At 40.9% G+C, this 115,343-nt stretch carries 90 protein-coding genes, 2 tRNA genes and 1 pseudogene (1 of these 93 running past the window's edge); 80 read left to right on the top strand and 13 right to left on the bottom strand.

Annotation, left to right across the window (positions count from 1 at the left end):
- The 19 genes from I2I13_RS14805 to I2I13_RS14895 form a co-directional block, all read left to right on the top strand.
- Positions 1 to 1,779: SLBB domain-containing protein (locus I2I13_RS14805; RefSeq protein ID WP_195649840.1), on the top strand; the 1,779-nt coding region annotated here is incomplete at its 5' end.
- 21 nt (positions 1,780 to 1,800) lie between these two features.
- Positions 1,801 to 2,925 (top strand): chain-length determining protein, encoded by a 1,125-nt coding sequence (locus tag I2I13_RS14810; RefSeq protein ID WP_195649841.1) that lies wholly within the window; start codon positions 1,801 to 1,803, stop codon positions 2,923 to 2,925.
- Between the two features lie 19 nt (positions 2,926 to 2,944).
- The gene (locus I2I13_RS14815) at positions 2,945 to 4,351 is read left to right on the top strand and encodes an undecaprenyl-phosphate glucose phosphotransferase (RefSeq protein ID WP_195649842.1); all 1,407 of its coding nucleotides are present in this window, start codon (positions 2,945 to 2,947) and stop codon (positions 4,349 to 4,351) included.
- A gap of 167 nt (positions 4,352 to 4,518) precedes the next feature.
- The gene (locus I2I13_RS14820; RefSeq protein WP_195649843.1) at positions 4,519 to 5,196 is read left to right on the top strand and encodes a cytidylyltransferase domain-containing protein; all 678 of its coding nucleotides are present in this window, start codon (positions 4,519 to 4,521) and stop codon (positions 5,194 to 5,196) included.
- Positions 5,197 to 5,222: 26 nt separating this feature from the next.
- Positions 5,223 to 6,503, top strand: coding sequence for a hypothetical protein (locus tag I2I13_RS14825; RefSeq protein ID WP_195649844.1), 1,281 nt, complete (start codon positions 5,223 to 5,225; stop codon positions 6,501 to 6,503).
- Positions 6,504 to 6,517: 14 nt separating this feature from the next.
- Positions 6,518 to 7,813 (top strand): lipopolysaccharide biosynthesis protein, encoded by a 1,296-nt coding sequence (locus I2I13_RS14830; RefSeq protein ID WP_195649845.1) that lies wholly within the window; start codon positions 6,518 to 6,520, stop codon positions 7,811 to 7,813.
- 194 nt (positions 7,814 to 8,007) lie between these two features.
- Positions 8,008 to 8,601, top strand: a complete 594-nt coding sequence (locus I2I13_RS14835; RefSeq protein WP_229128648.1) for an acyltransferase — start codon at positions 8,008 to 8,010, stop codon at positions 8,599 to 8,601.
- Positions 8,602 to 8,818: 217 nt separating this feature from the next.
- Positions 8,819 to 9,907: a glycosyltransferase family 4 protein gene (locus I2I13_RS14840; protein WP_195649846.1), complete on the top strand. Its 1,089-nt coding sequence runs from the start codon at positions 8,819 to 8,821 to the stop codon at positions 9,905 to 9,907.
- Positions 9,908 to 10,044: 137 nt separating this feature from the next.
- Entirely contained in the window at positions 10,045 to 11,232 is a 1,188-nt protein-coding gene (locus tag I2I13_RS14845; RefSeq protein ID WP_195649847.1) for an O-antigen ligase, read from the top strand.
- Entirely contained in the window at positions 11,222 to 11,947 is a 726-nt protein-coding gene (locus tag I2I13_RS14850; RefSeq protein WP_195649848.1) for a glycosyltransferase family 2 protein, read from the top strand. Before I2I13_RS14845 ends, I2I13_RS14850 begins: the two co-directional genes overlap by 11 nt.
- Before the next feature lie 13 nt (positions 11,948 to 11,960).
- Complete coding sequence (locus I2I13_RS14855) at positions 11,961 to 12,671, top strand: glycosyltransferase (RefSeq protein WP_195649849.1); 711 nt, start codon at positions 11,961 to 11,963, stop codon at positions 12,669 to 12,671.
- Between the two features lie 182 nt (positions 12,672 to 12,853).
- Positions 12,854 to 13,984: a glycosyltransferase gene (locus I2I13_RS14860; RefSeq protein ID WP_195649850.1), complete on the top strand. Its 1,131-nt coding sequence runs from the start codon at positions 12,854 to 12,856 to the stop codon at positions 13,982 to 13,984.
- A 208-nt stretch (positions 13,985 to 14,192) separates the two neighbouring features.
- Positions 14,193 to 17,567 (top strand): hypothetical protein, encoded by a 3,375-nt coding sequence (locus tag I2I13_RS14865; RefSeq protein WP_195649851.1) that lies wholly within the window; start codon positions 14,193 to 14,195, stop codon positions 17,565 to 17,567.
- Positions 17,568 to 17,617: 50 nt separating this feature from the next.
- The gene (locus I2I13_RS14870) at positions 17,618 to 18,655 is read left to right on the top strand and encodes a hypothetical protein (protein ID WP_195649852.1); all 1,038 of its coding nucleotides are present in this window, start codon (positions 17,618 to 17,620) and stop codon (positions 18,653 to 18,655) included.
- 9 nt (positions 18,656 to 18,664) lie between these two features.
- Positions 18,665 to 19,477 (top strand): hypothetical protein, encoded by an 813-nt coding sequence (locus I2I13_RS14875; RefSeq protein ID WP_195649853.1) that lies wholly within the window; start codon positions 18,665 to 18,667, stop codon positions 19,475 to 19,477.
- Positions 19,477 to 20,529, top strand: a complete 1,053-nt coding sequence (locus I2I13_RS14880; protein WP_195649854.1) for a radical SAM/SPASM domain-containing protein — start codon at positions 19,477 to 19,479, stop codon at positions 20,527 to 20,529. The genes I2I13_RS14875 and I2I13_RS14880 overlap by 1 nt, the downstream gene beginning before the upstream one ends.
- 481 nt (positions 20,530 to 21,010) lie before the next feature.
- Positions 21,011 to 22,570: an ATP-binding protein gene (locus tag I2I13_RS14885; RefSeq protein ID WP_195649855.1), complete on the top strand. Its 1,560-nt coding sequence runs from the start codon at positions 21,011 to 21,013 to the stop codon at positions 22,568 to 22,570.
- A gap of 119 nt (positions 22,571 to 22,689) precedes the next feature.
- The gene (locus I2I13_RS14890; RefSeq protein ID WP_148365906.1) at positions 22,690 to 23,136 is read left to right on the top strand and encodes a PepSY-like domain-containing protein; all 447 of its coding nucleotides are present in this window, start codon (positions 22,690 to 22,692) and stop codon (positions 23,134 to 23,136) included.
- 40 nt (positions 23,137 to 23,176) lie between these two features.
- Positions 23,177 to 23,677 carry a PepSY-like domain-containing protein gene (locus I2I13_RS14895; protein WP_148365908.1) on the top strand — a complete coding sequence of 167 codons (501 nt, stop codon included), beginning with the start codon at positions 23,177 to 23,179 and terminating at the stop codon, positions 23,675 to 23,677.
- 64 nt (positions 23,678 to 23,741) lie between these two features.
- Here the strand turns inward: I2I13_RS14895 and I2I13_RS14900 are convergent, their stop codons facing one another.
- From I2I13_RS14900 to I2I13_RS14910, 3 genes are all read right to left on the bottom strand, one after another.
- The gene (locus I2I13_RS14900) at positions 23,742 to 24,950 is read right to left on the bottom strand and encodes an L-serine ammonia-lyase (RefSeq protein WP_074557704.1); all 1,209 of its coding nucleotides are present in this window, start codon (positions 24,948 to 24,950) and stop codon (positions 23,742 to 23,744) included.
- 19 nt (positions 24,951 to 24,969) lie between these two features.
- A complete protein-coding gene (gene corA / locus I2I13_RS14905) occupies positions 24,970 to 26,022 on the bottom strand; it encodes a magnesium/cobalt transporter CorA (protein WP_074638856.1) in 1,053 nt (350 codons plus the stop codon).
- An 86-nt stretch (positions 26,023 to 26,108) separates the two neighbouring features.
- Positions 26,109 to 28,610, bottom strand: a complete 2,502-nt coding sequence (locus tag I2I13_RS14910; RefSeq protein WP_195649856.1) for an endonuclease MutS2 — start codon at positions 28,608 to 28,610, stop codon at positions 26,109 to 26,111.
- Between the two features lie 133 nt (positions 28,611 to 28,743).
- On the opposite strand from I2I13_RS14910, the gene I2I13_RS14915 reads away from it, so the two are divergent.
- The 15 genes from I2I13_RS14915 to I2I13_RS14985 all read left to right on the top strand — a co-directional run bounded on the left by I2I13_RS14915 (position 28,744) and on the right by I2I13_RS14985 (position 47,340).
- Positions 28,744 to 28,828 (top strand) — tRNA-Ser (locus I2I13_RS14915).
- 307 nt (positions 28,829 to 29,135) lie between these two features.
- On the top strand, positions 29,136 to 30,320 hold the full coding sequence (locus I2I13_RS14920; RefSeq protein WP_195649857.1) for a PLP-dependent transferase: 1,185 nt from the start codon (positions 29,136 to 29,138) through the stop codon (positions 30,318 to 30,320).
- A 134-nt stretch (positions 30,321 to 30,454) separates the two neighbouring features.
- Positions 30,455 to 33,694, top strand: coding sequence for a SusC/RagA family TonB-linked outer membrane protein (locus I2I13_RS14925; RefSeq protein ID WP_195649858.1), 3,240 nt, complete (start codon positions 30,455 to 30,457; stop codon positions 33,692 to 33,694).
- Positions 33,695 to 33,721: 27 nt separating this feature from the next.
- On the top strand, positions 33,722 to 35,170 hold the full coding sequence (locus I2I13_RS14930; protein ID WP_195649859.1) for a SusD/RagB family nutrient-binding outer membrane lipoprotein: 1,449 nt from the start codon (positions 33,722 to 33,724) through the stop codon (positions 35,168 to 35,170).
- A 69-nt stretch (positions 35,171 to 35,239) separates the two neighbouring features.
- A complete protein-coding gene (locus I2I13_RS14935; protein ID WP_148365922.1) occupies positions 35,240 to 35,890 on the top strand; it encodes a response regulator transcription factor in 651 nt (216 codons plus the stop codon).
- A 70-nt stretch (positions 35,891 to 35,960) separates the two neighbouring features.
- Entirely contained in the window at positions 35,961 to 36,890 is a 930-nt protein-coding gene (gene rlmF, locus I2I13_RS14940; RefSeq protein ID WP_195649860.1) for a 23S rRNA (adenine(1618)-N(6))-methyltransferase RlmF, read from the top strand.
- Positions 36,891 to 36,947: 57 nt separating this feature from the next.
- A complete protein-coding gene (locus I2I13_RS14945) occupies positions 36,948 to 37,715 on the top strand; it encodes an N-acetyltransferase (RefSeq protein WP_195649861.1) in 768 nt (255 codons plus the stop codon).
- Positions 37,716 to 37,867: 152 nt separating this feature from the next.
- Positions 37,868 to 39,625: an AraC family transcriptional regulator gene (locus I2I13_RS14950; protein ID WP_195649862.1), complete on the top strand. Its 1,758-nt coding sequence runs from the start codon at positions 37,868 to 37,870 to the stop codon at positions 39,623 to 39,625.
- A 64-nt stretch (positions 39,626 to 39,689) separates the two neighbouring features.
- A complete protein-coding gene (locus I2I13_RS14955; protein WP_195649901.1) occupies positions 39,690 to 40,052 on the top strand; it encodes a DUF488 domain-containing protein in 363 nt (120 codons plus the stop codon).
- Positions 40,053 to 40,136: 84 nt separating this feature from the next.
- Complete coding sequence (locus I2I13_RS14960; protein ID WP_148365930.1) at positions 40,137 to 41,369, top strand: Cof-type HAD-IIB family hydrolase; 1,233 nt, start codon at positions 40,137 to 40,139, stop codon at positions 41,367 to 41,369.
- A complete protein-coding gene (locus I2I13_RS14965; RefSeq protein WP_074638800.1) occupies positions 41,366 to 42,466 on the top strand; it encodes an isochorismate synthase in 1,101 nt (366 codons plus the stop codon). The genes I2I13_RS14960 and I2I13_RS14965 overlap by 4 nt, the downstream gene beginning before the upstream one ends.
- 34 nt (positions 42,467 to 42,500) lie before the next feature.
- Positions 42,501 to 44,168 carry a 2-succinyl-5-enolpyruvyl-6-hydroxy-3-cyclohexene-1-carboxylic-acid synthase gene (menD, locus tag I2I13_RS14970; RefSeq protein ID WP_195649863.1) on the top strand — a complete coding sequence of 556 codons (1,668 nt, stop codon included), beginning with the start codon at positions 42,501 to 42,503 and terminating at the stop codon, positions 44,166 to 44,168.
- Between the two features lie 3 nt (positions 44,169 to 44,171).
- Positions 44,172 to 44,996, top strand: a complete 825-nt coding sequence (menB, locus tag I2I13_RS14975) for a 1,4-dihydroxy-2-naphthoyl-CoA synthase (protein ID WP_004310001.1) — start codon at positions 44,172 to 44,174, stop codon at positions 44,994 to 44,996.
- Between the two features lie 146 nt (positions 44,997 to 45,142).
- Entirely contained in the window at positions 45,143 to 46,171 is a 1,029-nt protein-coding gene (locus I2I13_RS14980) for an o-succinylbenzoate synthase (protein WP_195649864.1), read from the top strand.
- A gap of 32 nt (positions 46,172 to 46,203) precedes the next feature.
- The gene (locus tag I2I13_RS14985) at positions 46,204 to 47,340 is read left to right on the top strand and encodes an AMP-binding protein (protein WP_195649865.1); all 1,137 of its coding nucleotides are present in this window, start codon (positions 46,204 to 46,206) and stop codon (positions 47,338 to 47,340) included.
- A gap of 583 nt (positions 47,341 to 47,923) precedes the next feature.
- On the opposite strand, the gene I2I13_RS14990 is transcribed toward I2I13_RS14985, so the two are convergent.
- Positions 47,924 to 48,487, bottom strand: coding sequence for an RNA polymerase sigma-70 factor (locus tag I2I13_RS14990; RefSeq protein WP_195649866.1), 564 nt, complete (start codon positions 48,485 to 48,487; stop codon positions 47,924 to 47,926).
- 452 nt (positions 48,488 to 48,939) lie between these two features.
- Between I2I13_RS14990 and I2I13_RS14995 the strand changes: the two genes are divergently transcribed.
- The 14 genes from I2I13_RS14995 to I2I13_RS15060 all read left to right on the top strand — a co-directional run bounded on the left by I2I13_RS14995 (position 48,940) and on the right by I2I13_RS15060 (position 70,585).
- Positions 48,940 to 50,160 (top strand): leucine-rich repeat domain-containing protein, encoded by a 1,221-nt coding sequence (locus I2I13_RS14995; RefSeq protein ID WP_229128649.1) that lies wholly within the window; start codon positions 48,940 to 48,942, stop codon positions 50,158 to 50,160.
- A 165-nt stretch (positions 50,161 to 50,325) separates the two neighbouring features.
- A complete protein-coding gene (locus I2I13_RS15000; RefSeq protein ID WP_195649868.1) occupies positions 50,326 to 51,246 on the top strand; it encodes a FecR family protein in 921 nt (306 codons plus the stop codon).
- 253 nt (positions 51,247 to 51,499) lie between these two features.
- The gene (locus I2I13_RS15005; protein ID WP_195649869.1) at positions 51,500 to 54,820 is read left to right on the top strand and encodes a SusC/RagA family TonB-linked outer membrane protein; all 3,321 of its coding nucleotides are present in this window, start codon (positions 51,500 to 51,502) and stop codon (positions 54,818 to 54,820) included.
- Positions 54,821 to 54,842: 22 nt separating this feature from the next.
- Positions 54,843 to 56,483: a SusD/RagB family nutrient-binding outer membrane lipoprotein gene (locus I2I13_RS15010; protein ID WP_195649902.1), complete on the top strand. Its 1,641-nt coding sequence runs from the start codon at positions 54,843 to 54,845 to the stop codon at positions 56,481 to 56,483.
- A 30-nt stretch (positions 56,484 to 56,513) separates the two neighbouring features.
- The gene (locus I2I13_RS15015; protein WP_195649870.1) at positions 56,514 to 57,584 is read left to right on the top strand and encodes a glycoside hydrolase family 18; all 1,071 of its coding nucleotides are present in this window, start codon (positions 56,514 to 56,516) and stop codon (positions 57,582 to 57,584) included.
- 21 nt (positions 57,585 to 57,605) lie between these two features.
- A complete protein-coding gene (locus I2I13_RS15020) occupies positions 57,606 to 58,805 on the top strand; it encodes a DUF1735 and LamG domain-containing protein (protein ID WP_195649871.1) in 1,200 nt (399 codons plus the stop codon).
- A gap of 197 nt (positions 58,806 to 59,002) precedes the next feature.
- On the top strand, positions 59,003 to 59,542 hold the full coding sequence (locus tag I2I13_RS15025) for an RNA polymerase sigma-70 factor (protein WP_148365960.1): 540 nt from the start codon (positions 59,003 to 59,005) through the stop codon (positions 59,540 to 59,542).
- Positions 59,543 to 59,589: 47 nt separating this feature from the next.
- Positions 59,590 to 60,579 (top strand): FecR family protein, encoded by a 990-nt coding sequence (locus I2I13_RS15030; RefSeq protein WP_195649872.1) that lies wholly within the window; start codon positions 59,590 to 59,592, stop codon positions 60,577 to 60,579.
- A 174-nt stretch (positions 60,580 to 60,753) separates the two neighbouring features.
- On the top strand, positions 60,754 to 64,059 hold the full coding sequence (locus I2I13_RS15035) for a TonB-dependent receptor (RefSeq protein WP_195649873.1): 3,306 nt from the start codon (positions 60,754 to 60,756) through the stop codon (positions 64,057 to 64,059).
- 22 nt (positions 64,060 to 64,081) lie between these two features.
- Positions 64,082 to 65,686 carry a RagB/SusD family nutrient uptake outer membrane protein gene (locus tag I2I13_RS15040; RefSeq protein WP_148365966.1) on the top strand — a complete coding sequence of 535 codons (1,605 nt, stop codon included), beginning with the start codon at positions 64,082 to 64,084 and terminating at the stop codon, positions 65,684 to 65,686.
- A 34-nt stretch (positions 65,687 to 65,720) separates the two neighbouring features.
- Positions 65,721 to 66,659: a glycoside hydrolase family 18 gene (locus I2I13_RS15045; RefSeq protein WP_195649874.1), complete on the top strand. Its 939-nt coding sequence runs from the start codon at positions 65,721 to 65,723 to the stop codon at positions 66,657 to 66,659.
- Between the two features lie 21 nt (positions 66,660 to 66,680).
- Entirely contained in the window at positions 66,681 to 67,805 is a 1,125-nt protein-coding gene (locus I2I13_RS15050) for a DUF1735 and LamG domain-containing protein (RefSeq protein WP_195649875.1), read from the top strand.
- Positions 67,806 to 67,838: 33 nt separating this feature from the next.
- Positions 67,839 to 68,855 (top strand): Ig-like domain-containing protein, encoded by a 1,017-nt coding sequence (locus I2I13_RS15055; RefSeq protein WP_195649876.1) that lies wholly within the window; start codon positions 67,839 to 67,841, stop codon positions 68,853 to 68,855.
- 203 nt (positions 68,856 to 69,058) lie between these two features.
- Positions 69,059 to 70,585 carry a sulfatase gene (locus I2I13_RS15060; RefSeq protein WP_370540843.1) on the top strand — a complete coding sequence of 509 codons (1,527 nt, stop codon included), beginning with the start codon at positions 69,059 to 69,061 and terminating at the stop codon, positions 70,583 to 70,585.
- A gap of 94 nt (positions 70,586 to 70,679) precedes the next feature.
- On the opposite strand, the gene I2I13_RS15065 is transcribed toward I2I13_RS15060, so the two are convergent.
- Positions 70,680 to 71,156 carry a Dps family protein gene (locus tag I2I13_RS15065; protein WP_148365976.1) on the bottom strand — a complete coding sequence of 159 codons (477 nt, stop codon included), beginning with the start codon at positions 71,154 to 71,156 and terminating at the stop codon, positions 70,680 to 70,682.
- Positions 71,157 to 71,293: 137 nt separating this feature from the next.
- On the opposite strand from I2I13_RS15065, the gene I2I13_RS15070 reads away from it, so the two are divergent.
- On the top strand, positions 71,294 to 72,220 hold the full coding sequence (locus I2I13_RS15070; RefSeq protein WP_195649878.1) for a hydrogen peroxide-inducible genes activator: 927 nt from the start codon (positions 71,294 to 71,296) through the stop codon (positions 72,218 to 72,220).
- 223 nt (positions 72,221 to 72,443) lie between these two features.
- Here the strand turns inward: I2I13_RS15070 and I2I13_RS15075 are convergent, their stop codons facing one another.
- Entirely contained in the window at positions 72,444 to 73,166 is a 723-nt protein-coding gene (locus tag I2I13_RS15075; protein ID WP_195649879.1) for a NigD-like protein, read from the bottom strand.
- Between the two features lie 175 nt (positions 73,167 to 73,341).
- Between I2I13_RS15075 and I2I13_RS15080 the strand changes: the two genes are divergently transcribed.
- Both I2I13_RS15080 and I2I13_RS15085 read left to right on the top strand, forming a co-directional pair.
- The gene (locus tag I2I13_RS15080) at positions 73,342 to 73,890 is read left to right on the top strand and encodes an RNA polymerase sigma factor (RefSeq protein ID WP_148365982.1); all 549 of its coding nucleotides are present in this window, start codon (positions 73,342 to 73,344) and stop codon (positions 73,888 to 73,890) included.
- A gap of 6 nt (positions 73,891 to 73,896) precedes the next feature.
- A complete protein-coding gene (locus I2I13_RS15085; protein WP_195649880.1) occupies positions 73,897 to 75,201 on the top strand; it encodes an outer membrane beta-barrel protein in 1,305 nt (434 codons plus the stop codon).
- Between the two features lie 534 nt (positions 75,202 to 75,735).
- On the opposite strand, the gene I2I13_RS15090 is transcribed toward I2I13_RS15085, so the two are convergent.
- The gene (locus I2I13_RS15090) at positions 75,736 to 75,897 is read right to left on the bottom strand and encodes a hypothetical protein (RefSeq protein ID WP_167511812.1); all 162 of its coding nucleotides are present in this window, start codon (positions 75,895 to 75,897) and stop codon (positions 75,736 to 75,738) included.
- Between the two features lie 221 nt (positions 75,898 to 76,118).
- Between I2I13_RS15090 and I2I13_RS15095 the strand changes: the two are divergent.
- A pseudogene (locus I2I13_RS15095) lies at positions 76,119 to 76,684 on the top strand (MFS transporter); the annotation flags it as partial.
- A 464-nt stretch (positions 76,685 to 77,148) separates the two neighbouring features.
- On the opposite strand, the gene pflA reads toward I2I13_RS15095, so the two are convergent.
- From pflA to I2I13_RS15110, 3 genes are all read right to left on the bottom strand, one after another.
- The gene (pflA, locus tag I2I13_RS15100) at positions 77,149 to 77,877 is read right to left on the bottom strand and encodes a pyruvate formate-lyase-activating protein (RefSeq protein WP_195649881.1); all 729 of its coding nucleotides are present in this window, start codon (positions 77,875 to 77,877) and stop codon (positions 77,149 to 77,151) included.
- 17 nt (positions 77,878 to 77,894) lie between these two features.
- The gene (gene pflB, locus I2I13_RS15105) at positions 77,895 to 80,123 is read right to left on the bottom strand and encodes a formate C-acetyltransferase (protein WP_148365989.1); all 2,229 of its coding nucleotides are present in this window, start codon (positions 80,121 to 80,123) and stop codon (positions 77,895 to 77,897) included.
- Positions 80,124 to 80,301: 178 nt separating this feature from the next.
- Entirely contained in the window at positions 80,302 to 83,424 is a 3,123-nt protein-coding gene (locus tag I2I13_RS15110; RefSeq protein ID WP_195649882.1) for an ATP-binding protein, read from the bottom strand.
- A gap of 241 nt (positions 83,425 to 83,665) precedes the next feature.
- On the opposite strand from I2I13_RS15110, the gene I2I13_RS15115 reads away from it, so the two are divergent.
- The 5 genes from I2I13_RS15115 (at position 83,666) to I2I13_RS15135 (ending at position 87,511) form a co-directional block, all read left to right on the top strand.
- Positions 83,666 to 83,750: transfer RNA gene (locus I2I13_RS15115), tRNA-Ser, on the top strand.
- 302 nt (positions 83,751 to 84,052) lie between these two features.
- Positions 84,053 to 85,276, top strand: a complete 1,224-nt coding sequence (locus I2I13_RS15120; RefSeq protein WP_195649883.1) for a site-specific integrase — start codon at positions 84,053 to 84,055, stop codon at positions 85,274 to 85,276.
- Between the two features lie 18 nt (positions 85,277 to 85,294).
- Entirely contained in the window at positions 85,295 to 85,696 is a 402-nt protein-coding gene (locus tag I2I13_RS15125; RefSeq protein ID WP_195649884.1) for a hypothetical protein, read from the top strand.
- 186 nt (positions 85,697 to 85,882) lie between these two features.
- On the top strand, positions 85,883 to 86,830 hold the full coding sequence (locus tag I2I13_RS15130; protein ID WP_195649885.1) for a ComF family protein: 948 nt from the start codon (positions 85,883 to 85,885) through the stop codon (positions 86,828 to 86,830).
- Positions 86,831 to 86,893: 63 nt separating this feature from the next.
- Entirely contained in the window at positions 86,894 to 87,511 is a 618-nt protein-coding gene (locus I2I13_RS15135) for a hypothetical protein (protein ID WP_195649886.1), read from the top strand.
- A 16-nt stretch (positions 87,512 to 87,527) separates the two neighbouring features.
- On the opposite strand, the gene I2I13_RS15140 is transcribed toward I2I13_RS15135, so the two are convergent.
- Positions 87,528 to 88,724 carry a GIY-YIG nuclease family protein gene (locus I2I13_RS15140; protein ID WP_195649887.1) on the bottom strand — a complete coding sequence of 399 codons (1,197 nt, stop codon included), beginning with the start codon at positions 88,722 to 88,724 and terminating at the stop codon, positions 87,528 to 87,530.
- 262 nt (positions 88,725 to 88,986) lie between these two features.
- Between I2I13_RS15140 and I2I13_RS15145 the strand changes: the two genes are divergently transcribed.
- From I2I13_RS15145 to I2I13_RS15165, 5 genes are all read left to right on the top strand, one after another.
- A complete protein-coding gene (locus I2I13_RS15145; protein WP_122296726.1) occupies positions 88,987 to 89,328 on the top strand; it encodes a helix-turn-helix domain-containing protein in 342 nt (113 codons plus the stop codon).
- On the top strand, positions 89,325 to 89,657 hold the full coding sequence (locus I2I13_RS15150; RefSeq protein WP_195649888.1) for a helix-turn-helix domain-containing protein: 333 nt from the start codon (positions 89,325 to 89,327) through the stop codon (positions 89,655 to 89,657). The genes I2I13_RS15145 and I2I13_RS15150 overlap by 4 nt, the downstream gene beginning before the upstream one ends.
- Before the next feature lie 123 nt (positions 89,658 to 89,780).
- Entirely contained in the window at positions 89,781 to 91,631 is a 1,851-nt protein-coding gene (locus tag I2I13_RS15155; RefSeq protein WP_229128651.1) for a DUF4099 domain-containing protein, read from the top strand.
- 4 nt (positions 91,632 to 91,635) lie between these two features.
- Positions 91,636 to 91,857 carry a hypothetical protein gene (locus I2I13_RS15160; protein WP_195649889.1) on the top strand — a complete coding sequence of 74 codons (222 nt, stop codon included), beginning with the start codon at positions 91,636 to 91,638 and terminating at the stop codon, positions 91,855 to 91,857.
- Between the two features lie 74 nt (positions 91,858 to 91,931).
- Positions 91,932 to 94,031: a type IA DNA topoisomerase gene (locus tag I2I13_RS15165; protein WP_195649890.1), complete on the top strand. Its 2,100-nt coding sequence runs from the start codon at positions 91,932 to 91,934 to the stop codon at positions 94,029 to 94,031.
- 119 nt (positions 94,032 to 94,150) lie between these two features.
- Here I2I13_RS15165 and I2I13_RS15170 read toward each other — a convergent pair whose 3' ends face one another.
- Positions 94,151 to 94,429 carry a hypothetical protein gene (locus I2I13_RS15170; protein ID WP_195649891.1) on the bottom strand — a complete coding sequence of 93 codons (279 nt, stop codon included), beginning with the start codon at positions 94,427 to 94,429 and terminating at the stop codon, positions 94,151 to 94,153.
- A 53-nt stretch (positions 94,430 to 94,482) separates the two neighbouring features.
- Between I2I13_RS15170 and I2I13_RS15175 the strand changes: the two genes are divergently transcribed.
- Together I2I13_RS15175 and I2I13_RS15180 are read left to right on the top strand one after the other, a co-directional pair.
- Positions 94,483 to 94,923, top strand: coding sequence for a DUF1896 family protein (locus I2I13_RS15175; protein WP_195649892.1), 441 nt, complete (start codon positions 94,483 to 94,485; stop codon positions 94,921 to 94,923).
- Positions 94,913 to 100,537: a helicase-related protein gene (locus I2I13_RS15180; RefSeq protein WP_195649893.1), complete on the top strand. Its 5,625-nt coding sequence runs from the start codon at positions 94,913 to 94,915 to the stop codon at positions 100,535 to 100,537. Before I2I13_RS15175 ends, I2I13_RS15180 begins: the two co-directional genes overlap by 11 nt.
- A 65-nt stretch (positions 100,538 to 100,602) precedes the next feature.
- Here the strand turns inward: I2I13_RS15180 and I2I13_RS15185 are convergent, their stop codons facing one another.
- Positions 100,603 to 101,874, bottom strand: coding sequence for a pyridoxal phosphate-dependent aminotransferase family protein (locus tag I2I13_RS15185; protein ID WP_032556653.1), 1,272 nt, complete (start codon positions 101,872 to 101,874; stop codon positions 100,603 to 100,605).
- Between the two features lie 347 nt (positions 101,875 to 102,221).
- Here I2I13_RS15185 and I2I13_RS15190 point away from each other — a divergent pair, with 347 nt between their 5' ends.
- The 16 genes from I2I13_RS15190 to I2I13_RS15265 form a co-directional block, all read left to right on the top strand.
- The gene (locus I2I13_RS15190; protein WP_195649904.1) at positions 102,222 to 102,962 is read left to right on the top strand and encodes a TetR/AcrR family transcriptional regulator; all 741 of its coding nucleotides are present in this window, start codon (positions 102,222 to 102,224) and stop codon (positions 102,960 to 102,962) included.
- 440 nt (positions 102,963 to 103,402) lie between these two features.
- Entirely contained in the window at positions 103,403 to 103,792 is a 390-nt protein-coding gene (tssD, locus tag I2I13_RS15195) for a type VI secretion system tube protein TssD (protein WP_005787106.1), read from the top strand.
- Positions 103,793 to 103,881: 89 nt separating this feature from the next.
- A complete protein-coding gene (locus I2I13_RS15200) occupies positions 103,882 to 104,331 on the top strand; it encodes a hypothetical protein (protein ID WP_011202663.1) in 450 nt (149 codons plus the stop codon).
- A gap of 15 nt (positions 104,332 to 104,346) precedes the next feature.
- Positions 104,347 to 105,726 carry a DUF5458 family protein gene (locus tag I2I13_RS15205; RefSeq protein WP_005787102.1) on the top strand — a complete coding sequence of 460 codons (1,380 nt, stop codon included), beginning with the start codon at positions 104,347 to 104,349 and terminating at the stop codon, positions 105,724 to 105,726.
- Positions 105,727 to 105,738: 12 nt separating this feature from the next.
- A complete protein-coding gene (locus tag I2I13_RS15210) occupies positions 105,739 to 108,222 on the top strand; it encodes an ATP-dependent Clp protease ATP-binding subunit (RefSeq protein ID WP_195649894.1) in 2,484 nt (827 codons plus the stop codon).
- Between the two features lie 15 nt (positions 108,223 to 108,237).
- A complete protein-coding gene (gene tssD, locus I2I13_RS15215; protein ID WP_122143034.1) occupies positions 108,238 to 108,666 on the top strand; it encodes a type VI secretion system tube protein TssD in 429 nt (142 codons plus the stop codon).
- A 26-nt stretch (positions 108,667 to 108,692) separates the two neighbouring features.
- Positions 108,693 to 109,100, top strand: coding sequence for a type VI secretion system tube protein TssD (gene tssD, locus I2I13_RS15220; protein WP_122287267.1), 408 nt, complete (start codon positions 108,693 to 108,695; stop codon positions 109,098 to 109,100).
- Between the two features lie 11 nt (positions 109,101 to 109,111).
- On the top strand, positions 109,112 to 109,954 hold the full coding sequence (locus I2I13_RS15225) for a hypothetical protein (protein WP_229128652.1): 843 nt from the start codon (positions 109,112 to 109,114) through the stop codon (positions 109,952 to 109,954).
- 11 nt (positions 109,955 to 109,965) lie between these two features.
- Positions 109,966 to 110,931 carry a hypothetical protein gene (locus tag I2I13_RS15230; protein ID WP_195649895.1) on the top strand — a complete coding sequence of 322 codons (966 nt, stop codon included), beginning with the start codon at positions 109,966 to 109,968 and terminating at the stop codon, positions 110,929 to 110,931.
- An 89-nt stretch (positions 110,932 to 111,020) separates the two neighbouring features.
- Positions 111,021 to 111,398, top strand: a complete 378-nt coding sequence (locus I2I13_RS15235; RefSeq protein ID WP_229128653.1) for a hypothetical protein — start codon at positions 111,021 to 111,023, stop codon at positions 111,396 to 111,398.
- Between the two features lie 4 nt (positions 111,399 to 111,402).
- The gene (locus I2I13_RS15240; protein WP_195649896.1) at positions 111,403 to 112,380 is read left to right on the top strand and encodes a hypothetical protein; all 978 of its coding nucleotides are present in this window, start codon (positions 111,403 to 111,405) and stop codon (positions 112,378 to 112,380) included.
- Positions 112,381 to 112,393: 13 nt separating this feature from the next.
- Complete coding sequence (gene tssD / locus I2I13_RS15245; RefSeq protein WP_005787089.1) at positions 112,394 to 112,801, top strand: type VI secretion system tube protein TssD; 408 nt, start codon at positions 112,394 to 112,396, stop codon at positions 112,799 to 112,801.
- A gap of 2 nt (positions 112,802 to 112,803) precedes the next feature.
- The gene (gene tssD, locus I2I13_RS15250; RefSeq protein WP_005794665.1) at positions 112,804 to 113,223 is read left to right on the top strand and encodes a type VI secretion system tube protein TssD; all 420 of its coding nucleotides are present in this window, start codon (positions 112,804 to 112,806) and stop codon (positions 113,221 to 113,223) included.
- 4 nt (positions 113,224 to 113,227) lie between these two features.
- Positions 113,228 to 113,686: a DUF5456 family protein gene (locus tag I2I13_RS15255; RefSeq protein WP_005787085.1), complete on the top strand. Its 459-nt coding sequence runs from the start codon at positions 113,228 to 113,230 to the stop codon at positions 113,684 to 113,686.
- Entirely contained in the window at positions 113,683 to 114,123 is a 441-nt protein-coding gene (locus tag I2I13_RS15260; protein ID WP_005787083.1) for a GPW/gp25 family protein, read from the top strand. The genes I2I13_RS15255 and I2I13_RS15260 overlap by 4 nt, the downstream gene beginning before the upstream one ends.
- Before the next feature lie 30 nt (positions 114,124 to 114,153).
- A protein-coding gene (locus I2I13_RS15265) for a type VI secretion system baseplate subunit TssF (RefSeq protein WP_195649897.1) crosses the window boundary here: on the top strand, positions 114,154 to 115,343 show its 5' portion. The gene runs 628 nt beyond the window's last position; the window shows 1,190 of its 1,818 coding nt (coding positions 1-1,190); its start codon is at positions 114,154 to 114,156; the stop codon falls past the right edge of the window.

A 115,343-nucleotide genomic window follows, 5' to 3' on the forward strand; every position in this document is an offset into this window, starting at 1 on the left:
ACCTCTGACATCCGTCTGACTTTGGGCAGCATACGTACTATCCAGATCAATGTAATGGGTGAGGTTGTCCAACCGGGTACTTACTCCCTCTCTTCTTTTGCCACAGTCTTCCATGCGCTTTATCGTGCTGGTGGAGTCAGTGACATAGGAAGCCTTCGCAATGTGCAGCTGGTACGTAACGGCAAAAATATCGCCACGATCGACGTCTACCAATTTATCATGAAAGGAAACATTCAGGATGACATCCGCCTTCAGGAAGGGGATGTAGTAATAGTCCCCGCCTATGACGTATTGGTTAAGATCGACGGAAAAGTGAAACGCCCAATGCGTTTCGAAATGAAAAAGGATGAAAGCCTATCCACTCTTATCAGCTATGCCGGTGGCTTTGAAGCCGACGCCTACACCCGTTCCTTACGTGTCGTACGCCAGAACGGACAGGAATATGAAGTAAACACAGTCAAAGACCTTGACTATAGTGTCTATAAAATGCGAAACGGTGATGTTGTGACCGCCGAAGCCATCCTTAACCGCTTCATCAACAAACTAGAAATCCGTGGAGCCGTTTATCGTCCCGGCATCTACCAGCTGAATGGAAAACTGAATACAGTCCGTGAACTGGTAAACGAAGCTCAAGGCCTGACCGGTGATGCCTTCTTAAACCGTGCCGTTCTCTACCGCCAGCGTGAGGACTTGACTACCGAAGTTGTTCCGGTAGACATTAAGGCTATCATGGACGGTACTTCTCAAAACATCATCCTGATGAAAAACGACATTCTTTATATTCCGAGTATTCATGACCTGGAAGACAGGGGCAACGTCGTAATCCACGGTGAAGTAGCCAAACCGGATTCTTATCCTTATGCGGATAACATGACCCTTGAAGACTTGATCATTCAAGCAGGTGGATTGCGTGAAGCCGCTTCTGTAGTCCGTGTAGATGTATCCCGTAGAATTAAGAATCCGCGTAGTACAGTAGATAACGATACTATCGGCCAGATATATACATTCTCCCTGAAAGAAGGTTTTATAGTGGATGGCACTCCCGGCTTTGTACTTCAACCTTATGATGAAGTTTATGTACGTCGTAGTCCGGGTTATCAGGCTCAACAGAATGTAGTTGTTGAAGGTGAAATTCTGTTCGGAGGTTCTTATGCTATGACTAGCCGTGAAGAACGTCTTTCGGACTTAATTAATAAAGCGGGAGGTGCAACGAATTATGCCTACTTACGTGGTGCCAAACTGACTCGTGTGGCCAATGCAAGTGAAAAGAAACGCATGGGTGATGTGATCCGCTTGATGAGTCGACAGTTGGGTGAAGCTATGATGGACTCTTTGGGTGTCCGTGTGGAAGATACCTTTAGTGTAGGCATTGACTTGGAAAAGGCACTCGCGAATCCTGGAAGTACAGCAGATATTGTTTTGCGTGAGGGTGATGTGATTTCTATTCCTAAAAATAATAATACGGTTACGATTAATGGTGCTGTGATGGTTCCGAATACAGTTTCTTATATAGAGGGGCAGAATATAGATTATTACCTAAATCAAGCAGGTGGTTATTCTGAAAATGCAAAGAAGAGTAAGAAATTTATAGTTTATATGAACGGTCAGGTAACTAAAGTGAAAGGTAGTGGTAAGAAACAAATCGAACCAGGGTGTGAAATAATTGTGCCTAGTAAAGCTAAGAAGAAGACTAATATGGGTAATATTCTAGGTTATGCTACTACATTCAGTACTTTGGGAATGATGGTTGCATCTATTGCTAATCTGATTAAGAAATAAAAGATAACAGCTTATACCACTATGATAGAAGGGGAATTTGAGAAAGAAATAAAACAGGAACAGAATAATCGTGCGACTGAAGAGATCGAAATCGATCTGATGGGTATTCTTCGTAAGATTATAGGTATTCGTAAGGTGATTTATAAAGCTGCTGGCATTGGTTTGGTGATTGGTATTATTATAGCAATAAGTATTCCTAAACAGTACTCAGTTGAAGTGACTCTTTCTCCAGAGATGGGTAATAATAAAGGTGGTGGTCTATCTGGCTTGGCAGCTTCTTTCTTGGGAAGTGACATTGCTATGAGTGACGGTACTGATGCTTTGAATACTTCTTTATCTGCTGATATTGTTTCCTCCACCCCTTTTTTGTTGGAACTTTCTACAATGAAAATAACAGGAATGGAAGATGAAACTATGACTTTAAATACTTATTTGGATGAAGAATCTCTTCCTTGGTGGAGTTATTTAATGGGGCTTCCTGGTATGGCAATTGATGGAGTACAGTCATTATTTGCTGAAGAGGATGAATCTGTATTTTCTAATAGAACTAATCAGGGCATAATTGAATTATCTAAAAGTGAGTCGAAGAAAATCAAAACTTTAAAGAAAATGGTTACTGCTACTATAGATAAGAAAACGTCTATGACCACGGTTGTTGTAACCTTACAGAATCCTAAAGTTGCCGCAGTAATTGCTGATTCTGTTGTGAAGAAATTGCAGGGATACATCATAGATTATCGTACATCCAAAGCAAAAGAGGATTGTTCTTATTTGGAGAAATTATTTAAAGAACGTCAGCAAGAGTATTATATAGCTCAAAAGGAGTATGCTAACTATATAGATTCTCATGATAATATCATTTTGCAGAGTGTGCGCGCTGAACAGGAACGGTTGCAGAATGATATGGGGTTGGCTTATCAGGTTTACAGTCAGGTTGCAAATCAACTTCAAGTTGCCAGAGCTAAAGTTCAGGAAGAAAAGCCTGTATTCGCTGTTGTAGAGCCTGCTGTGGTGCCATTGAAACCTTCGGGGATCAGTAAAAAAATATATGTTCTGGCATTTATCTTCTTATCTATTTGTGTTGTCATATTTTGGAATTTTTTGGGAGAAGACTTTCTGAATAAAATTAAAGATATCCGAGCTTAATATTCATTAGTTAAGTGATATGGCGTCAACTAATCAAATAAATAAAGTAGTAGAACTAATTGCCGTTTTAGGTGATCTGATCATTCTGAGTTTTTGTTTGTTTCAATTCCTATTCTTTTGGGAAAAAGTATTCATTTATTCACCTTTCTCTTGTACTACCTCCTTAATGATGACTTCGCTTAGTCTCTGCTATCTAGCATGTTCTGTGTCTCGTGGAAAAGCTTGGGATAGTAGAGAGATTCGTCCGGATCAGCTTGTATTACGTGTTCTAAAAAATATAATAACATTTTCCGTTTTTTGGGCATGTATTATGACTTTTAGTGGGATTTCTATCCTTTCTCCTCTCTTTTTTGTTATTTATTTTTTTATTCTCTTTATTATTTTAAGTATTTATCGAATTATCATTCGTCATTCACTGATTGGTTATTGTGCCAAGGGTAAACACAAACGTTATGCTGTTTTTATAGGTGGAGGTAATAATATGCAGATGTTATATGAAGAAATGGAGAGTTCTCTGGCATCTATTTATGAGGTAGTAGGGTATTTCGATATTGGGCCTAACGATGCTTTTTCATCTCAATGTCCTTACTTAGGTAGTCCTGATGGTTTTACTGATTTTATGTCTGGAAAAACATCTATAAAACATGTATTTTGTTCATTGTCAATGGAGCAGGGACGATATAATTTTTCTATAATGAATTATTGTGAGAATCATTTGCTCTATTTTCATGGTGTTCCTAATGTTTGTAAAGGTTTTCCCCGACGTATTTGGCATAGTATGGTTGGTAATATGCCGATTTTGAATTTGAGATATGAACCACTTAGTAAAATGGAAAACCGTGTGTTAAAACGGGTATTTGATATTGTGTTATCAGGAATTTTTTTGATTACTATTTTTCCTTTTGTTTATCTCATTGTGGGGAGTATTATTAAATTAACTTCTCCTGGTCCTATATTTTTTAAACAAATGAGAACGGGTTTGAGTGGTGTGGATTTCAAGTGCTATAAATTTCGTTCCATGAAAGTGAATAAAGAGGCGGATAGCAAACAGGCAACTGTTGATGATCCCCGAAAAACTCGTTTTGGAGATTTTCTTCGACGCTCTAACATTGACGAGCTTCCCCAGTTTATAAATGTTTTTAAAGGTGAAATGTCAATAGTAGGGCCTCGTCCCCACATGTTGTCTCATACAGAGACTTATGCCCGGTTGATTGATAAATATATGGTGAGGCACTTCATTAAACCGGGGGTAACCGGTTGGGCGCAAACACATGGTTTCCGTGGTGAAACAAGAGAACTATCACAGATGGAGGAACGTGTTAAGGCTGATATTTGGTATATGGAGCATTGGACGCTATTGCTTGATTTATATATTATTTATAAGACTGTGGCGAATGTGGTTGTTGGGGAGAAGAATGCATATTAAGATGAGAAATGATTTTGTGCTATAAAATATATAAAATTTAATATCCATTTATCGCATGTTTTGAATGAGGTGTAAAATATAATAAACTAAGTCCGTTTGGTGTCTGTCTTTAAAGAAATAAGTTTTTTAAGGGGTGCTAATTGGACGATAATGAGCGATTTAAAATTATGAAAAAAATTACAGCAGTTATTCCTATTAGAAAGGGTTCTCAAAGAGTTGTTGATAAAAATTTGCGTTCCTTTGCTGGATCTAATCTTTTGGCAATAAAAATAGAAAACCTTAAAAGGGTTGAGGGGATTGATGAAATTATAGTCAATACAGATTCGGAACAAGCAATTGAGATAGCGCAAGAAATGGGTGTTTCATTTCATCGTAGAGAAGATTATTATGCTTCTTCAAGATGTACAGGAAGCGAATTTTTTGAACATTTGGGGCAGACTACTGATACCGAAATATTTGCATATTGTCCAGTGACTTCTCCTTTTATTAAGATAGAGACGATGGAGGCTGCTATAAATATGTTTAAAGAAGATAATGAGTTTGATTGTTTATCAACAGTTTCAGTGATTAAAGAATTTATGTGGTTAGATGGGAAAGCAATAAATTATAATCCTTTAAATGCACCCAATAGTCAAAATTTGCCAGATATTGAAGCTTTGAACTTTGGTTTTACCTTAATAAATAAGAGTGATTTGATAAGATACCGGAATATAATAGGAAAAACCCCTCAGTTTATAAGAACTACTGACATAGAGGCTATTGATATAGATACTCCTTTGGATTTTTTTGTTGCAGAGCAGATTTATATCAAAACAATTATTGAAGCAAAGAATTTATTAGATTGATTAGTGTCAGTGGATATTCTGACTGAATGAAAATGAATACTACAAAATTGTTTTCGAGTTTAAATGGGATCGCTTTCAAGGGATTTCCCAGTGTAAGATGGAATTTTATTTTTGGCAGACTTTCTTTATATTTCCAATGTGACGAATTTGGAACACGTACTAAGATAAGTAGCGTATTAGATTTCTTTTATTCCTTGTTTTTCCCAAAAGCGCCTTGCTATAATATTGAGGTAAAGAGTGAAAAAGGCATTTTGCTTCTATGCACTTGTTGTGATAGAAGAACGAATATAGATAGATTACATATTGTAGGTGATTTGATATTGAATAAAACCGTTATTTTAGGAAAATCTCATAGAACGTTTAATATTATACATACAATTAATATTTTGCGAAATATGTCATACTGGTTTTTATCATTTAGAAAACGAAATATATCGTTTATACAGAAATTGATTATACTTAATAGATTGGCATACTTGCATCAAGTGTTAGCTTATATTGATGAAAATATACAAGTCCGGGACTATAGTTTATTTGTATCGTTCTACGATTCACTGATAGAGGATAGTTTTTGGGAAGAAATATTTCGACTTAGAAACATAAAAACGGCCTCTTTACAACATGGACAATTTATTTCATATCGTGAAGATACGGAAATTAATTGTGGGATTGAATTACGTACATTTAAAAGTGATTTTCTGTTATGTTGGAATAATTACACAAAGAGAGAAGCCATAATGTCTGGAGTTGAGGAATCAAGATTACCAGTACTAGGTATTATAGGATATGCAGCTAAAGAACACTGGAATCAATCTATGAAGCCCAATAATGATATTTTTGGTGTCGTTATTGGACATCCTGATTATATAGATGAAAATATTGTTTTAATAAATGCCGCTAATAATTTATCTCGAACGAAAGGATTTAAGTACTATCTTAAATTACATCCTAACTATAAAGAAGATTTTTTTAAAGATGTAGTGGATCCAAGTCACTATATAGGCAATGTTATCAAAGGCATTGATATGATTGAGTATGCAAATATGGTTGATTTTTCAATTGTGGGAAGTTCTACTGTATTTACAGAGTTAATATTTTTGAGGCATGAAATTATAAGATATTCAAATCAAAGTATAGAGGATAAATATCGTGATATTAAGGCAGGATTAATTTTCAGTAAGCCGGAAGAAATTGTAGATGTTTATGATGAAGGAAATTTTGAAGTTAATAGTTTATTTGACGATTTATGCTCTGTTCGCGAAGTAAGGCTTTCTTATCGGAATTTTTTCTCAACCTTTGATGTTTAACCTTATAATGAGTCATGCATATTTTTAGGAATAGAATAAAAAGCTTCTTGCAGCACCCTATATTTAAGCTAACAGCCATATATACTGTAACTGATGGTATAACTAAATCTATTTCTTTTATAGTATTACCTATTGTTTCTTATTTTATTGTGCCTTCAGAATTAGGTATTGCTGCTAATTTTGATGTTCTTCAAAATATTATCATCTTACTGGCTGGTCAGGTACTTGTTAATTCACTGCCATATTTCTACTATGAAAGGACAAAAAAGGAAGTTTCTATATTAGTTAGTAATTTACTTTTTCTAGTTTTACTAGTTAATGTAATTCTTGCAATAATTATTCTTTTCTGTACTAATATAATAGAAGGTTATCTACATATAGGACTATCATTACAGTTGCTTACTGTATTGAGTAGCTTTTGTATGCTTGCTAACAATGTGAACTTCATTTTATATAAGATGGAAGATAGTCCTATTAGTTTTGCAAAATTGCAAATAGGACAGGTGATTTTGTATGTTGGGTTACTTGTTATTTTGGTGGTAGGATATAACCAACAAGCATTGGGGAAAATTCTAAGTTATGTTGTAGCAATATCTATTATGTCTTTTATTCATCTGTATTTATTATACAAGAGAGGATATTTAATATTTAAAATAGAGCTTAATATTCAAAAGACTTTAGTGCAATTTGGAATACCTCTTTTACCACATTCTTTATCTTTTTGGATTAAAAGTGGTATGGATAAAATTATTCTTACAACATATTGTGGGCTTAATATTAATGGAATTTATTCAATGGCCTTAAGTTTTGGGGCGGTTTATGCTTTATTTAACACATCTTTCAGCAATGCTTATGTTCCAGAATTACAAAAAAGGTTATCTAAGATGACTCCGGAAAATGAACGTGAGGAAAAAAAGTTTCTCGTAAAATTGTCATATAAATTAGGGGGCGTTTTCTGTGTGTTGTGTTTTCTTGTTATTATTCTATGTTGGCTTGTGGTTCATTATATTTTGAGTGAACAATATGCTGCTTCATTCCAATACATACCATGGATAATATTATCATCTACAATATATTCATTTTATGGACTAGTCATTCAGTATCCATATACTGTGAAAAAGACATTTGGATTAGGACTAGTAACATTTCTTGGTAGTATTTTTCAGCTATTACTGACTTTTTTACTCGTAAAAACAATAGGAGCTGATGGTATAAAATATAGTCTAGTTTTGGGCTCCTTAGTTATAATGTTGGGTGTCTGGTGGTATAGTAATAAAGTTTATCCTATGCCATGGTTGTCGCGTCTATAAAAGAATGAATATTAAAAAAGAACTTAATTGTCAATCAATATATAACTCAATGTGGGTTACAATACTTTTGTGGATATTATAGCTATACATGAGTGCTTACAAGAAAACTAAAGGTTTAAACTGATAGTATTTATACATTAATGATGTTGAAGAAATTTGTATACAAGTTGTGTCGTTTACTGAAGAGACTTCGAATGGAATTTCATATCCAATGGAATAAGATAAAGTTTTGGATGAATGATATAGAGTTTGGGGCAGGTATGAAAGTTTACAATGTGATATATCTTAGTAAACATACAGAAGCACAAATGACGATTGGACAAAATTTAGTAATAACAAGTGGTGAGTCATTTAATCCGTTATGTCGTAATATACGTGCAAGTATATGTTTAGAATATCCTACATCTGTCATTGAGATTGGTGACGATACTGGGTTGTCATCACCTTGTGTTTGGGCCAAAGAACGTATCACGATAGGAAGCCGTGTAAAAGTGGGGGGAGATTGTATTCTTATGGATTCGGATGCACATAATTTGGATTATCGTATAAGAGCCTCGAAGGAACAAATAGGTCAAATATCAAAAGATGCATTAACGGCAAAAACGGCTCCGATTGTGATAGAAGATGATGTTCTCATTGGGACTCGTTGTATCATATTAAAAGGAGTAACTATCGGTGCACGAAGTGTAATTGGGGGAGGAAGTGTAGTTACTAAATCAATACCGCCTGATTGTATTGCTGCCGGAAATCCATGTAAAGTGATTAAATTTATAAATCATGATTTATAATGAATAATCCATTAATATCTATTGTTACTGTAAGGAGGAATTTGCCTCATAAGGGTGGTTTGTTGTGTTATGGTGCTTTTCGTTATACCTTTATATTTTGGAGCAGATGGGCTAGCTTTTTATTGAAGCTTTGATATTTGTATTGAATAATAATTATAATCGTTATAGTGCTAGTTGCAATGTCGCTATAGTTTTATGTGGAAAATAGTGAAATGATATGTCAAATTTGAAAATATATTTTTTGGTTGAATGGTTGAAAAATAAACCTAAGACTTGGTCTGGTACAAATTGGGGGCTTTATACTGCTTTATTACGAAAGGCATTAGTTAAAGACATTAATCTAAATAAAAACTTTATAGAACGTGTAGGTGGGAGGATTTGGAGCTTGTTTGATATGGGGATAGCAAAAATTAAAAGACAAAGGAACTATGCTCGTAGAGTAATATGTAATACTGAAGAAGGACAAGTGCTTCAATTTGCAGAAGTTTTATTTGATTCATCTCATCTGAAGACCTATATATATCAAGATCTTTCAGTTTCGTATATTGAATATATGGCTAAATATATTCCTAATGTTTTTGCCGTTTCAGCTTTTGGGCATTTATCTATTAAAGCTATTGAACGCAGAGTGTTAATTCAGAATGAGTATTATCTGAAATGTAGTGGTATTTATACTATGGGAAAATGGCTAGCAAATGATTTGGTGGACCGCTGTGGGGTTTCTTCTTCTAAAGTTCATCATGTTGGAGGTGGCATTAACTTGGATAAAACACTTATAGATTACGAAAAAAAGGAAGGTAATAAATTGTTATTTGTAGGGAGGGATTTTCGTCGTAAAGGCGGTCTGTTGTGTTATGATGCTTTTTGTCACTTAAAAAGAATACGTCCTGATGTCGAATTTTATGTTGCAGGTCCCTCTACTAATCCTTTTCCTAAGAATAAGGTTAGCGGGTATTATTTTATGGGTGATTGTGATTCTCAAAAACTAGCAACATTATTCAATTTATGTGATGTTTTTGTTATGCCTTCATATTTTGAAGCATATGGACTCGTTTTTATTGAAGCTTTGACTTTTGGTCTTCCATGCATTGGTCGTAATGTTTATGAAATGCCTTATTTTATAGAGAATGGCGAGACTGGGTATTTATTGGATAAGGATGATGTAGATGAATTAGCTAATTTAATGAATCAATTGCTTTGTGATGAACGTATAAAACAAAATGTAAAGAATAAGAGAGATTGGTATATCAATGAATACTCTTGGGATACAGTTGCTGATAGGATTATTAAAGCAATGAAAGGCTGATGTTAATTACAGAAAAAGTATGATACAATTAGATATATATTAAAATCATCTGTGTCTTGAAGAACGTTTTTTTTAAAAGGTATATGCTTGAAGAAAATTTGCTAACAGGTAACAGGATATTTGTATTATAGAGAATTATGATATTAACAAGAAGAAAACAGTACATATGGGATTATTTTGTTGCTCTTGTCTTTATTTTTACTACGGGAACAATTGTATGGTTTCAGTATGTTACTCCAGGAGTCGCATTTATATTTTTTTTGATTATTGCTGTTATTAATAGTTTCATATATAAATCCCGTATTCCTTTTGGTGTTAAGAATAAATCATTTCGTTATTGTTTATTTGTTTTTTTTCTATGTGGATTAGGAATGGTCTTTTTTTATAGTCCTCCTAAAGAAAATTCGATAGTAGGCTATCTTGTAGTAATGTTTGCTTCTTATTTGGTTATTTCTCGATATGATTTCTATTATTTTAGGCGTCTTTTAACTAATGTCGTTTTTGGGATAGTTTTATTAGGCATTCCCGTGTTTCTGTTGACAGAAATAGATCTATTACCTCTGACAGTTCTTCATGTTTCAACTGATTATGAGATGTTTTTTATTTATTCAATTGGTTGGCCCAATCATTTTGGTCGATTTGCGGGAATTTGGCACGAACCGGGTGCATGTCAAATTATTTTAAATATCATTCTGTGGTTACATATTGATGAGGTAAGGTCTTGGAGATGGGAGAAAGGGTTATTAGTCAAATTAATTGTGATATTAATAGGGGTAATTTTGACTTTTTCTACTGGTGGATATATTGTGTTTCTACTATTTCTATGTGCATGTGTATGGAAACTACCTATGAAAAAGAGGACTAAGCATTGGCTTTATCCATTAATCTTTGTCTCTTTTTTATGTGTAATAGTAGCTATTTTGAATAGCGAAACAGTATATGATAAGCTCTTTTCTGAAAAAACAAGTGTATCCAAAGTAAGTAGAACATTAGATATATTAGCTATGTGGCAGATGGCATTAGAACGTCCATATTGGGGATATGGATTAGGTACTATTGATTTTTGGAAGAGATCCGAAGCCTTAGGCAATGTAGCTTGTAGTAATGGACTTATTTATGGTTTTGCATCTATGGGATTTATTTGGGCATTTGTTTTTTTGTTCCAAGTATACCATTCTATAAAACGAATGAGTTTTAGTGTATCCCCTTTGTGGTTATTTTTGGCTTTTCTATTACTTCAGTCTAATGAAAGATATTTAGAATTCCCTATAACATTTCTTTTCGTATTTTATTTTTATTCATATAATGTAAAACATGGAAAATAATAAAAGCCCGTTAATTAGTATCATAACGGTCTCCTTTAATTGTGTTAAGACAATTGAAGAGACAATTCTTTCAGTTATCAATCAGAATTATACATCTATTGAGTATATTATTATTGATGGAAAAAGTACTGACGGTACAATTGAAATAATTAGAAAATATGCAGATCGAATATCTTTTTGGGTTAGTGAAAAAGATGATGGAATTTATGATGCAATGAACAAAGGATTAAGACAAGCTAATGGTGATTTTGTTCTCTTTTTAGGAGGAGATGATCATTTAATCTCATTTCATGTATTGCAGGATATTGTGCCTCAAATGCAAATAAATCGTGTTTGTGTATACCATGGAGATGTGTATCGTTATGTTAGCAAGGACATTTATGGAGGGAAATATAATCGTTATAAATTGGCTATAAAAAATATACCCCACCAAGCTTTATTTTATCCAAAGTCGATTTATAAAAATTATAATTATGATGTGAAGTATTCGCTTTTTGCCGATTATCAATATAATATAATATTGTTTTCAAAATACCCTTTTGAATATCTAAACCAAATTATTACTTGGTTTAATGATGCGGGAAGTTGTGTTAAGCATCGTGATGTATGTTTTGATAAAGATCGAAAATATATTATTAATACTTTTTTGGGATATATACCTTATTGTATTTCTGTATTTTATCATTTTTTAAGGAGGGTGATAAAGAATGGTTAGAGTCAGTGTGTGTATGGCTGTGTATAATGGTGAAAAGTTTATAAAACAGCAAATAGAGTCCATATTGAAACAACTGACAACAGAAGACGAATTAATTATTTCTGATGATGGAAGTACGGATGAAACTTTGCGAATTATAAATGATTTCCAGGACTGGCGTATTAAAATGATATGTAACACACAAAAACATGGATTTATTGGAAATTTTGAAAATGCTTTGCGTTATGTTTCTGGTAATTTTATATTCCTTTCTGATCAAGATGATATTTGGGAATCGAATAAGATAGAACGCTGTCTTTACTTTCTACAACAGTATGACATGGTGGTTCATAATGCTTTATTAGTAGATTATAAAGGTGAGTCTTTGAATAAGAAATATTTTGAAAACTTGCATACTTCTAATCGCTTTCTATATAATTTCTATAAAACGAGATTTCTAGGTTGCTGTATGGCTTTTAATAGAAAGGTGTTGATAGAGTGTTTGCCTTTTCCTGAAAATATAGTGGCACATGATTATTGGATTGGTATGTATTGGTTATTCAAATATCATCGAAGTGTATATTTCTCCGAAGAAGTCCTCATGTGTTATAGAAGGCATGGAGGGAATGTTTCTACTTCCTCTGAAAAGTCAAACAATTCATTTTTTTACAAAATTCTGACGAAAAGATTTTTTTTATTAGAAGCAGTTATTAAAAGATTTATTAAAACACAGTTTGAATATTAGTGTCATCCCTATATCGATTTATAGTGTTGACTGGGTAGCATCTAATGTATAGTTTTAAAAGAGTGTATTAATTCATTTTGACTGATTATGTTCTTGTTGACTGGAAAAAGTGTTTATCAAATTGGGTGTGATGGATTCTCAGGTGAAACAAATTCTTAAAAATAATAGAATCTTGATATTTAATGGAAGATAGTAGAAAAAAGAGAGTACTTCATATCTCTAAGTATTATTATCCATATCTTGGTGGTACTGAATCAGTTTGTCAGGATATTGTGGAGGGATTGAAAGAATATGAAAATCGGGTTATATGTTTTAATGATTCTAATAGGACTGTTTGTAGTAAAATTAACGGTATACAGGTTCTACGAATTGGGTGTTTTATAAAAGTGGCAAGTCAATCATGTTCTCTTCTTTACTATTATTATTTGAAAAGAAATATACAGTCTTGGCAACCAGATATTGTACATTTTCATCATCCTAATCCTTTTGTTGCATTTCTATTGGTTAGATTGATTCCTGCAAGTACAAAGTTGATTATTCATTGGCATTTGGATATTACAAAACAGAAATATATATACCCATTAGTAAGAGGTAATGAACATCAGTTATTAGAGCGTGCAGATAGTATTATTGTGACAAGTTCACAGTATAGGGATGCTTCATTACCTTTGAAACCATTTCTGCAAAAAGTGAAGGTTATGGCTAATGGAATAAATATTCATCGTCTTGATTTACAGTGTAATGATAAGATGAGGATAAAAGATATTCATAAAAAATATCATAATAAAAGGCTGATCTTTTTTGTAGGTCGCCATGTGGAATATAAAGGCTTAAGGTATTTGATTGAAGCGGAAAAATATGTAACTACAGATTGCCATATTGTTATAGCCGGGCAAGGTCCTTTGACTGAAGAATTGAAAGCTAAAGCAAATTTGGAGCGAGTTAGTTTTGTAGGTCGTTTAAGTAATGATGATTTGCGCTGTTATCTTCACGCAGCAGATGTGTTTGCTTTTCCTTCTATTACAAAAAATGAAGCTTTTGGACTTGCACTTGCCGAAGCAATGTATTGTAGATGTCCTGCTGTTACTTTTCATATTGAAGGATCGGGGGTTAATTGGGTCTCATTAAGTGGTGTAACAGGAATTGAGGTTGATAATTCAGATAGTAAAAAATATGCATCGGCCATAGATAAACTATTGCAGGATGATTTGTTGAGAAAACAATATGCGGATGCTGCAAGGAGAAGAGTGGTAGAATGCTTTACAATAGGGAAAGAACAGGAAGCTGCTAATGAGATTTATAAACAGTTATAATTTTCACTTTTTAAAGGCAAGTAAGTATAAAAAGAGTGTTGCTTAATAATTAAAGAATGAATGCTAACGAAAATATAAGTGATATAAAATAAATGTTGAGATGTAAGTACGTACTCATTATATGGATTTAACTCTATATTTTATATTGCTTCTGCTTATCTTAATGTTAACGTTGTTTATATATCGATCAAAACCCAACATACTAATTATGGATACTATAAAAACATTAAAAGGAGAGAAATTCCAATTAAAAAGTGCCACCAAATTGATGGAAGCACTTGATGTACGCGACGAAGGTATAAAGTCCGTTTGGAGTAAAGACATGAAAATCACTGAGATGGTAGTCGTTTCAAATGAAGACGAATACGATGTGCTTTTATGTAATACTGAAAAAGGCGGGGTAATAATGACTACTGTACATGGCGGTCACGGCATGTTCAATAGCTGTTTGGTGGAGCTATATGGTAAGTCATTAGTAGCCGCATTTGATAGAGACGAAATACTACATTTGTTTGCTATACATGAAAACAAAGTTTGGCATGTCAAAGAGCAAATGCCTCATAGCGGAAATTTTACGGAAGCCGAGTCTGTGCCATTCGTCCATCCGTTAAACTTTCTTAGAGTCGAGAAATTGCTCATTCTACCATTTGAAAAAGAGAAAGATTTCGTATTGGGTGTAGTGACTGAGACTGCGGATATGAAAAGTTTCTGGGTAAGTTATCAAGAATGGGATACAAATGCCATTGCTCGTTTGATACCCTCATCGTTCTCATCTCCCATACTAACATTCTCCGGAAAAACGATGAAGGAGTTAAATGTGGAATGCGCGTCTACTACCTATACATCTTATTCCGTTACGGAAGATCGGATCAGGTATTCATGCAGATTGGATCTGCCGGATGCAGGAGATTCTGTAAAACAGATATTTGTACCTTCTACTGATACTGTTTTCCTTCTGTTGCATGGAACTGCCGGAAACCTGCCTGTAGAGATATGTATCGACCAACAACAAGGCGTGGCAAGTGTATCCGCTTTGGCAGAAAGAGGCAATTATGCGTTCTGCTCAGTATATCAGAATGAGGCAGGGAAGGTGTCTATGGCATTAAGCGGAGGCAGTTTAGCTTATATCGAACTGACGAAAGACGAGACAGAAAATACGACAGACGAGGTAGCAATCTTAGACAAGGAAAGCTCTTTCTCGACATTCAACTATAACCCTAAATGCCAACGTCTTTATTATGTACTACAAGAGGACGGTTTGATTCATACACTGGAGAATCAGGGTGGAGTCACGTGGGTGGAAAGTACATTACAACTTCCGGAAGAAGGAGAAGTAAAAAGAATGCCGTGTTACTCTACAGAGTTAACTTTTACTCATTCTGACAATAGACTCGTTGCTCTGCCGGATATGGAGGTCACATTATGGGCAGAAGCACGTACCTACATTGAAACTTCGCAAGGCATACTGAAACTGGATACGGATATACAAGCTAAAATAAGGACGGACGCACAAGGTAAAATTTCTTTCAAGCAATATACTAATGGACTGGATGTCCCGGTGGTGTATGCCTCTTTATCCAACGAATACCATACTGACGAGGAGGTTATCGTCCTTTCCCAGTTTGCCGGAGTGCATGATGACTTGTCTGCCATTACATCGCAGAAGTTGCTGGATGCCAAACAAACGGATTCAATGAAAGGCACGGTTACCCCGTTTCTACCCGATAAGTTCCGTAACAAGCAGGATGCTGATAATTTGGCAAAGGGGCTCTTGGATGTAATGAAAATAAAGCCCCGGATGGAGGAGGTGAGACTGATGAAACGTTCGCAACTATTGGATGTCTCTAGAGTAGTCCCGACAGACGATCTTCCGGTATGGGGTATGACATTTGAAAGCGGGCATCCTGTATATATGAGTCTGACAAAGGAGGAAGCGCAGTTGGAAATGAACCGGATGATGCAACGTTCGGGAGGAAAGAAACTTCCTAAGTGGTTGAAAAAGATACGCGACTTTTGCCGCTCAGTGGTAAAAGGTATTGTGACTGTCGTAAAATGGATTGTGGACGGAGTGAAAATGGTTGTGGAATTTGTATTGAATGGTGTCAAAATGATTTTTGATGCTGTGATAAAGGTTGTGCAGGAAGTATTCCATTTTGTAGAAACTATATTTGCAGCTATTGCCATATTCTTTCTCACCATATTCGTATGGTTGGCTTCTTTGTTTATTTGGAAGGATGTGATGAGAACGAAACGAGCGTTTAATGGATTAATGACTATGTTTTTCGCTCAACTACCCGAAATGGCGGAAAGCCTCAAACAGGCATTACTTACTCAGTTGGAACTAGGTAAAGGAGAGATAGACAAAGCATTGGAAGAGCTAATATCTCAATTGGACGCTAATCTGTCCTTCGACAAATATATGCAGAACACAGTTCCGGCGGAAGATTCTTCTATATCTTATGCGATGAGTAATAACCCCTTGCAATCGAGATTGGAAAATAACAATATGCAAGAGCTTACGATTTCTTTGTGTCAGATATTAGAGGAAAATGCCGGACCGTTTGATGAGTTATTTAATCTGGTGAAGAAGTTTTGTACGGACATTTCAGATAATCCTCATTTCAAGGAATCACTGGATTACTTCCAAAAAGCTTTTACGGATATAGACACATTACTTTCTTCTTTGTTATGCGGACTGCTATCCGCACTACGTGGAATTATTCAGCTCATCTTTTCCGGGATGTCTGCCATTATATCCGGTGTGTTCGATTTGATGAAAACCATAATGAAACTCGCAAGCAAAATCTTTATAAGTGAAATAAAAATTCCATTTTTTACATCATTCTATAAGGGGATATGTGGAGATAAACTAACTCTTCTGGATTTATTATGTACGTTCCTTGCTTTACCTACAGTATTGATATATAAAGCGAAAGGAAAGAGTTTGCCATTTAATAGCGATAAAGATGTGGAGAATTTCATAGAATATATCAAATCTATATTGATGCGGAAAAGTGTGATGGGTTTGAATAGCACAAGTAGTGTTCTTTTGCAAGTTCTTTCTTGTGTATCCAGTGGCGTTCTTTATCTCGTATGCAGTATGGATAATTTTGTCAAAGTATCCGCTTCTATAGGACCTACACTTTTTGATTATGTAACGATTGGTGCAGAACTGATTTGGTTCATATCGTGTTTGCCATTATTATCAACAGATTCGGTTGAATTTACTTGGACGTCGTGGGCTTTTTTCGGAGTGGGGGTAGCGATGGATATGTTTTTTACCTTTTATAAGCAACGCAAAACTGACATTTTGGGAAAAGGAACACATTCGGGAAGCTTTTGGGCAGGAGCGTATGGTGTGGGACATCTTGCAATTTCAATATGGGGTTATGTAGAAAGAAAAAGTGAAATGACAGCTAGCGCATTTGCGGCAGAATGTATTGGTTCTATTACGGAAATGTCGTATTTTCTAACTATTGGTGATGCTCCTAAGCCTGTCATGTATAAGATTATCGGTGGGGTGGAAGTCATTTCTAGCATTGCTGTGCCTGCTTGCACTGCTTCTGATATTACTTATGATTAAATTCTAATATCTAGTTTATATAAATTACATTAACTTAACAAATAAAGATTATGAATGAATTTGTAAAAACACCATTTATGCGCCCTAATTTAGAAAATCAGGGAGAAATTCCCGCTACGGGAAATATTGCACTATCACCAGATATTTGGTGTGCAGGAGTACATGCCGTAGCCAACTATCAGGAAATATTAAAACAACCGGACAGCTATGCAACAATGTCTGAAGAAATTCCTGTTGAAAATATGAATAACTATTTTTATGTACGTTGCAAAAACAGGGCGGAAGAAAAAACAGATATGCAGGTGCAACTATATTACACCAATGCAAGCCTTATATGCTGGCCTTCAAATTGGAAGGCTATAAAAGTGGATAACTGTGAAGATAAAATCAATTACATTCCACCGATGAAACCGGATGAGATCGGTGTGACAGCGGCTCCTTTCGTATGGGAACTGCCTAAAAGCCCGATAGCTGGCGATGAGTATTGCTTTATCGCCAGGATGTTTTCGGATAAATACCCCAATCCGATACCATCAAGTATAAGTCCTATATATATGGCTTCCATTATACAGAATAATCTCCTATGGGCAGAGCGTAATATAGCGCAGCTCACTTATAATCCGAACTTTCCAATGGTATCTGCCAAGATAAATCTGAATGTACCTGTTGGTACTCTTTATACTGGAGACAACTGGATGCTTGATGTAGAAAGTGAAAAGTTAGATGATTGGGATATTCAAATACAATCTAGTCGGACGGATAGTAAAGGGAAAGAAATATTTTTGTCAAGGAATTCACTTAAACAGCATAATATTATCGTTGGTAACTTTAACTTTCAACCGGGATTTTTTACGGAAATCTCTGTGATGTTATACCCTACTACAAGTCAGATACAGCCAACAGAAGGATCTAAAGTAGTAATTCATTTATATTATGATGTTCCTTTCAATGAAATGGAAGAGGCGAAGAGATTAAATGCATTTTCTTCACAACATACGGAAAGGGTATGCCGTTTATGGAAAGATGAATTTACAGCTATACCGCTCAATCCGGTATTAGTTGGCGAATATGTGATTGTGATACGTTAATTTAACGTTATGGGTATTTGTGGTAAATATGTCCAATGCAATATGCAGCCGGATATAATGGCAGTTTCTGCCGAAGGACAGTCTTTTTCATTATCTGTGCAGTCTGCTTCTTATGATATAGACTTTGGCATTTCTCTGCTACAAGGTGTGGCATCCGGTATAGATGTGTCAATTCCTTACGGAAGCGGAAAGGATGAATTGACGGAAGAGTATCAAAGTGTCCGTGTAGTGCAACCAAGTGGCTGGGAATTTAGACCTTACGGTACTCTTTCTTGGAACTTTTATTCTGAAAAGGTTCTACGAAAGGGGAGTACTATGACTTTTTCTTTCGAGGAAATACATTGTAATGACCAGCTAGGGACAGTTGAAATTTCTGTGGTCCTCCATGCTTATATCATCATAGAAAATAAGTATCAAGCTGTGGTTGAAGAAGTAAAAGTTCCTTTGACTAAAAAAGAGATAAAGCAACCTGAAATATTGGAGTTTTCCGCATCAGTGGTTAGAGGAACAATCGGTGATATAGAGCTTGGGTGTGACGGGTTCGTTACTTTAGAATCGATAAAAAAAATGCCTTTAACACCTGTCACTACGAAACCTTATATGTGCCCGGGACCGGAACCTACTCCTTCCGAGGAAAAGAAAATAGTGAATGTTAGGTGGAAAACTGAAAATGCCGTCTATCTTGAGCTTTCTGAGGGAGGGGAATTGGAAACTGAAGAGGGTTCTAAAAATATAGAGGTGAATAAAAGTCTTAGCAGCATTGAATTGACAGCTTATTCAGAAGGAAAGATCTTTTACGTAAAGAAAAAGGTGGTTATATAATGAAAGATAAGTATGTTTTAGAGGAAGTGGCTTGGGAAGTTACGATGGGCTGTAACTTAAGGTGTGAACATTGCGGTTCGGCTTGTACAACAAGCATTGCTGACGAATTAACTACGGAGGAAAGTCTTGTATTAATAGATGAGGTGATGAAACTGCGTCCTGCTGTCTTTGTTCTGACGGGTGGGGAACCTTTTATGAGAAAGGATTGGGAAATTCTGGTTAAAAGAATTTCTTCTTATGATGTAAAACTGAGGATTATAACCAATGGTACACTGATAACGCCCTATGTAGTGGAAAAACTGGTTGAATCGAATATCAACATCATAGGTGTTAGCATTGACGGGAATTGCGAACTTCATAACCGAATGAGAAACTGTGATTGTTATCAACAGTGTATGGATGTGCTCCAAATATTAAATGAAGCTGGAATTTGTACTGCTGTTAATACAACTATCGTGAAACAGAACTTGTCTTCTCTGCCACAACTTTATGAGGATTTGCAAAAAGTGGGTGTCATGAGCTGGCAATTGCAATTGGGTGTGTCATCTGGAAGACTGGCCAAACATAAAGACTGGATGCTTCCTGCTGATGACATAGAAAAGATTGTGGATTTCAGTTATCAGAAAAATTTGGAGGAAGGTTATCCGAAGGTATTTTTAGCTGATACAATTGGTTACTATTCTAAAAAAGAAATATTGTCCCGACAGATGGCTTATCAGTGTAAAGAATTTCCCGTTTGGGATGGATGTAACGCTGGTATAAATTCTTTGGGTATTCGCCACAACGGAGATATTGTAGGTTGTCTTTCTATTAGAGATCCGCAGTTTACTGAAGGGAATATCCGAACTCATTCTGTCGTTGATATATGGAATGACCCGAATTCTTTTACATGGCGCAGGCATTTTTCTTTAGATAAAATGACAGGCTTTTGTATAACATGCGTTTATGCGGAGAAATGTTTGGGAGGTTGCGCTAATATGCGGTTGTGTACAAAAGGTAGTATTTACCAGTCGAATGATTATTGTATGTATAAAATAAATGTTGAGATGTAATTAACACGAAGAGTGTTTGTATGTGAGATGAAAGAAATGTAGGTCCCTAGCTTCATGCTGTAAAGGCATGATTCTCCTACATTGTGGATTAGGAATAGTACGACGGTGCATTTCTAATCTACGCCCTGACATCGGAGGTTAAAGCCGATGTGAATTTCCCACTATATCAACTGTCTGTGAAGATCGTTGATATTTAAAAATGAATCACAAACTATAAATATAAAAGAATATGTAGGTCCCTAGATTCATGATGAACTCATGAAATCCCTACATGATGCGGGTTGGAAATAATACAGCGGTATATTTCTAACTTGACCCTCATATCGGTTTAAACGCTGATATGTATCTATATGTGAAATATACCAACTGTCTGTGAGGATCGTTGGTATATTGCGTTTTAAGGGGTTGGTGTGCAGAAGAAGTGAGCATTATCAATGCAAATCTGATATTTTTTTGTAGCTTTGTAACAAAACTAACAGATATGGAAGATTTGCAAAAATTGTACCCAATTGGGATACAAACATTCTCTGAAATACAAGAAGGGAATTATCTTTATATTGATAAAACGGAATATGTTTATCGGATGACACATTCCTCTTCTAAATATATGTTTTTGAGCCGTCCTCGACGTTTTGGGAAGTCATTGCTGACTTCCACGCTACATAGCTATTTTTCCGGGCGCAAGGAATTGTTTCATGGGTTAGCTATAGAGAAACTGGAGAAAGAGTGGATAGAGTATCCGGTGCTCCATTTTGATATGAGTACTGCCAAACATGTAGATAAGGAACAATTGCTTCAGGAATTGAATTTGAAATTATTCAATTATGAAGAAATCTATGGAAAAATGGAGGAAGAGGTCAATCCTAATCAACGCTTGATGGGATTGATAAAACGTGCTTATGAACAAACTGGTAGGAAAGTAGTCGTGCTTATTGATGAATATGATGCTCCTTTGCTAGATGTGGCGCATGAACATGAAAATTTGGGTATATTGCGCAATATCATGCGTAATTTTTATAGTCCGTTAAAGGCTTGCGACCCTTATCTGCGTTATGTATTCCTGACTGGTATAACGAAGTTTTCTCAACTTAGTATTTTTAGTGAGCTGAATAATATTAAAAATATTAGTATGGATGAGCCTTATGCTGCTATTTGTGGCATTACAGAAGATGAGATGCTTATCCAAATGAGAGAGGATATAGATAACTTGGCTATAAAAATGGAGATTTCATCTGAAGAAGTAGTGCAGAAATTGAAAGAAAACTACGATGGTTATCATTTCACTTATCCATCTCCTGATATATATAACCCATTCAGTTTGCTTAATGCCTTTGCGGATGGAAAGTTTAATTCTTATTGGTTTGGTAGCGGTACGCCTACATATTTGATACAAATGCTGAAAAAATTCAATGTAGAACCTTCTGAAATCGGGAATAATCATGCAGAGGTTTCTGCCTTCGATGCTCCTACTGAAACAATGACTGATATTATCCCGTTATTATATCAGAGTGGTTATATCACGATAAAGGATTATGATAAAACTCTGGATTTGTATACACTGGATATTCCCAACAAGGAAGTGCGGTTGGGTTTGATGAAGAGTCTTTTGCCCAATTATGTCGCCAGCAAAACGCGGGAAACTACCACGATGGTGGCTTATCTCTCCCGTGATATTCGGAATGGTGATATGGATGCGGCGTTGCGTCGTCTACAAACATTTTTGTCTACTATTCCTTACTGCGACAACACCCGATATGAGGGGCATTATCAACAGATGTTTTATATCATATTCAGTTTGTTGGGTAACTATGTTGATGTGGAAGTGCGTACTCCCCGCGGTCGTGTGGATATGGTATTGCGTACCAAAACTACCTTATATGTAATGGAATTGAAACTGGATAAGAATGCGAATGAAGCGATGGGACAAATTGACTTGAAGAATTATCCTGAACGCTTTGCTTTATGTGGATTGCCAATAGTGAAGGTTGCTGTTAGCTTTGACAGAGAACGTTGCACCATAGGAGAGTGGAAGATAGAATAGATGGTTAAAGAATACAAAAAAAGAGCAAACTTGCATGATTCCTAAATCTTTCCAGAATCTGTATCGTTATTTGCTGTATGAAACGAAAGTATAGTATTAACGCTAAAAGAATAACGATTATGAAGAAAATTCTATCTTTACTTGTGTTGGCTATTGTAGCCGTACAATTCTCATTCGCAAAAGATGTGATTACAAAAGACATGAATCAGTTACCGCTTCCGGCACGTAATTTTATCAATAGCAATTTTACGAAACCAGAGGTGGCTCATATCAAGATTGATAAGGATATGATGGAGTCTACCAAGTATGAAGTGGTATTGATGGATGGTACGGAAATTGATTTTGACAGTAAAGGCAACTGGGAAGAAGTAAGTGCAAAGAAAGGACAGGTTGTTCCTGTTAGTATTATTCCGGGATTTGCTGTCAATTATTTGAAGTCTCATAATTTTGTAAATGAGGGAGTGACCAAAGTGGAACGTGACCGTAAAGGATATGAAATAGAATTGTCTACCGGACTTTCTTTCAAGTTTGATAAGAAGGGAAAGTTTATCAAGGCTGATGATTAATTGAAGATTTGTGATAATAGACCTAAACAAGAAGATAGCTATGTGGAGATTTAAGTTTGGCGCTTGGGCAGTGGTATTGATGATGACTGCTCTTTTGTTTGGCGCATGTGATAATGACGATGATGATACTTTTGTTCCGCCCAGTAATATTACAGAAGCTTTAAAACAGGTATATCCGGCTGCCCAGAATGTAGAATGGGAGATGAAAGGTGCCTATTATGTAGCTGACTGCTGGGTAAGCAATGACGAACTGGAGGTCTGGTTTGATGCTAATGCCAATTGGGTGATGACGGAAAATGAACTGAATAGCATAGATCAGCTCGTACCGGCTGTTTACACCGCTTTCATGGATTCTAAATATAATGCATGGGTAGTGACGGATGTGTATGTGTTGACTTTTCCACAAAATCCGATGGAATCTGTGATTCAGGTGAAGCAAGGTAGTCAACGCTATGCGCTTTATTTCTCACAGGAAGGCGGATTGTTACATGAAAAAGATATTAGCAATGGAGATGATACAAATTGGCCGCCGACTGAATAGTTTTTAATCATAAAAATCAAAACGGGCTATTTCTATGAAAGGAATAGCCCGTTGTTTTTTATAATTACATTTGTTTATAATCCTTAGCTAATCCTCCTTCACTTGTTTCTTTGTAAAGTGATGGAAGGTCGTGTCCGGTCTGTTTCATTACTTGCACTACTTTATCGAAAGAGACACGGTGCATACCATCGGTGAAAGCTGAATAAAGATTTGCATCCAGCGCACGTGCGGCAGCGTATGCATTTCGTTCGATACAGGGAATTTGTACCAATCCGCATACCGGGTCGCAAGTCATTCCCAGATGGTGCTCCAATCCCATTTCTGCTGCATACTCAATTTGTGCAGGGCTACCTCCAAATAATTGATTGGCGGCAGCCGAAGCCATTGCGCAGGCAACGCCTACTTCTCCCTGGCAACCTACTTCTGCTCCGGAAATAGATGCATTGAATTTGACAATGTTGCCAAACAATCCGGCAGTGGCTAATGCACGTAGAATGCGCATATCACTGAAATCACGGCTTTTCTGGAGATGATATAGTACGGCAGGCATCACTCCGCAGGAACCACAGGTAGGAGCGGTCACTATTTTTCCACCGGAAGCATTTTCTTCACTTACTGCCAAAGCATAAGAAAAGACAAGTCCTCTGGATTGCAGGGATTGTTTGTATCCGGTAGCGCGTATATAATAGGTGGAGGCTTTTCGTCTAAGATTTAGTGGGCCGGGAAGTACTCCTTCCGCTTCCAGTCCACGGTGAATGGCATCTTTCATGGTGCCCCATACTTCAGCCAGGTAATCCCATATATCTTCTTCCTCACATTCCTTCACGTATTCCCAATAACTTTTTCCGGTATCCTCACACCATTGGAGTATTTCGGTCATGTTTTCCATGCCATATACATCGGGGCTTTCGATAGTTGGATTATCATTATTTTCTGCCAGTGCACCGCCACCAATACTGTAAACAGTCCAGTTCTCAAGCACTTTATTATTGTTATCCAAAGCCGCAAATGTCATTCCGTTCGGATGGAACGGTAGAAAGACTTTGGGTTGCCATACAATTTCTACTGGTGCAGTGGGCTGTAAGGTGTCTATAATGGCTACATCCGTCATGTGTCCTTTACCGGTAGCGGCTAAACTGCCGTAAAGGGTGACTTTAAAAGATGCAGCATCCTGATGACGTTCCAAAAACATTTCGGCAGCTTTGCGCGGTCCCATAGTGTGGCTACTGGAAGGTCCTGTGCCTATCCTGTATAGCTCTTTAATCGATTTCATGACTGATGATGTGTTTTTGTTAATACCATTTCTTTTTTCTGAAGTACAAATATACAATAATACCGATAATTGCCATTACAATCCAGGCAAATAAATACCCGTACTGCCATTCCAGTTCCGGCATCCATTTGTAATTCATTCCCCATACTCCAACCAGAAATGTTAAAGGAATGAAAATTGTGGATACGATGGTCAGCCTCTTCATGATATCGTTCATACGTAAATCATTGTTGGAGATATAAAGATCGACTAATGAAGAAAGGGTTTCCCGACAGATTTCGATGGTTTGTAATACAAATTGTAGGTGGTCGTTTACATCATTGAAAAAGGCGCGGTTCACTTTATGGATGAGCAGGTTTTCTGCCCTCAGTAGCTTTATATATTGTTCTTTCAAGGGGAGGATTGCTTTTTTCATTAGCATATATTGGCGTCGTAATGCCTGAATCTGGATACCGATGTCATCTCCGTTGGTGATAGTAAGCAGTTCCTCTTCCAAATCTTCGAGTGCGTCATCGATGGAAGAGATGGTTGAAATATAGTTTCCCATCACGCTGTTGAGCAGTACGCTAAGCAGATAATCTGTTTGACGACTGCGTATCTTCAGGACATCATTACGCAAGGCTGAACTGATATCATCGAAGAAATCAGTTTCTTTTTCGAGGAAAGTCAGTACATAATTATTTCCTATGATAAGGCAGACTTGCTGTTGGAGCAGTTCGTCCAGTTCATTTTCTTCTTTATGTTCGTTCGGATAGAATATTTTTAAGATCAGGACAATGTATTTATCATGCTCTTCTATCTTGGTCGGATGATCCGCATTTAATATATCCTGTAAGACAAGGAAGTCTATTTCGAAATGACTGCAGATTTCCCGGATAGTTTCTGTATTTTTCATTCCGTGTATCTGTAGCCAATTGATTTGATCATTGTTTAGCGTACCTTTGATGGCCTGAAAAGTATCACTAGAGCTTTCCTGTATCTCGGTAGCATTGTAAGTACAAAGATGTAAATGGGTAGGAGTAAGACTTTCTCCTGTGTAAATAAGCTTTTCGCTTAACAGATTATTCTTCATGCTTTATTCTCGTTTTAGAAAACCACTGTAACAAAGGTAGTGGTTTTCTAAATGAGAACAAGTTCTTTGAACGTTTTGTTTACGTGTTAGTCAAAATCGACTACTGTGATTCCGGCACCACCAAACTGCACATGTTCGTCGGCATAGTGGCTAACTCCCGGTACGGTGGCCAGATATTGGCGGATAAGTGTACGAAGTATTCCCGTTCCTGTGCCGTGAAGGATACGTACACGATCCATGCCGACTAATATGGCGTCATCAATAAAATAGGTGACTGCCTGTAAGGCTTCGTCTCCACGCATTCCGCGTACATCAATATCCTGTTTGAAGCTAAGCTTCTTTTCATACATCTGATCGTGTGTCTGGCTGCTGACAAAGGTGCTTTTAGCAATCCCTTCCGTCTTGGGCGTATGATTGACACGTTCCAAACGGTCTGTTTTTACGGTCGTTTTTATGCTTCCAAAGGCAACGGTCGCATTTTTACCACTGATTTCCATCACTTGGCCGACGCTTGTCTGTCCTTTGATTTTTACATTTTCTCCTACCGCAATCGGCACTATTTTAGGGGCACTTGATGGAGAAGAGACTACAGCTTTCGGTTCGCTCTTCTTGTTTTTCTTCCGCTCTTGTTTCTCCTTTAGTTTCTTCATTTTTTGCGCGATCTTCTCTTCATGCTCTTTAGATGCCAGTGCATCCAGAGAAGTACGGAAATCTGTCAGTTCCTGACGTGCCTGACGCGTTTTCTCCTTTTCGGCTTGCGCTTCCTTTATCGTACGAATCGTATTTTCAATGCGTGCATTGGATTCCTGAAGCATGCGTTCCGCTTCTTCTTTTGCTTGCCGGATAATCTCTTTCCGGGATTTTTGCAATTCTTCCATCTCTGTCTGGTAACGGGCAATGGTTTCTTCCATGTGCTTTTCCCGTTGACGGATGGTTTGACGTTTTCCTTCCCAGTAACGCTTGTCGCGCACAATGTCCTGAAGGTATTTGTCTGCATTGATATATTCGCTTCCTACGATTTCCGAAGCATCTGCGATGACATCTTCCGGTAGTCCGATTTTTCGTGCAATCTCTACGGCAAACGAACTTCCCGGATTTCCGATTTGTAATTGGAAAAGTGCTTGCATGAGATGACGGTCGTAAAGCATGGCTCCGTTTACTACTCCTTCATGATCTTCGGCAAAATGTTTCAGATTCTGGTAGTGGGTAGTGATGACTCCGAATGTTCCTTTCTGGTTGAAACGTTTCAGTACAGCTTCGGCAATAGCACCTCCGATTTGCGGCTCCGTACCTCCACCGAACTCGTCAATCAGGATGAGGCTCCGTTCGTTACAGCTCTTCATCATGATTTTCATATTGGTCAAGTGAGAAGAGTAGGTACTCAAATCATCTTCAATAGATTGCTCGTCACCAATATCGATAAAGATGCTGCTGAATATACCGGCATGACTACGTTCGTGCAAGGGAATCAGCATACCGCATTGCAGCATATATTGCAGCAAACCGACTGTTTTCAAACAGACGGACTTACCTCCGGCGTTCGGTCCGGATATGATAAGGATACGTTGTTTCTGATTAAGTTCTATATCCAGTGGTACGACTTTCTTTCCATGTTTAGCTAGTGAAAGTTGTAATAAAGGATGCACGGCCATCGTCCAATCCAGTAGTTGCTCATTCTCGACGGCGGGTTTCAGACTATTGGTCTGTATGGCGAAGTAACTTTTCGCACGAATAAAATCTATCTCTGCCAGAAATTCGTATGATTGAAGAATTTCCGGGATAGATGGACGGAGAATGTTTGAGAACTCGGTAAGGATGCGAATGATCTCACGTCGTTCATCGCCTTCGAGTTCGCGGATGCGGTTGTTGGCTTCTACCACTTCCGCCGGTTCTATAAACACTGTTTTTCCGCTGGCGGATTCATCGTGTACGATACCTTTGATTTTTCGCTTGAGTCCGGGGGCAACCGGGATCACCAGACGTCCGTCACGCATGGTGGGAGCTACATCTTTGTCCACGTAACCTTCGGACTGTGCGCTACGCAGGATGCTGTTTAACGAGCGGGAAATATTTCCCATCGTACTGGCAAGTTCGCGACGTATGCGGGCTAATTCGGTAGAGGCATTGTCCTTGATTTTCCCATATTTGTTAAGGATGCCGTCTATTTTTCCTATCAGTTGCGGGAACACGGCAATATCTCCTGCCAGTCGTTTCAGGCTGGGGTAGGGGGTGTTGTTCTCTTCTTCATCTTCATTCCGATGCAGAAAGCGTACGATGTCACGGATGGTTTCTAATGAACGGCGTAGGTCAAATAGTTCTTGTTCGTCCAAATACATTCCTTCTATCCGCACACGTTTTAGCGAAGGACGGACATCAAAGAAAAATTGATCGGGAAATCCGTCCTCTTCCTGGATGATGCGGACAAACTCTGTTACTTGGTTTAATTTCTCTTCAACCTCTTCATGTTGCTCGGAAAAGTTCATGTCTGTAACTCTTTCTTCACCTAAAGTACTGAGGCACTTATCTTTTAGTAACTGTCTTATCTGGTCGAATCCTATCTTTTGCTCAAAGTTTTGAGGGTATATCATATTTCTGTTCTTACTAATGAACTGCAAAAATACGATTTATTCGCGAAAAAAATATCAGAATGTTTGCAGATTTAAAAATGATTCGTACCTTTGCACCGCTTTCAACGGAAAGCACTTCTGATAAAGGAGTTTTGGAGAGGTGGCAGAGTGGTCGATTGCGGCGGTCTTGAAAACCGTTGTACCGCGAGGTACCCGGGGTTCGAATCCCTGTCTCTCCGCTTCAATTAATAGATAAATCCCTGTAAAGTAGCACTTTACAGGGATTTATCTATTTTGTATATATAGCATGATAGGCATGAAAAAGTGTGTTTCTTATTGAAATAGAAAATAATACTATTTGAACAGTATATTTTAGAATAAACACTCTTTTTAAAAGGTGGAAATTATCAGTTTAAAGAATATTATTCCAAAATGCTTATTATCAGTTAAATATCTGTTTTTATTTACTATCACCTTTCAGTTTTTATATCTACCTTTGTTCTGATTTTACAAGATTTGATAGCTATAATATAAAAGGATAGAATAATGAAAAAACAGACCCAAGCGATTCATACCCAGTTCCAAAGAAGAGATGCTTATAATTCTCTTAGTATGCCGGTTTACCATACAGCGGCTTATGAGTTTGACAATGCCGATGATATGGCTGATGCTTTCTGCGGGCGGACAGATGCTCCGGATTATTCCAGAGTAATGAATCCGACAGTGACTTTTTTTGAGAATAAAGTAAAGCAACTTACCGGGGCAACGGAAGTGATAGCTGTCAATTCCGGTATGGCGGCTATTAGTAATACATTGCTTTCAATTGCAGCTGCAGGAAAGAATATAGTTACATCGCGTCATTTGTTCGGTAATACCTATTCATTTATTACTGGTACGTTGTCGCGCTTCGGGGTGGAACCCAGGTTGTGTGATTTGACTGAAGTTGAAACTGTAGAAAAAGTCGTAGACGGTAATACTTGTTGTATTTATATGGAAATTATCACCAATCCTCAAATGGAAGTGGCGGACTTACAGGTGCTCTCACGGATAGCTCATGAAAGGGGGATTCCTCTCATTGCCGATACTACACTTATTCCTTTTACGGAATTCGATTCACACAGATTAGGGGTAGATATTGAAGTGGTTTCCAGTACCAAATACTTGTCAGGAGGAGCCACTTCCATTGGTGGCTTGGTGATTGATTATGGTACTTGTCTGGGATTCGGTCAACGTATGCGTACAGAGATGTTACTCAATTTGGGAGCTTACATGACTCCTCATGTGGCCTATATGCATACCATCGGACTGGAAACGTTGGACGCACGATACCGGTTACAGTCTGCCAATGCCGCTACACTGGCAAGCAAACTCCGCACGTTGCCTGCTATTAGACGTGTGAATTATGTGGGATTGGAGGATAATCCGTACTATGCCTTGGCGCAAAGACAGTTTGGTTCAACCGCTGGTGCTATGATTACGATAGACCTTGAAAGTAAAGAGGTGTGTTTTCTTTTCATCAACCGCCTGAAGTTGATACGCCGTGCTACCAACTTATTTGACAATAAGACACTTGCCATCCATCCTGCGAGTACTATTTTCGGACCGTTTACTGACGAACAACGGCTGGCCATGGATGTGCTGGATACGACTATCCGTCTCTCCATTGGTTTGGAGGATGTGGATGATCTGTTTGAGGATATCAGGCAGGCTTTGGAAAATAAAAAAGAATAGAAAAGAAAATCAAAAAGTGATACACTGTGGCTGTAATATACCGCAAATATGGTATATAAAATGCCATTCATACGGGATTTACCAGTTTGTATATATCTAATACCTTTGCCCCATCATTTTAACAGTAAATAATAATGGGTAAAAGGATTCGTTTATTTTTGCTTGCTCTTGCAATAGGAGTGATACAAGGGGCGGCACAGGTGACAACGGTGCGGGGCATCGTCACCACAGAAGAAGATGGAGAACCGGTTATCGGTGCTTCGGTCATAGTGAAAGGAACCGGATTGGGTACTGTAACTGATGTTAATGGGAGATTTGAACTGAGCGGACTTCCGCCATCGGCCACCCGGCTGATAATCTCCTACATCAGTTTGATAGCAAAGGAGGTGGCTATCGCACCACAGCTGTCGGTGGCATTGAAGAGTGACACACATCTGCTGGATGAGGTGGTGGTAACAGCTTTGGGTATTTCACGCGAGAAGAAGGCGCTGGGCTACACGGCACAGGAGATAAAGCAGGATGCGTTGGTGCAGGGGAAAGACAATAACTTGTTGAATTCATTGAGTGGTAAGATAGCGGGTGTGCGTATTACCAACACGCAGGGAGATGTCGGTTCCAGCCGTATTGTTATTCGTGGTGAAACTTCTATTGCCGGTGAGAATCAACCGCTTTTTATTGTGGATGGCATCCCGGTGGACAATTCGCAGCTTAATGCACGTTCCAGCGGACGCGATTTTAAGAATGCGATAGCTGACTTGAATCCGGAGGACATAAAGACGCTTACTGTATTAAAAGGTCCGAATGCTGCTGCCCTTTATGGTGCACGTGCTGCCCATGGTGCTATTGTTATCACTACCAAAGGAGGAGACAAAAAGCAGCAAGGGATAGGCATTACATTGCATTCTTCCACACAAATTTCTTTTGCAGCGACCTTGCCGGAGTTTCAGAACCTTTTCGGGCAAGGGGCAGGCGGACGATTCAGTTATGTGGACGGCAAAGGTGCAGGTGTGAATGACGGTGTGGACGAAAGCTGGGGACCGCGTCTTGACATTGGATTGCTGATTCCCCAGTTTGACAGTCCGCTGGATGCTGACGGTACTCGTATGGCTACTCCCTGGGTGTCGCATCCCAACAATGTACGCGATTATTTCCGTACGGGCTTTTCTACCAACAACGGTATTTCAGTTGCCCGTGGGGACGACAAATATCAGTTCCGTGTAGGTTATAACTACGAGAAACAAGTCAGTATTGTTCCTGACGCTGGAACCAATAAAACGAATATCAGTCTAAATACAGATTACCATCTTGCAAAATGGATTTCGGTGGGAGCTACGGCCAATTACATCATTTATACAGCTCCCAGTTTACCGGGGTCAGCTACCCCTTCGGGTAGTAACGTACGTTCTAACAGTCCTATGCTTCAGTTTTTGTGGTTCGGACGTCAAGTGGATACGAACTCATTGAAAGCAGACTATACTCGCAATTGGAATTCAAGCTATTATGATAATCCTTTTTGGAGTGCTTCTTATAATACGCAAAGTCAGGAGCGGCATCGTCTGATAGGTGACCTGCATGCCGAATTCCATCTGGCAGATGGTCTGAATATGCGTTTCCGTACCAGCACCGACTGGTATAATGACCGGAGAAAATCTAAAGTAAAATGGGGCAGTACAGGTGCCGGTTCACCTTACGGCAGTTATGCTGAAGATGCTTATACGGTGAAAGAGAATAACACAGAAATATTGGCGACTTATGTCAAGCAGTTGAATAAAAACTGGGGATTTGACGCTCTTCTGGGTTTTAATGTGCGTAACAAACAGTACGAGAACAACTATCAGGCTGCTCCCCGTTTGGCTGTTGCCGACCTTTATACGTTGACCAATTCTCGTGATCCGCTCACTTCGTCCAATGATTTTTACCGCTTGCGGCAATATGGACTCTACGGTTCCGTACAATTGGATTACCGTCGTTGGGCTTTCTTGAACATAACGGGACGGAATGATTGGTCGTCTACGCTACCTGTGGACAACAATTCTTATTTCTATCCTTCGGTGACGGCTAGTGTGCTGCTTTCCGAGGCTTTGGGGTGGAGGAGTAAGGCCGTCAACTATCTGAAATTACGTGGAGGATGGTCACAAGTGGGAGCAGATGCCGATCCTTATCAATTAGCAACAGTCTTTACTTCAGAAACAGCTTTCGACGGAAATCCGCTTCAAAGTTCTTCTACCATCGGTATGAATCCGAATCTAAAGCCGGAGAAGACATCATCTATAGAAGCTGGTTTCGAAGCAGCTTTTCTGGACAACCGCCTGTATTTGGATTTCACTTACTATAAGACCGATAGCCGCAACCAAATATTAAAACTGGCTACTACTGCGGCCAGTGGCTACACGTCGCAGGTGCGTAATGCCGGACATATTCGTAATCGTGGCTATGAAATACAATTGGGAGCTGTTCCTATACAAACATCGAAAGGGTTTCGTTGGAATCTGGACCTGAATTATGGTGCCAACCGCAGCAAGGTTATCAAGCTGGATGATGAAGGTTTAATTACGAGTTACCAGCTCTACTCGTCGGGCATTCAGATACTGGCTTCAGTGGGAGAAGCTTATGGAACTTTGTATGGCACTTCATACGTGCGTGATGCTAATGGAAGCATTGTGGTGGATGCTAACGGTCTGCCTAAAATTTCAACCACTAATAAAACATTGGGGAAGTTTGCACCCGACTGGACAGGTGGTGTCAGCAACACTTTCAGCTATCGTTCGTTGAGTCTTTCTTTTCTGATAGATGCCAGTGTGGGCGGTTCTATATTTTCCAACACTAATAAAACAGGAAAATATACCGGTGTATTGGCTAACACATTACCGGGCAGGGATGCCGAGCATGGTGGTTTGTGGTATTATACTGACGCTATGGGTAACAATGTACGATTATCGGAACCTCCTTCTTACTCCATATCCTCCGATGGGCTTTACTATGCCCACGTCAATGGTCAATCCACTCGTGTATATCAGGATGGTATTATTGTAGAAGGAGTGACGGAAAGCGGTTCTAAGAATGAAAAGGTCGTGTCTGCCGAGAAATACTATCATCGCATTTACAGTATTGCCGAATCTAATGTGTATGATGCCTCTTACGTGAAACTGCGCGAAGTGGCTTTGAGTTATCGTCTGCCTCGCCTGTGGACGCAGAAACTGCATTTACAAGAAGCTTCCGTTACGCTGACGGGACGTAACTTGTGGACTATCTATAAAAGTGTCCCCAATATAGATCCGGAATCGGCTTTGACTACCGGAAATGCACAAGGGGTAGAGGCCTACTCACTGCCTACGACACGTTCCTTTGGTGTGAACCTTTCCGTAAAATTCTAAATGCGAACCTTTTAATAATAGGATAAAATGAAAAGAAGAATATACTTTTTATATATAATATGGGTACAAGTAGTTACCATTTCCCTGTGGTCGTGTGATGATGAACTGGCCGATATCAACCGTAACCCTAATGCCACCGAAAATCCACAGCCGGCTTATTTGCTTGCCGCTGCACAGTATCATGCCGCCAATCTTTATTGGGGAAGTAGTACAAATTATAATTCTACTCTGTTGTGGGTGCAACATTGGGCTAAAATACAATATACAGAGCCGGACTGCTATAATGTGGATAATGGGAGCTTTACCACTACATGGGACACCGGATATGCAACATTAATAACTGACTTGAATGCTATTATCAGTTCGGAATTCGGTAATGATAATTACCGAGGTATAGCTACTGTATGGCGTTCATGGGTTTATCTGTTGCTTACAAATCTGTATGGAGATATACCATACACTGAATATGCACAAAGTGTAACACCGGCTTATGATTCACAAGAAACTGTTTTACGCGGACTTTTGGAGGAGTTGGTTACTGCTGACCAGTTGCTTTCTACCACGGGAGAAGCAGTGGAGGGGGATTTGATTTACGGAAACGATATTGCCCGTTGGAAACAGTTGGCTCAATCCCTGCGGCTACGTATCGCTCTTGAGTTGGCGGATCGGGATGAGGATACGGCACGTCGGGTTATTGCTTCCCTTTGGAATAGTCGTAACAGTGTGATAGATAGCAATGATGCCATAGCCCGTTTTGTATTTACTTCTTCACCGCAATGGAATCCGTGGGCGTCTGCTTTCAATTCACGTGATGATCAGCGGGTATCAAAAACATTGATTGATAGACTGAATGAATGGAATGATCCGAGAATCGGAGTTTTAGCACAGCTACCTCAAGACGAAAGTGTGACAAACTATGTAGGAGCAGCCAATTCCCTCTCTGCTGATGCCGCAAACAATCAGGGATTTTATAAAGTCTCCCGACCCGGCACTTATTTTTTGAAAGACAGTTCTCCGGCTGTATTTTATACGTATGCCGAGGTCTTGTTTATCTTTGCGGAATCCGCTGTACGCGGCTGGATAACGGCTGATGCGGAAACACTCTACCGAGAAGCTGTTATTGCTTCATTGAACCAGTTTGGCATAACAGACACTCATATCATCGATTCCTATTTGCAGCAGGAGGGCGTCCGGTTCGACGCCGAACATTGGTACGAATCTATTGGCTGGCAGAAGTGGATAGCTTATTATGGACAAGGCCCTGATGCCTTCACTGATTGGCGCAGGCTGGGTTATCCCCGGCTTCTCCCTGGTCCCGACTCTGTTTTGGGTTCCGGAGAATTACCCCGTCGCTTTTTTTATCCCGTAACGGAACAATCACTTAATGGTAAACAGTATCAGATTGCCATATCCCGCCAGGGAGCAGATGAAATCACTACCCGTTTGTGGTTTGATGTGGCTGATAAGGAACGATGATGCATCAGTATCTCCGGGCTGCCGTATGCTTTTGAAAAAAATCCGTTGAATTTAAAAATCAGAATTACAATGAACACTGACATTACATTTATCATAGCAGATAATCAGGATATAACCAGAATGGGAATGCATGGATATATTTCCACTATATTCAGTAGATGTCGCATGATAGATGTGACAGACAAGAAGGAACTGATACAGGCATTGGTAGAATGTAGTGACAGTGTTGTCATTCTTGATTATACCCTGTTTGATCTCAATGGTGTGGATGAGTTTCTTATTATAGGAAAGCGTTTTCCTGAAGTTCACTGGATATTATTTTCCAATGAATTGAGTGAGGATTTTATTCGCAGGATGAGTATAGAAAAGAATATCGGTATGATATTGAAAGAGAACTCCGGTGAAGAGATCCATTCTGCATTGATGTGTGCAGCTCATAAGGAACGGTTTCTTGGTCACCAGATAACCAATCTGTTGATAACCGGTTCCGGCAAACCGGAAATTCATTCTGTTTTGACCGTTACAGAGATTGACATTCTCAAATTGATTGCACGTGGAAAATCCGTGAAAGAAATAGCATTGGAAAGAACCTCGAGTATTCATACCATTATCACCCACAAAAAGAATATTTTCCGGAAGTTGGGTGTGAATAATGTATATGAAGCGACTAAGTATGCCTTACGTGCCGGGCTGATTGAAATGGTAGAATATTATATATGATCCCCGGAGAGTATAAGATAAGAATAGGGAAAGATTTGCAGACAGGGAAATTCTCTGTATCTTTGCCGGCATGGCAAAAAAAGGCGAGTTACATAGAAGAAATAAGCACAATGGTCAGTATGATTTTCCATTGTTGATGGAAAATTATCCTCCACTAAAGAGGTTCGTATCGCTCAATCCCCTCGGAACACAGACTATAAACTTTTTTAATCCGCAAGCGGTGAAGGCCTTGAACAAAGCATTATTGGTCACTTATTACGGTATCCGGTATTGGGACATACCGAAGCAATATTTGTGCCCGCCTATTCCCGGAAGGGCGGATTATATTCATTATATTGCCGATCTTATCCAGCCGGACGGGACAACTGCGGATTTACCGGCAGGAGATGCTAATGGGCAGAAACCGAAATGTAGATGTCTGGATATTGGGGTAGGTGCAAATTGCATTTATCCGATCATAGGACATACTGAATATGGGTGGATCTTTGTTGGAACTGATATTGATCCGGTTTCGATAGAAAATGCACGAAAGATAGTGACTTGCAACCCTGTGTTGGCGCACAAGATTGACTTGCGACTTCAAAAAGACAGTAAGAAGATTTTCGATGGAATTATTATGCCTGACGAGTATTTTGATGTGACAATATGCAATCCTCCGTTTCATAGTTCGCGTGAAGAGGCGGAAGACGGAACGTTGCGCAAATTAAGCAGTCTGAAAGGTACGAAGGTGAATAAAGTGCAGCTGAATTTCGGCGGGAGTGCGAATGAACTTTGGTGCGAAGGCGGAGAAGTACGTTTCTTATTGAATATGATTTCCGAGAGTCAAAAATTTCAGAAGAACTGCGGATGGTTTACGAGTTTGGTTTCTAAAGAAAAGAATCTGGGAAAGTTATATGCCAAATTAAAATCGGTGAATGTGTCCGAATATAAAATTATTCGAATGCAGCAGGGAACTAAAAGTAGCAGGATATTAGCCTGGCGGTTTTCTGCCGACTCATAACAACGGGTCGATATCGAATTGTTATTTGTTTAACCAGTTAATTGAATAGAATATATTATGGAAACCAATTACATCACTTTGACAAAGGAGAATATTGCGAACGAACATATATGCTGTGCTTTTTCAGATAAGAAATGCAAGGATAGTTATGAACTGAAAAAAGAATGGCTGAAGAGAGAGTTCGATAACGGCTATGTGTTCAGACGTATTGATGAACGGGCAAAAGTGTTTATCGAATACGGTCCTGCTGAAAAAGCATGGATTCCGGTGAACGCTCCCAATTATCTGATGATAAACTGTTTCTGGGTGTCAGGTAAATATAAAGGTTGCGGACATGGTAAGGCATTGTTGCAGTCTGCCATTGATGATGCAAAATCGCAGGGGAAAGATGGCTTGGTCACTGTGGTGGGTACTTCTAAATTTCACTTTATGAGTGATACGAAATGGCTGTTGCGACAAGGCTTCCAAACAATAGAAAAGCTCCCTTACGGATTCAGCCTTTTAGGTTTGAAACTAAATCCGGTTGCTCCTGATCCTTCTTTTAATGATTGCGTGTTGAGTGGTGAGTGTCCGGATAAAGATGGGATAGTGGTTTATTATACCCATCGCTGCCCATTTACGGAGTATCACGTTCGCGGTTCTTTGGTAAATGCTGTCAGGAACAAAGATATTCCATTGAGAATAATCGAGTTGGAAAGTATGGAGCAGGCGCAAAATGCACCCACTCCGGCTACTATATTTACTCTTTTTTATAACGGGAAGTTTGTAACGACTGACTTAAGTGCGTGTATGGAAGGACGGTTGGGCAAAGCGTTAGGACTGTGATTCCGGCAAATGGATAGCATGGACAATGTTGTGTCTTCGGTATCTTTAGCTAATGTTTCTTATTTTTATTTTGCAAATTTAAATTCTGTCTGCACTTTATGTAGAAAATGCATATCTTTGAATGTTAATGATTAAACACGATTAAGAGTTGTATGCGTTTTTTGGTATGTATTTTTGTGCTTCTATTTGTACACAATCAATTTTCGAGGGCTGATAAAATAATAAATAATGATTCTCTGTATACTGAAAAGTATATCAGAGATATTTATATTTCCAATCCAAAGCGTGCTTTACAATTATTGGACGAGGCAGAAAGCAGAAAAGCTTTCTCTATGCGTTTGATTAATGAATTACGTAGTTTGTCATATCGTAATATGTATATGAATAAACTAGCTTTTATGTATGCGCGGAAATCATACTTGCTTGATTCCATATCTCAAAGGGAACCGCAACACATGTTGAAAATGACAGTCTTTTTGTCTGAACTATCGTCTTTAATGAGTAAATATAATGAAAGCATGAGATATGCTCTCAATGGAATTAAACAGGCGCAAGAACTGAAGGATCGGGAGGCCGAAGCCAGACTGCTTTTTTGCATAGGAGAGAATAACTGGAGATTATCATTGAAAGATAAAGCGTACGATTATTTTGGTCGTGCTATTGAATTGCTGCGGGGATCAAAGGAGGTGAGAGAGATGATGTTGCTTTCTTATTATTATGGAGCGGAAATGGGATTCTTAATGAGTGATTCACGTGTCAAGGAAGCTTTGAATCTTGCCTATGAACGCGAAAAGCTTCTTAAGAAATTGGAGAAATTACCACAAGTCCCCGAAGGGTATGTGGATGGTCAGTATAGTTATTTGTATGCAAAATTGGCCTATATCTACTATGTAGAAAAACAGTATGCACAGGCTGAACGATATTATCAACAATATCTGACAATGAAGGATTCCCATACTCCGGACGGCAAGATGTATTCGATTCCCTATTTGATTCTTTCCAAACAGTATGAGAAAGTAATAGATAACTGTAAAGACTTTAAAGAATTGTTGAGGATGCAGCAAGATACCTTGAATGCTCAATATATTACTGTGCTTAATAAAGAAGTACAAGCTTATCTGGGGATGCACAATTATAAGGAAGCGGCAGCGATACGTGGGATTATTCTTGCTATAACGGATAGCATTAACAATAACGACAAGAAAAATGCCGCATTAGAACTGAATGCCATATACGGTGCTTCTGAAAAGGAAGAATATATTGCCGAACAGGCTTCTCAATTAAAAATAAGAAATATTTCGCTCTGTTTTTTGGCTTGTGTTGTGCTGCTTACCTTATTTATACTATGGCGTTTGTGGCGTTTCAGCCATATAGTCAAGTATAAGAACAGAATGCTTGCCAGTCTCATAAACGAAAAATTCGCTAATAGAAAAGATGGTAATCAGTTATCGGAAGTGCACGAGCAGTTGACAATTTCATCGGATCTGGAACCGGAACAGGTTTCACCTGAAGAACAGGAAGAACTTTCGGATGAGACAGACAAGGAAAGTGGGGAAGAAGAAGAGAATCGGAAGATATTTCAGGAGCTGAATCATATTGTTGTTCAGAAGCAGTTATATCTTTCTTCCGAATTGTCGAGAGAAGATCTGGCTCAAATCGTACATCTGAACAACGCACGCTTTGCCCGGATGATAAGGGAATGTGCCGGAACCAATTTCAATGGATATATCAATGAACTGCGTATTAATTATGCGATCAAGCTGATGAAGAAGTATCCTAACTATACGATACGTGCCATAGCGGATGAGTCCGGATTTAATAGCACCCCGATCTTATATAATCTTTTTAAGAAGAAGACGGGGATGACTCCTTATGAATTTAAAAAAGCACAGGAAACATTGAGGAATTAAGTGGTTCCGTTAAACAATTTTCGATTTTTCCGGTTTATTTATCAGTAACTGAATATAAATGGAAATGATACAGGTAAGGATAAAACGGGTTTACGAAGATTTTTCAGAAACAGATGGATACAGGGTGCTGGTAGATAAATTATGGCCACGCGGAATAAAGAAAGAATGGTTGAAATACGATTATTGGGCAAAAGATATAACACCGTCCTCTATATTACGTAAATGGTTTCACGAAGATATTCCCGGACATTGGGACGATTTTGTGGTGCAGTATCAGAAAGAGCTGGACGCTTCTCCGGCAGTGGCTGATTTTCTAACTCTTATCAAGCCTCATCCTGTGGTTACTTTACTTTATGCTTCTAAAGAACCTGTGTACAATCATGCCCGAATCCTTCGCGATTATTTGGAAATGCATCTGAAAGAGTGAAATTAAAGTAATTTTTATCTGTTTACGCTTTCTGTCGTTCACTCAATTTCCTACCTTTGTCATCTAAATCAAAATCGTGTAATCATGAAGTATAAATTATTGGTTCTTGATGTAGACGGAACGCTCCTTAATGATGCGAAAGAAATTAGTAAACGTACATTGGCCGCTTTGTTGAAAGTTCAGCAGATGGGAGTACGTATCGTGCTGGCTTCCGGCAGACCGACTTATGGCTTGATGCCACTGGCCAAGATGCTCGAACTTGGAAACTATGGAGGTTTTATCCTTTCCTATAATGGTTGCCAGATTATCAGTGCGCAAAACGGTGAAATATTGTTCGAGCGTCGGATTAATCCCGAAATGTTGCCATATCTGGAAAAGAAAGCCCGTAAAAACGGTTTTGCCATATTCACTTATCATGATGATACGATCATAACGGATTCTCCTGAAAATGTACATATCCAAAATGAAGCCCGGTTGAATAACCTGCAAATAATCAAGGAAGAAGAATTTTCTGCAGCCGTTGACTTTGCTCCTTGCAAATGTATGCTGGTCAGTGACGACGAAGAAGCATTGATCGGTTTGGAAGATCACTGGAAGAGAAGACTGAACGGAGCGTTGGATGTATTCCGTTCGGAACCTTATTTTCTGGAAGTCGTTCCCTGCTCCATTGATAAAGCCAATTCTTTGGGGGCTTTGCTGGAAGTCTTAAATATGAAGCGTGAGGAAGTGATTGCTATTGGCGACGGCGTGTGTGATGTGACCATGATTCAATTGGCAGGATTGGGTGTAGCTATGGGACATTCACAGGACTCGGTGAAAGCCTGTGCCGATTATGTGACAGCTTCGAATGAGGAAGACGGGGTGGCTGTTGCAGTGGAGAAAGCGATCCTTTCTGAAGTGCGTGCGGCCGAAATCCCCCTTGACCAACTGAATGCGCAGGCACGCCACGCGTTAATGGGAAACTTGGGAATTCAATACACATATGCCGATGAAGACCGTGTGGAAGCGACGATGCCGGTAGATCATCGTACCCGTCAGCCTTTTGGTATTTTACATGGTGGAGCTACTCTTGCGTTGGCAGAAACAGTTGCCGGACTCGGTTCGATGATCCTTTGCCAGCCGGACGAAATTGTAGTAGGAATGCAGGTCAGCGGAAATCATATATCTTCTGCGCATGAAGGAGATACGGTACGTGCAGTAGGGACAGTTGTACATAAAGGACGTTCATCCCATGTGTGGAATGTAGACGTGTTTACTTCAACCAATAAACTGGTGTCTTCCATACGGGTAGTCAACAGTGTGATGAAAAAGAGATGACCGACGAAGAAATAAGTAACTTGACAACTATTGATGCATTTATTCAGCGGAAGCAGCCATTTGCTGTTTACCGTATTCCCGGGGAGAAAGTTCCCCGTCTGTTGACACAGGCGGAAGGAGAGGTACGTCTGATATACGATCTGAAAGAACTGAATGGACAGAGAGGATTTGTCATCGCTCCGTTTCAGGTGAGTGAGAGGTGTCCGGTTGTGTTGATTCAACCCGATCAGTGGGGGCAGCCTTTACTGGTTGATGATGATACGGAAGAAGACCGCAAGGTCGCTTTGCGGATGCAAGGACAAGAATCATTCCTGACTTCTTTCACGGAGGAATATGCAGCGTGCTTTCATACCTTTATCAATGCTTTACGCGATAAGACTTTTGATAAATTAGTGCTTTCCCGTCATCTTACTATTGATAAAGTAGCAGACTTTTCTCCTTCGTCCATTTTTCGTGCGGCTTGCAAGCGTTATATTCATTCCTATATATATTTATGCTACACTCCCCAAACGGGTATTTGGCTGGGAAGTACTCCCGAAATCATTTTATCAGGTGAGAAAGATGAATGGAATACAGTTGCGCTAGCCGGAACGCAGCCTTTGCAAGATGGCAGGCTGCCGCAGGTATGGGATGAAAAGAACCGGAAAGAACAGGATTATGTAGCCTCTTACATTCGCCGCCAGCTTCTTTCATTGGGCATCCATTCTACGGAAAACGGGCCTTATCCGGCTTATGCCGGTGCCTTGTCTCATTTAAAGACAGATTTCCGCTTCTCATTGAAAGATAATAAAGGTTTGGGCGATCTTCTGAAAGTATTGCATCCGACGCCTGCCGTATGCGGTCTGCCAAAGGAAGAAGCCTATCGGTTTATATTGCAGAACGAAGGTTACGACCGGCGCTATTATTCCGGCTTTATCGGATGGCTGGATCCGGAAGGGAGAACTGACATCTACGTGAATCTGCGCTGTATGCATATCGAGGACAAACACCTCACTCTTTATGCCGGCGGCGGATTATTGGCCTCTTCGGAATTGAATGATGAATGGCTGGAAACGGAAAAGAAGTTGCAAACCATCAAACGGCTTATAACCCATTAATCATTAATCACTAATTCACTAATCATTAACCGTCATGTATACAGACAAGAAGAACATACTCCAGTTGGTTGCGTTGCTCGAGGCGCATGGGATTACCAAAGTTGTGTTGTGTCCGGGTAGCCGTAACACGCCCATCGTGCATACTTTGTCTAACCACCCGAATTTTACCTGTTATCCGGTGACTGATGAACGGAGTGCCGGTTATTTTGCCATTGGTCTTGCGTTGAATGGTGGTAAGCCTGCTGCTGTCTGTTGCACTTCCGGTACAGCGTTATTAAACCTTCATCCGGCTGTGGCGGAAGCATTTTACCAGAATGTTCCTTTAGTCGTCATTTCTGCAGACCGTCCCGCTGCCTGGATCGGACAGATGGATGGACAGACCGTTCCGCAACCAGACGTATTTCGGACGTTGGTCAAGAAATCGGTGAACCTTCCGGAGATTCACACGGAAGAAGATGAGTGGTATTGCAATCGTCTGGTGAATGAGGCTTTGCTGGAGATGACCCATCATGGGAAAGGTCCGGTACATATCAATGTACCTGTTTCCGAACCGCTGTTTCAGTTTACGGCCGATTCACTACCCGCAGTGCGTGTCATTACCCGTTATCAGGGATTGAATGTCTACGACCGTGATTATAACGATCTGATCGACCGGATGAATAAATATCAGAAGCGTATGATTATCATCGGTCAGATGAATCTTATCTATCTGTTTGAGAAAAGATATATCAAGTTATTATATAAACATTTTGCCTGGTTGACAGAACATATCGGCAACCAGACAGTTCCCGGTATTCCGGTGAAGAATTTTGATGCGGCGCTTTATGCCATGCCCGAAGAGAAGGTAGGCCAGATGGTTCCCGAACTGCTGATTACTTATGGTGGACACGTGGTTTCCAAACGGTTGAAGAAGTTCCTTCGCCAGCATCCGCCTAAAGAACATTGGCACGTATCGCCGGACGGTGAGGTGGTCGATTTGTACGGCTCATTAACTACGGTAATCGAGATGGATCCGTTTGAGTTTTTGGAGAAGATTGCCAGTCTGCTGGATAACCGGACTCCTGAATATCCACGTGTATGGGAGAATTATTGCAAGATTATCCCCGAACCGGATTTTGCTTATTCGGAGATGTCGGCTGTCGGTGCGTTGCTGAAAGCCTTGCCGGAGTCGTGCGCCTTGCATCTGGCAAACAGTTCGGTGGTTCGCTATGCGCAGTTGTATTCGATCCCTTCCACGATTGAGGTCTGTTGCAATCGGGGAACAAGTGGCATTGAAGGTTCACTGTCTACGGCAGTCGGCTATGCGGCAGCTTCCGATAAACTGAATTTTATAGCTATCGGAGATTTAAGTTTCTTCTATGATATGAATGCGTTGTGGAATATCAACGTCCGTTCTAACTTGCGTATCCTTTTATTAAATAACGGAGGAGGAGAGATTTTCCATACTTTACCGGGATTGGATATGTCGGGAACCTCACATAAATTTATTGCAGCAGTCCATAAAACGTCGGCCAAAGGCTGGGCGGAGGAACGTGGCTTCCTCTATCTGCAAGCGCAAAATGATGAAGAACTGGCTGAAGCGATGAAAACTTTCACCCAACCGGAGGCTATGGAACAGCCAGTGCTGCTGGAAGTGTTTACCAACAAAAACAAGGATGCGCGTATGTTGAAGAATTATTATCATCAATTAAAACAAAAATAGATTATGTCAACACAAAGAGAGTGGACAACCATCAGAGAATACGACGATATTCTTTTTGATTATTATAATGGAATTGCCCGCATCACAATCAACCGTGAACGTTATCGGAATGCATTTACCCCGACTACTACCGCCGAAATGAGTGATGCATTGCGTATTTGCCGTGAAGAAGCGGATATTGACGTGATTGTGATTACCGGAGCCGGAGATAAGGCATTCTGTTCGGGAGGCGACCAAAATGTGAAAGGACGTGGCGGATATATCGGGAAAGACGGTGTGCCTCGTTTGAGCGTACTGGATGTACAGAAGCAGATTCGTAGCATCCCGAAACCTGTGATTGCCGCCGTGAACGGCTTTGCCATTGGTGGCGGACATGTACTTCACGTAGTATGTGATTTATCCATCGCTTCGGAAAATGCCATCTTCGGTCAGACTGGTCCTCGTGTGGGCAGCTTTGATGCCGGATTCGGTGCGTCTTATCTGGCACGTGTGGTAGGCCAAAAGAAAGCACGTGAAATTTGGTTCCTCTGCCGGAAATACAATGCGCAGGAAGCACTGGATATGGGATTAGTGAATAAGGTGGTCCCCTTGGAACAGTTGGAAGATGAATATGTGCAGTGGGCGGAAGAAATGATGTTGCTTAGTCCGTTGGCTTTGCGCATGATTAAAGCGGGATTGAATGCCGAACTGGATGGCCAGGCAGGTATTCAGGAACTCGCGGGCGATGCAACGTTGCTCTATTACCTGACGGATGAAGCACAGGAAGGAAAGAATGCATTTCTGGAGAAACGTAAACCGAACTTCAAACAATATCCGAAATTCCCTTAAACCGATTTCACTACAGAGTAACACAGAGTTTATTTTTTCTGCAAAGCAGAACTGTAAGAGAGCTGCAGGAGAACTGCAAGAGATCTGATTACTAAAACTTCGTGGGGCTCTATGTTACTCTGTGGTGAATAGAGAATTTATTCACAATGAACTGTAAAATAGAAATCATTCCCCGGTTGCTTCATTTCAAGCAACCGGCAGGGACTTCCCGGGGAACATATACTACGCGTAAAGTCTGGTATCTTCATTTCACCTCTCCAGACTTTCCGGGCAGAGTGGGAATAGGAGAGTGTGCACCTTTGCCCGCTTTGAGTTGCGATGATCTTCCTGATTACGAAGATATATTAATGAAAGTTTGCCGGCAAGTGGAGAGAGAACAAGGAATATTGGATATGGATGGTTTGTGCGACTATCCTTCCATTTTATTTGGTCTGGAAACGGCCATCCGGCATTTCTTTGCAGGAAATTGGGCTTTATGTGATACGGCTTTCTCACGTGGAGAGATGGGGATTCCCATCAACGGTCTTATCTGGATGGGAGATTATGATTGTATGTTATCCCAGATTGAGAAAAAGATGGAAGCCGGATTCCGTTGTATCAAACTAAAGATTGGTGCTATCAACTTTGAAGAAGAGTTGGCATTGCTACGTTATATCCGTTCACATTTCTCCTCTAAGGAAATAGAGTTGCGTGTAGATGCGAATGGTGCTTTTTCTCCGGTTGATGCCATGGAAAAGCTGAAGCGTCTGTCCGAACTTGATCTGCACTCTATAGAACAGCCGATCCGTGCCGGACAATGGGAGGAAATGGCACGCCTTACTTCCGCATCTCCATTACCGATAGCTTTGGATGAAGAATTGATAGGGTACAACACGTTGGAAAGAAAACAAGAACTGCTTTCAACCATCCGTCCGCAATATATTGTTATTAAACCTTCCCTTCACGGAGGAATGTGCGGAGGGGACGAATGGATTATCGAAGCTGAAAAGCGACATATCGGCTGGTGGGTCACTTCCGCTCTGGAATCAAACATCGGTTTGAACGCTATTGCACAGTGGTGTGCAACATTCAATAATCCGTTGCCACAGGGATTGGGGACAGGATTGCTTTTTACGGATAATGTGGAAGTGCCCCTTGAAATAAGAAAAGATTGCTTGTGGTTTTGCAAAGGATAATATTTAAAGGATGATATTTAAAGGATATTGTGATGATATTCAACCGACAACAACAATGTCTGTTACTGGACGGAAAAGAATACACTTCTGAAGATATACGTCAATTGATAGCAGGAGGAGCGGAAGCTCATTCTCCTGCTTATTGGGATTTATATCTTTTCCTGAACGAATGGTTCAATGATTCTCCGGTCATTACGGTTCATACATCAGGCTCTACGGGTACACCTAAAGAACTGATGGTACGTAAGGACCGGATGATGCAAAGTGCGCGCCTGACCTGTGAGTTTCTGAATTTGAAGAAAGGTGAGTCGGCATTATTATGTATGAACCTTCGTTATATCGGTGCCATGATGGTAGTGGTACGTTCTTTGGTCGCAGGTTTGAACCTGCTTGTTCGTCCCGCTTCCGGTCATCCAATGGCTGATATAAAAGAATCTTTGAGATTTGTTGCAATGGTTCCATTGCAAGTTTATAACACATTGCAGGTTCCCGAAGAAAAAGAGCGATTAAAACAAACGGATATTCTGATTATAGGAGGCGGAGCCGTCGATGAGGCTCTGGAAACGGAGATCAAACATCTTCCGACGGCGGTTTACTCCACTTATGGCATGACCGAAACCTTGTCGCATATTGCCCTTCGTCGTTTGAATGGAGCATCGGCTTCAGAACATTATTATCCATTTCCTTCAGTAAAATTGTCTTTATCCGCAGAGAATACATTAGTCATCGATGCTCCTTTGGTATGTGACGAAACATTGCAGACCAATGACATTGCACGTATCTATCCCGATGGAAGTTTTATGATTCTGGGGCGAAAAGATAATGTAATCAATAGCGGAGGGATTAAGATTCAGGCGGAAGAACTGGAGAAGTTGCTCCGGCCGTTTATTCCTGTGCCATTTGTCATCACTTCTGTTCCCGACCCGCGTTTAGGGCAGGCTGTGACTTTGTTGATAGTGGGACAATTGGACACAAGAGAGATAGAAAATAAGTTGCAGACAACATTGGAACCATATTATCGTCCCAAACATATTTTTATTACAGAATCTATTCCACAGACGGAAAACGGCAAAATAGATCGTGTCGGATGTCGCGCTTTGGCAGCATCATACCTTTCCCATTCGCATCAGTTCTCATCCATAGAACTACATGATGATGCAATAATGTAGTTGAGGTTTCCGGTAAAACTAGTGAACTTGTAAAATAAGGAGGTGTCGCATTTACAACTTGAATTCAGCCTCCCATAAATGATTTGGCAATTCTATTTCTCATATTCTCATGAATATAAGTCAACCTGTTGAAACATAATGTAATAGAATATGAGAAATACTTTTAAAAGTTGGCATTTCTCATACTTTTCCTGTGATTTATCCCTAAAGATAGGCATTTCTCATACTCATTCTCGTTATTTCTCATAGTAGTTGTATAACAATCTACTGCTATTTTACGCCTGAATCATTAATAGCAAAGTTATTCTTCATTATAGATAAACTTGTTTTGGATTAATTGTAAACTTGCTTTTCATCTATTATAAACTATAATTGCAAGCTTTGATTATATAATTGCAAGTTTCATTTTTATAAATGCAACCTTTGATTATAAAAACGAAGCTTGCATTTATAGTTTATGATTAGTCGAAAGCTACTTTATATATAAAGGATTGGAAGTTTGCTATTAGGCAATAACAACTTTACTATTAATACTTTCCGAACGGACAAGTAATAGTTTGTATGTGTTGATAAGAAGTGGCTGTTATGCGCGATGGAATAACAAAAGTAACAATGGCAGATAGTCTTTCAGTTCATTGCGCAAAAGTTCCATTGTCTTTTGCTTGTAACGGTTGATAGATTTCACACTGAGATTCATCTCTTCTGCAATTTCTACATGCGTTTTGCCTTCAAAGAAGCTTTTTATAAATACTGTACGGTAGTTCTCCGGAAGTTTGTCCAATGTTTCATACAACATTCTGTACAGTTCGTCAAGAGTATATACACTATCCGGTTCTGTTTCATAGACAGGAGCTTTTTTCTGTATATTTTCCGCATAGCTCCATTCATATTCCTGATGTTTCAGGAAATTCAGGCAGCTATTTTTTACGCACATTTTGATGTAAGCTAATGCAGTGTCCGATTGTAGGTCGAAAGAATCGGTATCCATCTTGTCCCATAATGAAGCGAATACATCTGAAACGATATCCTTTCGTGTATCCAAATTGTCAATGAATCTTTTTGCATACAGGCAGAAAGGGGCGTAATACTCCTCATAAAGTTGCTTGAAAGCCCGTTCTTTAGTCTGTTTGGAAAAAGATATTTTCATTATTTTAGGATTCTGTGTTTTTTCATTTCAATGCAAATATATAATAAAAGATGGTTGGTTAAACCTAATTTCCTGTTCTTTTTTGGGTTTTCAGTTGATATTATCGCCTCATTTTAACTGGATTCGGGAAAAAATAAAAAAAAGTTTGATTTCTCTGTCCTTTTTGGGAATCTTGTTTGTATTATTAATGTTGTTGAACTTAAAATAATAGCCTATGGAATATATATTTCAATTGAATTACACTACGAACCTTAATTAACAATCTTCTTCTTTTGTTTTTAGATTCATAGTCCGGGGTCTCGCAAACGCTGACAGGAATCAAAAGTGAGTTTATCATTAGTATGAATGTGGATAAGTGAGGATAATTCACCGCCTTAGTGAAACAAGAGGAGTTTGTTGGTAACATTGAATCATTTAGTAATAAATTTATTAATCAACAAAAATTGAAAAACATGAAACGATTGAGTTTTTTATTTATGGCTGTAGTTTGTGCTGTATTCTTTTCGTGTGGAGAAGATGAAGACAAAACGGTTCATTCTATTACTGCATTTGCCGGTTATGGTGGTGCCATTGCAACAGCTGATAAGGAAATTGCCGTAGCGGGAGAAGCTATCACTGTTACGGCTACTCCTGCTGAAGGCTTTTTATTTAAAGAATGGAAAATAAGAGTCGGTAATACTGTAATTGAGAATGTGCAGGCAAATCCTTCCACATTCATTATGCCTATGGAGGATGTAGTAATCGTAGCTACATTTATGATAAGAAATGATGTGCTTGAAAGAATAACTGACCCTGCATTGAAAGCTTATTGTCAATCCAGAATGGATACAGAACAGGAAATAGACGGAGTTACTTATCCGAAGTGGGACACGAATGGTAACGGTGTACTTTCCCCTGATGAAGCGTCGGCAGTAAAAGCTATTGATATTACCGGTGGGGTGAATGGAGTCAAAATAAAAAGTGTGAATGGATTAACTGAATTTACAGGATTGGAAGTTTTTAAAATTGGTAGAAATGAATTGACTACATTAAATGTTGTATGGTCCCAGCTTGCTAAACTTGATTGCAGTCATAATGAATTGACTGATTTATCTGTGGGGGGAAGTGGAAAACTGAAGGAATTGTACTGTAATAACAATCATTTGTCTTCATTGAAATTAAAGACTATGGTATATGAGAATGGTTATATGCTCCATTGCGGCAATCAAGTGACAGAAGAGGGAGAAGTTCAGATTCTTGAAGCCATAATGACTGGTGAACAAATTTCTTTTTGGGAAAGTAACTTGAAGAATCTTAGTGAAAATGCAAATGTGGATACTAAAACGATGCCTGCTGCGGATGCTCATTTGACATTGACTAGGGCGGTTAAATACCAATTTGGCAATTTGATGTTAATATTAAGAGATGATAACGGTAATAGCGTACAGGTGACCTTGAAATCAACGGAATTGAAGCCGGGAGAATATTCAAAAGACCAGATGAGTAGTGCCTATGTGACAATATCGGGTGGTGGAAGTTATCGGAATTTAGATTCTGACGATCCTGGTTCATTTACTGTAAAATATGATGAGGGTACTGGAATATACACTATTGAGGGTGTATTGATTTTACAGCCAAATGCATCATATCCTTCTGTAAATGTAGTGAGATTTGAATATGTCGGAGCGATATAATTTGTAACACCAATGAAACGGAAAACATCTGCAGTTTTTTCTATGTGCGACAAAAAAGATCCGGCGGATGTTTTTTCTCAAGTTTGTGAACAATTATTGGTTTTTGTGTCCCTTTTCAATGAGTCGGTTGTATTATTTATGTAGTTGCAATTATAAAAAGGAAATATGGATAGTAAAGAACTGGAGGCATCATTCCGCAAGGCGAAAGCTTTGGGTGATGATATTAGAGAAATGGAGTCGATTGATGCATTAACTGCTTATCGACAGTCTCAAATGAGGATTAGAGGGCTGAAAAGGACGAGACTGCACAATCAACTGATACGTTGTGCTGCATTTCTGGCCATCCCGTTGCTATTGGCTTCATTGATTTTGGGATATTTATATTTTGCAGAGCCGGAAGAAGAAATAAGATACGCAGAAGTTACTTCTACCATGGGAACGGTGGTGCGTTATGAACTTCCGGATCATTCTGTTGTCTGGCTCAATTCAGGTAGTAAGTTGCGTTATCCTACTGTTTTCAAAAAAGACAACCGCAATGTGGAACTGACTGGTGAGGCTTATTTTCAAGTGGAGGCAGAACCGGAGCGTCCGTTTTATGTGAATACGCCGAGTGGATTGAGCGTATATGTGTATGGTACCCAATTTAACGTGACAGCTTATGAGGACGATAACTACATAGAAACTGTATTGGAAAAAGGTAAAGTCAACGTACTGCCTCCCGGACAAAAAACGATTACATTGTTTCCCGGTGAACAGTTGGTTTATGACAAACAAACCCGTCAGGTGCAGAAAAACCAAGTGGATGTTTATGGGAAGGTGGCTTGGAAGGATGGAAAGTTGATATTCCGAAATGCTTCGTTGGAAGAAATTATCAAGCGTCTGGAACGCCATTTCAATGTAGATATTGAATTTAATAATCATTTGGGAAAGGAGTATAGCTATCGGGCCACTTTCAGAACGGAAACATTGACGCAGATATTAGATTATTTAGCTAAGTCGGCAAACCTGAAATGGAAAATTTTGACTCCCGAACAACGGGAAGATGATACATTTACAAAGACGAAAATAATAGTAGATTTATATTAGTAATCATCTGAAAAAACAAATAGCCTATGATATAACACATATTGATAATCAAAAAAGGGAGGAGGGCCGCTACCAACGGCTGTCTTCTCCCAAATCTAAGATTCACGGTACAGGGTCTCGCAAACGCTAACCGGAATCAACACCTTAGTTCATTTAGTAATAAACTTTAGTCAGCTACAAATGTATGAAAAAAAATCATTCATTTATTGCATTATGCTTTAAATATGCTTTAAATCTAAAACTTCCTTTAGTTATGAGGATTAGTCTAACATTACTTTTTGCAGTCGTGTTGCAACTTTCTGCAGCAAATGGCTATGCCCAACGTATACGGGGAGTCATTTCGATGAATAATGTATCTATTGAACAGGTACTGAATAAGATAGAGGAAAGTTCGGATTATGTGTTCCTTTATAATGATAAGGCGATTCAGAAGAACCGCATTGTTTCAGTGAATAATAATTCCGGCAAGATACAGGACATTCTGGATGAAATATTCCGGGGTACTTCTATATCTTATACGGTGGTGGATAAACAGATTATTCTTTCCGCAAAACCTTTCGTGCAAAAAACAATGGAAGATGCGACTATTCCGGTAAAAGGTATAGTAAAGGATGTGAATGGCGAACCTCTTATTGGAGTAAATGTAAAAGTAAAGGGTTCAAATATCGGTACAATTACAGATATTGACGGTAATTTTACGATTAGGACGAAGAAAGGGGATGTCCTTGAATTTTCTTATGTGGGATATACGGTTCAAAATGTAACAATTACGGGAAATGCAACTTTGAATATTGTACTTCAAGAAGACAATGCAGTGCTTGATGAAGTCGTTGTCACTGCATTGGGTATCAAACGTTCGGATAAGGCGTTGAGTTATAATGTGCAGAAACTGGGCGATGCACAGTTTATGTCTGTCAAAGAAGCTAGTGTTCCGAATGCGTTGAACGGTAAGGTGGCAGGTGTCACAATTAGCCAGGGAGCTTCCGGTATCGGTGGGTCCACAAAGGTGGTGATGCGTGGTAGCAAGTCTGTAAATGCGGAAGGAAACAATAATGCATTGTATGTGTTGGACGGTATACCGCTTCCTGACCTTTTCCCGCGGAGAGGGGCTACCTCTAATGCGCAGTATGGAGGAGTGGACGAAGGTGACGGTATCTCCAATATCAATATGGAGGATATTGCGGAAGTGACTGTGTTGACAGGACCTTCGGCAGCCGCTCTCTATGGTGGTCAGGCTGCTAATGGAGTAATCATGTTGACTTCCAAGCAAGGAGGACTGAAAGACGGAAAGCCTCGTATTTCATTCTCCCATTATTCCGATTTCTACCAACCGCTTCTCTTGCCGAAGTTGCAAAATACGTACGGAAGCCGTACGGATGAATTTTCCAGTTGGGGACCGAAGCTGGAGACTCCTGCGAATTATGATCCGGCAGATTTCTTTGACACAGGCATGAGTTTCTCCAACAGCATCGGGGCACAGTTGGGAACGGAGAATCATAAATCCTATATTTCTCTTTCTTCTTATAATGCCCGTGGGGTAGTCCATAACAACAACCTCGACCGCTACAACGTTTCCTATAATGGTACATATACCATTACGGACAAACTTTCTTTGGGAGCTACTTTTATGTATACGAACAAGAAAGCACAGAATATGCTTTCGCAGGGTGACTATTATAATCCGATTGTACCGATCTATCTGTTTCCTCGCGGTGATAATATAGATAAGTATAAATCTTACGAGCGTTACAGTGCGGACAGAGGATTCCCAGTTCAGTTTTGGCCTTATGGCGACCAAAAGAGAAGTATCCAGAATCCGTATTGGATTACGCACCGCAATTTCAACATTAACCATAATGAGCGTTTCATTATTGGAGGAAGTTTGAAATATACGTTCAATGAATGGTTTAACATCAGTGCCCGTTTCCGTACGGACCGCGATAACAAGAAGAATGAAATCAAGAATTATGCTTCTACATTGTTGTTGCTGGCTTCCAGTTCGGATAAAGGTTCGTACTTGTTGGCGACGGAAAAGAATATCCAGGATTATGGGGATGTGATTGCCAATTTCCAGAAAACGGTATCAGACTGGGGATTTGTAGTCAATGCGGGTGCCAGCTTTAAGAATGCGTCATTCGATTATACGGCCAATTCTAACAAACTGGAATTCGGAGCACCTCTTGCCAGTGTAGCCAATAAGTTTACATTGAACAACCTGACTCCGGAACCCCAATATCAGGAAGGTAAAACGATGAAGTCGCAAGCTGTGTTCTTCAGTGCTTCTGTGGATTGGAAAAGAAAAATATTCCTTGATGTAACCGGACGTAACGAATGGACTTCATTGTTAGCCAATACCAAGAACAAGAGTTTCTTCTACCCGTCGGTAGGTATGTCTTTTGTATTGACAGAGTTCTTTAAAGTTCCGGAGAAAATATTGACGTTCTCCAAGCTTCGCCTGTCGTATGCCAAGGTAGGAAATGTGCCGATGTCACTTGCAGGAATCACGATTCCGTCTTATCCGATTAGTCCGGGCGGTGGTGTAAGTATTAATCCTGACCTGCCTATCGATAACCTGAAATTTGAAAAGACACAATCGTTTGAAATTGGTTTGAATGCCCGCTTCCTGAATAACAAACTGGGATTAGACATCACCTATTATAATGCTAACACCTACGACCAGTTGTTCAAATTCAGAGCACCGGAAAGTAGCGGTTATGCCAACTTCTATGTGAATGCCGGTAAAGTAAACAATAAAGGTCTTGAGGCTTCTATTGATGCCGACCTGACGTTTGGAGAGTTTAATTATTCGCCTAAACTTACTGTTACATACAATAAAAATAAGATTGTGGAATTGGTGAGAAATATTCCTAATCCGTTCACCGGAGCCAATATGGATGTTTCGCATTTTGACATGGGTGGCCTTTCATATTCATTCCGGAACTATATCGATGAAGGCGGTTCTATCGGTGATATATATGTCAATTCGGTGAAGAAAGACGGAAATGGATATGTATATGTGAATCCAAATACTTTGAGCATGATGGTGGACAATGAAAACCTTATTTATGCGGGAAATACCAATCCGGATTGTTCTTTGGGATTTAACAATGTGTTCAGTTATAAAGGGTTTACTCTTTCCTTCTTGATTGACGCCCGGATTGGCGGAAAAGTAGTTTCTGCAACACAAGCTGTTCTGGATTCTTTCGGTGCATCCGAACAAAGTGCAAAGGCACGTGACAATGGTGGTGTGCTTGTAAACGGAGTGCTGATGGATGCGGAAACCTACTATACTCAAATGGGAGCAGGTACAGGCGTATTGTCCAATTATGTATATGATGCTACCAATATACGTTTGAGGGAAGCTTCGCTTTCTTATCGTTTCAAACCATTGTTCAAGAACTTTGTGAAAGATTTGACTCTGTCCGTAACCGGACGTAATTTGTTTATGATTTATAATAAGGCTCCTTTCGACCCGCAACTGACCTCTTCGGTGGGTACTTTCTATCAAGGTATCGATTACTTCCTGATGCCGAGCTTGAGAAGCTTCGGTGTGAGTCTTAAATTTACATTATAACTAAATTAACAAACAGATGAAAATGATACTAAATAATAGATATTTCGGCAAAAGTCTGCTTCTGGTTTCTGCTTGTTCTTTGTGGATGTTGGGGGCTTGTACGGGAGATTTCATGGAGACAAATACCGATCCCAATGCCGTAACGGAAGAAGAGTTAGGGTATGATAACCTGGGTACGGGATCAATGATAACGCAAATGCAGTATCAGATGTATCCATGTATTACAAAAGATCAGAATATAGATGTCAATAACTATCAGAAAATGTTTAGCCTTGCCGGAGATATCTTTTCCGGACATCAGGGAGCTTCCAACATGTTTGATAGTAACGGAAGGAATAATACGACGTATGACATGTATTCTGACTGGTGTGCGGCTGCTTATACTGTGGCTTATCAGAATTATATGACTCCTTGGTATACTCTTTATACCAAGAGAAATGTCAATCCTTCCACATTTGCGGTGGGACAGATTCTGAAAGTATTCGGTATGCACCGTATCACGGATATGTATGGTCCGGTCCCTTATAAGGATTTCGCACCAGCTTCTAATGTTCCGTTCACTTCACAACAAGTCATTTATGAACAGTTCTTTAGTGAACTGGATGAAGCAATCGGGATATTGAAAGAATTTATCAAAGATAATCCTGGTGCCAAACCATTGGTGAGTTATGATAAGATTTATGGCGGTGATTTTGAAAAATGGGTAAAGTTTGCCAATTCTTTAAAGTTGCGTCTGGCTCTTCGTATCGTGTATGTGAATCAAACGATGGCTCAACAGAAAGCAGAAGAAGCGATAAGAGATGGCGTGTTTATAGATAATGAGGATAATGCCATGTTAAAAGTGGATGGTTCTGCAACAGTCAATCCTTTGTATATGATTTGTTATACTTATAACGACAGTCGTTTGGGGGCAACCATGGAGGGTTACTTAAAAGGGTATGAGGATCCTCGTCTGGATATTTGGTTTGCCAAATCGGAAGTTTCCGGATTTAAAGAATATAACGGAATCAGATGTGGTAGTATGTTCAATGGAAATGACTATAAGGTGTTCTCTAATCTAAATGTCTCTTCAAGTACGCCTATCCAGTTTATGAATGCTGCAGAAGTTTATTTTCTGCGTGCGGAAGCTGCTTTGCGTGGATGGAATGCGGGAGGCGATGCAGAAACATTGTATGAAAATGGAATTGCAACTGCTTTCTCCCAACCTTTGGGGGCTACTCAAGCAAAAGCGGGAGACGCGAGTGCATACATAAAACGGACTACTTTGCCGAAAGGCTATGTTGATCCGAAGAACTCCAGTTATAGTGACAGTAGTACGGGACAAGTGTCAGTGAATTGGGCGGATGCCACTGGCTTTGATGAAAAGTTGGAGAAAATCATTACTCAAAAGTGGATTGCTCTGTTCCCTGACGGACAAGAAGCATGGAGCGAATTCAGAAGAACGGGATGTCCGAGAGTGATTCGGGTAGCCAGAAATAATAGTGGCGGGCTTATCGACTCTAAGAAACAAGTGGCAAGATTGCCTTATCCTACCAACTTGTCGAAAGATTATCCCGATTTGTATCAGGAAGCCGTGAATAATTCTGAATTGCTCGATGGTGCAGATAATGGTGGAACGAAACTTTGGTGGGATAAAAGAAATGATAAACCTTATCAGAATTAAAAATATAGTGTATAATCTTAATAGTTTTATATGGATATGAAAAACGATCGGATAATAAAATTTCTGTGTTGCCTGTTTATGGTGACCCAGATTATCGGATGTAGCGATTGGATAGAAGCTGAACCGACTATTTTGCCGGAAATGAAATATAAGGAATTGACGCCGGAAGAAGAGGCTGCGTTGATTGCCTACAAGAACTCGAAACATAAGATTTTCTTTGCATGGATGAACTATAGTCCTGCTACTTCTTCCATGCAGACCCGGTTAAGAGGTATCCCGGACAGTCTTGATATTGTCTCATTCTTTACGGGATATGTGAATAATAAACAGAATCGGGAGGATGTGAAATTCCTTCAAGAGCGCAGAGGTACCAAAGTGTTGTTGACAATGTGGCCGGACAAATATTTTGCTACGACTGGAGAAGGGAGAGAGGACTTGGATTCGATGATAGTATATGCTGAGAATCTGGTTGATTCTATTTATACATGGGGATTGGACGGATTTGATTTGGATTATGAACCAAGTTTCGGCGGAGATAGTTATACCACAGAAATGATGCGTACTTTCATTGATGTGATGAGTAAATATTTGGGGCCTAAGTGTGATGAGCAATATAATGTGAATGGTAAACATAAATTGTTGGTTGTTGACGGACAGTGGAATGACGCTGAATATGCGGACCGTTTTGATTATTTTATCGGTCAGGCATATAATGCTAGTTCCGAATCTTCACTGAATAACAGATGTCAGGATGGATGGCAAGATTATGGGAAAGGATTTCCGAATGAAAAGAGGATCTTTTGTGAATGGGTGAGTCAGGTTGGCAATGCGTTTGGACAAGGTGGAGTGAATTATAGATATGACAATGAATATATTCCAAGTTTATGGGGAATGGCTCATTATGCTGCTGAAAGTCCTAAAAACGTGGCAGGTTGCGGTGCGTATGTGTTGCAGTTCGGATATGCTGAAGGAAACCATTTGAATTTGCCTGTGCCACCTAATAATTACTATTATGCACGCCAAGCGATTCAGATTATGAATCCTGCTGGTAAAACACTGGAAGATAAAACAGATGGAGAAGAGGTTGAAGTCGAAGAATAACAATTATAAAGTTGTAAAGAAATGAAGAATTTATTCACAAAAAATATATTGGCTGTTGTGTGCCTTTCATGCCTTGCCTTTATAGGAACGTCCTGCAATGAAAGCGTAGATGTGGAAGCTGTGTATATCACTGCTGCTGAAAAAACTCCTATAACGACTTTTTCTGCAACGAACAATAACGATGAACTGGGAATAACGATTTCCAGTTCGTTGATTGCAAATTCAAATATCGAAGGTGAATTGATGATTGACAATTCGTTGGTGGAACGCTATAATAGTGATCATGGAGAGTCTTACAAGACTCTGCCGGAAGGTGCTTGTGTGTTGTCAAGCAGTTCTGTGTGGGTGGAAAGCGGAAAATATCGTTCCGAAGCAGTAAAACTGGTAGTAAAGGACATAGATGCCATACAGAAAGGCGTTAATTTTTTGTTACCAGTAAAATTGGTTAGTAAAAATAAGGATTATCCTAGTTTGCCGGGAAGTGATGTTTTGTATGTGATAGTCAATAGAAAGTTACTTGTAAATGTTCCTAAACTGAACGGACAGAATTATTTTAAGATAAACTTTAAGGATAATGATGTCAGCAGATTTCAGAATATGAGTGCATTTACTATCGAGACAAGAGTAAGTTTATGGGAATTCCCTAAATACTATGGAGGTAATCTGATGAGTATCATAGGTTTCCCTGTAGGAGAGAATGCAGAGAAAGGTACATGGATTTTTGTAGACGGAACTCCTGACCGTGTAGGTGGTGAAGGAGATGTGCCTGTCTTTATGTTTGCGACGAAAGGGTGGTCTGTCTATGCCGGTAAGTTGGGATATACGCTCGAAAAGAATGCTTGGTATCATGTAGCCGGAGTGTTTGAGAATAATACCTTGTCTTTGTATATTGATGGAATTTTGTTTGTGCAGGCTGAATATGCAAATCCGATTTCATTGTCGGATAAGTTCTACATCGGAGCTGCACCGGGAGTACAAAACGGTTTCTATTTGAAAGGTTCTGTGAGCGAGGCACGTTTCTGGACAAGGGCATTGACATCTTCCGAATTAAAGAATCCGCTTCATCGTTGTTTTGTAGAAGTGGACAGTGAAGGATTGGAAGGATATTGGAAACTGGATGACATGAGTGATGAGTGTAAGGATTATACCGGGCATGGTCATACTGCTGTAAAACAAGGAAGTGGTGATATAGAATGGATGACTGAGGTACCTTGTCCTTGATCCTTTCAGTTTATTCGTAGTTTTGACTTAAAAATAAGAAGCCGTGTTCAGAGTCTTTTGGACACGGTTTCTTACTATTTGGGATTTCTTTATTGTTTGCTGGTAAATTCGTTTTTATGTTCCTATTATTTGTTTTTTTGTGCAAAAGTATCTACTTTTGACTTCCGTATTAAAACGATAATAGCCGAAAATCTCTGATGACACATATTGGTGAACAAGAAAAGAAGAAAAAATTCGAGCAGTTTTTCATTCTTACTTTTCCGAAGGTAAAGGCTTTTGCATGGAAGATTTTACGTTCGGAAGAAGATGCTGAAGATATTGCTCAGGATATATTTGTCAAACTGTGGGATAATCCGGAAATCTGGGAAAACAAAGAGACATGGGATAGTTATATTTACACGATGACTCGTAATCAGATTTATAACTTTTTGAAGCATCAGTCCGTAGAACTTAGTTATCAGGAGAAATTGTCCCAGGAAGATTCTCCTTCTTTTGAATTTGATATATACGATAAACTTTATGCAAAAGAACTACAACTTCTGATAAAACTTACTTTAGATAATATGCCGGAACAACGCAGAAAAGTTTTTTCTATGAGCCGGCAAAACGGTATGAGTAATCAGGAGATTGCTGATAAACTACAACTTTCTATCCGTACAGTGGAACGCCACATCTATCTTGCACTACAAGAATTAAAAAAAGTCATCTTAATCGCATTTTTTTTCTATTTCAGTTGAGTAGTCCGTTTTAGCTAGTTGTCTATATTATATAAGGCAAATCTAAAATGAAGAATTATATTCAAAAAATTATCAATGTATTCACCGCTTCTGAGCATAGCGAGAATGTAACCAAAGAAGTACATCAATGGTTGTTAGACGAGGAGCATGCTGATGAGAAAGATATAGCGTTGAGTACATTATGGAAAGAAACAGAAGGCAAAGTTGATGCAGGCACATGGACTTCTTTAGAGAATGTATATGATAAAGTCGGAGTATCTGCCGGCACTAAAAAGCGGTATCGGTTGTTTCCCTGGAAATATGCGGCAGCAGTCGCAATGTTTGTTGTAACGGTATCCGGTACATTTTGGTTAACAAAGAATACTTTTAAAGAGGAAACGGCTGCGATGATTGAGCAATATATTCCTGATGGAAAAACATATGAGTTTGAATTACCGGATGGTAGCCGGGTTCATGTGAATTCCGGAACGTTATTGCTCTATCCGGATGCATTTAAAGGAGATACTCGTACTGTTTATCTAATAGGAGAAGCCGATTTTAAAGTTAAGAAGGATCCGGATAAACCATTTATTGTGCGATCTGCCAATATGTCTGTAACTGCCTTGGGAACAGAATTTAATGTAGCTGCTTATCCTGAAGATTCGGAAATTGTTGCAACTTTGATTCAAGGCAAGATAAAAGTGAACTATGAACAATCGGATCATTCTTATATTTTGAGACCGGGGCAACAGGTAGTTTATAATCGAAAGACAGCTCAAAGTAAAATTGAAGAAGCTGATCTGGAAGATGTAACAGCTTGGCAGAGAGGACAGATTGTATTTCGTGGAAGTACAATGGAAGAGATTCTGCTGACTTTGGAAAGGCGTTTTGACATAACTTTCCAATATAATACGAAGTTATTTACAACAGATGAATATAACTTTAGTTTTAGCAAGAATACGGATATTGGAGAAATAATGGAGGTAATGAAAGAAGTGACTGGAAAGTTTACTTACAAAATAGATAAAAATGTTTGCTATATGAAAACTGTGAAATAGAATAAGAAGCTCGATTGTTTAACCTTAAAATATATCATTATGTAAAAAAGTATCCGGAACGAGGATGCCGCCTGGTTCCGGATATGAAATAAGTTTTTTAGTATTAAAATGTAAAATACTAGATTTTTGATGGAATTAATATTATGAGTTTAACACTAAAAACGCTACGAAGATATGAATTTATATCTAAAAACAGCTAAAAGTACAATAATTATTTGCTGTTTGTTTATATTACAAACAACAGCATTTGCCCAAAGTAATATTCGTATTACTATAAAAAATGCAGAAATCACTTTACAAAAGGCATTGTCGGAAGTCGAAAGACAGTCTAAATTATCCGTTGCTTACAATCAATCACAACTTTCAGATAAACGACAATTATCTTTGAATATAGTAAACCAACCGTTAGAGACTGCGCTAAAAACAATTTTGAAAGGAACAGGGTTTTCTTATAAATTGACTGATAAGTATATTATGATTGTTCCTGAAAAAAAGGTAACAAATTCTCAGACTACAAAGACGGTGAAAGGAAAAATTGTTGATGAGAAGGGAGAACCTTTGATTGGTGTCAATGTTGCAGTAGAGGGTACTAATACTGGTACCATTACCGATTTGGATGGAAATTTCTCAATGTCTGCTTTGAGTAATTCTACTTTGAAAGTCTCTTATATCGGATATGCCACTCAATTGATACCTGTTTCCGGAAAGGACTTTTACAGTATAACCATGCGTCCGGATAATGAAGTGCTGGATGAGGTGGTTGTTACCGCTTTGGGTATTAAACGCGAAGTGAAATCATTGACCTATAATGTGCAAGAAATGAAAGCTGCTGATCTTACTACTGTAAAGGATGCTAGTTTCATGAATAGTCTGGCTGGTAAGATTGCCGGGGTGACTATTAACCAAAGTGCGTCTGGTATTGGTGGTTCTACCCGTGTTGTGATGCGCGGTTTGAAATCTATCACAAATGATAACAATGCCTTGTATGTAATTGACGGTATTCCTATGGCTTCTATGCGTTCTAATCAGGAAAAAAGCTTTTATGAGAATGCAGATGGAGGAGATAGTGATGGGATTTCCAGTATAAACCCGGATGATATTGAATCGATGTCTGTATTGACAGGTGCAGCGGCTGCTGCGCTTTACGGTTCGCAGGGTGCCAATGGTGTTGTGTTGATTACAACAAAAAAAGGAGAAGAGGGGAAGTTGAGAATTAATTATTCTAACGATACTCAGTTCATGAGTCCATTGGTAATGCCGGAGTTTCAGACGACTTATGGATCGCTAGAAGGTGAGTTTGCTAGCTGGGGAGCTAAAAAGGATGCGACATGGGAACCTAAAGATTTCTTTCAAACAGGTTTCACAGAAACTAACTCGTTAGGTTTGTCAGCAGGCAATGACCGCAATCAGACTTATTTCTCTGTAGCATCGACTAATGCGCGTGGTATTATACCTAATAATACTTATAACCGGTATAATTTTACATTGCGTAATACGACTGAATTAATTAAGGATAAGTTGACATTGGATATGAGTGCCTCTTATGTGATTACCAATGATAATAATATGATGTCGCAGGGGCAATATCATAACCCACTTGTTGCATTATACCTCATGCCCAGGGGAGATGATTTGAATAAATATAAGGTATATGAACGTTATAATAGTGAGAAATATTATGATGTGCAATACTGGCCTTATGGTAATCAGGGATTTGCAATAGAAAATCCGTATTGGATTGTGAATCGTGAGAATATGAGTAATCATAAATCTCGCTACATGTTCTCGGCTAATTTGAATTATAAAGTTTTTGATTGGATGAATGTGGTTGGCCGTATGCGCGTAGACAATAGCAATGATATATATGAACGTAAAATTGCGGCCTCTTCCGACCAATTGTTTGCATCTGAATATGGTAATTATATGAACATGAAGTCTGGATATAAGAATACCTATGGAGATGTCATGGCACAGATTAATAAACGTTGGGAGAATTGGGGAATTACAGCAAACTTGGGAGCCAGTTTTAATCATCAAACCTATGAAATGACGAACTATGAGGGACATCTGGCTACTGTTCCCAACTTTTTCTCTTTTAACAATATAAGTAAAAATGGTGCAAATACCAAGGCTGAACAAGCGGGATATATAGATAATAATCAAGCTGTTTTTGCGACTTTCCAGTTGGGGTATAAGAGTTGGGCATATCTGGATTTAACTGCCCGCAATGACTGGTTTTCTACTTTAGCAAATACGGATAATGAGAAAAGTGGTTTCTTTTATCCATCGGTAGGTGTATCTGCAGTTGTCAGTGAGATGTTTGATTTGTCAAAAGCATATATTTCCTTTTTAAAGTTCAGAGCTTCTTACAGTGAAGTGGGTAATCCGCCGATGCGGCAGATTACAATGCCCACCTATACCGTGAAAGATGGTATCGTCAACACTTCCTCCAGATTATTGAATCCGGATCTGAAGCCTGAACGCACAAAATCTGTTGAAATCGGTATGAACTTGAGAATGTTTCAGAATTTGTTGAATATTGATTTCACCTATTATAATAGTAATACTTACAATCAGTTCATTAATTATACAATGCCGCCGAGTACGGGTTATAGCAACTATATGTTGAATGGCGGTAAGGTAAATAACTGGGGTATTGAAGCGCGTTTGGGTATTGACGCTAATCTTGGGCCTGTAAAATGGAACTCGAATCTGACTTTTACTATGAATCGTAATAAGGTTGTTTATCTGTTACCCGGTGGTGCTACCAATCCAATTACAGGAGAACCCATTTCCATTACAGAGATAGAACCTTTCAATCCGCAAGGAAGCTATAAAATGATAGTGAAAGAGGGAGGTACTCTGAGTGATATTTATGTAACTGGGTTGAAGATTGACTATTTAGGCAACATTAAAGTTGACGCAAATACGGGTGCTATTGAGGCTGACCCGAATACCTGGATAAAAGCCGGTAGTGCGGCACCACGATTCAATTGGGGATGGAATAACAGTTTCAGCTGGAAAGGCATTAATCTTAGTTTCCTGATTGATGCTCGTATCGGTGGAGTAGGCGTGTCTGCTACACAAGCTAAAATGGATTACTATGGAACTTCTAAAACATCGGCTATAGTACGAGATAATGGTGGAGTGAATCTTAATAGTGGCCGTGTGACAGCAAAAGATTACTATAATGTACTTGGTAATGGGGCGACCGGAGTCTTGGCGAATTATGTCTATAGTATGACAAATGTACGGCTTAGAGAAGCAACTTTAGGGTATACATTTCCAACAAAATGGTTTGGCAATCAGATACAAAATCTAACAGTGTCGCTTATTGGTAAGAATCTGTTCATGTTTCATAATAAGGCACCTTTTGATCCGGAATTATCGGCCTCTACGGGTACATATTATCAAGGGTTTGACTATTTTATGCAACCAAGTGTACGTAGCATCGGGTTTAGTGTGAAATTCCAATATTAACTAACCAGAAAGGAATAATACAATGAAAAGATTAGGAAAAATAAGACATATGGTATGCACGTTAGGAGCGGCTATGTTGATTGCTTCATCGTGTACGGATAATTATAAAGAGTGGAATACCGATCCTACAGAGGTCCCGGAATATATGCTGGTCGGATTGATGAAAATAGGGAATTTCTTTCCGGCTATGCAGATGGATGTTATACCGACCAGTGATGTGGACGCTAATCAATTTCAACGCGCTCAAAACTTATGCGGCGATATGCATTCAGGATACATGACACCCATTGGTACGTGGGGATCGAATTCTGCTTGCCATTATAACTTGCGGTATGATAAATGGAATGACGTTGCTTTCGAGGTCGCATTTACTAATGTGATGTCGGCATGGAAACAAATTCGTGATAATGGCAAGGATGAGTTTCCGGAAGCTTATGCGGTGGCACAAATATTAAAGGTGGCTGCTATGCATCGGATAACGGATATATATGGTCCTTTGCCCTATCTGCAGTTTGGACACGGGGGCTTGGAAACTCCTTATGATTCACAGGAAGATATCTATAAATCTTTTTTCGAAGATCTTGATGAGGCTATAGCGGAATTGCAGGATTATGTCGCTGTTCATCCGGGAAGTAAGCCTTTGAGTAAATATGATCTGGTATATGGAGGTGATTTCACGAGGTGGTTGAAATTCGCGAATTCATTAAAACTGCGTTTGGCTATGCGTACCTGTTATGTGGAGGGATTTGAGGTGAATGGAAAAACTTCACGAAAGTTAGCTGAGGAAGCAGTTAAGAATGGAGTGATTACGGAAAATGCGGAAAATGCCCTGTTGCAGTCGGGAAACGGGATCTCTGTATTTCATCCTTTGAAGATTTGCTGGGATAATTATGAGGATGTACGAATGGGAGCTGATATTGAGTCTATAATGAAGGGTTACAATGATCCTCGTCTTTCCAAATATTTCCAAGAATCGGAATATGGTGAAGTTGGTGATAAGCTTCATGGGGCACGATTAGGGGTGAATATTACTAATAAGACGAATTACGTTAAGTTGTCGGCTCCGAATATATTTGCAGAGACACCCGTTCAGTGGATGTGTGCTGCGGAGGTTTATTTCTTGCGTGCGGAAGGAAGGCTTCATGGTTGGAATATGGGCGGTGAAATGGAAGGACTATATAATACAGGTATTACGAAGTCTTTTGAGCAGTGGGGAGTGTCCTTGGGTGATTATCTGACAAGAGGTGATGAATATAAACCTGTGCCGTTCACTGCGCCCTCGGGAACAACAGGTAGTGCGGTGGCAGCTTCAACAATTACTATTGCATGGAATGCTGTTGATCGTGATGAAAAGAAACTCGAGCGTATTATCACGCAGAAATGGATCGCTATGTTTCCGGAAGGTCAGGAGGCTTGGAGCGAATATCGTCGGACCGGGTATCCGAAACTGTTTAACTTGTATGGAACAAATGCCAGTTCAGGGCAAGTGGACGCTTCCGGTCCTCGTCGTATTCCGCTTCCGTCTACAGAATATGATACGAATACAACAGAGGTAAATAAGGCCGTAACTGATTTTCTTGGTGGCAAGGACTATGGAAATGTAAAGTTGTGGTGGGATAAAAAATAATTATGTATCTAATTTTATTACTATGAATAAGATAATGAATAGAGTCTTTGGACTTTTCGTATTGGCTATGGTTATGGTGGCATGTGATACGGAGATAGAAAATATATCGCTCCAAGTGCCTGTTGTGAAAGATGCCCAATATTATGAGAATCTGCGAGCCTATAAAAAGTCAGATCATCAGTTGGCTTTTGGATGGTTTGGCGGCTGGAAGGCAGCCGGAACATCTCCTGTAAAATATCTGCGTAACTTGCCTGACAGTGTAGACGTGGTTTCTATTTGGGGAACATGGCATAGCTTGACTCAAGCGCAGATGGAGGATTTGAAATATGTGCAAGAGGTATATGGAACCAAGGTGACATTTACTATATTTTCTCATAATATGTCCAACTTCCCCGGTAATTTTGAGAATGTGGCGGAGAATATTCCTGCTGTGGCGAAGGCGGTAGCCGACAGTGTGTTCAAATATGGGTATGATGGAGTCGATTTCGACCATGAATGTAGCAGTGGTGACTTATTCAATAAGTCGGTGAATATGACTACTTTATTGAGAGAAATGCGTGCTAATTTGGGAGAGGATAAGCTCATCTGTGTGGACGGATATATAGAGAAAATCACGGAAGAAGGATGGAAATATGCAAATTATGCAATTGCCCAGGCATATGGTACAACTGCTCCTTCTTCTTTGCAATATCGATTTAATACGGTGAGTAAACATATTAGCCCAGAACGTTTTATAGTTACAGAAAATTTTGAGAGCCTCTGGTCAACGGGAGGAGCCGGATATAAAGATCCGGAACTAGGCACGATTCCCTCTTTGCTTGGAATGGCACGCTGGCAACCGGAAGAAATAACGGAAAAACAGCATAAGGGAGGGATTGGAAGTTACCATATGGAATATGAGTATAACCATACGGATGTTGAATATAAATATCTTCGTGAGGCTATCCAGATAATGAATCCTGCGAAGAAATAATATCTAAAAAGCAGAAAAGATATGAAGACAAAATATTTATTATTGATTATGTTATGGGGGGCCGTTTTGTTTGCTTGTACAAATGCGGAACCATTGAAAGATGCTTTATACTTTACCGGCACTGAAAATTCTCCTACTGTTAAATATACAGTGGATGGTCCGGCTGACATTGGTGTGACAGTTTCGGCTTCTTGCCAGGCAATGGGGGATCAACTGATTAAAGTCAAAGTGGATCCGGATAAGCTGGAGGGTTACAATGCGGAGTATGGGAAGAAATATAAGATTGTTCCTGTTGAAGATTATATGTTGTCCAATGACGAAATTGTGCTGAAAGCAGGTGAGAATATTTCAGAACAATTGATCTTTTCTTTATTGAGAACTACTAATTTTGAAGAGGGGGTTATCTATTGTGTGCCTATAACTATTACGAATGTGACTGGTGATATGCCTGTTATGGAATCTTCCCGAACGATTTATCTTGTATTGAATCAAGTGATGGTAGTTAAGGCTGCCACTCTTTACCGGACTAACATGAAGCTTGCTTTTGAGGATGATCCTGCGTTGGCGAGTGTGCCGCAAGTCACGATGGAGGCGAGAGTTAAGGTGAACAACTTCGCTGCCATAAATCCGTATATTAGTACTGTAATGGGAGTGGAGGAAGAATTTCTATTGCGCTTTGGTGATGTTACTATTAAGCCGAATCAGATTCAATTGGCCGGAGGTGGCTATCCTGTCACGGGCAAGACGGAGTTCGAAGTGAATAAATGGTATCATCTTGCAGTTGTGTTCGACGGTTCTAGCATTAAGCTTTATGTGAATGGTGAATTGGACGGACAGGTAGATGCTCCGCGTGGTCCTATTACCTTGTGTGGAAAGACAGATAAACGCAGGTTCTGTATTGGCTCTTCGCTGGATTCCCGCTATTTGGACGGAGTCATAAGTGAAGTTCGTGTATGGAAAAAGGCTTTGACACAGAGCGAGATTCAGAATAATATGTGCTATATATCTCCGGACAATTATCAGGATATGATTGCTTACTGGAGATTTAATGAAGGTGAAGGCGATGTTGTCAGAGACTGGACCGGAAATGGCTGGGATATAAATAAGACTCTTAACTGGGTGGAGGGTGTACGCTGTCCCGAATAATTGGCAGATCAATCGATTTATAATGAAGTAAATATGAAGAAAAAATTATTATATTTAATGTTTGCTGCGGCTGTTATATGTGCGGCTTGCGGTGATGACGATGAAATTAGTCAGGTAGAGGTGGTGGAAAACCCTGTTACCGGGATTTCTGTCGAAAATGAGTATATAACCGAAGAGGGGGATATTGTTTTTGATGAAGTAGGAATTACCACTGCTCTGCGTGTTAGCGTTATTCCGGATAATGCTGGTAATCTGGAGGAATACTCATTTCGGTTTGGCTCAAGTAACGAGGACGTTTTCACAGTAAACCGTGAAGGAGTAATTACGGGTATTGCCTCTGGTGAAGCAGAACTGACGGTCACTCTGGTAGATAATGCAAATATAGCACGATTTCAATCCAAATACAGAGTAGCCGTAGATTATCAGGTAAGAGTGGAAGAAATTATTGTAGCGGATGGAATGGGAGTTCTGGACTTGGTAGTCGGTGATACTTACGATTTGAATGCTACCCTTGTTGTATTGCCGGATAATGTGGAGGATAAATCTGTATCTTATAATTTGAAGGAAGGCGATGAGGTCATTTCATTGGAGAATGGTATCATTGAGGTTTTGGCCTCCGGTACGGCTGTTATTGAAATAATAGCGAATGACGGCAGTGGAGTTTCAACAGAACTCAGAATAGAGGCAAAAGATACGCCCGATACAGATCTGTTTTTCGAATCTATAATGGCAAGATATCAAATTCAAACCGATTATTTACTGTTGATTTTATTTGATAGAAATACTACAAATAATACTCTTAGAATAGCGCTAAATACGACGGTTTTACTTCCCGGTGAGTATTCCAAGGCAGACATCCGAGCGGTAGGATTTACGGGGGTTGATAAAGACAAGCAAGTAGATCTTTCGAATCCGGGATCATTTACTATTCAATACGATGAAGCGACCCAAAAGTATACAATTAAGGGAGTACTTAATATAGCGGAGAGTGCTTCATCTCCGGCACTTACTATGGGCTTTGAGTTTGTAGGGGAGATGATAAAATTGTAACAAAAAAACAATATGAGTTAAAACATTTGAAATATGATTCCCCCTTGTTACGGATATTGTAACAAGGGGGTAATTTAGTATAAAAAAGTAGTTTTTATTTATTCGATTTCGTTTCTGATTGCGAAATATACTTTTAAATTGGACTAAAATACATTATGGACAAAAAAATTTCATTGTCTGTACTGGGCGTGCTGGCTGCCTGTATGAACGGGAAAATATGTGCTCAGACAGATATAAAAATAGCAGGGGAGGAACGTCCTAATATTCTCTTCATCCTAAGTGATGACCATACAGCGCAAGCATGGGGAATTTATGGAGGAATATTGGCTGATTATGCGCATAATCCCAATATTCGTCGTTTAGCTTCCGAGGGAGTGGTGCTGGATAATTGTTTCTGTACAAATTCTATTTCATCGCCAAGCCGCGCTTCTATTCTGACAGGAGCTTATAGCCATAAAAACGGTGTCTATACATTAGCCGATTCGTTGGACACTTCGTTGCCTACCATTGCTACTATCTTGAAGCAGGCAGGCTATCAAACAGGCTTGGTCGGTAAATGGCATTTAAAATCCCAGCCGCAAGGATTTGATTATTATTCAATTTTTTACGATCAAGGAGTATATCGCGATCCGTTGTTTATCAATAGTTCCGATCCGTGGCCGGGCAATCGTAATTTCGGTGAGTGTGTGCAGGGATTCTCTACCGATATTGTGACGGAGAAAGCGATAGAATGGATGAAAGCCTGGGAGAAGAAGCAGCCGTTTCTGATGTGTTGCCATTTTAAAGCTACCCATGAACCGTATGATTATCCAACTAGAATGGAGCATCTGTACGACGGAATCGTATTTCCCGAGCCCGAGAATCTGATGGATTGGGGACCGGAAACTAATGGAAGAGGATTCATCGGACAAAAATTGGAAGAAATAGGAAGAAGATGGGAACTGGCTTCTGCCGATCCTGACAAATGGTGGTGCCGTTATCCCGGATTGCCTTTTTCTACTCAAGGTATGCAACGTGCGGCAGCCCGTAAAACTATCTATCAGAAATATATCAGAGATTATCTGCGTTGCGGAGCTACGGTGGATGATAATATAGGTAAACTTTTGCAGGCTTTGGATGATATGGGGATAGCGGATAATACGATTGTGGTATATGTTTCCGATCAAGGTTACTTTTTGGGAGAGCATGGATTTTTCGATAAACGTATGTTTTATGAGGAAGCAGCCCGCATGCCGTTTGTGATTCGTTATCCGAAGAGGCTCCCGTCCGGAAAGCGAGTGAAAGATTTGATTTTAAATATCGATTTTGCTCCGACGTTGGCACAATTTGCCGGAGTGAACCCGTCAGGAGGAATGCAGGGACGCAGCTTCGTGGATAATCTTTGCGGGCGGACACCGGATGACTGGCGCAGGAGTTTTTATTATCGTTATTGGACGCACCACACTATTCGTCCTGCTCATATGGGGATTCGTAACGAACGTTATAAGCTTGTTTTCTATTATGGTGATCCATTAGATATGACGGACGGGCAGGAGAGAGCGACTAAACCGGTATGGGACTTTTATGATTTACAAAAAGATCCGAAAGAAGATCATAATGTGTACAATGAGAAAGAATATGCCCCTATCATTAAACAAATGAAAAAGGAAATGATAAAACTACGTATGGAGGTCGAAGATACAGATGGCAAATACGCACAAATGCAGAAACTCTTTGACGAATGTTTTTAATTCTGGAGAGAAGAAATGCAAAAAAGAGAGAATATACCTTTTTATGGGAATATCCTCTCTTTTTGACTTAAAACCTAAACCTTTTATTTAAATTTTACTTGTTATTATAGGCAACCAACATCCAAACCAACTTCTCCTGTTCTTTCAGATAATCGCTCATCATCGAAACGGTAACTTCATCTCCGGCTTGAGAAGCGATGGACAAGATCTTACGTTCTTCACCAATCAGATAGCTGATAGACTGAAGGATACTATTCAATGCTTCATCTCCGTTACTCACTTTATCTACTTCATTGATGCCTGCCACTTTCAGATAATCACTGAACTTATTGGCCGGAGTGCCACCTAACATTAAGATACGTTCTGCAATTTCATCCACCTTTTCAGCTGTGTCATCATACATCTTTTCGAATTGACTGTGGAGAACAAAGAAATTATGTCCCTTGATATTCCAGTGGAACCCGCGGAGATTGGTGTAATATACTTGGAAGTCTGCTAATAGTTGTTGCAAAGATGCTACTACGTTGTTTGCTCCCGATTCGTTCAATTTGATAAATTCTAAAGTTTTCATATTCTTTTTATTTTTAATGATTTATACTCGTTTTCTTTTTTTCTGTACTGCAAAGATAAGGCGGAAAATGCTTGTTGTCAAACTGAAAATTTCTATCTTTGCATAGGTGAAATCTATAACTTAATATGATTTGATAGATGACGATACAACAATTAGAATATATACTGGCTGTAGACCAGTTCAGGCATTTTGCACGGGCAGCCGAATATTGCCGTGTGACGCAACCCACTTTGAGTGCCATGATTCAGAAACTGGAAGATGAACTGGGAGTAAAACTGTTCGATAGAACGGTACAGCCCGTTTGTCCGACAGCCATCGGGCGGAAAGTGATAGATCAGGCTCGTGTGATTCTGGCACAGGCAGCCCAAGTAAAAGAAATAATCTGTGAAGATAAACAGTCATTGTCCGGTGTATTCCGCTTGGGAGTATTGCCAACTATTGCTCCTTATTTGCTTCCCCGCTTTTTCCCTCAACTAATGGAAAAATACCCGGAACTGGATATTCGTGTCACAGAAATGAAAACACAGGATATTCAGCAAGCTTTGCACGCCGGAGATTTGGACGCAGGGATTATTGCCAGTAAATTAGAAGACACATTCCTGACAGAAGAAACTCTTTTCTATGAGCAATTCTACGCATATGTATCAAGGAAAGAGCCCTCTTTCAAGCATGAAGTGATCCGTACTTCCGATATAACAGGTGAACATCTTTGGCTCCTGGACGAAGGACATTGCTTCCGTGACCAACTTGTCCGTTTTTGTCAGATGGAGGCGGTGAAGGTCAGCCAGATAGCTTATCGTCTGGGAAGTATGGAAACTTTTATGCGAATGGTAGAAAGCGGAAAAGGCATCACTTTTATTCCCGAACTGGCAGTGGCGCAATTGACGGAAGAACAGCGACAGTTAGTGCGTCCGTTTGCCATCCCCCGGCCTACGCGACAAGTGGTGCTGGTGACAAATAGAGATTTTATCCGTCACAGCCTGCTGTGCGTCCTGAAAGAAGAAATAAAGGCAGCGGTCCCTAAAGAAATGCTTACTTTGCAGGCCATACAATGTTTGTTATAGTGAATTAGAGAATTCCTGCTTATCTTTTCTAATGTGGCAGGAATGATTTCTAACCATATAATCAGGAGCATTCTTGACTGGGCGTATGAATGGAAAAGATGCAGGTGTGTATATGATTTTATAGGTAAAGGGCGGCAGTTTCACAACTACCGCCCCCTCTTGCGTAATTAATATATTATATTAAAAAAGAGTGTGTTTCGCATGTTCATATTAGATTAGTAATCTAAGGAAATTTTACTTCATAAGTTTTCACCCCACTATATAAGGTGTTAACACGAATTCTCAATCCCTTTTTTCCTTCCATCCGCTCTTTTATTTTATCCAGTTTGAAAGACACATATCCTTCACCCAAACGTTGAGGATAATCTCCTTCACTGTTATGACGGAATTCCAGATTAATATATTCGTCCTCTGCATTGTCTTCGTCAGCAGTGGGAACTGTCTCTTCTTTGTCGTTAATCACCAGATTCAGGAAATGTTTTTTATCTTCACTATGTGTTCCGTAATATTGGAATTCAATCGTCAGATATTTATTATCCTTATTGATCCACATATAAGTCGTGTTGATCTTATCATCTCCGATTTTCTCTTCGTCGTTGTCATCTTCACCCATTGTGACGATGTCTTTGGTTAAGATTGGATTGATACCTTTCACCTGAATATTAAGGTCGTATCCATTTACAGGCTCTTCCAGCTCATTGAATATCACAAAAGCTCGTTGTCCCTCCACCCAATCTTTATTGCTCCATCCTTGTGAATTGCTGGGATACATCTTTTTTCCATTATCCAAAGTGAAATAAAATTCCTTGCTATCCTGGCTAATCATATTAATGGTGCTGATAACCAGAAGATCGGACGAACTGTCATCGTCGTCCAAGCATGACTGGAGAATCGGCATGGTAGTCATAATAGCAAAGATAAAGGCAATGAATTTAAATTTCTTCATATACTTACTAGGTTTTAGATTTTATAATATTTATGTTTTCTGTAGTAAAAATGCAAGGGGATAGAAAATATTGCATTCGGATCTGTTAAAGAAACAAAAGTGATAAAAGAGTTGTTCTCTCTGTGCAGTATTTCTATCTTTGCTGCATTTATAAGGTAAACACGTGTATAAGAGAATGGAAGAAATAGAGTTGTCGGAACAATGTAGGCTGGGTAATAACCGGGCCCGCAAGGAACTGTATGAACAGTATGCGGGGCGTATGCTTGGCATCTGTCTACGTTATACCGGCGACCGGGATACAGCCCAGGATCTGCTTCACGACGGTTTTTTAAAGATATTCGATTCGTTCGATAAGTTCACCTGGAGGGGTGAGGGTTCCTTGCGGGCCTGGATGGAGCGGGTGATGGTCAACACTGCTTTGCAGTATCTTCGGAAGAATGATGTAATCAATCAGTCGGCACCTTTGGAAGAGTTGCCCGAAGAGTATGAAGAGCCGGATGCTTCTGATGTGGAAGCGATTCCACAAAAAGTACTGATGCAGTTTATTGAAGAATTACCCGCCGGGTATCGTACCGTGTTCAACCTTTATACATTTGAAGACAAATCGCATAAAGAAATCGCACAGGTATTAGGTATCAATGAAAAATCTTCGGCTTCGCAACTGTTTCGTGCGAAGAGTGTATTAGCAAAAAGAGTAAAAGAATGGATAACGCATAATGGATAGATAGAGATGGAAGAGAAAGAATTGTGGATGAATAAGTTGAAGGAGAAGCTCGCGGATTATTCCGAGCCGACGCCTGCTTCCGGTTGGGAACAACTGGAGAAAGAACTTATGCCTCCTGTGGAGAAGAAAATATATCCTTATCGAAAATGGATGATGGCTGCTGCAGCTGTTATAATATTAGCTGTCGTTTCGTCAGTAAGTCTGTATTTTCTAGGGACACCTGCTGCGGATGAAATACGTCATATACAAGCTCCTGCATTGGCTTCCACGCCCGATGCATTGCCGGGTGTGCAACAACCGGATATGCAGGGAACTGCTGTGGAACCTGTCTTACGGCCGGTAGCTCGCGTAGACCGTTTGGCGAAAGTCAACAGGAATCATACGGAGCAGAAAACAGGTGTAGATCCATTAGGGATAGGTAATGAAAATAAACCTTCAACAGGAAATGGAGAGGACTCTTTGAGTGAGGAGGATAAGAATGTAAAAGGGAAAGGAGAGACTGAAAATGTAGAAGATGAACCGAAGCAGGTAGAAAATACAAATGCCAGTCAGGGACAGTCACAAGATGCGGAGCGATTGAATAACAGACCGCGCCGCCCCTCCGGTAAAGACAAACTTCATATTCCGACAGAAAAAAGATCTTCTCAAAAGGGAACATGGTCAATGGGACTTTCGGTAGGAAATTCAGGAGGTGCTTCGACAGAAGTAGGTGCCGGATCTCATGCCTATATGTCCCGTGTGAGTATGTTTTCTGTTTCCAACGGTTTGATGGAGACAATTCCTAATGACCAGACGTTGGTTTTTGAAGATGGAGTACCTTATCTGCGTCAGGCAAAACAGGTGGTTGATATTAAACATCATCAACCTATTTCTTTCGGATTGTCCGTTCGTAAAGGTTTAGCTAAGGGATTCTCTCTTGAGACAGGACTGACTTATACGCTGCTTTCTTCGGATGCAAAACTGGCAGGTGAAGAGCAACAGATAGAGCAGAAACTACATTATATCGGTATTCCGTTGCGTGCCAACTGGAACTTCCTGGATAAGAAACTTGTCACTCTTTATGTCTCCGGCGGAGGTATGGTTGAGAAATGCGTTTATGGAAAGCTTGGCTCTGAAAAAGAAACAGTGAAGCCTTTGCAGTTCTCGGTATCCGGTGGTGTAGGTGCACAGATCAATGCAACGAAGCGTTTGGGTATCTATGTGGAACCGGGTGTTGCTTATTATTTCAATGATGGCTCCGACATACAAACTATACGTAAAGAGAATCCGTTTAACTTCAACATACAAGCAGGTGTTCGTCTGACTTATTAGTACGAATAATAATTATTCAAAATAATCATATTGATTAATAAAGAAATTCTCGATTTGTTGAATAAAGTCGGGATTTTCTTTTAATGCTATATTGTTGATGAGCATATATGCACTCTTCTCTATATTTTCTTTGTGATAGAAAACTCTGTCGCTAAAGTAGGTTGCTACAATTCTTGAATAGACTCTGTATCTTTTGGTACACTTCGTATCTTCATTAAAACCGTTGGCTCCAATAAAACCAAATGAAGCTTTGGGATTTTTTTCGTAGATAGAGAGCATTATATTAATACAGGTATTAATGATCCTTCTCGGTTCGAAGGTATTGGTCATTATCCTATACTTATTATGAGATAATCTATGATTTTTCTGATAGAACTTTACTGCATAGATATTGCATTCGTATTGCTCTACCCTGACAATATAAACTAAATTCGACTTAGCGGATTTGAATCTGTATAATAATATAGATAGAAGTCCATCCTCATTCCCTTCATCTTTTTGGATGAAGAAGAATGGATATGCGCTTTCTAACATTTAGAGGAGGTAAGGATATACTGGAATTCTTCTTTTATTTAGTTCTTCTTTGGATACATCAGACAATACAAATTTTTTCCCATCATCAATTTTTGAGGGATTGATTTTATTCTTCTGCTTTTGAGAAGAAATATTCTTTTGTTTTGTTTTGATATTGCCCATTCTATTAAATTTTAAAACTACATTTTGTCCTTGATAACGTAATCCTATTGCAAAGATAGGAAAATATCCTTGTATGCTGATAGAACATCGGATAATCCGGGAATTTAATTAACTATTTTTGAACTTTAGGAAAAAGAAATATATGCAGAAACCTTCCCGAAAAGTCGGATAATTGAGACAATATTAATAATATTGTCACCTGTTTATGACCTATGGCTACATTGCTGATGCCTGCCATTTGGATGCTGGCTCTTTCAAGTGTTTTTATGTATATCAGCCGCTACGCTATCAATGGTTGGGGCGTTTTTTATTTGGAAGCCCAAAAGGGTTACTCCACATTGGATGCCAGTTTTATCATTTCTATTTGTCCGGTCTGTGGTATTATCGGTACTATGTTTTCAGGTGTTATTTTTGATAAGTTATTTGGTGGACGTCGCAATGTTCCTGCGTTAATTTTCGGGTTGATGAATGTGTTTGCTCTCTGTTTGTTTCTTTTGGTCCCGGGGGGCATTTTTGGATAGACGTGTTGGCAATGGTACTTTTCGGTTTAGGAATCGGAGTTTTGATCTGTTTTCTGGGTGGTTTGATGGCAGTGGATATTGCTCCCCGTAATGCTTCGGGTGCCGCTTTGGGAGTAGTCGGCATCGCTAGTTATATCGGAGCCGGATTGCAGGATGTGATGAGTGGCATTTTAATAGAAGGTAATAAGACTGTTCAAAATGGAGTAGATGTTTATGACTTCACCTATATCAATTGGTTTTGGATAGGAGCAGCCTTGCTGTCTTTGAGTAATTATTCTGCAATCATTTACGAGTCTTTGCTTTTTATGCTTTATGAAGAAAGAAAAGGCTTAAAGGATTTTGGCCGGGATGCTTTTAAGCGATGTATCTCTTTGCAATATCAAAAGGATGATGAACTGGACAACGGAAGTAAGCTATTGCGGCGATTGAAGATGTTGTTGCAAAATGCTGTAGCTGATTGGAAAGATAAGACTGATTTTTGTCTGGAAAATGAAATGGAACAGTACTCGCGCTTTGGCTTACAGAAAGAGAACGCCTATTTGTATGTTCGGGGGCACTGCCTGTATAATTATTTGGTTTCTATAGGGAAAAAATTGTGCGAAGGAACAGGAGTGGATTTTGAACAAAATATATAAAAGGAGTCTCTTGCTTATGAAGAATATCAAGAGATCTCAAAGATACAGAATGATATTTGCAAATTAAATGAATTATAATACTGTGTGGTAAATGATTAGTTTACCACCACAGTAGTGAAATACTCTTTAAATACCTCCGCAGCTTGTTCAAGTTGTTCGGGGGTATTTTCTTTTACGTCTTTCAGTTTGTATTCCTGTTCCATAGCTTCGTACTTGTGTACGCCCAATGTATGGTAAGGCAACACTTCCACCCGTTGAATCATTTTGTATTTTCCCAGAGCCTCTCCTAAACGGCGGATGTCTTCCTCGAAATCGCTGTAGCCGGGCACTAATACATAACGCAGCCAGAAAGGTTTCTCGTTTTCTTCCAACCATGCTGCCGTGCGGATGGTTTGCTCGTTGCTTCTTCCGGTCAGTGCCTGATGGCGTGCAGGATTGAATTCTTTAATATCTAGCAATACAAGATCGGTCAGACGGAAAAGCTCTTCTACATCTTCGTTCCAAATGCCGCCGTTGCTGTCTATGCACACATGAATTCCTTTCTCTTTCAGCTCACGAACCAGTGGGACGAGTGCCTTTGCCTGAAACGTCGGTTCTCCTCCGGAGAAAGTAACTCCTCCACGCTTTCCGAAGAAAGGACGCTGGCTCATTGCCATGCGGACAATCTCTGCCGGTGGGGTAGGCGTGCCGCCTTTGCCGGCTATCGTGTCGGGATTGGCGCAATACAGGCAACGGAAGTTGCAACCTTGAAGAAAAACGACGAGCCGTAAGCCCGGCCCGTCGAATGTTCCCATACTTTCGTATGAATGTACGTTTATCGTCATATAGAGTAAATAGATTGTTACATACGTTCGTGGAAGCTACGGCTGATAACCTCCAATTGATGTTCGCGGCTCAACTTCACGAAGTTTACGGCATAACCGGAAACACGGATGGTAAGCTGCGGGTATTTTTCCGGATGTTCCATGGCATCATACAGCATATCACGGTTCAGAACGTTTACATTCAGGTGGTGAGCACCTTTGGTGAAGTAACCGTCCATCATGGTAACCAGATTCTCGATGCGGTCTTCCGCAGTAGCTCCCAATGATTTAGGAACGATAGAGAAAGTGTTACTGATACCGTCCTGTGAATCGCGGTAACGTAATTTCGCTACGGAACTCAAGGAAGCGATGGCACCGTTCTTGTCGCGTCCGTGCATCGGGTTGGCTCCCGGAGCAAAAGCGACGCCTTTGGCACGTCCGTCGGGAGTAGCACCTGTCTTCTTGCCATACATCACGTTGGAAGTGATAGTCAGCAATGAAAGAGTCGGACGGGCATTCTTGTAAACCGGAAGTTTCTTCAGTTCTTCGCTGAAGAAATATACCAGGTCAACACCCAGATGGTCTACCTTGTCGTTGTCATTACCGAAGCAAGGGAATTCGCCTTCGATGTCGAAGCCTTCAGTGAGACCGATGTCGTTGCGACGTGCGGTTACTTTGGCATATTTGATGGCCGACAGTGAATCGAGTGCGATAGAAAGTCCGGCTACACCGTAAGCAAGATTAATGCGTGGGTTGGTATCTACAAGTGCCATTTGGGCTTTCTCGTAGTAATACTTATCATGCATATAATGGATGATGTTCATCGCTTCGTTGTAAACACGGGCGATTTCGGTCAATACTTTCTTGTAGTTGTCCATTACTTCCTCAAATTTCAGCGTATCACTGGTCAATACGGGAATGTTTTTCACCATAACTGTACCGGTGTTTTCGCAACGTCCGCCGTTGATGGCGAGCAACAGGGCTTTCGCAAGATTGCAGCGTGCGCCGAAGAACTGGATTTGTTTACCGATTTCCTGGTAAGATACGCAGCAGGCAATTCCATAGTCGTCCGACTGGCGTACTTCGCGCATCAAGTCGTCGTTTTCGTATTGGATGGATGAAGTGTCGATGGAAACTTTAGCACAGAATTCCTTGAATCCTTCCGGCAGTTCCGGGCTCCATAGTACGGTCAGGTTCGGTTCCGGTGAAGGGCCGAGGTTGTACAGTGTTTGCAGGAAGCGGAATGAAGTCTTTGTCACCTTGGTACGTCCGTCGTTGAGGCGTCCGCCCAGAGATTCGGTTACCCATGTCGGGTCACCCGCAAAGATATCGTTGTAGGATTGCATACGCAGGTGGCGCACCATACGCAGTTTGATGACAAACTGGTCGATCAGCTCCTGTGCGAAAGATTCGGTGATGGTTCCTTTGCTCAATTCATATTCCATATAAATGTCGAGGAACGAAGAGACGTTACCCAGTGACATGGCAGCGCCGTCTTGTTCTTTTACGGCAGCAAGGTATGCCATGTAAACCCATTGTACGGCTTCTTGTGCCGTGTAAGCGGGACGGCTCAAATCGAGTCCGTAGTATTCGCCCATTACCTTCATGTCTTTCAACGCCTTGATTTGTTCTGCCACTTCTTCGCGCAGGCGGATACGGGCGTCGGTCATCGGACCGGTGAGGTTGCGTAAGTCTTCTTTTTTGGCTTCAATCAGTCGGTCGATACCATAGAGGGCCATGCGGCGGTAGTCGCCGATGATACGTCCGCGGGCGTAGTTGTCAGGAAGTCCGGTGAGGAATCCCAAAGAACGGAACGAGCGGATTTCTTCGGTATATACGTCGAATACTCCGTCGTTGTGTGTCTTGCGGTAGTGGGTGAAGATATCTTTTACGCGGTCGTCCACCTCTACACCGTTTTCGTGGCAGGCTTTGCTCACTACATTGATACCTCCGAAAGGTTTGATGGCACGTTTCAGAAGCTCGTCTGTCTGTAAGCCGACAATCAGTTCGTTTTCTTTGTCGATGTATCCGGCTTTATGAGAAGTGATGGTTGAGACGGTGACATTATCCAGTGAGCGTACCCCATTATTGGCTCTTTCTTCTGCCAGTGCTTCGAGGCAGCGGTTCCACACGGCTTTTGTGCGTTCAGTAGGTCCTTCGAGGAAAGAAGCATCTCCATAATACGGAGTGATGTTATGACTTACGAAATCTCTGACGTTGATTTCAGTGCTCCAAAGACCGTCTTTAAAGATCTTGTTTAATTCCATAAATGATAAAATTAGAGGTTGTAGTTATCCTTTTCTTTAGAGCGCACAAAGTTACAATGATTTTTCATATAATCGGCATAAATATGCTCTATTTTATGCTTTTCAACATAAAATACCTAGATATTGCTATTCTTTGGAAATGACCTTTCCCCAACTGTACGAAACGATTGTTTCCGGTCTACATAAAAGTGATATGTTTCATCAGTATGGAGGTGATTTGCCCTTTCAGTTGATTGGCATTGATGGGCTTGGGCATATAAGCGTCAAATCCGTTTTCCATCACTCTCTGCTCGTCCGAAGCATAGGCAAAGGCGGTGACGGCTATGATGGGAACCCGTTTGGAGTATTTCCGTATCTCTTTGGTTGCCTCGTATCCATCCATCACGGGCATGTTGATATCCATCAGGATGAGCTGCGGGTTATGTTCTCTAAATAGGCTTACTGCTTCCTCTCCATTCCAGGCATGTAGTAAATTGTAGTCCTTTTTAAGAATGGATTCTATCAGACGGTAATTACTTCCATGGTCTTCCGCCACCAGGATCGTGATTTTTTGCTTCTTTATCTTTACCGGTTCTGTTGTTACTTCCTGCTGCGGAGCTTCGAGCGCGGGACGGTAGGGGAGGGTGAACCAAAAAGTGGAACCCTCTCCGGGGGTTGAGCATACACTGATTTCACCTCCCATTTGCTGAACAAGAGTTTGGCAAATCGAAAGTCCCAGTCCTGTTCCTTGTGCGAAAGTGTTCAGTTTGACAAAGCGTCCGAATACACTTTCTTGCTTGTCTTCCGAAATGCCGCAGCCGGTATCAGTCACATAGAAATAGAGCTGTTTGTTATCACGTATTTGGTAGCCTATACGAATGTTACCTGTTTCTGTAAATTTGATGGCGTTTGTTACCAGATTAATGATAATCTGTGAAATGCGGTTGCGTTCGGCATGAATATAACATTCCGGTAACGGAGTTTCGAGAGTGAGTGTGACTTGTTTGTCGGGGGACAGTTTCAGGCGTAATGAACTTTCCAGCTCGGTCATTACACCGTTCAGTTCAAAGTCTGTGTAGGCAAACTCCATGGTACCGGCTTCAATCTTTGAGAGATCAAGGATGTCACTGATAAGTTGTAAAAGCAGGGTATTGTTATTTTCGATGATGCTGACATATTCCCGTTTCTCTTCTTCTTCCTCGGTGGAAGCCAGTATTCCGGAGAAACCGACAATTGCATTGAGCGGTGTGCGGATCTCGTGGCTCATGTTGGCAAGGAAAGCAGATTTGAGTCGATTGGACTCTTCCGCGCGGTTTTTAGCGGAAATCAAATCGTTTTCCATGCTCTTCCGGTCGGTAATGGTCAGCGAGGAACCTACTAAAGTGAGTGGCTGTCCGTTTTCGTCATAACTTTCTACAGCTACCTGTGCCTCTATCCAGTCAGTATGGTTCACACCGTCCACTTCTTTGATGATACGGTATTCCACCTTTGCTTTTCTAGTATGTTTGGTGATTAGGCTTGCATAGGCTTCTTTTACCTTGGGAAGGTCTTCTTTATGTATTTTTGTAAAATACTGTTCGTCGGATATATAAAGCTGTTCATCACTTATTTCTGTATTCTCATTGCCGGTGACGGCGGTTCTTTTTACATCATACTGTATGGTATGTGTCTTTAAATCCCATTTCCAGGGGATGATATTGGCAATATCGAGTGCCATGGATAACTTGTGGTTGATAGAACGCATTTGCATCTGGGCATGGTGCAACTCTGTGCTGTCCATACAGAATATATGCATGAATCGTCCGTCGTCACTGGCATTTACTACTATGTCATAAAAAGTGTCGATCTCTTTATAATAGTAGGAAAAAGTGATGGAACGTTTTTCTGCCAGGGAGATATTCATGAAATGTAGAAACTGCGGTAGTGATTCCGGAAATATTTCGCTTCCCCGCTTACCGATAACTTTCTGTTTTTCGAAAAATCTCTTCTCGAAATGTTGGTTTACGTCTATATATATTGTGTCTACAATCCGTCCGTCCTCATCTTTTATAAGTTCTTCCGCCATGTAAAGAATTGGCATACTATTGATAATGTTATAATACTTGCCAGTACTTTCTAATGCTTTGTGCTGGACACGCTTCATTCTTTCGAGTGTGCGTACTCGGTAATATTGGAAGCCTAACAGCAGCAGAATGAACAGGCAGCTTGTTCCGATGATCGCATATTCGTATTTCTCCCACAAAGTGGGAGGTGCATCATAGAAAATTGTATTTTTGGGACAATTTTTTGGATCGAGTTTGCGGTGGAGTAATGACTGATAATTGAATACGGGAGTAGCATTTCCGGCATTATAGATAGGGATATAACGGGGTTGTTTTCCGTGGATAATCTCTTTGATGGTGGTTAACATCCGGTTAATATACTCTTTTTCATCATAGATATAGCCACCGATAATTCCTCCTTCTTCCTGAATACCTACTCTTCTGAATGAAAAAAGAGGTACGGATGAGGTGGCGATAATACGATGGGAGTTACTGGTCATTACAAGATTTTCTTCATAGTCTTTTTTTCGTAACCAGGAAGAAAACAAAAATCCGGTAGTGAGAGGATTCTGTTTGCGGAGAATGGTGAAAAGACTGTCGGTAGAGGTGTTTTCTGCAGAAATAAACTGATATTCCAAGTCCGGATGCTTCTTCCTGATCGTTGCGGAAAGGTCATAATCGTTCTGCTGGCATGTATATGTACCATCACCGATATAAATGACTTTATTCATTTGCGGAATGAGCTGCTTCATGAGTTGCAGATTCTCTTCGATATACAGATTGGCGTACAACATGGTCAAGTTCATCGTCTTTTGTAGGTCGCTGATAGGTATACGCTGTTGCGGAGCCAGTGCATGAGCCTGAATGATAAGGCTGTCCGGACCTGTATAATCCCGCTCGCCACATAGCAACATAGGAATGTCCGGCCATATCTTATTGAGGTTGTCGCAGAAAACGAAACTGGCATTCCCCACAAATACCACCATTTTGGGAGGAGACGAAGGTAACATCTCGCAGATACTTGCTTCGAATTTATCCACCTCTTTGGCGTTTTGCAATGCGAACATATTCAGATATATAGTATATGCTCCTATGGTGCTGTCTTGTGAAGCCATGGTGACAATCGGAGTGATGAAGCTGTTGCTCCAGGGATTGGAGTCTGCATAAGCGCTGATGACCAGAATCTGGTCGAGGTCTTTTTTAGGGGTACTACCTACTGATAGAAGAGTGTGTGTGAGTAGGCATAAAAAAATAATACTAGTCTTAAATATACTTCCCATACTGCTTTTTCGCTTATTGTTTATTTTGTTGTGAAAACGAGGCGAAGATATGCATAAAATGTAAATATGCAAAGGAAAATGAGAATTAATTAGTAACGGACTATAGAGTTGTTTTGCCAGCTTTATTTTCTGCCCTGATTTTATTTTTCGTAAATTTTGTCCTAAAAATATTTGCGTATCAAAAAAAGAGTTGTACCTTTGCACTGCTTTTAACGAAAAGCACTTCTGATAAAGAGGTTTTGGAGAGGTGGCAGAGTGGTCGATTGCGGCGGTCTTGAAAACCGTTGTACTGCGAGGTACCCGGGGTTCGAATCCCTGTCTCTCCGCTGAGCGTCAAAGACAAATGACGGAAAAGCAAAGACAAGTCCCGTAAAATCAAGGTTTTACGGGACTTTTTTATGTTTGTGCTTGGACAAGTGAAAGACATGAAAATACCCTGTTTGGACAAAGTAGTGTTACTAAATCGTTACTGAAAATCAGCCAATAAAAATAGTAACGGTTTTAACTGTAAGTCGCTGATTTGTCGATCGTTGTCTCTTAGATGTCTGTTCATACACGAATTGTTAATCGTTCCTTTGCAACGGGAAGTAAAATTCCTATTGTAACGGACATAAAAAGAACAACGTATATGAGCAAAAGTACTTTTAAGATTCTTTTCTACATTAGAAAAAATCAAGTGAACAAAGATGGTACAGTCTGCATAATGGTCAGACTGACAGTAAGTGGTGAGGTATCTCAATTTAGCTCTAAATTGAATATTGATCCTAAGGCATGGGACGTTAAGCAAGGTAAAGCGGCAGGTAACTCCGTAAAGGCACGTCAGTTGAATGATTTGTTGGAAGATATACGTACTTCCCTGAAAAATCACTATCGTGATATTGAAATGCATGAATCATTTGTTACTGCGGAGAAAGTAAGAAATGCTTTCCTAGGATATACTATTAAACAACAAACACTATTGGAATTATTCAGAAAGCATAATGATGATGCACAAAAGTTAGTAGGTATTAGTAAGAGTGCAGCTACATTAGCTAAATATGATAGGTGTTATCGTAGGATGGAGGAATTTATGAAGGCTAAGTATAATATTACGGACATTGCTTTGAAAGAGATTAATCATATGTTCATCACGGACTTTGAGACGTATTTACGTACCGTTAGTCTATGTAATGAAAATACAACTGCTAAATTTATGCAGACTTTCCGGATGATTGTGATTATGGCGAAAAATAATGGCTGGATTTTTACTGATCCATTCGTGAATTATAAAATTCGTTTGAAGCGTGTGGATAGAGGGTATTTGACGGATGCGGAACTGCAAAAAATAATGAAGAAGAAGTTTCCCACGAAACGATTGGAACAGGTGCGGGATGTTTTCATTTTTTCATGTTTTACGGGCTTGGCGTATATTGATCTGAAAACGTTAAAAGCAAGTGAAATTAGTATTTCTTTTGATGGTAAGCCATGGATTATGAAACATCGTCAAAAAACAGATACTCCGGTGAATGTTCCTCTGTTGAAGATACCGTTGGCTATATTGAAGAAGTACGAAGGACAGTTACCCAAAGGGGAATTGCTGCCTGTATTGAGTAATCAGAAATTAAATTCGTATTTGAAAGAAATTGGCGATTTGTGCGGAATAAATAAGAATATCACCTTCCACCTCGCCCGCCATACTTTCGCCACAACGACGACGCTTGCGAAGGGTGTTCCGATTGAAACCGTATCGAAAATGTTGGGACATACGAATATTGAAACGACACAAATATATGCTCGCATAACTAATGATAAAATACGGAAAGATATGCAACAGTTGGCTGGGAAATTGGATGATTTGGATCAATGGAAGTAAAATTGTAATATTTGATATATGGAAGAAGGTAAGGTAATTATAGATTCAGGAGATTCCGGCGGTGTTCGTATATCTCTCAAGCCTGCCGAGGATGGCAGTATTTGGATGAGTATAGCAGAAATTGCGGATATATTCTTTGTTGGCGGTGCTTCTGTGGAACGTCAAGTTAAAAAGATTTTTGCAGAAGGGGATTTACGGGAGTATGCAGTGAAAAAAGAAAAGCCAATCGAATATGCTCCCGGTAAATATGGAAAACTGGATTATTATAATCTCAATATGATTATAATGCTTGCCTTTCGCATGAATAGTCCGTTCTGTTCTATGTTCAGGGAATGGATATGCCAGCAACTTACACAGAAGGTCAGTGAACAAAAAATCCCTATTTTTTTACAGATTGGTAAGGAACAGGGGGTAAACTGATTGTCACTATAGTTTTAATGCGGCTTAATTTGCTATCATATGAAGCAGGTTAAGCCGCTTTTTTGTCAATCTCTTTCTGATTGCCATTTCTATATATAAAAGAATATAAAAGAGGATGAATGAATGTTACCTCTAAATGACAAGTAGTTATCTTTGCTCCTGTTATTGAATTTGAACAAAGAGATTATGGTTGAGGCTTTTGATATGCTTGTCGAATATGATTCGGGAATGGTATTTGAGGATTATAAGGTTCCAATGGGGGATGACCTAAGGAGCTTTGAGGAGTTCTTCTATTTGAAGCGGCAACCATTGGGGGAGTTTGTGATTGTGCTAAAGGAAGGTGGCTTGTTTTATTTCCTTTCAGATCACTTCTGTGACTTTACAGAGGTTTGTAAAAAATATGACTGGTATGTCATTTCACATCAACCATTCAATAAGCAACTTGAAATCGGTATCGGAATGATGAATACCGGAGGATCGGCTGGATGGATCGGACGGGCGGAATCTTCCGAACGGTTGAGTATGTATAAGGATATTCTGGTATTCTCTTATGACTGTGGCGTAGAAATAGATTTTTATCCGTACGATACGACTTTCAATGGGGATTGCGAGATTGACGGAAGTCTCTGTTATTATGTACATGACTATTATCCTACGCGTGTTCAGAAGATAGATGGGCATCAGAAACGTATCAGTAACCTGATATTCAGATTTAAGGAGGGCGGACATTGCGGCATGTTAGTTGCTAAGATAATCTCTCTTTGCATGAAAAATATTTCTTATTGTGATTCTCCTCAACAGACGATTTTAATTCCTATTCCGGCTTCGACACGAGAGCGGCAACGAAAGAGGTTTCCTGTTCTGTGTTATCATTTATCTAAATGGCTGAATGTACGGGATGGATTTCAGACGATATGGATTGAGCAGGAACGGGAACAGATGAAAGGAATATCTCACAAAGAGGTTGTTTCGAGTTTGCGTATCAAAAAGCGGGACGTTCAGGGAATGAATGTGATTTTGTTCGATGATGTGCTGACAAGTGGGCAGAGTTTCCGGCAACTACGACGGAAAATGATGGAACTGGGAGCTAAATCCGTTATTGGGATATTTCTTGGTAAAACGGTTAATCTCTAATGAATATCTACTTGATATGATACAATGAAAAGCTATGGTTTTAAAAACTAATTTTAAAGAGTTATGAATGATTTGAATGACGATTTCAATATTGATAAAATGAGTGAAATACTATTCACTTTTCATAAGGTAATATCTACTTTTAAACAAGCAAATTCTTTATTAAGTAATGATTCACTCAATGAAATAAGGAAAGTAGAAGTACATGCTTTATTATTGGCTACTCGAATTGATGTAACTATATGTTTTAAAAATATTAAGCTGGGAATAAACAAATATGAAGGTTGCTTTTATCTGAATATTGCATTCATGAAAATGTACGAGATTATGGAATCTTTACTCAAAATTATAACTAAAAAAGAGAATCCGTTATATTATAACCCTCATCAAGAATCAAAGGCAGAAATATTGAAGATAGTAAACCGATGGAAAAAGCTATATGGAGATTGGGCTAGGGCTAAACGTAATTATTCAACAGCCCATTATGAACCTGATTTCTTTAGATATATTAATACAGGCTATATGGAAATTAATCCAGCTAAGAACCAAGAATGCTTTCTGTCTTTTTATAAAGCAATGGAGCAAATTCTTGAAAGCATGAATAAATATGATCCTATGGATTCTAAATATGTTCAAATGGATATTGAAAAATATAGAGAACGAGATAATACTATAGTTTAGAAAAAAATGTTATATATCAATATCCTTTGATGTGAAAGATGATAATTTTTTTTTGTTTCTTACGTTCATACTTCAGATGATTCATTTCTTTCTTGGTATATTCAATATACTTGCCTTCTTCTATCTTGTACCTTTCAAAAACCTTTTTCATGTGTAGATTTTCATCTACAATAGGGAATCTGCCACCTCTGACTTTTTCTGCCCCATATTCATTGAAATACTTCTCGACAATGGGATTGAGTTCATCAATAATCTCCAAATGATCTTTGGGGCATATAACGGGAATAACCTCTAATAATTTTATGGGAGTATGGAGTTTACACCATTCGCAACATTTTCCTCTCTCGTACTTTTGCATAAGCGCAGACAAATCGCTACTATAACTCACATGGAAGTAGCCATCTTCTAATGCCAGAACATAAACAACCATGACTCTCTCGTTTTCTTTAAGTGGTAAATTATAATCGATTATGGAATTCTTTTCTTCATATTCTTCTATGAGTTTACTGCGCATACTAAAGCCAACAATGGGCTTATAGTCTCTTTTTTTACGCAAGAAGGATTGGATGAGTCCCAGATGGCGTTCTGAATCCCAAAGTGTAAAACTCCCTCCGCGAACATTTTCGTAGCCATGTTCAGCTCCACATTGAAGTACCCATTCATTAACCATGTTTATGTTAGGAATGCCGTTTTCAAACACGACTTCCTGATACTTTAATAACCGTATAGGTCTGTTTATCCGAGTCCAATATGAGGCAGTACCTTTTTCATGCTTTTTGAGGGCGGTTTGTAGAGAACGTGAATAACCAACATAATATTTATCATTCTCCAATTCAAGAAGATAAATGAATTGCTCTCTTTTATTAAATGAAATATCCTCAATATCTATATCTGAAAAATATCCATGATGTTGTAGGTTCTTTATAGTTTCGATTTCACCCATATTACACCAAAAACCACCCCTGACCATCTGCCAACCTTTGGCTTTCATCATTTTTATGGTCTGGTGGTTTTCCCAACGTTCTTCTTCTTCGGGTGACGATACAAGAAAGGATTCTTTTTCAATAACACTGATAGGAGGGTGTAATTTAGTCCATACGGCTCCATTATCATTGAAATGCTCGTTGAATCTTCTGTCGGGATCAATAGTTTTCCCTACATAGTAAAAACCATCCTCCAGTGCTAATGTATAAATGTATATTAGATAGCTCATTGGTTTTAAGTATAGTCGTTGGCTTCATTTGTATTGCTCTTTTCTTGTATTTTCCGAATAAACAAGAGTGCCTGAATACACATTGATTGCAAATATAGGCAAAGAATTAATATGACCTTGTAATTCTGTACTACAGATTTTTAGTTGAAAGAATCTGATACGGCTATAATACAGAAAAATCTTCCATAGGTCGTTACCTACCTGTGGATGTCCCCCCTTTTCTTTTCTCAATTTTGCGCCATAATCAAAAAAGCGTAAAAGTATGGAAATAATAACATTAGACCATCAGGTATATCAGAATTTGGTAGAAAAGATTAATCGGATTTCCGATTATGTGTTCAAAAAAGAAGTTGCCCCCTTACAAGAGCCGGAAATATGGTTGACAAGTGAAGAATTGGCAGACTTGCTTAAAATAAGTACGCGTACTCTTCAACGTATGCGGAAAGAACGGTCGATTCCTTTTTGTATGATACGGAGTAAATGTTTGTATCGACTGTCGGATGTGGAAAAATGTATTGCTCAACGTATTGTAACCTGTAATCCAAAGACGTTGAATGAGTTCAGAAAAGGTTATTGGGCCATACATGAATCTCCTTCTCTATGAGCGCGCTGGATCTGGAAACCTTCGAGGGTTGGATGAAGCGTATCATGGAACGCTTTGACCGGAACGAACAACTGATAGCATCGCTCACGGGCAAGGAGTACAAGGAAGTGAAGTATCTCGACGGTGAACGGCTGTTGGACAATCAGGACTTGTGCGAGCTGCTCAACACGAGCAAACGCTCCATCCAGCGTTACCGGAGTTCGGGCACGTTGAAGTATCAGATGCTCTGGCATAAGGTATATTACAAGGAATCGGACGTACAGGAGTTTTTGAAAACCCATTTCGAGGAGTTCGGGAAGAAAAAGCAAGCGGAGGGAAACGAGGGTTGAAGCCACAAACTTCCATACGGGAGCCACAAGCTGCCACGTGTCCCGCTATCCATTGCCGGATGGCTGATAGCCGCTACTTTCGCCGAGAAATCATTTCATATTCATTAAAAAACAATCAAAAGTATGGCACAAAAAAAGAAAGAGAAAGATGTGCTTGTCGTCCGTGACGAGAAGACAGGCGAGATCGGTGTCGTGTCCGGGCTGAACGGGGACGGCACGCCGAAAACGACTCCCGCCACGGGAGCGAACCAACAGAAATTCCTGTCATTCGACAAGAACAGCAACGTGCTGGAAAGTTTCTTTGAGAATTTCTACCGCCAGTGCAAGGAACCGAAACGGTTCGGGTTCTACCGCGTAGCCGCCGATAACATCGGTGAGGTGATAGACGTGTTCAAGGATATGCTCAAGGACCCGGTCGCCAACAGGGACTTGTTGGAACCGCACCGCATCGACACGTCAAAGTATGAACAGCAGCCGGAGAAACAGGAGCAGGTGCAGCCGGAAAACTCACCGAAACCGGAGGACGGACGACAGCCGCAAACCGTATCGGAAGAAGTCAAGCCTGCCCCCAACGGGCCTGATGACCTCAACCCTTTCTGGCAGGCGGTGGAAGACCATTGGTCTTCTGACGGAAAGGAGACCGAAAAACAGGGGCAGACACAGGAACAGGAGCAAACAAACGGGCGGGCGGATGAACGGAAAAACGAACCGCTGCAGGAAGCGGAGCGGTCATCCGTTCAGAATCATGCCAATACCGAAACGGAACAGACACAAAAGAAGCCCGACGGAAAAACATACCTGATAGATGAAAGCCGTATCAATTGGTCGGAGTTTAAAGTCTTGTACGGCATCAGCCGTCAAGAATTGGAAGCGTCGGGCAATCTGGAAAAAATGCTTAACGGCGGCAAGTCCTCCCTTATGACCGTCTCCCCGATTATTGCCGGGGGACGCTTTGAGATGGAAGCCCGGATTTCGTTCAAGGAAATGTCGGACGGTACGATGGGGCTTGTTCCCCATACCATCCGTAAAGAGCCGAAGCTCGACGGGAAATTTATGGGGGTTACATTCACCCCCGAAGATAAAGAGAACCTGAAAAACAGCGGCAATCTGGGACGTGTCGCCGAAGTCGTGGACAAGGAAACGGGCGAGATTATCCCCTCGTATATCAGTATCGACCGGTTGACGAATGAGATAGAAGCCATTCCGGTGAAGGACGTGCCAATCATACCAAGAATCGGGAGGACGGAGTTTTCGGAGCATGAAATGAGCGAACTGCGTGCCGGACGTGCTATCCCCAATAAAGAAATCGTCCTGTCGGATACCCGGAAGTTCAAAGCCACCTTGCAGGTGAATGTGGAACGCGGCGGCGTGGAGTTCGTACCCCGCCAAGCGAAACCAAACCAAAACCAGAACAGAAAGCAGCGTGCCTCCGGACAGAATACCCGGCAGAATGGACAACCTCAACAGCAGCAACAGAACACCCCTCCGCCTGCCACGAAAAATGCACGGCAAAATACACAATCTGCCTCCCAAGCGGACGGGGAGCAGAAACCGAAGGTGTATAATTACAAATGGGTGGACGAGAACGGAAATATCCGTGCGCCAAAGACGATGGGCGGCGTACCTCTGACAGCGGAGCAGCAGAAAACATTCTCGGAAGGGAAAGCCATTCTTGTCAAGGATATGAAGCGTGACGGCAAAGGAGAACCCTATACCGCATACGTGAAGTACAATTTTGAAGCGGGCAAGCCCAAATATTTCCGTAACAATCCCGACGTATCACAGGCAAAAGAGGTTACCCCCGCTTCGGAAAGCCGCACGCAAGTGGCAGTTAATACCAATGGCAAGACCAATGAAGCGACCAAACACCTGCAAAAGCCGCTGCAACAGGGACAAACGGCTCCCACCAATGCCGTGCAACAGGAACAGCAGCAAAAGAAAACAGCAAACAAGCCTAAAGGCGTAAAAATGTAGCGGTATGGCAGACCTGATTCTATATGCCGTACCGGTAGCGGTCATCCTGTGGTTGCTGATAAAGGTACTTGTCAAACTGCATGACAGCTTAATCAGGAGGTTACCACCGGCTGACCCGGACAGTGACTACGTTGATGCGGACGGCAACCATATCTATTACGACCGCAAGTTCATAGCCCGGCTTGAAAGAGAACGGCAGGAAGCAACCGATAATAATAAGGTATAAAGAAAAACAGAATAATAACAACCGGGGCACAACGCCCCGACCACTAAAATCCACAATAAATAAATTAAATCAGTATGAAAACTTGTATTGCAGAAAAGCCCAGCGTGGCACGGGAAATCGCCCGTATCGTCGGGGCAACGGAAAAACACGAAGGTTACTATTCGGGTAACGGGTATTACGTGACATGGGCTTTCGGGCATCTGGTGATGCCCGCCCTGCCCGAAGGATACGGCGTGAAAGGTTTCCACCGGGAGAACCTGCCGATTATCCCTCCGGTATTTACGCTTGTCCCCCGGCAGGTCAAAGGGGAGAAAGGGTACAAACCCGACAGTGGCGTGGTGGCACAAATCAAAATCATTGCCAAGCTGTTCCGTGAAAGCGACGGTATCATCGTAGCCACCGATGCGGGGCGCGAGGGAGAGTTGATTTTCCGCTATTTGTACGAATATATCGGATGCGCCACCCCTTTCGACCGCCTCTGGATCAGCAGTCTGACCGACAAGGCTATCCGCGAGGGACTGGAAAACCTGAAAAACGGGGCGGAGTACGACAATCTCTACTATGCCGCCAAAGCCCGGAGCGAGGCGGACTGGCTCGTGGGCCTGAATGGAACCCGCGCCATTACCGCTGCCGCCGGACGGGGGACGTATTCACTCGGACGTGTGCAGACCCCCACATTGGCGATGGTATGCGCACGCTACCTCGAAAACAAACGCTTTGTTCCCGAACCCGTGTTTCAGATTCATCTGTCCACGGATGGTGGAACGGATAATGGAATCGTGAAGCTCTCTTCCACCGAAAAATGGAAAGACAGGCAGACTGCTGAGACAGCCTACAACATTGTGAAAGTGTGCAGGGAGTTTGCCGTTACGGGTGTTGAGAGAAAGGAAACCATACAGGAAACACCGCTTTTGTTCGACTTGACCGCCCTTCAGAAAAAAGCGAATACCAAACACGGATTCTCTGCGGAGCAAACATTATCCGTTGCACAAAAGCTCTATGAGGAGAAGTGCATCACGTATCCCCGAACCGGAAGCCGCCATATCCCCGAAGACGTGTTTGCCGAAATACCTGCTTTATTGCTCACGCTGAAATATCATCCCGTGTTCGGCAAGTACGCGGCGGCAATGGGCACATTGTCCCGCCGGAGCGTGGATGATACGAGGATTACCGACCACCATGCTCTGCTCATCACGGAAGTGAAGCCCAAAAACATCGGGTCGGACGAGCATATCATCTACGATATGATAGCCGGGCGTATGCTGGAAGCCTTTTCCGGAAAGTGTATCAAAGATGTAACCACCGTTTCGGTAGAGTGTGGCGGCGTGCCGTTCACCGTCAAAGGCTCCGTTATCAGGCAAGCCGGCTGGCGTGCTGTGTATCAGGAGAAAGAAGAAGGAACGGAAGAAATTACACTGCCCGTCTGGAACGAGGGTGATACGCTGCCCGTCAAGGGAAGTTCGCTGACCGAAGGCAAGACAAAGCCGAAACCGTTGCACACGGAGGCAACCTTGCTCTCCGCCATGCAGACCTGCGGTAAGGAAGTGGAGGATGAAGCCCAGCGCGAAGCGATGAAGGATTGCGGTATCGGTACTCCGGCAACACGCGCCTCCATCATCGAAACGCTATTCAAGCGTGAGTATATGGTACGGCAAAAAAAGTTGCTCGTGCCGACGGAAAAAGGGCTTGCACTCTATTCCGTTGTCAAGGAAATGCAGATAGCCAACGTCAGAATGACGGGAGAATGGGAGAATGCGTTGGCACAAATAGAAAACGGCATTTTCCCGTGTGAGAAATTCCGGGAAAAGATAGAGCGGTTCACCGTAGAAATTACAACAGAACTGCTTGCCTCGGATAAACTCTTCTCCCACAAAGAAACGGGGTGTACGTGTCCCAAATGTCAAAAGGGCGTGATGCAGTTCTACGGAAAAGTTGTCCGATGCAGTAACCCGGATTGCGGTCTGCCCGTTTTCCGGCAGAAAGCGGGAAAGACGCTCACAGATGCGGAGATAACAGAGTTGCTGACGAACGGGAAAACGGATGTAATCAAGGGGTTCAACAGCAAGGCGGGCAAGCCGTTCAGCGCCGTTGTCACCTTTGATGCGGATTTCAATACCATATTCGTATTCCCCGACAAGAAAAATAGCGGGAACACCAGGCGAAAAAAGAAATAATGCGTATATTCGCCACTGAGTTCACAGACAAAGGTCATTCATACTACCAGATAGGTGATACTGATTTTACTGTGGATTTTAGTGGTGGCACTCGGCGGGGACGTCGAGTGCCTTTTCCGTTATTTCGATGCCAAAAGTTCTTTAAACTTAGCTAAAATCATTGATAACATCCCAATAATTACAGATTCATAGTCCCAATATCGACTTGAATATCTTTCCTTGATAGATTTAATCTCAAATAATGAAGGATAGTTAGGATCATATTGATATAATAATAATTCAGTATCCATTATTAACTCTTCAATTGAAAGACAGTCATTTGAATATTTTACTTCTGAATACTTTTTCAGAAGTTCAAGGGTGGTATCTGCTTTAGCAATATAATCTTTGGTTTCCATAATTTTTCTGTTTTTGCAAAATTAATAATAAACCCACTAAAATCCATAGAAAAATGAACAAGAAAAATCAACCGACCGAGTTTTCTTACTACGGTCTGTACTTACTCAAATACCTCAAAGAAAACCATCCCGACAAGGCGACCGATACCGATTTCATAACCGGGCGTGCCGACCATGCCGCCGACGTGTATGAACAGTCCCGCTTGTCAGGAGCTACGCCCGAAGGGGCGCAGGAGCTGGCAATGGCGGCACTCACCGGAGGGCTTCATTTCTCCAAGTACAACACGATTATCGAAGTGTTGTGGAACGAGTTCGCCGAGGAAGTACCGCCGGGTGAGGCCGCAAAGTTCGCTTTGAAGCTGCAACCGGAACTGGAAGAGGTGTTTGCCCGATACCCGCTTGCGGACGGCTTCGCCTATACACCTGAATACGACCACCTTTATACGGAACTGACGGGAGCCGTCGTAATTTATCTCGAAGCACATGGCGTTTAACCGTAAAGCGAAGCTGCGGGACAACATCGAGGCATTGCGGACGGTATTCACATTGGAAAAAGAGCGCAGGGCGGCTACTCCCCAAGAGAGGGAGATACTCAGCCGTTACTGCGGGTTCGGCGGGTTGAAGTTCATCCTCAACCCTGCCGGTTCCATCATGGATTCCGTACATTGGGCGAAGTCAGACCGCGAGTTGTTCCCCATGACGGTAGAGTTGCACAAGCTTGTCCGTGACAACTCCACCGATGAGAAAGAGTACAAACGCTATATGGACAGTATCAAAAGCTCCGTACTGACAGCGTTTTATACTCCCCCCGAAGTCGTATCGGCAATCGCCGATACGCTCCATGAACAAGGTATTATCCCCAATCGCCTGCTTGACCCGTCGGCGGGACAGGGCGTGTTTATCTCCGCTTTCGGCGCCAACGCTCCGCAGGCGGAGGTGATGGCGTTTGACAAGGACCTGCTTACGGGCAAGCTGCTTTCGCACCTCTATCCCGGACACAAGATACGCGCGGAAGGGTTTGAACGGATAGAACGGCCGTTTACCAATTATTTCGATGTGGCTACGTCGAATATTCCGTTCGGCGATATGTCGGTGTTCGACGCCGAATATTCCCGGAGCAAAGAGTACGGGCGGCGTTCCGCCACCAAAGCCATACATAATTATTTCTTCCTGAAAGGGCTGGATGCGGTGCGCGACGGTGGAATTGTGGCGTTTATCACCTCACAAGGGGTGCTGGACGGGCGGGATAACTTCGCCATGCGTGTCCAGATGCTGAAACAAGCTGACCTTGTTTCGGCTGTTCGCCTGCCAAGCAACCTGTTTACCGACAGTGCAAATACGGAAGTGGGGAGCGACTTGATCGTATTGCAGAAGAACATGAAGAAGCAAGGACTTACACCGGAAGACCATCTGCTTGCCTCGACACAGGAATGGCAGGATAGCGGCATCGTCACCAACAGTTATATAAGTTCGCACTCGGAGCGGATTATCCGCACCCGAGAAGCGGTAGATACCAATATATATGGGAAACCTGCCCTTGTCTATACACACGAGGGCGGTGTGCCGGGCATTGCCGCTGATATACGGAAAATCCTCTCCGAAGATTTTGCCAGACGGCTGAATCCGGAATTGTACAACGGAACGGAAGTACAAGATGTACGGCAAACCGTGCAACAAGCCACACGGCTATCGGTTCAGGAACCTGTAAAGAGTGTTCTTACTCCACAACCGGAACCGATAGCTGAAGCCCCGCGTGAGCGACCCGTACCTGAAACAATATCGGAACCTCACCCCGTGAAAAAGGAAGAGAAAGAAGAGAAGCCGGAGATTACACCTCCCGTGACGGATTTGTACGACCTGTTCAACTTCACGCAGGAGGAACGGCGGTTAGCCCAGTCCGGTATGGCGAAAAAGCAGCCAGCCAGAACGGACAAGAAAAACAAGCGCAAGCCCTCCATCGGGAAAAAACGGTTCAATCAGCCGAATCCGGCAAAAAAAGAAATGAAACCGCAGGAGCCTGCGGTGCAGGCAGAGCCGGAAATGCCAAGTACAAATCCGGAGGAGGTCTATGCCGCCATCAACTGGGAGACGAACCCGCCCATCAACGGATTCTATGAGGCGATGATGCGTCTCACACCGGATGAGAGGGAACAACTGAGACAGGGAAAAGACATCAGGCGGCAACCAACAGCGGAAACCATTCCCGAACACCACCGGGAAGAACCGGAACGGGAAGAGCAGCAACGGATAGAGGAAGAACTGATGAAACCCCGTCCGCTTATGGGGAAGTTGGAACCGCACCACAAAGAGGGTATGCTGGTTTCCGACGGCAATCAGGTAGGCTACCTGAAAGGTCTTACCCGTTATGGGGCTACCTTCCACCCGTTGGATTTGGATAGGGCACAGCAGGAGAAAGCGGAGCTTTACATCACCATGCGTGACAGCTACCAACGTCTGTACACCTACGAGGCGGAGATGCACCAAGAAAACAAGCCGGAACGGGAGGCATTAAACGCTGCATACGACACGTTTACCGGACGTTTCGGCAGTTTGAACGCCAAAGTGAACGTGAAGTTCCTGCTTATGGACACTTCGGGGCGTGATATGCTATCATTGGAGCGTGTGGAAAACGGGCAGTTTATCAAGGCTGATATTTTCGACCATCCGGTGGCCTTCGCGCTGAATGAGGTGACACACGTCGATACACCCGAAGAAGCCTTGTCCGCTTCATTGAACCGGTACGGGAGGGTGAACCTCGACTACATGGAAACACTTTGCGACAACAGCAGGGAGGAACTCGTCACTCAACTCAAAGGGCGCATCTACTTTAATCCGCTGGCGGACAATTATGAGATTAAAGACCGCTTCATCGCCGGGAACGTGGTGGAAAAGGCGGAACAGATAGAGGCATGGATAAACGGGAACAAGCCCGATGAGCGGGTGGACGAGGCACTCGCCGCGCTGAAAGAAGCGTTGCCCCGACCGATTACGTTCGACGAGCTGGATTTTAATTTCGGTGAACGCTGGATTCCCACGGGTATCTATACTGCCTATATCAAGCATCTGTTTGAAACGGATGTGAAGATAGCCTACTCGGAGAGTATCGACGAATATTCGGTGAAGTGTGCCGACAAGAATGCAAAAATAAACGACCAGTACGCCGTGCAGGGACAATACCGGAAATATGACGGTATCAGCCTGTTGAAAAACGCGCTGCTGAATACCGTGCCGGACATCACCAAAAGCATCGGCAAGGACGAGCATGGCAGGGACATCAAGGTAAGGGACAGCGAGGCGATACAGCTTGCCAACGCGAAGATTGACGAGATACGAAACGGTTTCACGGACTGGCTGAACGAGCAGTCGCCCGAATTCCAGCAGCGGTTGGCGGACAGGTACAACCGCAAGTTCAACTGTTTCGTGCGCCCCTCTTACGATGGCTCTCACCAGAACTTTCCGGGCTTGGACTTGAAAGCGCTGGAAAAGAAGTACGAAATCAAGGAGGTTTACCAGAGCCAGAAAGATTGTGTCTGGATGCTCAAACAGAACGGAGGCGGGATATGCGACCATGAAGTGGGAACGGGTAAAACGTTGATAATGAGCCTTGCGGCGCAAGAAATGAAACGTCTGGGACTGGCACATAAACCGATGATAATCGGATTGAAAGCGAATGTTGCCGAGATTGCCGAGTGTTACCGCACGGCATATCCCAACGCAAAAATCCTTTATGCGACGGAAAAGGACTTTGAACCCAAGAACCGGGTGAAGTTCTTTAACAATATCAAGAACAACGATTGGGATTGCGTCATCATGTCGCATGAGCAGTTCGGCAAGATACCGCAGCCGACCGATGTGCAGCAGGAGATTTTGCAGAAAGAGCTGGATAGCGTGGAAGAAAATCTCGATGTTTTGAGGGCGCAAGGCAAAGAAGTGTCAAGGGGAATGCTCAAAGGTTTGGAAAAGCGTAAGATAAACTTAAAAGCCAAGCTGGACAAGATAGAGGATGCTATCAGAACACGCACGGATGATGTGGTGGATTTCAAGCAGATGGGTATCGACCATTTATTTATTGATGAATCCCATTCGTTCAAAAATCTTACCTTCAACACCCGTCACGACCGGGTGGCTGGGTTGGGAAACAGCGAAGGGAGCCAGAAAGCGATGAACATGCTGTTTGCCCTGCGCACTATTCAGGAACGCACGGGAAAGGATTTGGGAGCGACGTTCCTATCCGGTACTACGGTTTCCAATTCATTGACGGAACTGTATTTATTGTTTAAATATCTACGCCCGAAGGAACTGGAACGTCAGAACATCAACTGTTTCGATGCGTGGGCGGCAATTTTCGCCAAGAAAACAACCGACTTCGAGTTCTCCGTCACTAATCAGGTGATACAGAAAGAACGTTTCCGCTACTTTATCAAAGTGCCGGAGCTGGCGGCATTCTACAACGAGATTACCGACTACCGCACGGCGGAGGATGTGGGTGTGGACCGACCGGAAAAGAACGAGATACTCCACAACATTCCACCCACACCTATACAGGAAGAGTTTATTGAGAAGCTGATGCGGTTCGCGCAGTCGGGCGATGCCACGGTTCTGGGACGGGAGAAGCTATCGGAAACAGAAGAGAAGGCAAAGATGCTTATAGCCACCGACTATGCCCGCAAGATGGCACTGGATATGCGTATGATAGACCGGGACAAGTATGAAGACCACCCGGATAACAAAGCCTCGCATTGCGCCGCCAAGATTGCGGAATACTATAAAAAGTATGACGAACATAAGGGTACGCAGTTCGTGTTTTCGGATCTGGGTACGTACCAGCCGGGCAAGTGGAGCGTGTACAGTGAGATAAAACGAAAGCTAGTGGAGGATTACGGCATTCCGGCTTCGGAGATACGGTTCATTCAAGAGTGCAAGACGGACAAGGCGCGAAAAGCGGTGATAGATGCCATGAACGAGGGGAAAGTGCGGGTGCTGTTCGGCTCCACTTCCATGCTCGGTACGGGCGTGAACGCGCAGAAAAGGGCGGTGGCACTCCATCACCTCGATACACCGTGGCGACCGTCCGACCTCTCCCAACGGGACGGGCGGGCGGTACGTAAAGGTAATGAAGTTGCCAAATTTTTCGCCGGTAACAAGGTGGACGTGATTATCTATGCCGTTGAAAAGTCGCTGGACAGCTACAAGTTCAACCTGCTGCACTGCAAGCAGACCTTTATCAGTCAGTTGAAAAGCGGTGCTATGGGGGCGAGAACGATTGATGAGGGGGCGATGGATGAGAAATCAGGCATGAATTTTTCGGAGTACATGGCTATCCTCTCCGGTAACACCGATCTGTTGGACAAGGCACGCTTGGACAAGAAAGTGGCGGCATTGGAAAGCGAGCGCAAGACGTTCCACAAGGCAAAAAACGGTTCCGCCTTCAAGTTGGAGGGACATACCAAAACGCTGGAAGAGAACAACGAACACATCGCCAAACTGACAGCTGACTACGAGAAATTCACTTCACGGGTGCAGACGGACGAGGACGGCTATTACCGGAATCCGGTACGGCTGGACGGACTGACGGCTACCGATGTAAAAAGTGTCGGGACACGGTTGCAGGAGATTGCCAAGAACGCCACGACAGGCGGCGAATACACCCGTATCGGCGAGCTGTACGGCTTTCCCATTCTGGTAAAGACCGAAAGCTCTATCCGTGAAGGGATGGAAGCGAAACAAAACCGTTTCTTTGTCGGAGGTGAATACAAGTACACCTACAACAACGGGCTGATAGCGATGGCAGACCACAAGGCGGCGGCTACCAATTTCCTCAATGCCTTGGACCGCATACCCAAGCTCATGGAGCAATACAAGTCACAGAATGCGGCGATAGAGAAAGACCTGCCCACGCTGCGGGAGATTGTAGGCGGCACGTGGAAGAAGGAAGAGGAACTGAAAGGACTGAAATCGGAAGTGGCGGCGTTGGAACGGAAGATACAGCAGATACTTACACCTCCTGAACAAGCCGCCTCAAAAGAGGTGAAAGAAGAAAGAGAAGATATTGCTTGTCCGCAGATACAAACATCGGTTTCCAAATCAAGAAAAAGTTTCAGTATTTAAAAATAGCGGCTGCATCCATACCAAAATGCAGCCGCTGTATATTTGTATGAAAATATGTCGTTTTATCAAATAAGTCCGTATTTTTTGCCTATTTCATGGAAGGCGTTTATCAACCTGTCACAGTCTTCAAGCGTATGTGACGACATAACGCCAATTCTAATTCGGCACATATTAGGAGGTACAACCGGAGGAAATATGGCATTGGTGAATATATCCCTGTCATAAAGTTCCTTTGTTATCTGAGTCAATATGTATTCATCTCCCACAATCACAGGTATAATAGGGGTAATCGAATTTAATGTATTGAAACCCAAATCTTTCAATCCATTCCTTACATATTCGGCATTCCGCTTCAGTGCATTCTGAATGTCCGTATTACGCATCTCTTTGATTACTTCAAGGGATGCCGCACAAATACTCTGGGGTAAAGAGGTAGAATACATGTTGCTACGGGCATAAACCCTCAGGTAATCAATAATGTTCTGTTTGGCAGTTATAAAACCTCCTATCGATCCTATTGCTTTACTGAGCGTTCCTGTAACGATTATATTTTCGCGCTCTTTTATATCATAATAGCTTAGCGTTCCGGCTCCGTCTTCTCCAATCACTCCCGTCGCATGGGCATCGTCTATTAAAAGCAATGCATTATATTTCTTCGTAATCTCTAAGATAGCCGGAATATCGGCAATATCCCCATCCATACTAAATACTCCGTCAGTCACCACCATCATACCATCCTTGTATTGCCCGGCATTTTCTTTTAATATTTTTTCAAGTGCTTTAGGATCATTATGCTTATATCTTACCATTTTGGCACCGGACATTAGAGCCCCGTCAATTAAACTGGCGTGGTTGAGCCTGTCATATACCAGCAAGTTGTTAGGGCGTATCAATCCTACTATCACACCTATATTGGCAGTGAAGCCAGAAGAGAATAATATAGTGTCATCAAAACCGGTCAGCTTGGCTATCTCTTTTTCCAATTCATTTTGGAATATTGTCGTTCCGCTCAATAGTGGAACCCCGCCACTTCCTACTCCATAGTCAGTTATTACACGAACCGCCTTTTCCACTACTGATGGTATGCCGGTAGCATCCAAATAACTATTGGAACCGAACATCAGCATTTTCTTTACTTCATTAGTTTTTCTATCAACAACCTCGACTTCCCTACCGCAACCGGAAACCATTGGGGATTTGACGTAGATGTGTAGCGAGTTCTCTTCGTGTAGTTGGAGTTCTTTTTGGAAATTGGAGACTTTTTCCAAAATACTGCCACCGGGGCTATTCTTACATACCGAATAGTCAATTTTGAACCTAGATATGTTCTCTTTCATTTTAGTATTTATACGTTATAAATTTGTTTGCAAAGATAATGACAAAAATAAACTAAGCAAATTAAATCGTCTATAATTGAATTAGTAAAACAGCCACATATTATATTTGAATTACTTATTTGTTGCTTGTAAGGCGTAAAATACCTATATTTGCAACATATCTCATTGTTTATACAAACAAACATGCGAAGGGAGAATCAAACTGTTGGATAAACAAGCATAAGCCTTCTTTGAACAACTCCAACTGATTCTTTAGGAATGAAATTTTATTGGAGGGAAAAACGAAAATACCTCCGGACTTCTGGTGATTAAATTTTTTATTATTTAATAAGTACTATATAATAATGATGGGACAGGGAGATAAAAAAATTCGAATAAGGAGAACCAATGAGCAGTTGGATAAGGAGGTAATATCTGAATTTGAAAAGCTTGTAGGTGAGTTTGGTTTTGGAAATGTTAATTTGAGTGCATTAATGAAAGCTGCTGACTTAGAAGCTAATGTGTTTTATAGAAGATATGGTTCGATGGATAATCTTTATGACAGACTGGCCAAGCAATACGACTTCTGGATCAATAATACCATTGATATTTCCACACTTAATACATTAGGACCTAAAAAGTTTTTTGCAGAAACGTTCAAGACATTGTTCAGGAATCTGTCAGAGAACAGTGTGATGCAAAAGTTGCTGCTTTACGAAATGACAACTATTAATAGTACTACAAAGAGATCTGCGGAAACACGGGATGTTATGAACTTAAACTTAATAACATTTTACGAAAATCTCTTTGCACCGGCGAAAATCAATATTAAAAGTATTGTGTCAATCCTAATAGGGGGAATTTATTATTTGATATTACATAAAGAGTGTGCTAAAATCTGCACGATAGACTATAAGACTAAAGAAGGAGAAAATGCTTTTTCAGAAGGAATCGACTTTTTAACTGACATTATTTTTGATAGGTTGGAGATGTATGACAGGGATAAAAAGGCAATCCGGCAAATGATATCAGATGGCATAAGTGAATCCAAAATATGCAAGTATATGGGCATCAATAAGAATGACCTGAAAACATTGCTTTCGGAATAGTCACAGGAGACTATATGGACAGATGTTTAAGGAAATCCTGAAGTTCTACAGCCTTCCTAATTTAGCAATATATTTAATGGCAATATCCATACGTAAAGACGAAGGTATTGCCATTATTCTTTTCATATAATGCAATCTCAATAATCGCCTTCACGTTTTCAATAAGATTCTAAATAGGCATATATACGTCTTTTTATCAATCAGTTACACTTCTTTAATTATAAATTCTCTCAATAATAGATCCCATTATTTGTTTATGGATATATAATTATCAAAAAATATATTTTATTTTTTAAGCAAACCATTTTTCGTATATTATTTTTGTTCTATATTTGCATGCTGAGGACTATATAGAAGCCATGCACTTTTATAATGAAATGAAATCGTAGTTTTCTTGTAGTCTGTATTAAACAAATTATTAACATTTAAACTCCTAAAACATGGCATTTAGAGCAACCTTAAGCTTTGCAGGAAAAGAGTTTGACGTGCTGGATTGCACGTACAGTCTCAAGCGAGATGTGGATTCCAAAGGACGTCCATCTTCAAACATTTACGGCGGACAAATTCGTCTGCATGTGGAATCGACTGATGATACTTCGATTCTGGAGAACATGACCAATCAGTTTAAACCTCATTCCGGCAGCATCGTCTTCAAAAAAGGAGATGAAGAAGCCAAGATGAAGGAACTTACCTGGGAAAACGGATACATTACCGAATTTACCGAAAACATCGACATTGTCGGCTCGCAGCCGATGACTATCACTTTTGTCGTATCGGCTCAGGTAATCAAGATTGGTGGCGCACAATTTGAACAGAATTGGCCGAAGTAATCATTTAGTATTCATGTAGGTAACAGAAGCCATCTGCTGTTTTTTTTAATATGTGGATGGCTTCTGTAGCTTAAAAACAAAAAAGACAAATGGCAATACTTGAATATGGAATTGGTGGTAATGAAGTGAAAGTTGATACTTCCGAAGCCATCGCAAACATTCCGGAGAATCGCTCCCTCATAGTTGAACAGTTAACTGCTGACGAACCTATAACTCCTGAAGCGGTCAAAGGCTTAAGCACTATCGAAGAGGTGTTTGCGCACTTCTTACCCAACATTGATGTTGAATTTGAAAATGAAGAAGGGCAACCGGTAAAAGAAAACTTTAGATTTAGCTCAGTGGCGGACTTCAGTGTGAAGAATATGACACAGAATAGTCCATTCCTCCATAAGTTGGATACGGAGAAAACATTCTACGAGGGGATGGTGACACAATTGCGCTCTAATAAAGTTCTACAACGGGTGTTGGAGAATCCGGAATCCAAAAAGGCGTTTATCAGCGCACTGGAAGCATTGAGTAACGAATTAAAGACCGAATAAAAGACAATAAGAACTATGGAAGATAATAAAAATAAGTCTGAAGTTCAGGCGCAAGAAACCGTTCAAGTTTCCTATAAAGAGAAAAACGGGGAATCCTCTCTGGCTTCGGCACTGGATGTGTTGTCCAGATTCGGCGGTTTCAATTTTCTGGAATCAACAGTAGATGGTGTTCAGAACCTTAACCCCGAGCGTAAGGCACGCAAAAAGATATTCTTAACCGATGAACAGAAGCAAGAAGAACGGGAAGTGCTGAAGAATAAGATAGATATGTGGATCGACCTGCTGAACTCATCATCGGCAGTGACGGAAATGATTGCCACTTCTAAAGCTAAATCGGAAGCTGCCGCATCGCATCTTGCCAAAAGCCAATTGGTGGCAGTGCAGAGTGTGAGGGATATGGAACAGGCATACCGTGGAGTGATGTTGTTCTATAAGAATACGGAAGCGGACAAAGTGAACAACGTGACGATAGTCAATGCTTCCAAAGAACAACTGACCGACCTCGACAATCCCCGCTTCATTGATTTCGTTGCCCGCGAACTGAAACAGAACTATGACAAGTTGGATTTACGTCAAAATTACTCACTGTTAGCCATTCCGGGCTATCTTGGTTCGAATAAGGTGCTTGAAAAATGGGCGAAAATCGCTTATGAGAATAAAGTGATGCTCTATACGGACTTTGCCGACCTTGATAAGCCGGAAGATGTGGTGGAACTGTTCTCTTCCTCCAATATGGCAAGTGGGGAGGCCTTCAAAAGCAATACCTGCATGACCTGCAACTGGCTGGTGGGACGTGCCGGATACCGGGAAATCGGTGAAGAGGAAGACCTCCATGTTTCTCCGTCTATTGCTTTGATGGGTAAAGTTTACACCACTCTGATGTCTCAGGTAACTGCCGGTAAGAAGTATGGCGGCATTAATGAAATAGATGCGGTGGTATTCCCGTTGAAGAAAAGCGAAATCTCACAACTGGAGAAAATGGGTTTAATTCCAATGGTCAATGAATATGGTAAAGTGATGGCGTTCTCCGCAAAGACATTGTTCAACGGTGACAATCTGGGATTGCAAACTTATTCTGTGGTACGTGTATTCGACTATATTACCAAGGTATTGTTTGATTTCCTGAACCGCCGTTCGTTCGAGAACTGGAGTTCTAAAACCGAACGTGACCTGAGAGGGCAGATTGTACAGTATCTTGATAGTGTACAGGGAGCCGACCGCCTTATCGAGAAATTCAAGATAATCCGTTTCGAGCAAGACCAAAAGCAGAAAGACCGTATTTATCTGGATATTCACATGACTCCGTTCTTCCCTGCCAAGAGCTTTGTTATCAAGTTGGACGGCACGAAAGGTGATGATGGTACAAACTGGAATACAAATTACGAACAGGCGTAATAAGAATAAAATATGGATTTTTTGAACATCAATGAAACAGTTCAGAGCGTAATCCGAATATCAAAAGGTGTCGCCCGTGAGTATGGCAATGCCAGCTATGCTCCGGCACACCTTTTGTTTGCCTTGATGCACAAAGAGGTAGGTCTGCGTTCGTTTGTCGAATCGTTGGGTAAGGACGCCGATTACTTGCGTGAATGGGCGGAGGTAAGAATAGAGGAGTACCCCAAGGCTGCCGGCGCAGGCGAGATAATGCCCGATCCGAAAGTTAACGAACTGTTTGAGCAAGCCGATAATGTACGAATCAAGTGGGGACTGCTGGAAATCAATCCACTTTGCCTGCTGGCAGCCATTGCTACACCCGAAGCAGGTTTCAGTACGGACGAGTTGCGCTCGTTCCCTATTCGGGAGCGTGAGATACATGACCTCTTCACGAGCGGAATGGGTAATATGAAAAAATCCGTAAGTACGCAGACTGACCTTCCGGGGAGTGAAGCCCCCCTATGGACAGCCGGGGCGGGCAATTTAGATAAGTACTGTACGGATAAGACTGCTCTTGCGGCAGACAAGAAAGTATATCCTATCGTGTGCCGTGACCGTGAGACACGCATGATGATGGAAATTCTGGGGCGGATGGGTAAGCCCAACGTGCTCATCATCGGCGATGCCGGTGTGGGTAAGACTGCTCTGGTAGATGGTTTGGCATGCAGCATCATTGAGGGTACAGTTCCCCAATATCTAAAGGACATGACTATCTATGAGCTTGACACAGGAACACTGATTGCGGGTGCTACCTACAAAGGCGAGATAGAAGAACGGCTGAAAGGAATCATCAAAGAATTGTCGGCTCACGGCAATGCGATTCTCTTCATTGATGAAATACATACGCTGATCGACCCCAAGTCGGGCAACAGCGGAGCGGCAAGCATCCTGAAACCGGAGCTTGCCAAAGGAAATATAACGGTAATCGGAGTCACTACGGTGGACGAATACCGTAAACTGATTGAACCGGACCATGCCCTTAACCGGCGTTTTGAAGTATTGCAAGTATCGGAACCTGACCTTGCATCCACCGTAAATATGATACAGGCAGCTTTGGAAAGATATGAAAGCTACCACGGTGTGGGGGTAGATGTAGATTCGTTGCCGGAATGCGTGGCACTCGCCAAGCGTTATGTCAAGGAACGCCGTTTGCCGGATGCCGCTATTGATTTGATAGACCGTACCCTCTCTGCGGTTAAGATGATTAACCAGAGCGGGGAAAAAGATATAAAGGGACTGGCAGAGCAGCTTGCCGCGATTGAAGCGGCGGAAGACCAGCCCGAAGCGGAGCGCACGGAGAAGTTGCGGTTAGTCAACTTCACCATGAAGAACCGGTTAAGCCCTATCCTTCTGGGAATGATCTCCGATGGACAGAATGAACCGGAGTCATCAGACTACGGTGAATGGATGGATTATATTTTAGGTGTACTTGACCGATTGCGTGAATTGACCAAAGAGAAAATCGGGAAAATCACTTCCCATGAAGTGGCAGCCGTTGTTTCTTCTTCTACAGGTATCCCTATCGGCAAGATAGAATCCGGAGAGAAAGAAAAGTTACTCAACATGGAAGATATTCTGCGTCGTAGAGTGGTGGGACAGGATAATGCGCTGAAGGTATTGACAGATGCCATTGTCGAATCACGAAGTGGAATGAACAAACCGGGACAACCGATTGGCTCATTCTTCCTGCTGGGACCTACCGGAACCGGTAAGACTGAATTGGCAAAAGCATTGGCAGAAGCACTTTTCAATGACGAAAAGGCGATGATTCGTTTTGATATGTCAGAGTTTAAGGAAGAACATTCGGCAGCCCTGCTATTGGGAGCGCCTCCGGGATACGTGGGCTACGAAGAAGGTGGCGTACTCGTGAACCGGATACGCCGTCAGCCTTATGCGGTGGTGCTTTTCGATGAGATAGAGAAGGCCCATTCTTCCGTTTATGACATCTTCCTGCAAATCATGGACGAAGGCAAGCTACACGACCGTTTGGGCAAAGAGGGTGATTTTTCCAATTCTATCGTACTGTTTACATCCAATGTAGGTAGCGAATGGCTTAGCAAGCAGATTAATGAGGGCAAGAATCCTTCTACCACTGACCTGATGGAAGTCATGGGCAGTTATTTCCGTCCGGAGTTTCTTGCCCGTTTGTCGGAAATCGTGCCTTTCTCTCCTATTAACGAAACAATGCTGGTTCGTATCTTTGAGATACAGTTAAAGGGAGTTATAGCATTGCTTGAGAAGCAACATATTGACATTGAGATTACGGAGAAGGCAAAGAACCTGCTCGCTACCCGTGGCTTCACTCCAAAATACGGAGCTCGGCAAGTGGCAGGTACGATACGTAACTATATCCGCCGTCCTATCTCAAAGATGATTGTTGCAGGGACATTGGCGGCAGGTAATACGGTTGTTGTTGATGTGGCGGATAATGGAGATATTGATTGGAATGTGAAATGATAAAATGAAGATACTATGTTTGGACATAAAAGTTTTTTGAGGATAGGTGCTTTGGGCGATTCCAGTATTTCGGGATTGTACAAAGACAGTTATGAACTTGAAAATTGCCATTTCAGTTTTAATCAGGGAACGAACACGGATGGCAAACCGCAAACTGATGTACGAGGTGGAACCTTGTACCTGACTTATGCCGGTTTACCGCAAGATGATATGCTCCACTGGATACTGAACTCTAAAAAATATGAAGACGGTGCAATTGTAATATGCGATGACAGTGATGAACCTTTGGAAAAGATTTTATTTGAGCAGGCAGCCTGTACTGGATTGAATATTGAATATACGCAAAAAGGAAAAGCCTATATACATACTAAAATTATTCTCCAAGTACGAAAAATAAAGGTAGGTGAGACAACGTTTGAAAATCGTTGGACTATTAACGAATGAGTTTTTGACTATTAAAAATAAACGGTATGGAATTATTTAGTTTTCTACAAGTAGACAGCGACTTAACAGCATGGTTTATCCTTGATGGTCAGGAATATGAAATGAGCCATTTCGATATAAATTTCGCTCAATCTGTCGACCATAAAGGGCAACCGCAAGATGAAGTACGTGGTGGTATCATGTCCATTACATTATCACAAACGCTTCCTGAAAACATTTACAGATGGGGAATGGCATCCATTCCCAAAAATGGGTCTGTGATTTTTAAATCAAAGACAACAAATCCTCCCTTGAAAATTAATTTCATTAACGCATATTGCATACGATTCAATCGAAGTATAGCCAACGAAGGAGGATTAGAAAGTCAACTGGTAATATCTCCTGATGAGATGTTAATAAATGGAATTAGCTTTGACAATCACTGGGTTAAATAATCTACAATAAGATGGGTAAGGAAATAGAAATAAAGAAATTGCCAGAGTTCGAGGCTATGGTGAATGCCGGTAATACGACCTATACGGGATTGGTAGAAGGCATCGGGTATGTGTATTGGACAACAGAAACCCTATATTTTATCCGCACTAATCCAGAACAATTATGGGCGATTCCAAAATATCAGCAAATACCTTTCCCCTATTTTCAAAGGAAAGATGCAATCATAGAAACCAAAACATTACATACGCTTCATGTCTTGCCCAAAAACGAATTGATGAAATATGATTACGATGCCTATTATGCATTTTATGGTATCGTGGAGGAGATGCTAAAATTGATTCATCGGGCGGATGCTATTAAAAGTTATTGGGAAATGCCTCTTCCCATAATAAAAAAAGTAGAAGGTGCACAAAAGGGAAACGATAGAAGAAATGGAATACTATCATTAGGTAGTCAAATAAACGACCAAATCGGAGCTCCTCTTGATGCAGCGAACATGCTAATGGATAATAAACATATAGGTAAAATTGGAGATGGATTGTCGCTTATTTCTATTATAGATGAGGTAGGTAATGGTGAATATTGGTCTGCTGCCGGAGACATCTTACTGTTTGCAGCCGGAAAAACAAAATTAAGTCCTTATCTGACTGCTATAAGTTTAGGCACATGGATGTATCATACAGATTTGATGCAAAGAAGATTGGCACGGCTCTCCGCCCGAGAATATCTTCGTCTCCTATACGAATTGGAGAGAGAGACAGATTGGAATACAAAGCAAAAACTTAGAAGCCAGATAGAAACTCAACGGAAGATATTCGAGGAGTGCCTGCGTAATTTGGGGATCAAAAATTAATTTATCATACTATGAAAACGATATATAGTCTTTTATATGGAATGCTTGTACTCTTTAACGCCTGTGGGCAATCTAAGGTACAAGAAAAATTTGATACCATAACAACGTACAGCTATACAAACAGTTATGGTAAAGATGGACGCTTGGCCGAGGTTCTTATCAAACAACAATCACAATTTTTGGAGGATGGAGCATATATTTCGGGACGGGCTGTTAAAATTACTCAAAGATATAACTACTCGGATAATGATACGTACATGATTACAGAGACTGATGATTTATCTCCCAATGAAATATCAACAATAATCAAAGGTAAAACTTTTGAAAAGTATTATACACTCAAAAATAATGATACCATTAAGTTTCGTATGCGTACTTATACGGATGCAACACAATCGAAGCCACTGGTGGAAAGAGAAAACTATACACTTTCCGGATTCCCAATTATTGATGAAGAGGAAAACATAAATATAGAATCAAATTATTATTATGACGATAAAGGTGATTTAATCAAAATAATAAAGAGGGATTTTAATAGCGGTGAAGTTGTCGAAACATATGGGCTTAAAGAAATTATTGCAGATACGACAATTATTTATTACCGCATCAATACGGATACTTCATATTCTGTAAAACAATACATAGATAATGACAAAACCATTGAGATTACATTCGATGAAAATCAGAAGCCGCAGAATAAAATCACCAATTATACGGCTAATGGCTTTGATATTAAAGTAAGAGAATCAGTAAAAAACGGAATTATTACAGTTGATAGCATCTATCAGATAAAAGGAAAAAAGGTTAGAAGTGTTTCCGTCTCGCCTGAAAATAAATCGGTCACCACATTAGAATATGACGGAAAAGGCAATATTACAAAGGAAATTTGCAAATCAAAGTCGGATATTACTATCTCAAATGAAGAGCTGAATGAGATGATTCGACGTTATAAGGAATCTAAAAAACAGGAGCACTAAAGGGAAATGACGCAAGAAATGGGATACTATCATTAGGTAGTCAAATAAATGACCAAATCGGAGCTCCCCTTGATGCAGCGAATATGCTAATGGATAATAAACATATAGGCAAAATTGGAGATGGATTGTCGCTTATTTCTATTATAGATGAGGTAGGTAATGGTGAATATTGGTCAGCTGCCGGAGACATTTTACTGTTTGCAGCCGGAAAAACAAAATTAAGTCCCTATATGACTGTCATAAGTTTAGGCACATGGATGTATGAGACGGACTTGATGCAATGGAGATTAGCATGTATAAATTATAGCGATTACAAAAAAACACTAATAAAATATCGAGAATTACAAAAAAAATTTGAAAGTGGAGACAAATCTGTAGAGGAAAAGATGAATGAATGTCACAAAATACTGAATTCACATTATATAGAGATGCAAAAAAATTTAGGTAATCTAGGAGTTAAATTCTAAAATAATGAATATAAGAAATTTATTTTTTTTAGGTAGTATATTACTTTTATTGAGCTGCAAAAATAGTAAACAGCAGGAAGAATATAATTCTGTTAATATTATTAAATATATTAATATTTATAATGAAAACAACAGGATTCTAACTGCACAGGGTACTGAATATGACTATCTCTATTTTGGAGGCAATAAAGATAAAGGAATTTTGGCAGATGTAAATAATTTTATAAAGATATATAGTTATGATAATGATTCTTCTTGCTATACTGTAGAGGAACCCTTGTCGGAATCATTGCTAAAAACAATGAGATACACTGAAAATACCATAGAAGAACTTGTATTGGAAAATAATAAAGACACATTTAGTTATACTTTTTCTACCTATTATGATAAGAATAAACCTAAGTATAAAAAAAGTATTATAATATTAGGAGATGGACCCTCTTCTGACTCAAGATATGAGGAATACTACTACTATGATAATAATGGAAATAATACGAAGAAAATCCATCATGATTTAAATACCGGGCAAATAGAAGAAACCTATAAATTTAATGATACAGATTATAAAGAAGCTGTTAATCTTGTCCCCTCTTCCGATTACAAACAAAATATCGAGTGTTCATTGAAACAAACTGTTAATGATACCTTAATCACTCGGATTACCTTAAACGGTGTACTTAATAGAGTGATGAAGGAATACATTGATGGAAAAAAGAAAATTAAGGAAGAATTGGACAATGATATGACTTTAGTCAATAAAGAAACAGAGTATGAAGAAAACGGACTGAAAGTAAATGTCAATCATACTATAAGAAGTACAGGCTACTCAACCGACAGTATCTATTATAAAGGGAACAAAAAAGTTAAGCATATCTACAATTCCGACTACAATGGTACCATAACACTTGAAATCTCAGAATATGATGAGCAAGGAAATATAGTAAAGAAAACCAAAAAACTCAGATGGCCATCAAATAAATAAAAATATTCGTTGGATGCAAACCTATTTATACTTACATAAAGAGAATATCGACCTTCCTCACGGTGTGTATCGGGGGAAATATCCGCTGAAACACTTTGATTACGGATTGAGCCGTAATGTGGGGCGTAAAGGTGAAATCACTTCCGGCGTATGCGGCGGAGAAATACGAATCGTCATTGATGGATTTGCTGACGCTACCCTGCTGGGATGGCTTTTTGACACCTTCCGTAAGGAAGATGGGGCGATTGTTACACTGGATGAACACGAAACGACCTTTGCCAAACTGCAATTTTCGGGCGCATCGGTAAGGAGCTATCGTATGAACTACGATTCGAGGGTTAAAAAAGGTGTGGTGACTATCATTGTGATAGAAGCCAAAGAGATTGTAACGGACAATGACTTATTTTTTAAAAACAAATAACTATGGGCTTTTTCGACAGGCTGTTTAAAGGAAAAGAAGTGTTTGCGGACAGACGCAATCCGGATATGGTATGCGAAATGACGCTTTGCGGAGAGTCGCACATCTTGTCCGAGTTTGATATTGCCTATGAGCCGGATAATTCCTCGAAAGAATATATGGAAGCATACGCTGTGTTCTCGGAGCCGGTAAATGCGGAGGTGGAGAACTGGATAATGCAATCGAACAGAAAAGAGAACGGAGTAGTCCGATTCTACCGCAACAGCGATGCTATGGACGAAGGTGCACTGTTCGAGATAAAATTCAGTGATGCAAGTTGCGTGCATTATCGCAATGTATCGCAGGGAGACGCATCGGTAAAGACCATTGTGATGACTTTTCCGTCTGTCCGGATGGGAGGTGATGAATTTGAACTAAAACGATAATATTATGGCTATATACTCACTACATGAAATGGCAGGACTACTCAAAACGGGTCTTTGGCAAGGCGGTGAAGTCGAGAAGCTCGGATACATCGGGACGGCAGTTCCCCATGCTTCCCCCGCACCGGCTTGCGGGCTTACGGGAGTATATATCAGTTATGATACCATGTTGGAGAGATGCGAAGTCTCGATGCAAGGCGGCGGGTGTGAATTATTCATTTCACAATACCACCCCTATACCGGAACTTATATGACCTATGTTCTGGAAAGCAATCTTTCCGACAGGAGATTACTTTTGGCTAAGTTGGAGGAGATACTGGCAGACCGGAGGAATCCCTACCTATGGTCGCATAACTTGTACAAAAGAAATTCATTCGGCATCGAGCGCCGGTATGACACAGGACATAGCAGTATGTGGGGCGGTAGAATAGCCGTACCACGACAAAGTAAATTCTTTGGAAGATGAAACAGAAATACTATAAACTACCGGTACGTTTGGAAAAGCTCTTCGAAGGAGATATCCGGCAACTGGAAAGATGTTCCGAACTGGAATCCATCGACCAGCACATCGAACTGTTGCTGACCACCTGTCCGGGTGAGCACCGTTTCGACCCCAAATACGGTTGTCGGATTTGGGAGTTGGACTTTGAGCGCATTGTTTCTACCGAACAATGGAAAGAACTGTTTACCGGATACGTGATGCAGGCGATTTCCACTTATGAGAAACGCATTTCCGACATCACTCTCTCGGTAAACCTACAAGAAGTCGTCAGGGAAGAAGTTCTGGATAACCGGATGATACGTAAGCGGGTAGATATTACAGTACTCGCCACATTGAATTCCACCGGTGCTCCCTGCGGTTTCGGTTACAAATTATACATGGGACCTTTATCAAACGAATAATCAGGCAGTTGAAATATAAAATTAAAACGTATGGCAAATCTATTCACAAAAGAAAGCATTAAAGCCCGGATGTTCAAACAGGCGGCAACCCTATATGACATACGAAATATAGATGGCATAGACCCCTTTATCCGACTGCTGATTGAAGCCTTGTCGGGCGAAATTTTCAAGCTGTCCGGTGATATGCACGCCATTGAAAGCCGATTGTTGGAGAAAGTCGCTTCCGCCCTTACTCCACACACGGCATTGGTTGCCAAACCCGCCCATGCTATTGCTGCTGCCCGACCATATACACCGCAAGCTACTGTATCTCCCACAGACCTATTTTCTTATAAAAGCACGGAGATAGTGAAGAAGTATAAGATGAAAAATCTCTTCTTTACTCCGCTGCATGAAACCCGCATAATCAATGCCGAACTGAAGTTTCTCGTGACGGCGGATGAATTTTGCACAATCACTCCCGAAGGAGAACGTGACGCCACTGCCCGCTTTCGTTCCGATGTGCCGGTAATGGGGCGGAAAATCAGTATCGGGATGAAAATAGGCAACAATGTAACTACCCTCAACGACTTGCCGTTATATATAGATATACCGCTTGTAGCGGATAAAAGCAGTTATCTGAAATTACTGCCGTACTGCCATTGCACGATTGCCGGTATTCCTGTAGATATTAAAGGGGGAATCGAGTACGACCCCACACGTTCGGTCAGTGAGAAATACGATCTTGGCAGGTTGATTACGGAAGAAATAACCAGCAAATATGCTTCCCATTACCTGACATTGAAAGCTCACGGATTAAAAGTCAGAGATTTGTCACGTAGCAGAGTGCCCGAAGAAATCTCTTTCCTGCTGCCAAGTGATTTCATTGCTGAATGTGATGCGGATACTGTTTGGATAGATATAGAATTTCCCACCGCTTTTTCAAAAGAAATACTGGAACAGATAAAGGTGCAGATGAACACTTTTATCGTAGTAAACAAATATCCGGCAAAGATTACCAGAAAGGTAGATTCCGTCTCGGCCATTCTGCCTTTGGAAAAGACGGAATTTGAATATTTCCTGTTTGTGGATTCGATTACCGATAACCACGGAGACCAGCTTAGGGAAATTTCCAGCACACAGGATGAAGGTAGAGCCGGCTGTTATTCGGTCAGAAGGGGCGGTTGCGAACGCTTCAATGCGATGGATGCCAAAGATTTTCTGAACCGTCTGACAGACCT

Origin of the sequence: Bacteroides sp. D55t1_190419_B8, assembly GCF_015558905.1 — a bacterium.
GTDB classification, from domain to species: domain Bacteria; phylum Bacteroidota; class Bacteroidia; order Bacteroidales; family Bacteroidaceae; genus Bacteroides; species Bacteroides vicugnae.

What these genes read in the sequence shown, in the direction of transcription:
- I2I13_RS14810 (WP_195649841.1), top strand. Translation starts at nt 1,801, where the DNA reads ATGATAGAAGGGGAATTTGAGAAAGAAATAAAACAGGAACAGAATAAT.
- I2I13_RS14815 (WP_195649842.1), top strand. Translation starts at nt 2,945, where the DNA reads ATGGCGTCAACTAATCAAATAAATAAAGTAGTAGAACTAATTGCCGTT.
- I2I13_RS14820 (WP_195649843.1), top strand. Translation starts at nt 4,519, where the DNA reads ATGAAAAAAATTACAGCAGTTATTCCTATTAGAAAGGGTTCTCAAAGA.
- I2I13_RS14825 (WP_195649844.1), top strand. Translation starts at nt 5,223, where the DNA reads ATGAAAATGAATACTACAAAATTGTTTTCGAGTTTAAATGGGATCGCT.
- I2I13_RS14830 (WP_195649845.1), top strand. Translation starts at nt 6,518, where the DNA reads ATGCATATTTTTAGGAATAGAATAAAAAGCTTCTTGCAGCACCCTATA.
- I2I13_RS14835 (WP_229128648.1), top strand. Translation starts at nt 8,008, where the DNA reads ATGGAATTTCATATCCAATGGAATAAGATAAAGTTTTGGATGAATGAT.
- I2I13_RS14840 (WP_195649846.1), top strand. Translation starts at nt 8,819, where the DNA reads ATGTCAAATTTGAAAATATATTTTTTGGTTGAATGGTTGAAAAATAAA.
- I2I13_RS14845 (WP_195649847.1), top strand. Translation starts at nt 10,045, where the DNA reads ATGATATTAACAAGAAGAAAACAGTACATATGGGATTATTTTGTTGCT.
- I2I13_RS14850 (WP_195649848.1), top strand. Translation starts at nt 11,222, where the DNA reads ATGGAAAATAATAAAAGCCCGTTAATTAGTATCATAACGGTCTCCTTT.
- I2I13_RS14855 (WP_195649849.1), top strand. Translation starts at nt 11,961, where the DNA reads ATGGCTGTGTATAATGGTGAAAAGTTTATAAAACAGCAAATAGAGTCC.
- I2I13_RS14860 (WP_195649850.1), top strand. Translation starts at nt 12,854, where the DNA reads ATGGAAGATAGTAGAAAAAAGAGAGTACTTCATATCTCTAAGTATTAT.
- I2I13_RS14865 (WP_195649851.1), top strand. Translation starts at nt 14,193, where the DNA reads ATGGATACTATAAAAACATTAAAAGGAGAGAAATTCCAATTAAAAAGT.
- I2I13_RS14870 (WP_195649852.1), top strand. Translation starts at nt 17,618, where the DNA reads ATGAATGAATTTGTAAAAACACCATTTATGCGCCCTAATTTAGAAAAT.
- I2I13_RS14875 (WP_195649853.1), top strand. Translation starts at nt 18,665, where the DNA reads ATGGGTATTTGTGGTAAATATGTCCAATGCAATATGCAGCCGGATATA.
- I2I13_RS14880 (WP_195649854.1), top strand. Translation starts at nt 19,477, where the DNA reads ATGAAAGATAAGTATGTTTTAGAGGAAGTGGCTTGGGAAGTTACGATG.
- I2I13_RS14885 (WP_195649855.1), top strand. Translation starts at nt 21,011, where the DNA reads ATGGAAGATTTGCAAAAATTGTACCCAATTGGGATACAAACATTCTCT.
- I2I13_RS14890 (WP_148365906.1), top strand. Translation starts at nt 22,690, where the DNA reads ATGAAGAAAATTCTATCTTTACTTGTGTTGGCTATTGTAGCCGTACAA.
- I2I13_RS14895 (WP_148365908.1), top strand. Translation starts at nt 23,177, where the DNA reads ATGTGGAGATTTAAGTTTGGCGCTTGGGCAGTGGTATTGATGATGACT.
- I2I13_RS14900 (WP_074557704.1), bottom strand. Translation starts at nt 24,950, where the DNA reads ATGAAATCGATTAAAGAGCTATACAGGATAGGCACAGGACCTTCCAGT.
- corA (WP_074638856.1), bottom strand. Translation starts at nt 26,022, where the DNA reads ATGAAGAATAATCTGTTAAGCGAAAAGCTTATTTACACAGGAGAAAGT.
- I2I13_RS14910 (WP_195649856.1), bottom strand. Translation starts at nt 28,610, where the DNA reads ATGATATACCCTCAAAACTTTGAGCAAAAGATAGGATTCGACCAGATA.
- I2I13_RS14920 (WP_195649857.1), top strand. Translation starts at nt 29,136, where the DNA reads ATGAAAAAACAGACCCAAGCGATTCATACCCAGTTCCAAAGAAGAGAT.
- I2I13_RS14925 (WP_195649858.1), top strand. Translation starts at nt 30,455, where the DNA reads ATGGGTAAAAGGATTCGTTTATTTTTGCTTGCTCTTGCAATAGGAGTG.
- I2I13_RS14930 (WP_195649859.1), top strand. Translation starts at nt 33,722, where the DNA reads ATGAAAAGAAGAATATACTTTTTATATATAATATGGGTACAAGTAGTT.
- I2I13_RS14935 (WP_148365922.1), top strand. Translation starts at nt 35,240, where the DNA reads ATGAACACTGACATTACATTTATCATAGCAGATAATCAGGATATAACC.
- rlmF (WP_195649860.1), top strand. Translation starts at nt 35,961, where the DNA reads ATGGCAAAAAAAGGCGAGTTACATAGAAGAAATAAGCACAATGGTCAG.
- I2I13_RS14945 (WP_195649861.1), top strand. Translation starts at nt 36,948, where the DNA reads ATGGAAACCAATTACATCACTTTGACAAAGGAGAATATTGCGAACGAA.
- I2I13_RS14950 (WP_195649862.1), top strand. Translation starts at nt 37,868, where the DNA reads ATGCGTTTTTTGGTATGTATTTTTGTGCTTCTATTTGTACACAATCAA.
- I2I13_RS14955 (WP_195649901.1), top strand. Translation starts at nt 39,690, where the DNA reads ATGATACAGGTAAGGATAAAACGGGTTTACGAAGATTTTTCAGAAACA.
- I2I13_RS14960 (WP_148365930.1), top strand. Translation starts at nt 40,137, where the DNA reads ATGAAGTATAAATTATTGGTTCTTGATGTAGACGGAACGCTCCTTAAT.
- I2I13_RS14965 (WP_074638800.1), top strand. Translation starts at nt 41,366, where the DNA reads ATGACCGACGAAGAAATAAGTAACTTGACAACTATTGATGCATTTATT.
- menD (WP_195649863.1), top strand. Translation starts at nt 42,501, where the DNA reads ATGTATACAGACAAGAAGAACATACTCCAGTTGGTTGCGTTGCTCGAG.
- menB (WP_004310001.1), top strand. Translation starts at nt 44,172, where the DNA reads ATGTCAACACAAAGAGAGTGGACAACCATCAGAGAATACGACGATATT.
- I2I13_RS14980 (WP_195649864.1), top strand. Translation starts at nt 45,143, where the DNA reads ATGAACTGTAAAATAGAAATCATTCCCCGGTTGCTTCATTTCAAGCAA.
- I2I13_RS14985 (WP_195649865.1), top strand. Translation starts at nt 46,204, where the DNA reads ATGATATTCAACCGACAACAACAATGTCTGTTACTGGACGGAAAAGAA.
- I2I13_RS14990 (WP_195649866.1), bottom strand. Translation starts at nt 48,487, where the DNA reads ATGAAAATATCTTTTTCCAAACAGACTAAAGAACGGGCTTTCAAGCAA.
- I2I13_RS14995 (WP_229128649.1), top strand. Translation starts at nt 48,940, where the DNA reads ATGAAACGATTGAGTTTTTTATTTATGGCTGTAGTTTGTGCTGTATTC.
- I2I13_RS15000 (WP_195649868.1), top strand. Translation starts at nt 50,326, where the DNA reads ATGGATAGTAAAGAACTGGAGGCATCATTCCGCAAGGCGAAAGCTTTG.
- I2I13_RS15005 (WP_195649869.1), top strand. Translation starts at nt 51,500, where the DNA reads ATGAGGATTAGTCTAACATTACTTTTTGCAGTCGTGTTGCAACTTTCT.
- I2I13_RS15010 (WP_195649902.1), top strand. Translation starts at nt 54,843, where the DNA reads ATGATACTAAATAATAGATATTTCGGCAAAAGTCTGCTTCTGGTTTCT.
- I2I13_RS15015 (WP_195649870.1), top strand. Translation starts at nt 56,514, where the DNA reads ATGGATATGAAAAACGATCGGATAATAAAATTTCTGTGTTGCCTGTTT.
- I2I13_RS15020 (WP_195649871.1), top strand. Translation starts at nt 57,606, where the DNA reads ATGAAGAATTTATTCACAAAAAATATATTGGCTGTTGTGTGCCTTTCA.
- I2I13_RS15025 (WP_148365960.1), top strand. Translation starts at nt 59,003, where the DNA reads ATGACACATATTGGTGAACAAGAAAAGAAGAAAAAATTCGAGCAGTTT.
- I2I13_RS15030 (WP_195649872.1), top strand. Translation starts at nt 59,590, where the DNA reads ATGAAGAATTATATTCAAAAAATTATCAATGTATTCACCGCTTCTGAG.
- I2I13_RS15035 (WP_195649873.1), top strand. Translation starts at nt 60,754, where the DNA reads ATGAATTTATATCTAAAAACAGCTAAAAGTACAATAATTATTTGCTGT.
- I2I13_RS15040 (WP_148365966.1), top strand. Translation starts at nt 64,082, where the DNA reads ATGAAAAGATTAGGAAAAATAAGACATATGGTATGCACGTTAGGAGCG.
- I2I13_RS15045 (WP_195649874.1), top strand. Translation starts at nt 65,721, where the DNA reads ATGAATAGAGTCTTTGGACTTTTCGTATTGGCTATGGTTATGGTGGCA.
- I2I13_RS15050 (WP_195649875.1), top strand. Translation starts at nt 66,681, where the DNA reads ATGAAGACAAAATATTTATTATTGATTATGTTATGGGGGGCCGTTTTG.
- I2I13_RS15055 (WP_195649876.1), top strand. Translation starts at nt 67,839, where the DNA reads ATGAAGAAAAAATTATTATATTTAATGTTTGCTGCGGCTGTTATATGT.
- I2I13_RS15060 (WP_370540843.1), top strand. Translation starts at nt 69,059, where the DNA reads ATGAACGGGAAAATATGTGCTCAGACAGATATAAAAATAGCAGGGGAG.
- I2I13_RS15065 (WP_148365976.1), bottom strand. Translation starts at nt 71,156, where the DNA reads ATGAAAACTTTAGAATTTATCAAATTGAACGAATCGGGAGCAAACAAC.
- I2I13_RS15070 (WP_195649878.1), top strand. Translation starts at nt 71,294, where the DNA reads ATGACGATACAACAATTAGAATATATACTGGCTGTAGACCAGTTCAGG.
- I2I13_RS15075 (WP_195649879.1), bottom strand. Translation starts at nt 73,166, where the DNA reads ATGAAGAAATTTAAATTCATTGCCTTTATCTTTGCTATTATGACTACC.
- I2I13_RS15080 (WP_148365982.1), top strand. Translation starts at nt 73,342, where the DNA reads ATGGAAGAAATAGAGTTGTCGGAACAATGTAGGCTGGGTAATAACCGG.
- I2I13_RS15085 (WP_195649880.1), top strand. Translation starts at nt 73,897, where the DNA reads ATGGAAGAGAAAGAATTGTGGATGAATAAGTTGAAGGAGAAGCTCGCG.
- I2I13_RS15090 (WP_167511812.1), bottom strand. Translation starts at nt 75,897, where the DNA reads ATGGGCAATATCAAAACAAAACAAAAGAATATTTCTTCTCAAAAGCAG.
- pflA (WP_195649881.1), bottom strand. Translation starts at nt 77,877, where the DNA reads ATGACGATAAACGTACATTCATACGAAAGTATGGGAACATTCGACGGG.
- pflB (WP_148365989.1), bottom strand. Translation starts at nt 80,123, where the DNA reads ATGGAATTAAACAAGATCTTTAAAGACGGTCTTTGGAGCACTGAAATC.
- I2I13_RS15110 (WP_195649882.1), bottom strand. Translation starts at nt 83,424, where the DNA reads ATGGGAAGTATATTTAAGACTAGTATTATTTTTTTATGCCTACTCACA.
- I2I13_RS15120 (WP_195649883.1), top strand. Translation starts at nt 84,053, where the DNA reads ATGAGCAAAAGTACTTTTAAGATTCTTTTCTACATTAGAAAAAATCAA.
- I2I13_RS15125 (WP_195649884.1), top strand. Translation starts at nt 85,295, where the DNA reads ATGGAAGAAGGTAAGGTAATTATAGATTCAGGAGATTCCGGCGGTGTT.
- I2I13_RS15130 (WP_195649885.1), top strand. Translation starts at nt 85,883, where the DNA reads ATGGTTGAGGCTTTTGATATGCTTGTCGAATATGATTCGGGAATGGTA.
- I2I13_RS15135 (WP_195649886.1), top strand. Translation starts at nt 86,894, where the DNA reads ATGAATGATTTGAATGACGATTTCAATATTGATAAAATGAGTGAAATA.
- I2I13_RS15140 (WP_195649887.1), bottom strand. Translation starts at nt 88,724, where the DNA reads ATGAGCTATCTAATATACATTTATACATTAGCACTGGAGGATGGTTTT.
- I2I13_RS15145 (WP_122296726.1), top strand. Translation starts at nt 88,987, where the DNA reads ATGGAAATAATAACATTAGACCATCAGGTATATCAGAATTTGGTAGAA.
- I2I13_RS15150 (WP_195649888.1), top strand. Translation starts at nt 89,325, where the DNA reads ATGAGCGCGCTGGATCTGGAAACCTTCGAGGGTTGGATGAAGCGTATC.
- I2I13_RS15155 (WP_229128651.1), top strand. Translation starts at nt 89,781, where the DNA reads ATGGCACAAAAAAAGAAAGAGAAAGATGTGCTTGTCGTCCGTGACGAG.
- I2I13_RS15160 (WP_195649889.1), top strand. Translation starts at nt 91,636, where the DNA reads ATGGCAGACCTGATTCTATATGCCGTACCGGTAGCGGTCATCCTGTGG.
- I2I13_RS15165 (WP_195649890.1), top strand. Translation starts at nt 91,932, where the DNA reads ATGAAAACTTGTATTGCAGAAAAGCCCAGCGTGGCACGGGAAATCGCC.
- I2I13_RS15170 (WP_195649891.1), bottom strand. Translation starts at nt 94,429, where the DNA reads ATGGAAACCAAAGATTATATTGCTAAAGCAGATACCACCCTTGAACTT.
- I2I13_RS15175 (WP_195649892.1), top strand. Translation starts at nt 94,483, where the DNA reads ATGAACAAGAAAAATCAACCGACCGAGTTTTCTTACTACGGTCTGTAC.
- I2I13_RS15180 (WP_195649893.1), top strand. Translation starts at nt 94,913, where the DNA reads ATGGCGTTTAACCGTAAAGCGAAGCTGCGGGACAACATCGAGGCATTG.
- I2I13_RS15185 (WP_032556653.1), bottom strand. Translation starts at nt 101,874, where the DNA reads ATGAAAGAGAACATATCTAGGTTCAAAATTGACTATTCGGTATGTAAG.
- I2I13_RS15190 (WP_195649904.1), top strand. Translation starts at nt 102,222, where the DNA reads ATGGGACAGGGAGATAAAAAAATTCGAATAAGGAGAACCAATGAGCAG.
- tssD (WP_005787106.1), top strand. Translation starts at nt 103,403, where the DNA reads ATGGCATTTAGAGCAACCTTAAGCTTTGCAGGAAAAGAGTTTGACGTG.
- I2I13_RS15200 (WP_011202663.1), top strand. Translation starts at nt 103,882, where the DNA reads ATGGCAATACTTGAATATGGAATTGGTGGTAATGAAGTGAAAGTTGAT.
- I2I13_RS15205 (WP_005787102.1), top strand. Translation starts at nt 104,347, where the DNA reads ATGGAAGATAATAAAAATAAGTCTGAAGTTCAGGCGCAAGAAACCGTT.
- I2I13_RS15210 (WP_195649894.1), top strand. Translation starts at nt 105,739, where the DNA reads ATGGATTTTTTGAACATCAATGAAACAGTTCAGAGCGTAATCCGAATA.
- tssD (WP_122143034.1), top strand. Translation starts at nt 108,238, where the DNA reads ATGTTTGGACATAAAAGTTTTTTGAGGATAGGTGCTTTGGGCGATTCC.
- tssD (WP_122287267.1), top strand. Translation starts at nt 108,693, where the DNA reads ATGGAATTATTTAGTTTTCTACAAGTAGACAGCGACTTAACAGCATGG.
- I2I13_RS15225 (WP_229128652.1), top strand. Translation starts at nt 109,112, where the DNA reads ATGGGTAAGGAAATAGAAATAAAGAAATTGCCAGAGTTCGAGGCTATG.
- I2I13_RS15230 (WP_195649895.1), top strand. Translation starts at nt 109,966, where the DNA reads ATGAAAACGATATATAGTCTTTTATATGGAATGCTTGTACTCTTTAAC.
- I2I13_RS15235 (WP_229128653.1), top strand. Translation starts at nt 111,021, where the DNA reads ATGGATAATAAACATATAGGCAAAATTGGAGATGGATTGTCGCTTATT.
- I2I13_RS15240 (WP_195649896.1), top strand. Translation starts at nt 111,403, where the DNA reads ATGAATATAAGAAATTTATTTTTTTTAGGTAGTATATTACTTTTATTG.
- tssD (WP_005787089.1), top strand. Translation starts at nt 112,394, where the DNA reads ATGCAAACCTATTTATACTTACATAAAGAGAATATCGACCTTCCTCAC.
- tssD (WP_005794665.1), top strand. Translation starts at nt 112,804, where the DNA reads ATGGGCTTTTTCGACAGGCTGTTTAAAGGAAAAGAAGTGTTTGCGGAC.
- I2I13_RS15255 (WP_005787085.1), top strand. Translation starts at nt 113,228, where the DNA reads ATGGCTATATACTCACTACATGAAATGGCAGGACTACTCAAAACGGGT.
- I2I13_RS15260 (WP_005787083.1), top strand. Translation starts at nt 113,683, where the DNA reads ATGAAACAGAAATACTATAAACTACCGGTACGTTTGGAAAAGCTCTTC.